The 115343-nt window shown below is 53.3% G+C and carries 94 protein-coding genes and 1 riboswitch (1 of these 95 only partly in view); of the genes, 64 read left to right on the top strand and 30 right to left on the bottom strand.

Annotated features, from left to right (window positions below):
- From tssH to tssE, 18 genes are all read left to right on the top strand, one after another.
- Positions 1-1572 carry the 3' portion of a type VI secretion system ATPase TssH gene (tssH, locus tag LBW88_RS10325; RefSeq protein ID WP_224932433.1) on the top strand. The gene continues 1074 nt to the left of window position 1, outside the view, so only the last 1572 of its 2646 coding nucleotides appear in the window; its start codon lies off the left edge, out of view; it ends in the stop codon at positions 1570-1572.
- Positions 1572-4094 (top strand): type VI secretion system Vgr family protein, encoded by a 2523-nt coding sequence (locus LBW88_RS10320; protein WP_224932434.1) that lies wholly within the window; start codon positions 1572-1574, stop codon positions 4092-4094. The genes tssH and LBW88_RS10320 overlap by 1 nt, the downstream gene beginning before the upstream one ends.
- 17 nt (positions 4095-4111) lie before the next feature.
- Positions 4112-6370, top strand: coding sequence for an ATPase (locus LBW88_RS10315; protein ID WP_224932435.1), 2259 nt, complete (start codon positions 4112-4114; stop codon positions 6368-6370).
- Between the two features lie 7 nt (positions 6371-6377).
- A complete protein-coding gene (locus tag LBW88_RS10310; RefSeq protein WP_224932436.1) occupies positions 6378-7340 on the top strand; it encodes a formylglycine-generating enzyme family protein in 963 nt (320 codons plus the stop codon).
- A gap of 40 nt (positions 7341-7380) precedes the next feature.
- Positions 7381-8328: a formylglycine-generating enzyme family protein gene (locus LBW88_RS10305; protein ID WP_224932437.1), complete on the top strand. Its 948-nt coding sequence runs from the start codon at positions 7381-7383 to the stop codon at positions 8326-8328.
- 38 nt (positions 8329-8366) lie between these two features.
- Complete coding sequence (locus tag LBW88_RS10300; protein WP_224932438.1) at positions 8367-9323, top strand: formylglycine-generating enzyme family protein; 957 nt, start codon at positions 8367-8369, stop codon at positions 9321-9323.
- Between the two features lie 41 nt (positions 9324-9364).
- Positions 9365-10309: a formylglycine-generating enzyme family protein gene (locus tag LBW88_RS10295; RefSeq protein ID WP_224932439.1), complete on the top strand. Its 945-nt coding sequence runs from the start codon at positions 9365-9367 to the stop codon at positions 10307-10309.
- Between the two features lie 28 nt (positions 10310-10337).
- On the top strand, positions 10338-12173 hold the full coding sequence (locus LBW88_RS10290; protein WP_224932440.1) for a PAAR domain-containing protein: 1836 nt from the start codon (positions 10338-10340) through the stop codon (positions 12171-12173).
- Positions 12170-12808, top strand: coding sequence for a DUF2931 family protein (locus LBW88_RS10285; protein WP_224932441.1), 639 nt, complete (start codon positions 12170-12172; stop codon positions 12806-12808). Before LBW88_RS10290 ends, LBW88_RS10285 begins: the two co-directional genes overlap by 4 nt.
- 289 nt (positions 12809-13097) lie before the next feature.
- Positions 13098-13742, top strand: coding sequence for a DUF2931 family protein (locus LBW88_RS10280; RefSeq protein WP_224932442.1), 645 nt, complete (start codon positions 13098-13100; stop codon positions 13740-13742).
- Positions 13743-13784: 42 nt separating this feature from the next.
- Positions 13785-14972 carry a hypothetical protein gene (locus tag LBW88_RS10275; protein WP_224932443.1) on the top strand — a complete coding sequence of 396 codons (1188 nt, stop codon included), beginning with the start codon at positions 13785-13787 and terminating at the stop codon, positions 14970-14972.
- A gap of 75 nt (positions 14973-15047) precedes the next feature.
- The gene (locus LBW88_RS10270) at positions 15048-18200 is read left to right on the top strand and encodes an ImcF-related family protein (protein WP_224932444.1); all 3153 of its coding nucleotides are present in this window, start codon (positions 15048-15050) and stop codon (positions 18198-18200) included.
- A gap of 3 nt (positions 18201-18203) precedes the next feature.
- Positions 18204-18773 (top strand): DUF3592 domain-containing protein, encoded by a 570-nt coding sequence (locus LBW88_RS10265; protein ID WP_320442553.1) that lies wholly within the window; start codon positions 18204-18206, stop codon positions 18771-18773.
- 87 nt (positions 18774-18860) lie between these two features.
- Complete coding sequence (tssA, locus tag LBW88_RS10260) at positions 18861-20453, top strand: type VI secretion system protein TssA (RefSeq protein ID WP_224932556.1); 1593 nt, start codon at positions 18861-18863, stop codon at positions 20451-20453.
- A gap of 25 nt (positions 20454-20478) precedes the next feature.
- The gene (gene tssF, locus LBW88_RS10255) at positions 20479-22248 is read left to right on the top strand and encodes a type VI secretion system baseplate subunit TssF (RefSeq protein ID WP_200574587.1); all 1770 of its coding nucleotides are present in this window, start codon (positions 20479-20481) and stop codon (positions 22246-22248) included.
- On the top strand, positions 22212-23291 hold the full coding sequence (tssG, locus tag LBW88_RS10250) for a type VI secretion system baseplate subunit TssG (protein ID WP_034827130.1): 1080 nt from the start codon (positions 22212-22214) through the stop codon (positions 23289-23291). Before tssF ends, tssG begins: the two co-directional genes overlap by 37 nt.
- Entirely contained in the window at positions 23272-23796 is a 525-nt protein-coding gene (tssJ, locus tag LBW88_RS10245; RefSeq protein WP_224932445.1) for a type VI secretion system lipoprotein TssJ, read from the top strand. The genes tssG and tssJ overlap by 20 nt, the downstream gene beginning before the upstream one ends.
- A gap of 2 nt (positions 23797-23798) precedes the next feature.
- Positions 23799-24224: a type VI secretion system baseplate subunit TssE gene (tssE, locus tag LBW88_RS10240; RefSeq protein ID WP_182059038.1), complete on the top strand. Its 426-nt coding sequence runs from the start codon at positions 23799-23801 to the stop codon at positions 24222-24224.
- A 103-nt stretch (positions 24225-24327) separates the two neighbouring features.
- Here the strand turns inward: tssE and yaaA are convergent, their stop codons facing one another.
- Positions 24328-25101 carry a peroxide stress protein YaaA gene (gene yaaA / locus LBW88_RS10235; RefSeq protein WP_224932446.1) on the bottom strand — a complete coding sequence of 258 codons (774 nt, stop codon included), beginning with the start codon at positions 25099-25101 and terminating at the stop codon, positions 24328-24330.
- A gap of 213 nt (positions 25102-25314) precedes the next feature.
- Here yaaA and tal point away from each other — a divergent pair, with 213 nt between their 5' ends.
- The 7 genes from tal (at position 25315) to nhaR (ending at position 34048) form a co-directional block, all read left to right on the top strand.
- On the top strand, positions 25315-26268 hold the full coding sequence (gene tal / locus LBW88_RS10230) for a transaldolase (protein WP_061718163.1): 954 nt from the start codon (positions 25315-25317) through the stop codon (positions 26266-26268).
- Between the two features lie 123 nt (positions 26269-26391).
- A complete protein-coding gene (gene mog / locus LBW88_RS10225; protein ID WP_224932447.1) occupies positions 26392-26979 on the top strand; it encodes a molybdopterin adenylyltransferase in 588 nt (195 codons plus the stop codon).
- A 113-nt stretch (positions 26980-27092) separates the two neighbouring features.
- Positions 27093-28394, top strand: a complete 1302-nt coding sequence (locus LBW88_RS10220) for an MFS transporter (protein ID WP_224932448.1) — start codon at positions 27093-27095, stop codon at positions 28392-28394.
- 212 nt (positions 28395-28606) lie between these two features.
- The gene (gene dnaK, locus LBW88_RS10215; protein WP_224932449.1) at positions 28607-30517 is read left to right on the top strand and encodes a molecular chaperone DnaK; all 1911 of its coding nucleotides are present in this window, start codon (positions 28607-28609) and stop codon (positions 30515-30517) included.
- Positions 30518-30620: 103 nt separating this feature from the next.
- Positions 30621-31766, top strand: coding sequence for a molecular chaperone DnaJ (gene dnaJ / locus LBW88_RS10210; RefSeq protein WP_224932450.1), 1146 nt, complete (start codon positions 30621-30623; stop codon positions 31764-31766).
- 167 nt (positions 31767-31933) lie between these two features.
- Entirely contained in the window at positions 31934-33112 is a 1179-nt protein-coding gene (nhaA, locus tag LBW88_RS10205; RefSeq protein ID WP_224932451.1) for a Na+/H+ antiporter NhaA, read from the top strand.
- A 33-nt stretch (positions 33113-33145) separates the two neighbouring features.
- Positions 33146-34048, top strand: a complete 903-nt coding sequence (nhaR, locus tag LBW88_RS10200; RefSeq protein WP_224932452.1) for a transcriptional activator NhaR — start codon at positions 33146-33148, stop codon at positions 34046-34048.
- Between the two features lie 52 nt (positions 34049-34100).
- Here nhaR and rpsT read toward each other — a convergent pair whose 3' ends face one another.
- Complete coding sequence (gene rpsT / locus LBW88_RS10195; protein WP_034826107.1) at positions 34101-34364, bottom strand: 30S ribosomal protein S20; 264 nt, start codon at positions 34362-34364, stop codon at positions 34101-34103.
- Positions 34365-34682: 318 nt separating this feature from the next.
- On the opposite strand from rpsT, the gene ribF reads away from it, so the two are divergent.
- From ribF to folA, 10 genes are all read left to right on the top strand, one after another.
- Entirely contained in the window at positions 34683-35621 is a 939-nt protein-coding gene (ribF, locus tag LBW88_RS10190) for a bifunctional riboflavin kinase/FAD synthetase (RefSeq protein ID WP_058959365.1), read from the top strand.
- Between the two features lie 27 nt (positions 35622-35648).
- The gene (gene ileS / locus LBW88_RS10185) at positions 35649-38468 is read left to right on the top strand and encodes an isoleucine--tRNA ligase (protein ID WP_224932453.1); all 2820 of its coding nucleotides are present in this window, start codon (positions 35649-35651) and stop codon (positions 38466-38468) included.
- On the top strand, positions 38468-38971 hold the full coding sequence (gene lspA, locus LBW88_RS10180) for a signal peptidase II (protein ID WP_224932454.1): 504 nt from the start codon (positions 38468-38470) through the stop codon (positions 38969-38971). The genes ileS and lspA overlap by 1 nt, the downstream gene beginning before the upstream one ends.
- Positions 38972-38974: 3 nt before the next feature.
- Positions 38975-39445: an FKBP-type peptidyl-prolyl cis-trans isomerase gene (gene fkpB / locus LBW88_RS10175; RefSeq protein WP_224932455.1), complete on the top strand. Its 471-nt coding sequence runs from the start codon at positions 38975-38977 to the stop codon at positions 39443-39445.
- The gene (gene ispH / locus LBW88_RS10170) at positions 39426-40379 is read left to right on the top strand and encodes a 4-hydroxy-3-methylbut-2-enyl diphosphate reductase (RefSeq protein WP_224932456.1); all 954 of its coding nucleotides are present in this window, start codon (positions 39426-39428) and stop codon (positions 40377-40379) included. The genes fkpB and ispH overlap by 20 nt, the downstream gene beginning before the upstream one ends.
- Positions 40380-40601: 222 nt before the next feature.
- Positions 40602-41417, top strand: a complete 816-nt coding sequence (gene dapB, locus LBW88_RS10165; RefSeq protein ID WP_224932457.1) for a 4-hydroxy-tetrahydrodipicolinate reductase — start codon at positions 40602-40604, stop codon at positions 41415-41417.
- 470 nt (positions 41418-41887) lie between these two features.
- Positions 41888-43036 carry a glutamine-hydrolyzing carbamoyl-phosphate synthase small subunit gene (gene carA, locus LBW88_RS10160; RefSeq protein ID WP_224932458.1) on the top strand — a complete coding sequence of 383 codons (1149 nt, stop codon included), beginning with the start codon at positions 41888-41890 and terminating at the stop codon, positions 43034-43036.
- A gap of 13 nt (positions 43037-43049) precedes the next feature.
- The gene (carB, locus tag LBW88_RS10155) at positions 43050-46274 is read left to right on the top strand and encodes a carbamoyl-phosphate synthase large subunit (RefSeq protein ID WP_224932459.1); all 3225 of its coding nucleotides are present in this window, start codon (positions 43050-43052) and stop codon (positions 46272-46274) included.
- Between the two features lie 240 nt (positions 46275-46514).
- A complete protein-coding gene (locus LBW88_RS10150) occupies positions 46515-47657 on the top strand; it encodes a porin (RefSeq protein ID WP_224932460.1) in 1143 nt (380 codons plus the stop codon).
- 287 nt (positions 47658-47944) lie between these two features.
- Positions 47945-48424, top strand: a complete 480-nt coding sequence (gene folA / locus LBW88_RS10145) for a type 3 dihydrofolate reductase (RefSeq protein ID WP_200574533.1) — start codon at positions 47945-47947, stop codon at positions 48422-48424.
- A gap of 177 nt (positions 48425-48601) precedes the next feature.
- Here folA and apaH read toward each other — a convergent pair whose 3' ends face one another.
- From apaH to lptD, 6 genes are read right to left on the bottom strand one after another with little or no spacing between them, the layout of a single operon-like run.
- A complete protein-coding gene (gene apaH, locus LBW88_RS10140; protein WP_224932461.1) occupies positions 48602-49471 on the bottom strand; it encodes a bis(5'-nucleosyl)-tetraphosphatase (symmetrical) ApaH in 870 nt (289 codons plus the stop codon).
- Positions 49472-49522: 51 nt separating this feature from the next.
- Positions 49523-49900 carry a Co2+/Mg2+ efflux protein ApaG gene (gene apaG, locus LBW88_RS10135; RefSeq protein WP_084933874.1) on the bottom strand — a complete coding sequence of 126 codons (378 nt, stop codon included), beginning with the start codon at positions 49898-49900 and terminating at the stop codon, positions 49523-49525.
- 4 nt (positions 49901-49904) lie between these two features.
- Positions 49905-50729 (bottom strand): 16S rRNA (adenine(1518)-N(6)/adenine(1519)-N(6))-dimethyltransferase RsmA, encoded by an 825-nt coding sequence (gene rsmA, locus LBW88_RS10130; protein ID WP_224932462.1) that lies wholly within the window; start codon positions 50727-50729, stop codon positions 49905-49907.
- On the bottom strand, positions 50722-51714 hold the full coding sequence (pdxA, locus tag LBW88_RS10125) for a 4-hydroxythreonine-4-phosphate dehydrogenase PdxA (protein ID WP_224932463.1): 993 nt from the start codon (positions 51712-51714) through the stop codon (positions 50722-50724). The genes rsmA and pdxA overlap by 8 nt, the downstream gene beginning before the upstream one ends.
- Positions 51704-52999, bottom strand: a complete 1296-nt coding sequence (gene surA / locus LBW88_RS10120; RefSeq protein WP_224932464.1) for a peptidylprolyl isomerase SurA — start codon at positions 52997-52999, stop codon at positions 51704-51706. The genes pdxA and surA overlap by 11 nt, the downstream gene beginning before the upstream one ends.
- 53 nt (positions 53000-53052) lie before the next feature.
- Entirely contained in the window at positions 53053-55425 is a 2373-nt protein-coding gene (gene lptD / locus LBW88_RS10115) for an LPS assembly protein LptD (protein ID WP_224932465.1), read from the bottom strand.
- A 181-nt stretch (positions 55426-55606) separates the two neighbouring features.
- On the opposite strand from lptD, the gene djlA reads away from it, so the two are divergent.
- Positions 55607-56419 (top strand): co-chaperone DjlA, encoded by an 813-nt coding sequence (djlA, locus tag LBW88_RS10110; RefSeq protein WP_224932466.1) that lies wholly within the window; start codon positions 55607-55609, stop codon positions 56417-56419.
- Positions 56420-56485: 66 nt separating this feature from the next.
- Here djlA and rluA read toward each other — a convergent pair whose 3' ends face one another.
- The 3 genes from rluA to polB all read right to left on the bottom strand — a co-directional run bounded on the left by rluA (position 56486) and on the right by polB (position 62585).
- Positions 56486-57145 carry a bifunctional tRNA pseudouridine(32) synthase/23S rRNA pseudouridine(746) synthase RluA gene (gene rluA, locus LBW88_RS10105; protein ID WP_224932467.1) on the bottom strand — a complete coding sequence of 220 codons (660 nt, stop codon included), beginning with the start codon at positions 57143-57145 and terminating at the stop codon, positions 56486-56488.
- A 20-nt stretch (positions 57146-57165) separates the two neighbouring features.
- Complete coding sequence (rapA, locus tag LBW88_RS10100; protein WP_224932468.1) at positions 57166-60072, bottom strand: RNA polymerase-associated protein RapA; 2907 nt, start codon at positions 60070-60072, stop codon at positions 57166-57168.
- A 152-nt stretch (positions 60073-60224) separates the two neighbouring features.
- On the bottom strand, positions 60225-62585 hold the full coding sequence (polB, locus tag LBW88_RS10095; RefSeq protein ID WP_224932469.1) for a DNA polymerase II: 2361 nt from the start codon (positions 62583-62585) through the stop codon (positions 60225-60227).
- Positions 62586-62751: 166 nt separating this feature from the next.
- Here polB and LBW88_RS10090 point away from each other — a divergent pair, with 166 nt between their 5' ends.
- Complete coding sequence (locus tag LBW88_RS10090) at positions 62752-63516, top strand: DedA family protein (RefSeq protein WP_166934030.1); 765 nt, start codon at positions 62752-62754, stop codon at positions 63514-63516.
- Here the strand turns inward: LBW88_RS10090 and thiQ are convergent.
- The 4 genes from thiQ to sgrR all read right to left on the bottom strand — a co-directional run bounded on the left by thiQ (position 63513) and on the right by sgrR (position 68610).
- Positions 63513-64214: a thiamine ABC transporter ATP-binding protein ThiQ gene (gene thiQ / locus LBW88_RS10085; RefSeq protein ID WP_224932470.1), complete on the bottom strand. Its 702-nt coding sequence runs from the start codon at positions 64212-64214 to the stop codon at positions 63513-63515. The genes LBW88_RS10090 and thiQ overlap by 4 nt on opposite strands.
- The gene (thiP, locus tag LBW88_RS10080; protein WP_224932471.1) at positions 64198-65784 is read right to left on the bottom strand and encodes a thiamine/thiamine pyrophosphate ABC transporter permease ThiP; all 1587 of its coding nucleotides are present in this window, start codon (positions 65782-65784) and stop codon (positions 64198-64200) included. The genes thiQ and thiP overlap by 17 nt, the downstream gene beginning before the upstream one ends.
- Positions 65784-66770 (bottom strand): thiamine ABC transporter substrate binding subunit, encoded by a 987-nt coding sequence (gene thiB / locus LBW88_RS10075; protein WP_224932472.1) that lies wholly within the window; start codon positions 66768-66770, stop codon positions 65784-65786. Before thiB ends, thiP begins: the two co-directional genes overlap by 1 nt.
- A 47-nt stretch (positions 66771-66817) precedes the next feature.
- Positions 66818-66913: riboswitch (TPP riboswitch) on the bottom strand.
- Between the two features lie 35 nt (positions 66914-66948).
- On the bottom strand, positions 66949-68610 hold the full coding sequence (gene sgrR / locus LBW88_RS10070; RefSeq protein WP_224932473.1) for an HTH-type transcriptional regulator SgrR: 1662 nt from the start codon (positions 68608-68610) through the stop codon (positions 66949-66951).
- 253 nt (positions 68611-68863) lie between these two features.
- Here sgrR and LBW88_RS10065 point away from each other — a divergent pair, with 253 nt between their 5' ends.
- On the top strand, positions 68864-70045 hold the full coding sequence (locus LBW88_RS10065; RefSeq protein ID WP_224932474.1) for an MFS transporter: 1182 nt from the start codon (positions 68864-68866) through the stop codon (positions 70043-70045).
- Positions 70046-70126: 81 nt separating this feature from the next.
- Here LBW88_RS10065 and leuD read toward each other — a convergent pair whose 3' ends face one another.
- The 5 genes from leuD to leuL form a co-directional block, all read right to left on the bottom strand.
- Entirely contained in the window at positions 70127-70732 is a 606-nt protein-coding gene (gene leuD / locus LBW88_RS10060; protein ID WP_224932475.1) for a 3-isopropylmalate dehydratase small subunit, read from the bottom strand.
- A 3-nt stretch (positions 70733-70735) separates the two neighbouring features.
- Complete coding sequence (gene leuC / locus LBW88_RS10055; protein WP_224932476.1) at positions 70736-72142, bottom strand: 3-isopropylmalate dehydratase large subunit; 1407 nt, start codon at positions 72140-72142, stop codon at positions 70736-70738.
- 4 nt (positions 72143-72146) lie between these two features.
- Complete coding sequence (gene leuB, locus LBW88_RS10050) at positions 72147-73238, bottom strand: 3-isopropylmalate dehydrogenase (RefSeq protein ID WP_224932477.1); 1092 nt, start codon at positions 73236-73238, stop codon at positions 72147-72149.
- A 2-nt stretch (positions 73239-73240) separates the two neighbouring features.
- On the bottom strand, positions 73241-74803 hold the full coding sequence (gene leuA / locus LBW88_RS10045; protein ID WP_224932478.1) for a 2-isopropylmalate synthase: 1563 nt from the start codon (positions 74801-74803) through the stop codon (positions 73241-73243).
- 98 nt (positions 74804-74901) lie between these two features.
- On the bottom strand, positions 74902-74985 hold the full coding sequence (gene leuL, locus LBW88_RS26605; RefSeq protein ID WP_224932557.1) for a leu operon leader peptide: 84 nt from the start codon (positions 74983-74985) through the stop codon (positions 74902-74904).
- A 732-nt stretch (positions 74986-75717) separates the two neighbouring features.
- Here leuL and ilvI point away from each other — a divergent pair.
- The 22 genes from ilvI (at position 75718) to mutT (ending at position 101496) form a co-directional block, all read left to right on the top strand.
- On the top strand, positions 75718-77442 hold the full coding sequence (ilvI, locus tag LBW88_RS10035) for an acetolactate synthase 3 large subunit (protein WP_224932479.1): 1725 nt from the start codon (positions 75718-75720) through the stop codon (positions 77440-77442).
- Between the two features lie 2 nt (positions 77443-77444).
- Complete coding sequence (gene ilvN, locus LBW88_RS10030; RefSeq protein WP_224932480.1) at positions 77445-77936, top strand: acetolactate synthase small subunit; 492 nt, start codon at positions 77445-77447, stop codon at positions 77934-77936.
- A 198-nt stretch (positions 77937-78134) separates the two neighbouring features.
- Positions 78135-79145: a catabolite repressor/activator gene (gene cra / locus LBW88_RS10025; RefSeq protein WP_224932481.1), complete on the top strand. Its 1011-nt coding sequence runs from the start codon at positions 78135-78137 to the stop codon at positions 79143-79145.
- A gap of 493 nt (positions 79146-79638) precedes the next feature.
- Positions 79639-80097: a division/cell wall cluster transcriptional repressor MraZ gene (gene mraZ / locus LBW88_RS10020; RefSeq protein ID WP_034825993.1), complete on the top strand. Its 459-nt coding sequence runs from the start codon at positions 79639-79641 to the stop codon at positions 80095-80097.
- Between the two features lie 2 nt (positions 80098-80099).
- A complete protein-coding gene (gene rsmH, locus LBW88_RS10015; RefSeq protein ID WP_224932482.1) occupies positions 80100-81041 on the top strand; it encodes a 16S rRNA (cytosine(1402)-N(4))-methyltransferase RsmH in 942 nt (313 codons plus the stop codon).
- On the top strand, positions 81038-81358 hold the full coding sequence (gene ftsL / locus LBW88_RS10010) for a cell division protein FtsL (RefSeq protein WP_224932483.1): 321 nt from the start codon (positions 81038-81040) through the stop codon (positions 81356-81358). Before rsmH ends, ftsL begins: the two co-directional genes overlap by 4 nt.
- A 20-nt stretch (positions 81359-81378) precedes the next feature.
- A complete protein-coding gene (locus LBW88_RS10005; protein ID WP_224932484.1) occupies positions 81379-83145 on the top strand; it encodes a peptidoglycan glycosyltransferase FtsI in 1767 nt (588 codons plus the stop codon).
- Complete coding sequence (gene murE / locus LBW88_RS10000; RefSeq protein ID WP_224932485.1) at positions 83132-84619, top strand: UDP-N-acetylmuramoyl-L-alanyl-D-glutamate--2,6-diaminopimelate ligase; 1488 nt, start codon at positions 83132-83134, stop codon at positions 84617-84619. Before LBW88_RS10005 ends, murE begins: the two co-directional genes overlap by 14 nt.
- Positions 84616-85977 carry a UDP-N-acetylmuramoyl-tripeptide--D-alanyl-D-alanine ligase gene (gene murF, locus LBW88_RS09995; protein WP_224932486.1) on the top strand — a complete coding sequence of 454 codons (1362 nt, stop codon included), beginning with the start codon at positions 84616-84618 and terminating at the stop codon, positions 85975-85977. Before murE ends, murF begins: the two co-directional genes overlap by 4 nt.
- On the top strand, positions 85971-87053 hold the full coding sequence (gene mraY, locus LBW88_RS09990) for a phospho-N-acetylmuramoyl-pentapeptide-transferase (protein WP_224932487.1): 1083 nt from the start codon (positions 85971-85973) through the stop codon (positions 87051-87053). The genes murF and mraY overlap by 7 nt, the downstream gene beginning before the upstream one ends.
- A 2-nt stretch (positions 87054-87055) precedes the next feature.
- A complete protein-coding gene (murD, locus tag LBW88_RS09985) occupies positions 87056-88372 on the top strand; it encodes a UDP-N-acetylmuramoyl-L-alanine--D-glutamate ligase (protein ID WP_224932488.1) in 1317 nt (438 codons plus the stop codon).
- A complete protein-coding gene (ftsW, locus tag LBW88_RS09975) occupies positions 88372-89586 on the top strand; it encodes a cell division protein FtsW (protein WP_265112650.1) in 1215 nt (404 codons plus the stop codon). Before murD ends, ftsW begins: the two co-directional genes overlap by 1 nt.
- On the top strand, positions 89583-90641 hold the full coding sequence (gene murG, locus LBW88_RS09970) for an undecaprenyldiphospho-muramoylpentapeptide beta-N-acetylglucosaminyltransferase (protein ID WP_224932490.1): 1059 nt from the start codon (positions 89583-89585) through the stop codon (positions 90639-90641). The genes ftsW and murG overlap by 4 nt, the downstream gene beginning before the upstream one ends.
- A gap of 69 nt (positions 90642-90710) precedes the next feature.
- Entirely contained in the window at positions 90711-92186 is a 1476-nt protein-coding gene (murC, locus tag LBW88_RS09965) for a UDP-N-acetylmuramate--L-alanine ligase (protein ID WP_224932491.1), read from the top strand.
- Positions 92179-93099, top strand: coding sequence for a D-alanine--D-alanine ligase (locus LBW88_RS09960; protein WP_224932492.1), 921 nt, complete (start codon positions 92179-92181; stop codon positions 93097-93099). Before murC ends, LBW88_RS09960 begins: the two co-directional genes overlap by 8 nt.
- Position 93100: 1 nt before the next feature.
- Positions 93101-93940, top strand: a complete 840-nt coding sequence (gene ftsQ / locus LBW88_RS09955; protein WP_200574479.1) for a cell division protein FtsQ — start codon at positions 93101-93103, stop codon at positions 93938-93940.
- Complete coding sequence (ftsA, locus tag LBW88_RS09950) at positions 93937-95193, top strand: cell division protein FtsA (RefSeq protein WP_013507861.1); 1257 nt, start codon at positions 93937-93939, stop codon at positions 95191-95193. Before ftsQ ends, ftsA begins: the two co-directional genes overlap by 4 nt.
- A 72-nt stretch (positions 95194-95265) precedes the next feature.
- Positions 95266-96420, top strand: coding sequence for a cell division protein FtsZ (gene ftsZ, locus LBW88_RS09945; RefSeq protein WP_039329333.1), 1155 nt, complete (start codon positions 95266-95268; stop codon positions 96418-96420).
- A gap of 101 nt (positions 96421-96521) precedes the next feature.
- Positions 96522-97439 carry a UDP-3-O-acyl-N-acetylglucosamine deacetylase gene (gene lpxC, locus LBW88_RS09940; protein WP_034829665.1) on the top strand — a complete coding sequence of 306 codons (918 nt, stop codon included), beginning with the start codon at positions 96522-96524 and terminating at the stop codon, positions 97437-97439.
- A gap of 269 nt (positions 97440-97708) precedes the next feature.
- Positions 97709-98209: a secA translation cis-regulator SecM gene (secM, locus tag LBW88_RS09935; RefSeq protein ID WP_224932559.1), complete on the top strand. Its 501-nt coding sequence runs from the start codon at positions 97709-97711 to the stop codon at positions 98207-98209.
- Between the two features lie 75 nt (positions 98210-98284).
- Positions 98285-100990: a preprotein translocase subunit SecA gene (gene secA / locus LBW88_RS09930; RefSeq protein ID WP_224932493.1), complete on the top strand. Its 2706-nt coding sequence runs from the start codon at positions 98285-98287 to the stop codon at positions 100988-100990.
- 110 nt (positions 100991-101100) lie between these two features.
- Entirely contained in the window at positions 101101-101496 is a 396-nt protein-coding gene (mutT, locus tag LBW88_RS09925) for an 8-oxo-dGTP diphosphatase MutT (RefSeq protein WP_224932494.1), read from the top strand.
- A 26-nt stretch (positions 101497-101522) separates the two neighbouring features.
- Here the strand turns inward: mutT and yacG are convergent, their stop codons facing one another.
- The 3 genes from yacG to coaE are packed head-to-tail and all read right to left on the bottom strand — an operon-like array spanning position 101523 to position 103085.
- Positions 101523-101720, bottom strand: a complete 198-nt coding sequence (gene yacG, locus LBW88_RS09920) for a DNA gyrase inhibitor YacG (RefSeq protein WP_224932495.1) — start codon at positions 101718-101720, stop codon at positions 101523-101525.
- A gap of 8 nt (positions 101721-101728) precedes the next feature.
- Positions 101729-102472, bottom strand: a complete 744-nt coding sequence (zapD, locus tag LBW88_RS09915) for a cell division protein ZapD (RefSeq protein WP_224932496.1) — start codon at positions 102470-102472, stop codon at positions 101729-101731.
- Positions 102473-102476: 4 nt separating this feature from the next.
- Positions 102477-103085, bottom strand: a complete 609-nt coding sequence (gene coaE / locus LBW88_RS09910; protein ID WP_224932497.1) for a dephospho-CoA kinase — start codon at positions 103083-103085, stop codon at positions 102477-102479.
- A gap of 219 nt (positions 103086-103304) precedes the next feature.
- Between coaE and LBW88_RS09905 the strand changes: the two genes are divergently transcribed.
- Positions 103305-104345, top strand: coding sequence for a GMP reductase (locus tag LBW88_RS09905; protein ID WP_224932498.1), 1041 nt, complete (start codon positions 103305-103307; stop codon positions 104343-104345).
- 110 nt (positions 104346-104455) lie between these two features.
- Here the strand turns inward: LBW88_RS09905 and hofC are convergent, their stop codons facing one another.
- The 4 genes from hofC to nadC form a co-directional block, all read right to left on the bottom strand.
- Positions 104456-105655 carry a protein transport protein HofC gene (gene hofC / locus LBW88_RS09900; RefSeq protein ID WP_224932499.1) on the bottom strand — a complete coding sequence of 400 codons (1200 nt, stop codon included), beginning with the start codon at positions 105653-105655 and terminating at the stop codon, positions 104456-104458.
- Positions 105648-107036, bottom strand: coding sequence for a type II secretion system protein GspE (gene gspE / locus LBW88_RS09895; protein ID WP_224932500.1), 1389 nt, complete (start codon positions 107034-107036; stop codon positions 105648-105650). Before gspE ends, hofC begins: the two co-directional genes overlap by 8 nt.
- Positions 107036-107479 (bottom strand): prepilin peptidase-dependent pilin, encoded by a 444-nt coding sequence (ppdD, locus tag LBW88_RS09890; RefSeq protein WP_224932501.1) that lies wholly within the window; start codon positions 107477-107479, stop codon positions 107036-107038. The genes gspE and ppdD overlap by 1 nt, the downstream gene beginning before the upstream one ends.
- Positions 107480-107659: 180 nt before the next feature.
- Entirely contained in the window at positions 107660-108556 is an 897-nt protein-coding gene (gene nadC / locus LBW88_RS09885) for a carboxylating nicotinate-nucleotide diphosphorylase (RefSeq protein WP_224932502.1), read from the bottom strand.
- A 181-nt stretch (positions 108557-108737) separates the two neighbouring features.
- Between nadC and ampD the strand changes: the two genes are divergently transcribed.
- Positions 108738-109289, top strand: coding sequence for a 1,6-anhydro-N-acetylmuramyl-L-alanine amidase AmpD (ampD, locus tag LBW88_RS09880; protein WP_224932503.1), 552 nt, complete (start codon positions 108738-108740; stop codon positions 109287-109289).
- Positions 109290-109305: 16 nt separating this feature from the next.
- The gene (gene ampE, locus LBW88_RS09875; protein ID WP_224932504.1) at positions 109306-110160 is read left to right on the top strand and encodes a beta-lactamase regulator AmpE; all 855 of its coding nucleotides are present in this window, start codon (positions 109306-109308) and stop codon (positions 110158-110160) included.
- Here ampE and LBW88_RS09870 read toward each other — a convergent pair.
- The 3 genes from LBW88_RS09870 to aroP all read right to left on the bottom strand — a co-directional run bounded on the left by LBW88_RS09870 (position 110142) and on the right by aroP (position 114016).
- Positions 110142-111095 (bottom strand): family 43 glycosylhydrolase, encoded by a 954-nt coding sequence (locus LBW88_RS09870; RefSeq protein ID WP_224932505.1) that lies wholly within the window; start codon positions 111093-111095, stop codon positions 110142-110144. The two genes, ampE and LBW88_RS09870, sit on opposite strands and share 19 nt — an antisense overlap.
- Positions 111092-112498, bottom strand: a complete 1407-nt coding sequence (locus LBW88_RS09865; protein ID WP_224932506.1) for a glycoside-pentoside-hexuronide (GPH):cation symporter — start codon at positions 112496-112498, stop codon at positions 111092-111094. Before LBW88_RS09865 ends, LBW88_RS09870 begins: the two co-directional genes overlap by 4 nt.
- A gap of 162 nt (positions 112499-112660) precedes the next feature.
- Positions 112661-114016 (bottom strand): aromatic amino acid transporter AroP, encoded by a 1356-nt coding sequence (gene aroP, locus LBW88_RS09855; RefSeq protein ID WP_224932508.1) that lies wholly within the window; start codon positions 114014-114016, stop codon positions 112661-112663.
- Positions 114017-114530: 514 nt separating this feature from the next.
- Here aroP and pdhR point away from each other — a divergent pair.
- On the top strand, positions 114531-115295 hold the full coding sequence (pdhR, locus tag LBW88_RS09850) for a pyruvate dehydrogenase complex transcriptional repressor PdhR (RefSeq protein WP_034829622.1): 765 nt from the start codon (positions 114531-114533) through the stop codon (positions 115293-115295).
- Positions 115296-115343: the final 48 nt, after the last annotated feature.

The raw sequence follows: 115343 nt of genomic DNA, 5'->3' as shown, positions 1-115343 counted from the left end.
GCCGCTTTGGAGCGTCGTTTTCAGATGGTCAAAGTGGATGAGCCGGACGACGCTAACGCCACCCTGATGCTGCGTGGCCTGAAATCTCGCTATGCGCAACATCATGGCGTACACATTCAGGATGCGGCGATTCAGGCGGCAGTGACGCTGTCGCGCCGCTATCTTACTGCCCGCCAACTGCCGGATAAGGCGGTGGATCTGCTGGATACCGCCAGTGCGCGCGTGCGCATGAGCCTCGACACGCAGCCGGAAGCGCTGATGCAGTTGCAGGCGCAGCTCGCCGCACTGGCGATGGAACAACAGGCGATTGAGGACGATCTGGCACTCCATCCACAAGGTGATGCCACGCGCCTGACCACACTGGCGGAACAACGCCGCGCGCTGCAAACACAATGTTCCGCACTCGAACTGCGCTTCCAGCAGGAAAAAGCGCTGGCAGAGCAGATACTGACGGCCCGCCAGCAGTCGGAGCAGGGCGCAACCTTAGGCGATTTGCAGCAGCAACTCAGCACGCTACAGGGCAACGCGCCACTGCTGTCGCTGGATGTGGATGCGCGCAGTGTGGCAGAAGTGATTGCCGACTGGACCGGCGTACCGCTGGGCAGTTTGCTGAAAGATGAACAGACCAACCTGCTTGAACTGGAACAGCAGTTGGGCAAACGGGTGATCGGCCAGGATGCCGGATTGCACGCGATTGCTCAGCGTCTGCGAGCCGCGAAAACCGGCCTGACGGCAGAAAACGGTCCGCTGGGGGTATTCCTGCTGGTGGGACCAAGCGGCGTGGGTAAAACCGAATCGGCGCTGGCGCTGGCTGATACGTTGTTTGGTGGCGAACGTGCGCTGATCACCATCAACCTCTCGGAGTATCAGGAAGCGCACACCGTATCGCAGCTGAAAGGGTCACCTCCGGGTTACGTAGGATACGGCCAGGGGGGCATTCTCACCGAAGCGGTACGCAAGCGTCCTTACAGCGTGGTTCTGCTGGATGAAGTGGAAAAAGCGCACCGCGATGTCCTCAATCTCTTTTATCAGGTGTTCGATCGTGGCGTGATGCGCGATGGCGAGGGGCGTGAAATCGACTTCCGCAACACCGTGATTTTAATGACCTCCAATCTCGGCAGCGATGCGCTGATGGCACTGCTGGAGCAGCAACCCGAAGCTCCGGCCAGCAACGTTAATGAACTGCTGCATCCGATCCTGCGCGATCACTTCCAGCCTGCGCTGCTGGCGCGATTCCAGACGGTGATTTATCGCCCACTCGATGCCCCGGCGCTGCGTGAAATCGTCAGTATCAAACTGGGGCAGGTCGCCAAACGGCTGCAACGTCACTACGGCCTGCAGTGCCACATCGAAGAGAGCCTGTATGACACGCTGGTCAGCGCTTGTCTGCTGCCGGACAGCGGCGCGCGCAACATTGACAGCTTGCTGAACCAACAGATTTTGCCGGTGCTGTCGCAAACGCTGCTGCTGCAACTGGCGCAGCAGGAGAAACCAACGCACCTGACGCTGGGATTTGATGATGAAACCGGCATCACCCTGAGCCTGACGGCACAGCATGGGGAGAACGCATAATGGCGCTGGCAGATATCGCGACAAAAATCGGCCAGACCTTAAGTGGCTCGATGAACCGTTATAACCTCAAGGTGGAGGGCGGTGCAGCGGCGCTGGATGTGGAATCCTTTAAAGGGGATGAAGCGCTGAGTCGTCTGTATGGTTATGAAATCATTTTTAGCAGCCTCGACAGCGGCATTACGCCACAACAGATGCTGCTGAAAAACGCCAGCTTCAGTTTCAATGCGCCGGGTATGCAACTAGCGGGCTTTTCTCTGCCGAGCATGGAATCACCGCGCATCGTGCATGGCGTGATCACTCAGTTCCAGCGCCTCTCTTCATCGCTGGATGAGACCCGCTATCAGGCCACGCTGGAGCCACGGCTGGCGCTGCTGGGCAATGCCAGCCGTCCGGCGATTTTCCAGAACCAGTCGGTGCCGGAGATCGTTGAACAGATCCTGCGTGATAATCACCAGTTTGAAGGCTGGCAGTTTGAATTCCGACTGCGTGGCACTTATCCGCGTCGCGAGCAGGTGATGCAGTGGCAAGAATCGGATCTGGCGTTTATCGAGCGTCTGCTGTCTGAAGTGGGTATCTGGTATCGCTTTGAAGCCGATAGCCGCATGCAGCAAGAGATCGTGATTTTCGCTGACGACCAGCAGTTCTATCAGTTTGATGTGTCATTGCCGCTGCGTGCACTCTCTGGCATGAACGATGGCGCCACCGAATCGGTGTGGAAGCTCAGCAGCAGCCATCAGGTGGTGAGCCAGGCGGTCAAAGTCAAAGATTACAACTATCGCGATGCGCAAAACAGCCTGCTCACCGATGGTGATGCCGGTGCCGACAGCACCGCTTACGGCGAAGTCTATCGCTACAGCGATAACTACCTGACGCAAGGCGCGCAGCAGGACGCCGAAACAGAAACCGGTGCCTTTTATGCCCGCTTGCGCCACGAACGTTTGCTCAACGCGCAGCATCAACTGAGCGGTGCCAGCAACGCGGCTACACTGCAACCGGGGCAGATGCTGGAAATCATCGGCGATGTGCCACCGTTGTTTACCGCGGGCGTGGTGATCACTGCGATTAGCGCTCAAGGCGGACGTGACGCGTCGTTTACGCTCAGCTGGCAAGGCATTCCCTACAGCGAAACCGTGGGCTATCGCCCGCAAGTGCTCAAACGACCCACCATCGCCGGGACCTTGCAGGCACGCGTTACTAGCGTGACTGAAAATGACACCTACGCGCATCTGGATGAGAGCGGTCGTTACAAGGTGAAGTTTGACTTCGACCTGACACAGTGGAAAACCGGTTACGAAAGCCTGTGGGTGCGTCTGGCAAAACCGTACAGCGGCGATACTTACGGTTGGCATATGCCGCTGATCGCGGGCACCGAAGTGGCGATCGCCTTCGAAGCGGGCAATCCCGATCGTCCTTATATCGCTTATGCGCTGCACGACTCGCGCAATGAAGATCACGTCAGCGCCGCCAACCACAAGCGCAACGTGATTCGCACCCCGGCCAACAACAAGCTGCGCATGGAAGATGAGCGCGGCAAAGAGCACATCAAACTCTCCACCGACTACGGCGGCAAGAGCCAGTTGAACCTTGGCCACTTGGTGGATGGTGAACGCACCCAGCGTGGCGAAGGCTTTGAACTACGCAGTGACAGCTGGGGCGCGATTCGTGCGGGGAAAGGGCTGTTTATTAGTGCGGATGGTCAACCCAAAGGGCAAGGTAACGCTCTGGATATGCAGGCGGCAATTGCGCAATTGAACAATGCTTTAGCCCTGGCAAAGGCGTTGGCACAGAGCGTCGGTACTTCGGGCGCAGATACGCCCGATATTGAGGCTCAACAAGCCTTACAAGCAGAACTGAACCAGTTAAGTGGTTCGGCATTGCTCGCCAGCGCGCCAGCAGGTGTGGCGGTAACCACACCGCAGCATATGCAAATGACAGCAGGTCAAAATCTCACAACCACCGCCGGAGCCAATGCTGACTTCAGCATTATGAAGCGCTTTACCGTCGCAGCAGGCGAGGCAATTAGCCTGTTTGCCCAAAAAATGGGCATTAAAATCTTTGCGGCTCGTGGCCCGGTGGCGATTCAGGCACAAACCGGCACGATGCAGTTGCAGTCTGATCAGGCGATGAGCATCAACAGTGTGAATGGAGAAATCACGCTTAACGCTGCGCAGGGCATTACGCTGGTCAGTAACGGCGGTGCTTATATCAAAATCAAAGATGGATCAATTGAGTTGGGTGCGCCTGGCGCCGTCAATATCAAGAATGACAACCTCAGTTGGGGTGGCTCGGCATCACTCGAGCAAGCGCTACAACCCATGACAGTTGCTGATCCTGAGTTCCAGAACCCGATGAGTGAGCGATTCCAGGTAATTGATAAAACCTCGAAACAGCCAAAAACCCATGTTCCTTATCGTATTGAAAGCGAGGATGGAACGGTGGTTCGCGGTGTGACAGATGCTGAAGGCTATACGCAATCACATTTTGGTCTGGAACAACAAAAAATTAACCTCTTTTTTGAATAACAGGGCAGGGACTGCAGATGACAGATAAAGCCACGCCAGCGGCGGAAGGGCAGTTAAATAAAAGTGAAAACAGTGCCGTTCAAGTAGAACATGAATCGACGTTGCTTTATTTTCAACCGGATACTGAAGAATTGGTTTTATTGGCAGAGTCCGCTAGCCATGAGTTTGATGAGCACTGGACTGATTTATTATTGTGTGTAGATGATCACCACAAAGCGAATGAAAATTACTCCTCACTCATTGAAAAGTATGGTTTGTTATACGCTCAACCAGACAAGAAAAGTCAATTGTCTGAGGCTGAAAAGGCGGTGCAAAAAGCACAGGATGAATTAGCGTCCACTCAAAAAGCACTAAATAAACGTATAGGTGATTTTGCTTCTAAAGGTGCGGGCTATAAAGATGTGGTTGAGCTAATCCCCATCAAAGGGACTTCAAACCGAGGTGGCCGAGCATTGGCAGGGAGTCGATATGTTTATGTGCAGAAAACCTATTATGACGATCTCGGTACAGGGAAACGACATAACGTAAAAATTAGTGGTAAAGACAGAACATCAGCAGGTGAAAGCATTTATCAGAACGGGCGAGTTGACTTAAAAAAACTACGTAAGCAACTAACCGATTTAAAAATACCTAAGCCAAAAAAACAAGATGTTAAGTTGCCAAAACCTGCTGATTTTATCGATATAGACAAAACGCTTGTCGAGTGGGCCGGAAGTTGGAACGATTGTCTTGGCAGTGACGAAAATGGAAAACCACACAGCATTGATATTTCGGCAGGCGCACAATTTTTACGCTTCACTTCAAATGTTGGAATGTCAGGCAAATGGGACCCCAATAATGGCAAGGTAAGTTATAAAGGGGAAGCCAGCGCCGTTGTTAATGTCGCTTCCGGAACAGTTAACGCTAAGTACTTTTACCCCGACCGGGTAGGTTGGCCACTGAAATATGAACCAGAATCCAGTTCACCCATCGATATGGGCATGCTCAGGTTGATTCTGAATACAGACTTGGTTGGCTTTGTAGGCGCTTCGGTTCAGGCTGAAGCACAGTTGCAAGTCACCACTTTTATGAGTCAAGACGGTATTAAGCAGGTTCTTACAGGTAAGAAAAGTGACAAGCTGCCGCGTTTTAGTGAAAGAAGAACCACTGGAGCAAAATTCCAAAAGCAAATGAATGAAAATGATGAAGGCGTCAGTATTAACGCTGAAGCTTTTGGTGGTGCTCGTGCCGAGGCATTTTTGAAAGGCAGCATGCAATGGTTAGAACCATTGTCCTCCCTCGATCAGCGCCATGCCAGCGCTGATGATAAAAAAGCTGCTGCTGAGTATGTCGATTTTTGCACCATTGGCAGTAGTATTGCTGGTTTGGCGGGGTTAGGGGCAGGAGCTACTTTCCAGTGTGACTTCATCAACGGCAAATTCTGCTTCAAAATTGCTGCTAGTCTCTGTTTTGGGCTTGGAGCTAAAGGGGCATTTATTTGTGAAGTGGGGTATGAGCATTTTAAGAATTTTGCTTCATGGTTAATATATCAACTCTTTGCCTTGAACTACCACTATTTGGAAATTATTGCAGAAGATGCATTTAAAACTTTTACACGCTTATGTGTTTTACAAGTGTCTAAGTTTAAGGACAACGTTTATGAGGAGGTAAATAAATTTGTAGATGATGTTGAAGATGTTAATGATAAGTTTAACAGTTATGTTTCGTCGGTGATAACTGATGCTGAGAATGGAATTTCTTCCTCAAGAAAGAGAAATCAGTTGGCTGACAATATAAATTCCAACCCATTGAATTTGCTTGATTACACGCCAGAAGCAAAGGGGATACTTCTTTACCTATTAACTAGACATGGGTTTTATGATCATTTTGATCATAAAACCTATGGGCCAATGTTTGAAATTTATGCATCACGAAAGAAAGCTATAATAAACATTCTTCACAGCATACAAACTAAAAGTGAATGGAACCAAATTATGCAACATCGAACTTATGACGGTTCTACTATAATAGGAATCACCATTAATGAGGTCGAACAAGAAATTCGCGCATTTCTTGACGAATCATGGAACCGGTCTAATGAATTCGATGATTTAGAATTAAGCCTCACAAATGAACTTGATCAAATCTACGCAAGAATTAAAACAAATATTTCATGGGGTTATGCTCTGGTGATGAATAATACTCAAGAGTATTTCCTTAATACTAATTCCAATCCATATTATCCAAATGGAAATTCTTTTAATCCACTAAATGACAAAAGGACATATAATGTTTAGGGGTGAAATGAAAATTAATTTGCAACTGTTTGTTATATCTTCATTCTTATTGGTTTCGTGTGATAATAATTCAATGCGTGATGAAGGAGCGAAGAGCAAAAACGATTCAATATCAAAATTTACGAAAAACATTAAAGAGAATGTTGTATATGTTCAGGGGGGGAAGTTTCAAATGGGGGACTTTGGTATTGAGCATTTGGATGAACACTTACCTATTGATAGTAATAGTGACAGTAAACCATTACACGAAGTTGAGTTAAGTAGCTATTCAATTGCGAAGTTCAAAACAACTAATGAACAGTTTCAATATTTTCTTCGCTATGAAAATTTAACGTTAAGAAAAGCAGGTGATCTAATTAATCAAAAAGGTTGGGATGGGCTAAACAAAATAAATAACATGCCAGCACATGCTGACTGGACCGAAGCCGAACAATATTGTAGCTGGTTAGCTAAGGTAACCAATTTACCGTTTTCTTTGGCTACTGAGGCTCAATGGGAGTATGCGGCTCGTAGCAGAGGAAAATTTCTAGTAGTAGGAACAAATGATGGGACATGGAAAGTTGATAAAGATGGAAGGGGCATAAACTTTTCGACATTAATTGATAGGAAGTTATGGGCCGAAAAAAACGATATTTCATTGAAAACATTAACTGCTTTACCAGTAGGGATTTATCCACCGAACCAACTCGGTATTTATGATATGTCGGGTAATGGTTATGAGTGGGTAAAGGATTGGTATGATCCCAACTATTATAAGTACTCATCAAAGATAGATCCTCAGGGGCCTAAAGAGAGTAAATATAAAAATTTCGAAGGGAAATCAATGAAAGTTGCAAGAGGTATATCATATTCGGATCCAGGAAAAGGAACGACCATAACCAGAAAAAGTCGAACTATTGATAATAATGGCCATTTACCAATTTCCTATACTATTCGATGTGTAGTAAATAGCCCGCATCCAGTGCAATGAATTTTCATTTATAGGGGTTTCTGTCTTTCATGGATTAAAAATGATTATGCGATTATGTGTTATATTTATCTGCTTATTAGCTTTAAGTGGATGTGATGATTTTTCTTCAGGTTCAATCGCGCAGGAAGATATTGCTACGTCAACTTCCATTAATAAAGTAAAGTCGAACCTGGTATACGTAAAGGGTGGAACGTTCATGATGGGAGACTTCGGGGTTGAACATAACAAAGTAATCTTACCCCTAAACTTGAATCAAGACAGTAAGCCACTTCATGAAGTTGAATTAAGCAGTTACTCAATTAGTAAATACCAAGTTACGAATTCTGAATATCAATTTTATTTAAAACAATCAGGAGGGAAAATGCGAGATTCCCCAGCGATGCAAGAGGAATGGGATTCTTTAAATAAAATTGGTGACATGCCAGCCCACGGTGATTGGTATGAGGCTAATAATTACTGTGGTTGGCTTGCAAAAGAGTCGAAATTGCCTTTCTCACTCGCTACTGAGGCTCAATGGGAGTATGCGGCACGTAGTCGGGGAAAATACTTGGTAGTTCCGACAAATGATGGGACCTGGAAAGTCGATGGTCTTAAGGGGGTTAACGTCCCTACTGACAGAGACCGTTCAAACTGGGCTGAGAAAAACGGGATAGCAGTTGAGGAGCTTAGCGCAATAGCTGTAGGACGATATCCAGCTAACCCATTGGGTTTATATGACATGGGTAGTAATGGATTTGAATGGGTAAGTGACTGGTATGACCCTGACTATTATAAACATTCTGCCAAGAAAGATCCTAAAGGGCCGGACACACCGACTTGGATAAATCCCTATGGAAAACATTCTAAGGTAATGAGAGGAGATGAAGTATCAGGGCCAGGGCGAGGCCAGTCGGTGGTGAGAAATAATAAATCACCAGATAACAATGGTCGTCTGCCAATAGCAAATACATTTCGGTGTGTTGTTAACTCCATAATTCCCGTGCAGTGATGTATTAAATAAGGAGTGCTTATTACTTGGGGTAATAAATGATGATGAGATTGTCTATTCACTTAACCGTTTTGCTTTCATTAATTGGATGTGACGATTTTTCATCAGATTCAATGAAGAAAAAAGAGCTTGCGATTTCAACATTCACTTCTGAAGTAAACTCAAATCTGGTATACGTCGAGGGAGGGACGTTCCAGATGGGTGATTTTGGCGTTGAACATTATAAAGAACATCTTCCTCTTGATGCCAATAGCGACAGCAAGCCATTACATTATGTAGAGCTAGATGGTTTTTCAATTTCGAAATATAAAACAACTAATAAAGAATTCCAGTATTTTCTCAAAGAGAATGGATTGCCAATAACGAAAACTAAAAACACTATAATTCAAAGAGACTGGGATGGTCTTAATAAAATAAAAAATATGCCTGCTCATGCTGATTGGTATGAGGCAGAAAAATATTGTACTTGGCTATCAAATATCACTCATCTGCCATATTCATTAGCGACAGAAGCTCAATGGGAGTACGCGGCAAGAAGTCAAGGTCAATACAGAGTAGTAGGAACTGATGATGGAACCTGGAAAGTTGGAAGTGATGGTCGAGGCATTAATATTGCCACTACGAGGGACAGAAAAGAATGGGCTAAAATGAATAACCTCTCTTTTGGGTCGCTGACTACCATGCCTGTAAATAGATACCCCCCAAATCCATTAGGTCTCTTTGATATGTCAGGTAATGGATCGGAGTGGGTCAAAGATTGGTATGACCCAAAGTATTACAGCCACTCTCCAGTGAAAAATCCTCAGGGACCTGAAAATCCTACTTATAAAAATTACAATGGTAAATACGCCAAGGTAGTTAGGAATATTGACCTTTCTAATCCAGGTAAAGGGATAACAGTTAGTAGATCGAATGAGTCACCAGATAATAATGGTGATTTGCCAATGTCATTTACATTTCGTTGTGTTGTAAATAGTCCATCTCCGGTGCAATGATTTTTTAAAGTTATGATGTCAGCCTTTCATGGGTAAAGATAATGATAGTTCGCTTATGTGTCCCATTTGTCTGCTTATTGACTTTGAGTGGATGTGATAATTTTTCTTTAGATTCAACCACGCAAGAAGAGATTGCTAAGTCAACTTTCATTAATAAAGTAAAGTCGAATTTTGTATACATCAACGGTGGGTCGTTCATGATGGGAGACTTCGGCGTTGAACATTATGATGAACATTTACCTTTAGACGCTAAGAAAGATAGTAAGCCATTGCATGAAGTAGAGCTTAGTTCATATTCAATAAGTAAATATCAAGTTACTAACTCAAAGTTTCAATACTACTTGAAACAGGCCGGTAAAAAAAATCGACAAGATTCTGTGATGCAAAGTGAATGGGACTCGTTGAATAAAATACCAAATATGCCAGCTCATGCTGACTGGTACGAAGCAAATGGATATTGTGAATGGCTGGCAGGAGTATCAAAATTGCCGATTTCATTAGCCACTGAAGCTCAGTGGGAATATGCGGCTCGTAGTAAGGGGAAATATCTGGTTGTACCAACTGATGATGGAAAATGGCATGTTAATGGAGAAAAAAATAATGTTGCAACATCCAAAGATCGAGATGTTTGGGCTAAGAAAAACAACATAACTATTGGGTCTCTGAGTGCTTTACCAGTAGGGAGTTATCCAGCAAATCCAATCGGATTATATGATATGGGTACGAATGGATTTGAGTGGGTTAAAGATTGGTATGATCCAGATTATTATCAACACTCAGCGAAAAATGATCCTCAAGGCCCTGAAAATCCAACGTGGAAAAATTACGATGGTAAGCATACCAAAGTGATACGTGGAGATGAAATATCAGGTCCGGGTCGGGGAGTTGTTGTGGTTAGAACTAACATGAGCCCTGATAATGATGGAGATTTACCCCTCGCTATGACTTTCCGTTGCGTTGTTAACAGTTCATCTCCCATTAATTAAATTCCCTTCTCAAATAAGGACATTAACGATGGCGAACAGACCTACATTAAATGGCAAACCGGTAGCGTTAAAAGGCGACAAGACCAGCACCGGAGGTGTAATTCTTGAGGGGCTGGAAAACCATACTGTGCATGGCACGCCAGTCGCACGTGAGGGGGATAAAGTCTGGTGCCCAGCTTGTAAGCAGACCGGTACTATTACAACAGGTGCTGGAATGGCGGGCACCAAAGTGAACGGCATTCCTTTTGCTGTTCATGGCAGTGCTGTTACCTGCGGCTGCTCCAATCATACTGTGATTTCACCTGGGCAGGCATCAAAAACAACATTGGCATCTTCTGCGGTGAAAGAAGGTGAACCTGAACAGCATGCGCAAGCAAGTAAAAAGCCGAAATCTGGAGTTGACGCCATTACATTGGTCATTGGCGTATTTTTTGATGGGACAGGTAACAATGCTGAAAATACTCGTGATCGGCTTGAGAATTGCAGCGCAGCAGATGAAGGATTTAGTGATGAAGAGGCAATATCAATAGCGAAGCAATGTCGGGCAGATGAATTTGGCAAACCGGGTGATTTTGGCAGGACGAGCTATGACGGGTATTTTTCAAATGTTTCTTATTTGCATGAACTTTATGATGTAAGCCCTCAACCCAATGGTGATAGCCAACTTGGCATTTATGTCCCCGGTATTGGAACAAGAAATAGCCAAGGTGATAACAAAATTGGCATGGCTATTGGCTTGCTAGAAACGGGTGTTGTAGGAAACACTGATTTTGCTATTGATTTGATCAGTGCTGCGCTAAAGGTATTTTTCAACGAGAATCCTTCCGCAGTGATAAATGAGATTAAATTCGATATTTTCGGCTTTAGCCGAGGTGCTGCGGCAGCGCGTCACTTCGCGAATCGTGTTTTTAAGCATGATCAAGACATAAAGAGAATGTTTAGTGCAATCCTGAATGAAAATAATTATAAAGGAAGCACGGCATTACCCATTGATAAATGCCGATTCCTGGGGCTTTTTGATACAGTCGCCGCGATTGGCACAATCTCAGATGGCTTTAGCCCACATGATAATAAAAATGGAAGTGTAGATCTTTATTTACCCATTGGTATTGCAGATAAAGTGTTTCAAATTACTGCTATGCATGAATGTCGATATAATTTTTCTCTTAACAGCATTAAACCTTCCTATCCAGAGATATCACTCCCCGGTGTGCACTCAGACATTGGTGGAGGCTATAATCCTTTAGAGGAAAGTAATGTGTTTCTTTCGCGGCCTGAATTTACCACGGAAGATATCGAACGGGATGTCAAAGATTCAAAATCATTTAAAAAATCAAGTGAAGCCTTGTTGGAACTTGAAAAATACTCCGCTATATATCCACTCACCATCGATAATGACATTGAAATTCATAGCTGGCAGGATCAACTTGTACCTGAAAACCAACGCGGAAGAAAAAAGAGGATGGGTTCTGCCATCACGTTAAAGCGCGAGGTAAAGAACTCATTATCAAATATCTCTTTGCATGTGATGTTAGATGCCGCAAAGGATGCGGGTGCTTGCTTCGTTAGTGCAGTTTCACCAAGATTTAGTGTGCCTGAAAATTTAACCACTTGTCTTGAAAAGGCTATGATGCTCTCTAAAGCAGCTAGATATGGCGGCAAGGCAACGGAATTCACTCAAAGTGAAATTAATGCTATTGCTAAAGAGTATGTACATTGTTCTGCTAATTGGAATGCGGTCATAGTCAATAAAAGTGGTGAAATAATTCATGCAGTTAAAGCATCGGAATTAATTGGATTTGTCAATAGGCCTTGCGATAATTGGAAAAGAGCAATTTATGATATTAACGGGAATCTTCAATGACTAAATTTTTGCCAAGAGTGCCGATTTATTATTTATTGATGCTGTGGGTTTCATTCTCTTACGCTAAAGAAAAAAATCCACCACTACCGTACAAAAACTGGAGCTATGTTTTCGTTTATCCAAAAGCATTATTTGCAGAAGTAACATTTGTACAGTTTCTTGATACAGATGGCTATCTGAACACTAATCCGTTGCCTGATTTAACTACTGAGGACAGAGAAAGCGTCAATTCATGGAGGCGCGATATTCGTCGTCGATCTGCCATTTCTAATAAGGGAAAGATGCCACCGCAATGGATGCAGTTTTGCTGGGATTCGTTGGTGGATAAAAAAGTATATCAAACAACAATCGAATTTCCGCCAAAGGTTTGGTCTATGATGCGCACGCCAGTACCCGCCTCAATGGGGCCATATTATCATGATAATATGGTCATTGGTTTAGCCCCTGGTGGAAAAGTTCGAGCCTGGTTTAACATGCCCGGTGAGAATAATATTCTAATTGGTGAAGTTAAAACGGTAAGTGACAGTAAGTTGACGACTTGCAAGAATAAAATGGCGTTTAAAGACGGATATCCATCTTCTCAAGAATTACTTTCTGCTATCAGAGGAAAAACCCACCCTTATGGAAAGTGGTGATTTTCTCTGCTCGATACCCGGTGCTAAATAATACTTTCCATATTTGTAATGCTATTAAGTCAGTAAGGAGCGATTCGTTAAGGTGGTTATGTAACCGAACTTTCTTGTGAGGATATGAACCTTTTTGAAAGTCTATTCTCTGCGCCGTAACTGGAACAGTGTAATGCTCAACAGTAAGATGGAAATTACGGGGGACAGTAAAAGCCTATAAATCATTTGGTTTGTAGATCGCCCCGGTGAACAATGGAAGAGATCTTGTTCTGATCTTAATGGTGGGAGGCTGTAATTAATGAGCGTGTCCCTTAAGTTGAATGTTTTTTATTGTACTATAATCTTTAGCTATACTTGTTCTGCTGCACCAAAAAATCCGCCATTACCTTACGACGAATGGACATATGTATTTGTGTATCCAAGCTATCTTCCTGCCCAAGTGACCTATGTACGATTTCTTGATACTGATGGATATTTAAATCAAAACTACGCGCCTGATCTCACGACTGCGGACAGTATGAGTGTCAACGCCTGGAGAAAGATTATACTGAGGAGTACTGCTATAGCTAACAAAGGCAAGATGCCACCGCAATGGATGCAAATATGCTGGAAATCTTTTGTAGATAAAAAAGTTTATCAGACAACCCTGGAATTTCCATCTGAGGTTTGGAAGTTGATGCGTCAACCCATAGCGACGCCCTTAGGTGATTATTATCGAAATAATATGGTTATCGGCGTTGCTCCTGAGGGTAAGGTTCGCGCTTGGTTCAATACGCCAGATATTAATGGTGGTGAAAATATTCAGATTGCCGAAGGAGAAACGGTAAATGGAAATGATTTGACCTTCTGTAAAAATTTTGGGGCCTATAAAGGAGGCTATAAATTGTCTGCTGCGGCCAAAAAATTTGTAGAGGGAAAAACTTACCCTTATGGAAAGTGGTGATTTTTACTACTCGCTACCCGGTGCTAAAAATTAGATACTATTATGCCTGTGAATCTTAATGAGTTGCCTGAACCCAAGCCGATACCCCTAAGGCCAAAGCAAAAAAAGGGAGTTGTACTCCCGTTACTGATTACACTATTGATAGGATTGGTGCAAAGATATCACCCTCACTTATTCTCATCACTTTCGCCGCAGTTAAAAATATTTATACTCATTGCTCCATTGGTAATTGGCGTCATTGTTTTTAGCCTGCGATTACGCCGTTATGAGAATCAAAGGGAATATGCTGAGCAGTGGAATGGAGTACGTAATGCCACTGAGGCCGCTTTAATTGATCATGGTCAACAACCGGTTTTATTACTCGACACTGCATATCATACGCCGCTGGCGAACCATAACTTAGTGAAATTGCTGTCAACTCAACAGCCTGAATTAAAACCAATCTTTATAGAGGCTGTAGGTAAGCCATTAAGTGTTCGTTTATTTTTACCCTCTGTGACAACAGACGACTCGCATTACTATGGTGAGCAGTTAACGTTACACCTAAAACAGGTCTTAGCTTCCCTTGATACTCAACGTTTTACTGAGCCTTGTTATGTGCGTGTCAGGCATAACGAAACGGTGGGTGATATGGCAATGCGTGCCGCTGTGGGCCGAACGCTAAAACAACTCCAATTGCCTTTTAATGACGTTGTAATTGACCATCAGGGCGACGGTCTGATGTGGATCGATAGCTGGCTGGATGGCGGTATCAGCGCTTCGCTGGTGTTATCGATTGAAATTGAGCTGCAGCTCTCGCCAGTGGCCGAAAGCAGCGAAGTGGTGAGTGCAGCATTAATCGCATTACCTCACATTAAACAGCCTCAGCACCTGAAACCTGTCGCTGCCATTCATCGACCTAATCGTTGGCAACAGTCAGAGGATGCTTTGCCTGAATCGCTATTGTGGGGTCATATCAGCCAACAGCAGCCCTTCTTTGTCTGGTTAAGCCAGCTGTCTCAAGAAGCGGAAGTCGATGCGGTTGTGAGGCTGAATCAGGACGGATATTTAATTAATGAAAAAAATACTCACCATCTCGATCGTTCATTGGGTAAGCCGTTATCTGCAGCAGGCAACATGTTGCTGATCTGTGCTAGTGAGCAATTTAATGCAACTCATCAACCCCAATTGGTCATGCTCCAGGATAAAACGGCTCATAGCGGTGTAATACGCGAATATCAGCAGGGATAAAAAATGAAGATAAGACGCCTAAGCACATGGATTTTAATTCTGTGTTTGTTAGTTATTGGTGGCTGCGCCATTTGGATGGCTAATCCGCTCGTGTCGTTGACCGACGATAACCAAAGAATTAAAGCCAGTCTGGGGTTATTGGTGATATGTCTGCTGATCATTATTGCCGATGGTTTAAATCTCTTCGGTTTATCTCGCCTGGCATCCCTCGATTTTTTCAACCGCTTTACACCTGATCATGCCACAGAAGGTGTGCGACCCACAGGAACGCTGAGTGAACTGCAGCAGCACCTTCACTACCGCTATGGCCGCAACTGGGGACGTCGTGTCCAACTGCTGATGGTGTTGGGTGAAAGCCAGCACGTAGAACAGCTGTTGCCGGGGTTGATACAGCAGCAGTGGCTGGAGGGTGAGGGCAATGTGCTGATTTGGGGGGGCAGCGCTACAGCAGCACCAGATAGTGACAAGATTGCCGCGCTACGCAAGCTACGTCGCCAGCCGCTGGATGCGGTGATCTGGGTAAGTGACGATCAGCTGGCTCGTCAGTCGGCACAGGTTGATGCGGTATGCCGCCAGTTGCACCAGCACTATCGCGCCCTGGGTTGGCAGCTACCGTTTTATCTGTGGGAGGTGCAGCAGAGCCATTGGCAGCAGGATGCACGCATTACCCAGCCGGTAGGCTGTTTGCTGGCTCACAACGCATCGCCGGAATCGCTGGGTGAGGGGCTGCAAGCTTTGACGCCGCAGCTTAGCCGCCATGGCATGCAGCAGATCATGCAGAATAACAGTCACGATTTTCTGCTGCGTCTGGCGCAGCAATTAGCGAGCAGCGGTGCACAGCGTTTGAAACAAAGCTTGCAGCCGTTGCTGGCAGGGCCACACAGCTTGCCACTGGCAGGCGTGATGTTCAGTCTGCCACAAACCACCCCTCACACACTGGCTGCTCATAGCTGGTTAGCCAATGGCAGCTGGCAGAGTCTGTTGGCGGATGTGCCTCATCGCAGTGCTCGTCGATTAGGTGTCGCGTGGGAAAAAGCCGCACAGTGGGGTGTGATCAGTTTAGCGGCGCTATGGGGCGCAGGCACATTAGGCGCTTATCTCACCAATCGCCATCAAATAAACAGCAGCCAGTTACTGGCTCAGGCTGCGGTGAAGCCTCATTCTTCATTGGACCAGCATATTTTGCATCAGCTGGCACTACAGCAGCAGATTGCCCGTTTGCAATATCAAGCCGCGCAGGGCGCACCCTGGTATCAACGCTTTGGCCTCGATAGCAGTCGCCAGCAACTGGCCGCGATCTGGCCATGGTATGCACGCAGTAACAATGAATTGATGCGCGATGCCACCGCATCCCATCTTGAGCAACAACTTGCCGCGATGCCAAAAGTGGCTAGCCGCAGTGATTACAACCATCTCAAAGCGTTACTGATGATGGCGCATCCAGAAAAGAGTGATGCAGCGTTTCTCAGTAAGACCTTATTGAGCAGTTGGCCTGAACGTGCAGAAGTTGATGCAGGCTTGTGGCGCAGCAGCGCACCGGCGTTGTATGGCTTCTATGCGCAGAATCTGCCGCAGCATCCGGCGTGGCGTATCACACCCGATGCCAGTCAAATTAGCGCAGCGCGTCGCACCTTATTACGCACCACTGCAGCACGTAGTCTGGAAGACAAGCTGTATCAGCAGATGATGCATCAGCTCGTTCCTGCCTTCAGCGACATGACTCTGAACCAGATGGTTGGCGATACTGATGCCGCCGCACTGTTCACCACCGATGACGTCGTACCAGGGGTGTTTACGCGCCAGGCCTGGGATCAACAAGTGAAGGCTGCTATTGCCAAACTGGTCGATCAGCGTCGGGAAGCCTTCGATTGGGTGCTGAGTGATAACACCGCGGCAGCAGCGGATGACTTGTCGCCTCAGGCGCTACAAGCGAGACTCACTCAGCGCTACTTCATTGATTACGCGGATGCCTGGCAGCATTTCCTCAACAGCCTGCGTTGGAACAGTGCGGAGAACCTCGCTGATGCCATTGACCAGATGACATTGATGACCGATGCGCGCCAGTCCCCACTGGTGGCGTTGATGAGTACCGTGCAGTACCAGGCAAGAGCGGGTGAAGCGCTGGCTCCTGACAATAAGACACTGTTTAGCGCCGATGACGCCGCAGGCAAAGCGCCAACCACGTTGCCAGAACCGTTGGCAGCCACGTTTGGACCGCTGTTTGCGCTAAGCAAGGGCGATGCGGGCGGGCAGGGCAACAATAACCTCAGCTTGCAAACCTTTATGACGCGTGTGAATCGTGTACGTCTGAAACTGCAGCAGATTACCAACGCGGCCGATCCGCAGGCCATGGCGCAGTCACTTGCTCAAAGCGTGTTTCAGGGGAAATCGGGGGATTTGGCAGACACCCGTGATTACGGCAGTCTGATGTCAGCCAGCCTCGGTCAGGAGTGGAATGGCTTTGGTGACAATGTCTTTGTGCGTCCGCTGGAGCAGGCCTGGCAGCAGGTGCTGTCACCGACTTCGGAAAGTCTGAATAGCCAGTGGCAGCAATCGATTGTCAGCGAGTGGGAGAAGTCATTTGCCGGGCGCTATCCGTTTAATGCCACCCAAAGTGATGCCTCCCTGCCGCTGTTGGCGAAATACCTGCGCAGTGACACCGGGCGTATCGATGCCTTTATCAAATCGCGATTGAGCGGTGTATTGCACAAAGAAGGCAACCAGTGGGTGCCGGATGCCATCAACAGCCAGGGCATGCAAATCAACCCGGACTTCCTGAAAGCGGTGAACCAACTCAGTGCGCTTTCTGACATTCTGTTTGCCAGCGGTGATGCGGGAATGCGATTTGAGCTGATGGCACGCCCTTCACGCAATGTAGTACAGACCGACATCACCATTGATGGACAGGACATCAAATATTTCAACCAGATGGAGAGCTGGAGCGCGGTGAGCTGGCCGGGCAATGTCTTCAAGCCTGGCGTATTGCTTAACTGGTCGAGTGTTAACGCCGGGAGTCGCCAGTATGCCGATTATCAGGGAAGCTGGGGGCTGATTCGCTTGCTGGATCGCGCCACGGTGAAGCAACTCGATAGCAGCCGCTATCAGTTGACCTTCGCCGCACAGGATGGCTTGCCGTTGAATTACATTCTTCGCACTGAAGCCGGTTCCGGCCCGTTAGCGCTGCTGGCGCTGAAAGGATTCCGATTACCTCAGCAGATCTTTTTGTAATCCATGAACAAATCCACAAGAAAACGTGTGCGCCGTAAGTGGCTAAAGCGGAAGCAGCGCGAGCAGCGTATAGATCTGCGCATTATGCGCGGGATCTTTTTTGGCGCACTGATAGGCATCGTGTTTTTCAGCTTTTTTGGCTTGAGGGGGCTTTGGCACTCATGGCACCAAATGATGTACTGGCAGAAAACCGAAGGTGTGATTGTCGATTACATTGAAAGGACGCGCTGGAAGACAAAAAGCGACGGCGATTACTCCTGCGAAAATGGCGTCTGTTACTTTGGCTCAGAGCGCGTCACTCGTATCCCGATTGTGGAATATCGCTCGGCAGACGGTCAGCTCCGGCGTGTCAAAACGAGTAATTACAGTTGGCTCGTCAGCGTTCAACGCGGCAATCGTGTCACCCTCTACTATGATCCACAACACCCTGAAAATGCGCGCATGCTGTCGTTTTCCGGCGAATTAGTGATGCTGGCAGGCTTACTGCTGCTTGTTGTGTTTCTGGTCAGAGTGATGCTGGCTACGCGTCACCATATCAGAGCGCCCAATCCTGACAGCAGCGCGTCATCATAATCGCCGCCATCGTCTGCACGAGCGGTTATCAACGAACGCGGCGGTTTGCGAGCCGCTATCCACCTCTTCAGATTAAACACCATCATGATGTTACAAAAACTGATTCAACGCTGCTTCGGGCAGCGCGATGCCGATCAACAGGCGCAACAGCAGCTTGCAGCGTGGCAGCCGTGGCTGCAGCCCATTAGCGCATCCTCTCCCGTTGGTGAAGATCCTTCGTATGAAGATGATTTCCAGCTAATGCGCGAAGAGGTCAACAAACTCTCTGGCGTGGATACCGCACTGATCGCCCAGCTGGCAGAAAAACAGCTGACGCAACAGTGCAAGGATGTCCGTGTCGCCACCTATTACTGCTGGGCGAGATTGCATCAGGAGGGCGATGCCGGACTGGCGGCAGGCATCACGCTGCTGTCGGGTCTGGTGGCAAACTTCGGTGAGCAACTGCTGCCGGCCAGAGGCAAAAGCCGTAAGGCCGCGCTGGAGTGGTTGGCGGGGAGCAAAGTACAGGACAGCCTTTCGCTGTTTCCCGAGGCCAATCGTGAGGCAATTGAACAAGCCATCGCCGCCCTCGGTCTGCTCAACAGCCAGTTTGCAACGTGGGATGTCACCAATCAGCCCGATCTGGATGGGCTGGTCAAAATGCTGGAAACCCGTCTGCAACTGGCGGGCGGTGCCAGCCAGCAAAGCCCGCAGGGGGCACCCACCACGGAGTCATCGGCGGCGGCAGTGCAGAGTGCACCGGTTGCCGTGACCCGGATTCAGTCGGGCCGTGATCTGATCGATCAGGCGCGAGAACTGACCCGTTACCTGCGCGACCAACCGCAGGGCTGGCTAGCCAGTTCACGCATGATGCGCAGCGTGCGTTGGGATACGGTGCATCAACTTCCGGCACAGGATAGCAGCGGCAATACACGCCTGATCCCGCCGCGTAGCGAACTTCGCGCCCAGTTGAAACGCCTGCATCTGCAACAGAGCTGGATGGAGTTGCTGGAGCAGGTGGAACGCATGTTTATCGAAGGCGTGAATCACTTTTGGCTGGATCTGCACTGGTATGCCAATCAGGCGCTGAGTAAATCTGGCCATCCTTATTCGCAGTGGGCGGAAATCGCCAAACGCGACCTCGGCATGTTCCTTGAACGTTTACCCGAGCTGGAAAATCAACGCTTCAACGATGGCACCGCCTTCGCGGATGACACCACGCGCCAGTGGATTGCCCAGCACGTGCAGGGTAATCAGCCGCGCTGGCAGCCGGAAACGCGCGTGGTCAGCAGCGGCGCGGGTTATGACATCGCCGCGCTGGAAGAAGAGGCGCTGACCCGTGCCGATAGCGATGGCCTGGATGCGGCGCTGCGCTGGATCAGTGACGCGCCGGAGGTCAGCACACGTCGCGAGCGCTGGTTGCAGCGATTGCTAATGGCGCGCGTGGCGGAGTCATGCGGCAAAAATGATATGGCACAGCATCTGTTGAGCGAGCTGGATCGGAGCGATCAGTCGCTGCGTCTGGAGCAGTGGGAACCCACGCTGCTATTTGAGGTGAAAGCACGTCTGCTAAAGCTGTTGCGCCTGAAACTGCAACGCAGCGAAGGAGATAAAGCTGCGCTATCAAGACAAATCGACGCACTGCTAGCGGGCCTGGTCGCCATCGACCCGGTGCAGGCAGCGGTGCTGTTTAACACCTGATACGACAAGAACCAATGAGGTTTACATGGATGACTTAACGCTGCGCTACTACGAAGCGGAAATGCGTTATCTGAAAGAGGCTGCACACGAGTTTGCCCAGGCGCATCCCGATCGTGCCGCGATGCTGAATCTGGACAAAGTGGGTGACCGCGACCCTTACGTGGAACGTCTGTTTGAGGGCTTTGCCTTTTTGATGGGCCGCCTGAGAGAGAAGCTGGATGATGACCTGCCAGAACTCACCGAAGGGTTGGTCAGCCTGTTGTGGCCGCACTATCTGCGCACCATTCCGTCTCTGTCGATTGTTGAACTGGCGCCGCAGCACCGGGCGATGAAAGTCAGTGAAACACTCGACAGCGGCTTTGAAGTGATGTCGCAACCAGTGGGCAGCAAAGGGACGCGCTGTCGTTATCGCACCACGCAACCCATGACCATCAATCCGCTGACGCTGAGCGATGCCTCACTCCAAACCGAGGCGGATGGACGTTCAATGATCCGTCTGCGTTTTGATTGCAGCGCCTTAGCCGACTGGCGCGAAGTGGATCTGAGCGCTTTGCCGCTCTATCTCAATGCCGATACGCCCGTAGCGTCTGCATTGCACCTGGCATTGACCCGACAAACCCACGCGATTTATCTGCGCTACCCCGGCCAGCCAGTGCCAGATCGCCGTCGACTGGACGGATATTTTTCGCCAAAGGGCTTTGACTCAGAGGATTGTCTGTGGCCGAAAAGCGACACCGCATTTAGCGGTTACCAGCTGCTGCTGGAATACTTCACCTTCCGCGAGAAGTTTATGTTTGTGGCGCTTAATGGCCTCGAACAGGTGCTGCTGCCCGCCTCATTGCCGTGGTTCGAAATCGACATTGTGTTGAGCGAGCACTGGCAGTATGACCTGCCGTTTAACCGCGACAGCTTCCGCCTGCACTGTGTGCCCGTGGTGAATCTGTTCACGATGGATGCCGATCCTCTCACCATCACTGGGCTGGAAAACGAGTACTTGCTGCGACCACTGCGCGTGCAGGATGGGCACACCGAAATTTACTCGGTGGACTCCGTGCGATCCTCCAAGCGTGCTAACGAGCAGGAGTATGTGCCTTTCACCAGCTTCCGCCATCGTGGCGGGATGCTGCGGCACAATGCGCCAGAGCGTTATTTCCACACGCGTGTCCGACGCGGGCCATCCGGTTTGCACGATACCTGGATCATTCTCGGTGGCGACGCGTTTGAGGATGACAAGCAGCAGGCGGGTGAAACCCTGTCGCTGCGCATCACCGGCACCAACGGCCAGTTACCGCGCAAAGCGCTGCGCAGCACCTTACTCGATACCGCATTGCAAACCACCCAGGTGCCGCTGCGGGTGCAAAACCTTTGCGCGCCAACGCTGCCTTGTTACCCCCCGGCAGAAGATCGTTTTCACTGGCGCATTCTGAGTCATCTGGGATCAAACTTCCTGAGCATGATGGACAACGCCGAGGTGCTTCGCGGCACGCTGGCGCTGTATGACTGGACCGACAGCGAGATGAACCGTCGCCGTCTGGAAGCCATTGTGGAAGTGAAACACCATCTGATTCAGCGCTTTGAGCAGGGCTTCTTGCTGCGCGGCGTGGATATTGAAGTGACCCTCAACAGTGATGGCTTTAGCGGTGAGGGCGATATCTGCTTGTTTGGTGAGATGCTGAATCAGTTCTTTGCACGTTACGCTGATATCCATCTTTTCAATCAGTTAACTTTGATTTTGCAACCTGGAGGACGATGCCTGCGATGGAAAGAGAATCACAGCCAGCGCATTCCGGGGTGATTGCGCGGATCGCGCCGGTGATCCACAAAACCAATTTTTATCGCTTCTGTCAGCTGGTGGAAAATGCCAGTGCGGGTACTGCGCCACTGGGATCGACTTCATCGCCCGCCAACGATCCGCTGCGCTTTCGGCCGCATCCGGGTATGGGCTTTCCCAGCAGTGAGATGAAACGCGTCGAGTGGGGTGAAACACCGGATCAGTTGCCTTCGGTGCGCACCACTTTCCTGGGCTTATACGGCGTGGACTCGCCACTGCCCACGCGCTATCTCGATGACATTGCCCAGCGCCGCGAAGGGCATCAGGCGATTGAAGGCTTTCTGGATATTTTTAACCACCGCATGCTGACGCAGTTCTATCGCATCTGGCGCAAATACTCTTATCCCGCCAGCTACGAAGCGGGCGGCAGCGATGCCACCTCACAGTGTTTACTGGGGTTGATCGGCCTGGGTATTCCGGGATCGGCACGTAAGATCGCCACGCCCATGTCGCGCTTTCTTGCGCTCCTTAGCACCATGCGATTGCCGACACGTACCGCAGAAGGTGTGCAGTCGCTGGTGACGCTGCTGGCCCCGCATACGCGCGCGCGGGTGATCGCCCACTGGCCGCAATCGGTGCCGCTGGCGCAACCCGCCGGGTTTAATCCGCAGCAACGCACCTTACTGTCACAACGCCAGGTGCTGGGCAAGGTCGGTGTCGATGCCAACAGCCAACTGCTGTTGAAGCTCTATACCGCTGATGCCGAAGAAGCGCGTGGCTGGCAGCCCGGCGGTCAACTGCACAGCGACCTGCTGGTGCTGCTGCGGGTTTACCTTGGCTGGCGCTGCAGTGCCAAACTCCAGCTGACGTTACCGCACAGCGTACTGCCCGATGCCCGGCTGCAGCGCCACCATGTGCAGCTGGGGCGCAGCGCGATTCTGGGCTTCAGCGCCAAACGCAAGCCAGCATCGCTGCCGGACAACATCACGATAAACCTGGATGTCTACCAGGGACTGACTCCTAATCCTGTTCAACGAGAGGCCATTGATGGCGGTTATCAATTTTAAATTCGCGGCAGTGACGATGATTGGCGCAGCACTGCTTAGCGGTTGTGGTTTGACGCAGAGCGTTTCCGAAGGCACGGCTTCAATGACGCGATCCATCTTCTATAAGAAGATCACCACGCTGCATCTCGATTTCACCACACGCAGCGGCGTTAACAGCGATGAAGGTGATGTACCGCTCGCCACGCTGCTGCGGGTTTATCAGCTGAAGGATCGTCAGGCGTTCGATAAAGCCGATTATCAGACGCTGTTAACCCAGGCGGACAGCACGCTAAAAGGCGACCTGCTGGCGCAACGTGATGTCACCGTCATGCCGGGCGGCAGCGTGTCACTGGATGTGCCGATGGATAAAGAAGCCAAATACGTCGCTGTAGTCGGTTTGTTCCGCTCGCCTGATTTACAAAAGAATAGCTGGCGTTTGGTGCTGGATCGCGACGATCTCGATGCTGATGATGCGCGGGTGATCGTGCTGGGCAATGGCGATTTAGCGTTGAAGCACAAGGAATAGCGATGAATCCTTCGCTGTATGAAATGCTCTCCTTCAACTTTGAGGGGGAGTTGGATCTGAATCAGGTGGATGAGCGGGAGCAGGTGATCCTGTCGGTGCTGGATAACATGCAGCGCATTCTCAATAGCCGCGCCGGATCGCTGGCGCATCTGCCCGATTATGGCCTGCCGGATATGAGCGTGATTCTGCAGGGATTGCCCGCCACCGCGCATCGGCTGATGGCGATCCTGCGCTACACACTGCTGAAATATGAGCCCCGACTTAAAGAGGTGCAGCTGACCTTGATGGAACAACGCACGCCGGGTCATCTGCGCTATACGTTAGAAGCTGAGTTAAAGCAGGTGGGACTGGTGCGTTTTGGCACCGAGTTTATGCCCGAAGGCCGCGTACTGGTACGTCATCTGCGGCAGAAAGGCCATTTGCGCTAGAGATAAGCGTGATAAATCACGCCGCTACGGTTAACTGCCGGTCATGAGTTCAGGTCGCCATTGGGGCGACCTGATTTTCATGTGCACCAAATGGCACGCCAGACTATTGCTCGCGGCGCTTAAACACCAGTTCGTTACCCTTGCTCTCATCAGCCACAAAGAAATAACCATCGACATCAAACTGTTTCAGCTGCTCTGGCTTGCTCAGGCGGTTCTGAATCACATAGCGGCTCATCAGGCCACGCGCTTTCTTGGCGTAGAAACTGATCACTTTAAACTTGCCGTTCTTCTCATCGAGGAACACCGGCTTGATCAACTCACCGTTGAGTTGCTTCGGCTTCACCGCTTTGAAGTACTCATCGGACGCGAGGTTGATCAGCACCTCATCGCCTTGTTCGGCCATCGCATCATTCAGCTTCTGCGTCAGTAAATCACCCCAGAAACCGTAGAGATCTTTCGCTGCCGGGTTGGCCAGCTTGATGCCCATTTCCAGACGGTAAGGCTGCATCAAATCCAGCGGACGCAGCACGCCGTATAAACCGGACAGCATGCGCAGATGCTGCTGAGCGAAATCGAAATCCGCCTCACTGAACGTCTCAGCCTGCAAGCCGGTATACACGTCACCTTTAAACGCCAGAATCGCCTGACGGGCATTGTCGAGCGTGAAGGGCGGCTGCCATTGATTGAAGCGATCGGCATTCAGATGCGCCAGTTTGTCGCTGATGCCCATCAGCGATCCGATCTGCGCCGGTGAGAGATCGCGCGCAACATCGATCAGCTGTTGTGACTTTTCTAACAGTGTTGACTGCGTAAAGCGCTGAGTCGCCAGCGGGCTTTCAAAATCCAGTGTCTTCGCTGGCGAGATAACCATCAGCATCGTGTTTGTCCTTGTTGACCCGCCTGTTTACAGGGGATTGGTGGGAATTGAGTTGCGACGAGTGTAGCAAAAAAGCTGCACGGATCGGCAAATCGCTCCCATTTGTTAGCGCTATCGTAATGTGGCACTTCGTGATGTTGCGCACTGAATTGTGCGTGATATTATCCCAACAGCCTTTTACACCCTGACAGTCAACCTAAGAGAAAGAGAACCATGACGGACAAACTTACTTCCTTGCGTCAGCTGACTACTGTGGTCGCCGACACCGGTGATATCGCGGCGATGAAGCTTTATCAGCCGCAAGATGCGACCACCAACCCTTCTTTGATCCTCAACGCCGCTCAAATCCCTGAATACCGCAAACTGATTGACGAAGCCATCACCTGGGCACGTCAGCAGAGCAGCAATAAAGAAGAGCAGCTGGCACTGGTTTCTGACAAGCTGGCCGTCAACATTGGTCTGGAAATTCTGAAACTGATCCCAGGCCGTATCTCAACTGAAGTTGACGCACGTCTCTCTTACGACACCGAAGCGAGCATCGCGAAGGCGCGTAGCCTGATCAAACTGTACAACGATGCCGGCATCAGCAACGACCGTATCCTGATCAAACTGGCTTCAACCTGGCAGGGCATCCGTGCTGCTGAGCAGCTGGAAAAAGAAGGCATCAACTGTAACCTGACTCTGCTGTTCTCCTTCGCGCAGGCGCGTGCATGTGCGGAAGCGGGCGTGTTCCTGATTTCTCCATTCGTTGGCCGTATCCTCGACTGGTACAAGCAGAACACCGACAAGAAAGAGTACGCTGCGCATGAAGATCCAGGCGTGGTGTCTGTGGCGGAAATCTACAACTATTACAAACAGCACGGTTATGAAACCGTGGTAATGGGTGCCAGCTTCCGTAACGTCGGCGAAATCATTGAGCTGGCCGGTTGCGACCGCCTGACCATCTCTCCGGGCCTGCTGAAAGAGCTGGCCGAGAGCGAAGGGACTGTTGAGCGTAAGCTGAGCTACACCGGTGAAGTCAAAGCGCGTCCAGCTAAAATGACCGAAGCCGAGTTCTTCTGGCAGCACAACCAGGATCCAATGGCTGTGACCAAGCTGGCTGAAGGTATCCGCAACTTTGCCATCGACCAGGGCAAACTTGAGAAGATGATCGCCGAACTGCTGTAAGGTGATAGTCCGTGGCGACACCCGTCGCCACGGTTTTACGCTTTCCCCTCGCTTCCGCTTTGTATTATCCTTTTCGCATTCCCCTTCAATTGCCGCATTGCGGTCAACCACAGCGATAACTTAATGGATACTTTACGTATTGGATTAATTTCCGTTTCCGATCGTGCTGCTAACGGCATTTATCAGGATCAGGGCATTCCGGCGCTGGAAAGCTGGCTTGCTAGCGCGCTCACCACACCGTTTGAAATCGAAACCCGCCTGGTGCCCGATGAGCAGCCGATGATTGAGCAGGCGATCTGCGAACTGGTCGATGAGCTGTTCTGCAACCTGGTGTTGACCACCGGCGGCACCGGCCCAGCGCGCCGCGATGTTACACCCGATGCCACTTTAGCGGTCGCCGATCGTGAAATGCCGGGCTTTGGCGAACAAATGCGTCAAATCAGCCTGCAGTTTGTGCCAACCGCGATCCTTTCGCGTCAGGTGGGCGTGATCCGCAAACAGTCGCTGATCCTCAATCTGCCCGGTCAGCCGAAATCCATAAAAGAGACACTGGAAGGGCTGAAAGCGGAAGATGGTGCAGTAAAAGTGCCGGGCATCTTCGCTGCTGTACCTTATTGTTTACAGTTGCTGGAAGGGCCATATGTGGAAACCAACCCCGCAGTGGTAGCAGCATTTCGCCCCAAAAGCGCAAGGCGTGAGACAAACGTCTGAAAATCGCCGTTTTCAGGCATAAAATTCAGCGGTACTGGTGTGGCGAAATATTGACGGTATAGTAACTCCAGCTTTACAACCATACTGACTTTGCCTCTGGATACCGCACGACTATGGATGCACACACAACGCGCCGTCTCAACGGCCAGGATTATAAAACCCTGTCGCTGGCTGCCCTCGGCGGGGCGCTGGAATTCTACGATTTCATTATCTTCGTCTTCTTTGCTGCCGTGATTGGCGAGCTGTTTTTCCCTCCGGATATCCCGGAATGGCTGCGTCAGGTGCAGACCTTCGCGATTTTCGCCGCCGGTTATCTGGCGCGTCCGCTGGGCGGCATCGTGATGGCGCACTTTGGTGACAAAGTCGGACGCAAGAAGATGTTTAGCCTGAGCATTCTGCTGATGGCGCTGCCGACGCTGGCAATGGGCGCACTGCCAACCTACGCCAGTATTGGTATCGCGGCACCGATTTTGATGTTGCTGATGCGCGTGCTGCAAGGCGCGGCGATTGGTGGCGAGGTGCCGGGCGCGTGGGTGTTTGTGGCTGAGCATGTGCCGGAGAAGCGCATCGGTTTCGCCTGCGGCACGCTGACGGCGGGTTTAACGGCGGGGATTTTGCTGGGGTCGCTGGTGGCAACGGTACTCAACACCACACTTTCTCCTGCCGCAATTCGCGATCACGGCTGGCGCATTCCTTTCTTCCTCGGTGGCTTATTCGGCTTGCTGGCGATGTATCTGCGCCGCTGGTTGCATGAAACGCCGGTGTTTAAGCAGATGCAGGAGCGTAAAGCGTTATCCGACAAGCTACCGCTGCAAACCATCCTCGCCAGCCATAAGCGCGGCATTGTGATTTCGATGCTGCTGACGTGGTTGCTTTCGGCCTGCATTGTGGTGGTGATTTTAATGGCACCCACGTTGATGCAGAAACAGCATGGCATCCCAGCGGCATTGAGCCTGCAAGCAAATAGCGTCGCCACCATTATGTTGCTGTTCGGCTGCGTCATCGCTGGCTGGCTGGTGGATCGCTTTGGCCCGGCGTTAACGCTGATAGGCGGTTCGTTGCTGCTGGCCATCTTCAGCTGGAACTTCTTCCATCAACTCGGTGGTTCGCCTGAGATGCTGTTTGTCTGGTACGGACTGGCGGGATTGAGTGTTGGCGTGGTGGGCGTGGTGCCTTTTGTGATGGTCAAAGCGTTCCCTGCGGCGGTGCGTTTCACCGGCATCTCATTTTCCTACAATGTCGCCTATGCGATATTCGGTGGTCTGACACCGATTAGCGTGACGCTGATGATGCAACTCACGCCGATGGCACCGGCCTGGTATGTGCTGGCGCTGGCGCTGATTGGCTTGCTGGTTGGCCTGTGGCTGCAGAGCGAAAAACAGCGATCGACGCTGCTCAATCAGGTGAATGTCTAACTTAAGGCGCGTAAGCGCCTTTTTCTTTTCCGCATTTTTTTAAAATTATTTTAGTTTTAACCCTTGATGCGCTCTGAAGCGGCCCCATTTACTTGTCATCGAGTGATGTCAGGCAGCAAAAAAAGCCTGTCACAGCAGTTGAAAAAGGCCAGCTTGGCCGCACATCTGCTAACAACGCTAATTGACAAAGAATTTAAGTGGGAGACGTTTAGATGGGTAAGATTATTGGTATTGACTTGGGTACAACCAATTCATGTGTTGCGGTTATGGATGGTGGTAAAGCACGTGTGCTTGAAAACGCCGAAGGCGATCGCACCACACCGTCAATCATTGCATATACACAAGATGGCGAGACTCTGGTCGGTCAGCCGGCTAAACGTCAGGCGGTGACTAACCCGCAGAACACTCTGTTCGCGATCAAACGCCTGATTGGCCGTCGTTTCCAGGACGAAGAAGTGCAGCGTGATATCAAAATCATGCCGTACAAAATCACTGGCGCTGATAACGGTGACGCATGGCTGGACGTGAAAGGCCAGAAAATGGCACCGCCGCAGATCTCTGCTGAAGTGCTGAAAAAGATGAAGAAAACCGCGGAAGATTTCCTCGGTGAAGCGGTAACTGAAGCGGTTATCACCGTTCCAGCTTACTTCAACGATGCGCAGCGTCAGGCAACCAAAGATGCCGGCCGTATCGCGGGTCTGGACGTAAAACGTATCATCAACGAACCAACCGCAGCGGCACTGGCTTACGGTCTGGATAAAGGTCAGGGCAACCGCACTATCGCGGTATATGACCTGGGTGGTGGTACTTTCGATATCTCTATCATCGAAATCGATGAAGTTGATGGCGAGAAAACCTTCGAAGTTCTGGCAACCAACGGTGATACTCACCTCGGTGGTGAAGACTTCGATAGCCGTCTGATCAACTACTTAGTCGCAGAATTTAAGAAAGACCAGGGCATCGATCTGCACAACGATCCGCTGGCGATGCAGCGTCTGAAAGAAGCCGCTGAGAAAGCAAAAATTGAGCTGTCTTCTGCTCAGCAGACCGACGTTAACCTGCCGTACATCACGGCGGATGCGACCGGTCCTAAGCACCTGAACATCAAAGTGACCCGTGCGAAACTGGAATCACTGGTTGAAGATCTGGTGACCCGTTCTATCGAGCCACTGAAAGTTGCTCTGCAGGACGCTGGCCTGTCTGTTTCAGACATCAACGACGTAATCCTCGTCGGTGGTCAGACACGTATGCCAATGGTTCAGGCCAAAGTGACTGAGTTCTTTGGTAAAGAGCCACGTAAAGACGTGAACCCGGATGAAGCAGTTGCTGTCGGTGCTGCGGTTCAGGGCGGCGTGTTGGCCGGTGAAGTAAAAGACGTTCTGCTGCTGGACGTAACCCCGCTGTCGCTGGGTATCGAAACCATGGGTGGCGTGATGACTTCGCTGATCAGCAAGAACACCACCATCCCAACCAAGCACAGCCAGGTGTTCTCGACGGCTGAAGATAACCAGTCTGCCGTGACTATTCACGTGCTGCAGGGTGAGCGTAAGCGTTCAGGTGATAACAAATCACTGGGCCAGTTCAACCTAGACGGTATCCAGTCTGCACCGCGCGGTATGCCGCAGATCGAAGTGACCTTCGATATCGATGCCGATGGTATCCTGCACGTGTCTGCGAAAGACAAAAACAGCGGAAAAGAGCAGAAGATCACCATCAAAGCTTCTTCAGGTCTGAACGAAGAAGAGATCGAAAAAATGGTGCGTGACGCAGAAGCCAACGCCGAGTCTGACCGTAAGTTCGAAGAGCTGGTTCAGACCCGCAACCAGGGTGATCAGATTTCTCACAGCACCCGTAAGCAGTTGGACGAAGCCGGTGACAAACTGTCTGCTGAAGACAAAGCACCGATCGAGTCTGCGCTGACCGAGCTGAACACTGCGCTGAAAGGCGAAGACAAAGCGGAAATCGAAGCCAAAATGCAGGCTCTGATGGAAGTATCAAGCAAACTGATGGAACTGGCACAGCAGCAAGGCCAGGCGGGCGCAGCAGACGCTGGCGACGCTTCAGCGAAGAAAGATGACGACGTTGTCGACGCTGAATTCGAAGAAGTTAAAGACAAAAAATAATTGCCCCTGACCGGGCGCGACGGCTGGCCTGACAGCCGTTGAAACCAGCACGGGCGTAGGAGATCTCTCCACGCCCGTGCGATCATGTTAAGGGCAGAACAAAATGGCTAAGAGTGATTTATACGAGATCTTAGGCGTCTCTAAATCCGCAGATGAGCGTGAAATCAAAAAGGCCTACAAGCGCCTGGCGATGAAATACCATCCGGACCGTAATCCGGACAATAAAGAAGCCGAAGCGAAATTCAAAGAGATTAAAGAAGCCTACGAAATCCTGACCGATGCGCAAAAGCGTGCGGCCTATGACCAGTACGGTCATGCAGCCTTCGAACAGGGTGGCATGGGCGGTGGTGGGTTCGGTGGCGGCGGCTTTGGCGGCGGCGGTGCTGACTTCAGCGATATCTTTGGCGACGTATTTGGCGATATCTTTGGTGGTGGACGCCGTCAGCGTGCTGCCCGTGGCGCCGATTTACGCTACAACATGGAGCTGTCGCTGGAAGAAGCGGTACGCGGCGTGACCAAAGAGATCCGCATTCCTACCCTGGAAGAGTGTGATGTCTGCCACGGCAGCGGTGCCAAAGCGGGTACGCAGCCACAGACCTGTTCGACCTGTCACGGTGCAGGCCAGGTGCAGATGCGCCAGGGCTTCTTCACCGTGCAGCAGGCGTGTCCGACCTGTCACGGTCGCGGTTCGGTGATCAAAGATCCGTGCAACGCCTGTCATGGACATGGCCGCGTTGAGCGCCAGAAAACCTTGTCGGTGAAAATCCCGGCAGGTGTGGATACCGGCGATCGCATTCGTCTGAGCGGCGAAGGTGAAGCGGGTGAACACGGCGCACCAGCGGGCGATCTGTACGTTCAGGTCTCGGTGAAGAAACACCCGATCTTCGAACGTGAAGATAACAACCTGTACTGTGAAGTGCCGATCAACTTTGCGATGGCAGCACTGGGCGGCGAGATTGAAGTGCCGACGCTGGACGGTCGCGTGAAGCTGAAAGTGCCTTCAGAAACGCAAACCGGCAAGCTGTTCCGCATGCGCGGTAAAGGCGTGAAGTCAGTACGCGGTGGCGCGGTGGGCGATTTGCTATGTCGTGTGGTGGTGGAAACCCCAGTCAGCCTCAACGACAAACAGAAAGCCTTACTGCGTGAGCTGGAAGAGAGCTTTGGTGGCCCATTGGGTGAGAAAAACAGCCCGCGCTCCAAAAGCTTCTTCGACGGCGTGAAGAAGTTCTTTGACGACCTGACCCGTTAATCGAGTCAGCGAGCCATAATGAAGCGGAGAGGAAACTCTCCGCTTTTTTTATGTCTGTGATTTAATAGATCGGTATTCCCGATCCATAAACGAGACATAAGCTGCTTTTAACGAGGTATTTACGCCGCTAAACTAGCCGCTAAAAATTGTCCTGCTCAGGAGGAGTTGTGAACAAACCCCGTAGTATTCGAAGCTTGCTGAAGAGCTTTATCGCGAGTGATGCCAGCAACGGCATCGTGCTGATTCTTGCCGCTGTTGCCGCGATGATTCTCGCCAACAGTGCAGAAACCGCACAAGGTTATCAATCGTTCCTCGCTGAGCCGGTGCAAATTCGCTTTGGCGCACTGGATATCAGCAAAAACCTGTTGCTGTGGATCAATGATGCGTTGATGGCATTGTTCTTCTTGTTAATCGGCCTTGAAGTGAAGCGTGAGCTGATGATTGGTGAATTAGCCAGTCGCGACCGTGCCATCTTCCCGGTAATTGCCGCCCTCGGCGGTATGGTGGTTCCCGGGCTGATTTTCTTCGGTTTCAATCATGCTGATGAAATCGCTCGTAACGGCTGGGCAATCCCAACCGCCACTGACATTGCCTTTGCTTTAGGCGTCCTGGCGCTGCTCGGCAGCCGCGTGCCCGCCGCGTTGAAAGTGTTCCTGATGGCACTGGCGATTATCGATGACCTCGGCGCTATCGTGATTATCGCGCTGTTCTATACCAGCGATCTCTCGGTGCTGTCGCTGAGCGTCGCAGCCGGCGCAATCGTATTGCTGGCGATATTAAACCGTTGCGGTGTGCGTAACATTGCGATTTACATGCTAGTGGGTGTGGTGCTGTGGACGGCGGTACTCAAATCCGGCGTGCATGCCACGCTGGCAGGGGTGATCGTGGGCTTCTTCGTGCCGCTGGAAGAGAAGGATGGCCATTCGCCTGCAGAACATCTGGCACATGGTTTGATGCCCTGGGTGAACTGGCTGATTCTTCCACTGTTCGCTTTCGCTAACGCTGGTATCTCTTTAAGCGGCATTACCTTCGGCGATGTGCTGTCACCGGAGCCGCTGGGCATTATCCTCGGCTTGCTGATCGGTAAACCGCTGGGCATTACCTTGTTCTGCTGGCTGGCAGTGAAGTGGAGGCTGGCGGTGTTGCCGAACGGCACCGCCATACGCGACATCATGGCGATTGGTGTGCTGTGCGGTATTGGCTTCACCATGTCGATTTTCATCAGCTCGCTGGCCTTTGACGCCGCACATGAGCAACTGGTGACCTTCTCGAAACTCGGTATCCTCAGTGGCTCGGTGCTGTCCGCAGTGATTGGTTACACGCTGCTGCGTATCAAACTGCGATAAACAGGGAAGGGGGCGTAAGCCTCCTTTTTTATAATGAATCAGCTCAATTTCAATCATCTCTACTATTTCTGGCAGGTGTGCAAAACCGGCTCCGTGGTGCGCGCCGCTGATGTCCTGTGCCTGACGCCACAAACGGTGACGGGGCAGATTAAAGCACTGGAAGAGCAACTGGGGGGCGTGCTGTTCCGTCGCCAGGGGCGTGGTTTGGTGCCCAATGAACTCGGGCAGCTGGTGTTTCGCTACGCCGATCGCATGTTCATGCTCAGCCAGGAGATGCTGGATATCGTTAACTATCGCAAAGAGTCACATTTGTTGTTCGATGTGGGGGTGGCGGATGCATTATCGAAACCACTGGTGAGCAAAGTGCTTGAAGCGGCCGTGGTGGCGGAAGAGAAAATTCATCTGCGCTGTTTCGAGTCAACGCACGAGATGTTGTTGGAGCAACTGAGTCAGCACAAGCTCGATATGATTGTATCGGATTGCCCAATCGACTCTACTCAGCAGGAAGGTTTGTTCTCAGTGAAACTCGGCGAATGTCCGATTAGCTTCTGGTGCAACGCCCCGCTGCCTGATCGTCCTTTTCCAGCGTGTTTAGAGCAGCGTCGCCTGTTAATTCCTGGACGGCGGTCGATGCTGGGCCGCAAGCTGCTGAACTGGATTCACAGCCAGGGGTTGCAGATCGATATTCTTGGCGAGTTTGATGATGCCGCCCTGATGAAGGCTTTTGGTGCGCAGAACAACGCGATTTTCGTTGCGCCGACGTTATACGGAGCGGAGATCTATCGTGACGATACGATTTGTGAAATAGGGCGTCTGGAGGCGGTCATGGAAGAGTACCACGTGATTTTTGCCGAGCGTATGATTCAACATCCGGCGGTACAGCGCATTTGTAATCGTGATTTCAGCGCACTGTTTAATGCCAAATTGCAGGCATAAAAAAACCGGCTAAGCGCCGGTTCTTTCGACAAAGCGATAACCTAACAGGCGATTAAGCCAGTTTGGTGATCTGAGCAGCCAGGTTTGCTTTATGGCGTGCAGCTTTGTTTTTGTGGATCAGACCTTTAGCAGCCTGACGGTCCACGATTGGTTGCATTTCGTTGAATGCGTTCTGCGCAGCAGCTTTGTCGCCTGTTGCGATAGCCGCGTATACTTTCTTGATGAAAGTACGCATCATTGAACGGTTGCTCGCGTTATGCTTGCGACGTTTCTCAGATGTTACGGCGCGTTTCTTAGCTGATTTGATATTAGCCAAGGTCCAACTCCCAAATGTGATCTATATGGACAAATCAAAGGCCGAGGACTATGCCTTTTGCGCCTTCTTTTGTCAATGGATTTGTGCAAATAAGCGTCGTTTTAGCAACGGCACTTGATTACGTAATTGATGGCGCAGGATTCTACCAGCAACACGCCGCTGAATACAGTATTTCGCACTAAAAATCTTCATTACCTGCCTGAGCAAGGGGTTGCGTGCGCTTTAAGCCGCACCATACGCAGGAAAGGCACGCAGACGGGTTAACCTGAAGGCCATTCAAGGGTATAATCCGCCGATTTCCACCGGTTTGAGTCAGCCATGAAGTTTATCCGCGGTATTTATAATCTGAAAGAGCAGCATCGCGGCTGCGTCCTGACCATTGGCAATTTCGACGGCGTACATCGCGGCCACCAGGCCTTGATGGCGGAGTTAATTGCTGAAGGACGACAACGCAACCTGCCGGTGGTGGTGATGCTGTTTGAGCCGCAACCGCTTGAATTGTTTGCCGGTGACAAAGCCCCGGCACGCCTGACACGTCTGCGCGAGAAGCTGAAATATCTGGAGCTGGCGGGCGTTGATGCCGTGCTCTGTGTCCGCTTTGATCGCCGTTTTGCGGCGCACTCCGCACAAAGTTTTATCGCCGAACTGCTGGTCGATAAGCTCAACGTGAAGTTCCTCGCAGTGGGTGATGATTTCCGCTTCGGCGCTGGTCGCCAGGGGGATTTCCTGTTATTACAGAAAGCCGGTGTTGAGTATGGCTTCGACGTCATCAGCACTCAGACCTATTGTGATGGCGGTGCACGTATCAGCAGCACGGCGGTACGTCAGGCACTGGCACAGGATGATTTTGCGCAGGCGGAAGCGCTGCTGGGCCATCCATTCAGCATTTCAGGGCGCGTGGTGCACGGTGATGCACTGGGGCGCACTATTGGTTTTCCTACCGCGAACATTCCCTTACGCCGCACAGTAACGCCGGTAAAAGGCGTGTTTGCGGTTGAAGTTTTAGGCCTTGGCGACAAGCCTATAGCCGGCGTGGCCAACATTGGTACACGTCCGACAGTAAAAGGTCTGCGTCAGCAGCTTGAAGTTCACCTGCTTGACACACATATGAATCTTTATGGCCACCACATTGAGGTGGTGCTGAAACAGAAGATTCGCGACGAACAGCGTTTCGCTTCGCTGGACGCGTTGAAAGAACAAATTGCGAAAGATGTGGTGACGGCCCGCCAATTTTTTGGGCTTAACGCACCGGCTTAATGACCGAAATACGGAACCGAGAATCTGATGAGTGACTATAAATCTACCCTGAATTTGCCGGAAACGGGGTTCCCGATGCGTGGCGATCTGGCCAAACGCGAACCGGGAATGCTGCAACGTTGGACTGATGACAACCTGTACGGCATCATCCGCGAAGCCAAAAAAGGGAAAAAAACCTTTATTTTGCATGATGGCCCTCCTTATGCGAACGGCAGCATTCATATTGGTCACTCCGTTAACAAGATTCTGAAAGACATTATCGTTAAGTCGAAAGGCATGGCGGGATATGACTCGCCGTATGTTCCCGGTTGGGACTGCCACGGTTTACCGATTGAGCACAAAGTTGAGCAGATGATTGGTAAGCCGGGCGAGAAAGTCACCGCCGCGGAGTTCCGTGCCGCCTGCCGCAACTACGCTGCTGAACAGGTTGAAGGCCAGAAGAAAGACTTCATCCGTCTTGGCGTGCTGGGTGACTGGGATCGTCCTTACCTGACCATGGACTTCAAAACTGAAGCCAACATCATCCGTGCGCTGAGTAAAATCATCGGCAACGGCCACCTGCACAAAGGCGCGAAGCCAGTGCACTGGTGCATGGATTGCCGTTCAGCGCTGGCTGAAGCAGAAGTCGAGTACTACGACAAAACTTCACCTTCTATCGACGTGATGTTTAACGCCGTCGATGCCGATGCGGTGCGCGCGAAGTTTGGCATTGCAGCCTCTGAAGGCCCGGTTTCTCTGGTGATCTGGACTACCACCCCGTGGACCATGCCAGCCAACCGCGGTATCTCACTGCATCCTGAGTTCGAATATCAGCTGCTGCAAATCGAAGGCCGCAGCTTGATCCTCGCCAAAGAGATGGTTGAGGGTGTGATGAAGCGCGCGGGCATCGCTGAGTGGAAAGTGCTGGGCGAATGCAACGGTGCGGCACTTGAGCTGCAGCTGTTCCAGCATCCGTTCCTCGAGCAGATTCAATCCAAAGTCGTATTGGGCGAGCACGTTACGCTGGAAGCGGGTACCGGTGCAGTACACACGGCGCCAGGCCACGGCCCGGATGACTATGTGATCGGCCAGAAATACGGTCTGGAAACGGCTAACCCAGTCGGTCCGGATGGCGCGTTCCTGCCAGGCACCTATCCAACGCTGGATGGTGTGAATGTGTTCAAAGCCAACGACATGATCGTTGAGCTGCTGAAAGAGAAAGGCGCACTGCTGCACGTTGAGAAACTGCTGCACAGCTATCCACACTGCTGGCGTCACAAAACCCCAATCATCTTCCGTGCCACCCCACAGTGGTTCATCAGCATGGATCAGAAAGGCCTGCGTGCACAGTCGCTGAAAGAGATCAAAGGCGTGCAGTGGATCCCGGACTGGGGTCAGGCGCGTATCGAAGCGATGGTAGCGAACCGTCCAGACTGGTGTATCTCACGTCAGCGTACGTGGGGCGTGCCAATGGCGCTGTTCGTGCATAAAGAGACCGAGCAGCTGCATCCGGATACGCTGGAGCTGATGGAGAAAGTCGCGAAGTGCGTTGAGCAGGATGGCATTCAGGCGTGGTGGGATCTTGATCCGCGCGATCTGATGGGCGACGACGCTGACCACTACGTCAAAGTGCCGGATACGCTGGATGTGTGGTTCGATTCAGGATCAACCAGCTACTCCGTGGTGGATGCGCGTCCAGAGTTTGGCGGCCATACGCCGGATATGTATCTGGAAGGTTCGGATCAGCATCGCGGCTGGTTCATGTCTTCACTGATGATCTCGACGGCGATGAAAGGCAAAGCGCCTTACCGTCAGGTACTGACGCACGGTTTCACCGTGGACGGCCAGGGTCGCAAGATGTCGAAATCCATCGGCAACACCGTGGCACCGCAGGACGTAATGGACAAACTGGGCGCGGACATTCTGCGTCTGTGGGTGGCCTCAACTGACTACTCCGGTGAGATGGCGGTGTCCGACGAAATCCTGAAGCGTGCTGCTGACAGCTATCGTCGTATCCGTAACACCGCACGCTTCCTGCTGGCAAACCTCGCGGGCTTCAACCCGGCGACCGATTGCGTGAAGCCAGAAGAGATGGTGGTGGTGGATCGTTGGGCGGTAGGTCGTGCACTCGCCGCACAGCAAGACATCGTGCAGTCTTACGAGAACTACGATTTCCATGAAGTGGTGCAACGTCTGATGCACTTCTGCTCCATCGAAATGGGCTCGTTCTATCTTGATGTGATCAAAGATCGTCAGTACACCGCCAAAGGTGACAGCCTGGCACGTCGCAGCTGCCAGACCGCGCTGTGGCATATCGTTGAAGCGCTGGTGCGCTGGATGGCGCCGATCATGTCCTTCACTGCCGATGAAATCTGGGGCTACCTGCCAGGTGAGCGCGCGAAGTATGTGTTCACTGAAGAGTGGTATGAAGGCCTGTTTGGACTGGCGGATAACGAAGCACTGAACGACGCTTACTGGGATGACCTGCTGAAAGTGCGCGGCGAAGTCAACAAAGTGATCGAGCAGGCACGTAGCGATAAACGTATCGGTGGCGCACTGGAAGCCACAGTGACCTTGTACGCGGACGCTGAACTGGCGGCCAAACTGCAGGCGCTGGGCGATGAACTGCGTTTTGTGCTGCTGACTTCCGGCGCAACGGTGGCGGATTACGCCACTGCCAGCGATGAGGCACAGCAGAGCGAAGTACTGAAAGGTCTGAAAATCGCACTGCACAAAGCAGAAGGCGAGAAATGTCCGCGCTGCTGGCATTACACTACTGACGTCGGCCAGAATGCGGAGCATGCTGCGGTCTGTGGACGTTGTTACACCAACGTAGCCGGCAACGGTGAAGTGCGGAAATTTGCCTGATGAGTAAACTCTGCTCTACCGGATTGCGTTGGCTGTGGTTGGTGCTGGTGGTGATCGTGATCGATTTCGCCAGCAAGCAGTGGATCATGAACAACATGATGCTGCACGAAACCAAACCGCTGATTCCGTTTCTGAATCTGTTCTATGCGCATAACTATGGCGCAGCGTTCAGCTTCCTGGCGGACAAAGGCGGTTGGCAGCGTTGGTTCTTCGCCGGCATCGCGATTGCGATTGTGGTCGCGCTGGTGGTGATGATGTATCGCAACCGCGCAAGTAACAAACTAACCAATATTGCCTACGCGCTGATTATCGGCGGGGCGTTGGGTAACCTGTTTGACCGTGCTTATCACGGCTTCGTGGTGGATTTCATCGACTTCTACGTTGGTGACTGGCATTTCGCCACCTTTAACATCGCTGACTGCGGCATCTGTATTGGTGCAGCGTTGGTGGTGCTGGAAGGTTTCCTCACCCCGAAAGACAAACAGGTCAAAGAGAAAGGGTAACAAATGACTGAGTCCGTACAGCGCGATAGCGCGTTGCTGGTGCATTTCACACTCAAGCTGGAAGATGGCTCAACGGCCGAATCCACGCGTGCCAACGGCAAACCTGCGCTGTTCTGTCTGGGTGATGGCAGCTTGTCAGAGGCGCTGGAGAAGGAGTTGGTGGGGCGTAAAGTGGGCGATAAGCACGCTTTTACGCTGGCACCTGATGATGCCTTTGGCGGCATCAGCCCGGACCTGGTTCAGTACTTTTCGCGCCGTGACTTTAACGATGCCGGAGAGCCGGAAGTGGGCGCCATTATGCTGTTCAGCGGCAGAGGTGGTAGCGAGATGCCAGGTGTGATCCGCGAGATTTCGGGTGATTCGATCACCGTCGATTTCAATCATCCACTGGCCGGTCAGCGCATTCAGTTTGAAATTGAAGTGCTGGAGATTGATCCGGTACTGGAGGCCAGCGATGCAAATCCTGTTAGCTAACCCTCGCGGTTTCTGTGCAGGCGTGGATCGCGCCATCAGTATTGTGGAACGCGCGCTGGAGATGTACGGCGCGCCAATCTACGTGCGTCATGAAGTGGTGCATAACCGCTACGTGGTGAGCAGCCTGCGCGATCGTGGTGCGATTTTTATCGAAGAGATCAGCGAAGTGCCAGATAACGCCATCCTGATCTTCTCCGCACATGGGGTTTCTCAGGCTGTTCGTGCGGAAGCGAAAGCGCGCAATCTCACTATGCTGTTCGATGCCACCTGTCCACTGGTGACCAAGGTGCATATGGAAGTGGCGCGTGCCAGCCGTAAAGGTGTGGAAGCCATTCTGATTGGTCATGCGGGTCACCCGGAAGTGGAAGGCACCATGGGGCAGTACAACAACCCCAACGGTGGCATGTACCTGGTGGAATCGCCGGAAGATGTGTTTAAGCTGAACGTCAAAGATGAAGGTAATCTGTGTTTTATGACGCAGACTACCTTGTCGGTTGATGATACCTCGGAAGTGATTGATGCACTGCGCCAACGCTTCCCGGCGATTATCGGCCCGCGTAAAGACGACATCTGCTATGCGACCACCAACCGTCAGGAAGCGGTACGCGTTCTGGCGCGTGATGCGGAAGTGGTGCTGGTGGTTGGTTCGAAAAACTCCTCCAACTCCAACCGTCTGGCCGAACTGGCGCAGCGTGCGGGCAAACTGGCGAAGCTGATTGATTCAGCGGATGACATTCAGGAAGAGTGGGTCAAAGACAAGCAGATCATCGGTGTCACAGCGGGCGCCTCGGCACCGGATATTTTAGTGCAGCAGGTGATTCAGCGCTTGAAAGAGTATGGCGGTGAAGCGGCGATTGAGCTGATTGGTCGCGAAGAGAACATCGTGTTTGAAGTGCCGAAAGAGTTGCGCGTCGAAGTGCGTAACGTGCAGTAAGCGGAGACTTCCGTTACAAAATCAGGCCGACATTGTTCGGCCTTTTCTTTATCTGCAGCCAGCCATAAAACCCATTTCCAGCAGATGGGATTGCATTTACTGATAATGTTTAGCGGCTGGCATAAAATTCTTATATCCCTTTATTATTGTGGCGTGACAGTTATCGGATCGTTAACCTGTTTACGCTTTGCATGCATAGATTTGTATCAGGAATGAATAATTATGAGTGATATCCGCATTGCTATCGTTGGTGCGCCGGGTCGCATGGGACGCAATTTGATTCAGGCCGCGCAGCAAGCAGATGGCGTGGCGTTAGGCGCGGCACTGGCGCGCAGCGGTTCTTCTCTGCTGGGCTCAGATGCTGGCGAACTGGCTGGCATTGGAAAAATCGGAGTGACTGTCACTGACGATTTGCTGAAAGTGGTCGATGATTTTGATGTGCTGATTGATTTCACCCGTCCGGAAGGCACGCTGGAGTATCTGGCATTCTGCCGCCAGCATCAAAAAGCGATGGTGATTGGCACCACCGGCTTTGATGAAGCGGGCAAAGAAGCGATTCGCGCCGCAGCCGAAGAGATTGGCATTGTGTTCGCCGCCAACTTTAGTGTGGGTGTGAACCTGGTGCTGAATCTGTTACAGCAGGCGGCCAAAGTGATGGGTGAGTATGCTGATATTGAAATCGTTGAGGCACACCACCGTCATAAAGTTGATGCACCATCAGGTACTGCATTAGCCATGGGTGAAGCGATTGCCGATGCGATGAGCTGGAATCTGGATGAACACGCGGTGTATGCCCGTGAAGGCCATACGGGCGAGCGTAAAGCGCAGACCATCGGTTTTGCTACCGTGCGCGCAGGCGATATCGTCGGTGAGCATACCGCGATGTTTGCAGATATTGGCGAGCGTGTAGAGATTACCCATAAGGCTTCCAGCCGCATGACCTTTGCAAATGGCGCGGTTAAGGCAGGAAGTTGGTTGAAAGACAAAAAATCTGGCCTTTATGATATGCGTGATGTGCTGGATTTATCGATGTTGTGAGTGTTTTGAACCATCGTGATGTGGTTATTTCAATCGGTAAGATGTTGATTGAATAGGGCAATGTGATCATTGCCCTTTATTTTATGTATAAATTAACGCTTGGCGTCCATATGTCATCGTAGTGCTTGTTTGTTGGTGTTAGTGTGTATTTTTCTGTCAGGTAATAGCTAATTTTGACCATTTGGTCAAAAATCTAAGCGGCGTAGCACGGCTTTACGATTATCGCCGCTAAGCAACCGTTTATTTTTCTCACTTTTCCTGTTCTTTTATCCCTTTTCTCAGTTTTTAGCATTGAACCGCCCTAAAAATACAAAAAAAACAGCCACTCAGGGTAGACAAGCCAGAGGTCGATCATTAGAATGCGCGCAATTTGCCAAAATTCGAGCATTCAGGCGGATTTTGCATTGATTCGGGCATGTATTTTGAATTAATATGCAAATATTGTGACTGTTTATTCCCTGGAGGATGTTTTGATTAAGTCAGCGCTCTTGGTTCTGGAAGACGGAACCCAATTCCACGGTCGGGCCATCGGGGCAACGGGGTCGGCAGTGGGGGAAGTCGTTTTCAACACGTCAATGACTGGTTATCAAGAAATCCTCACTGATCCTTCCTATTCCCGCCAAATCGTTACCCTCACTTATCCCCATATCGGCAATGTTGGCGTTAACGCCGCCGATGAAGAATCCAGCCAAATCCATGCTCAAGGCCTCGTTATTCGCGACCTGCCGCTGATCACCAGCAACTTCCGCAGTGAAGAAAGCCTGTCAGCTTACCTGCAGCGCAATAACATTGTCGGCATCGCCGATATCGATACGCGCAAACTGACCCGTTTGCTGCGCGAGAAGGGCGCACAGAGCGGCTGCATTATTGCGGGTGATAATCCGGATGCGGCGCTGGCGCTGCAAAAAGCGCAGGCGTTCCCGGGCTTAAAAGGCATGGACCTGGCGAAAGAAGTGACCACCGCGGAAACTTACGCGTGGCAGCAGGGTAGCTGGACACTGGAAGGTGATTTGCCTGAGCAGAAAACTGCTGCAGAGCTGCCGTTCCATGTTGTCGCCTATGACTTCGGCGCTAAGCGCAACATTCTGCGCATGCTGGTGGATCGCGGCTGCCGTTTAACGGTTGTTCCAGCCAAAACCACTGCAGAAGAAGTGCTGGCTTTGAATCCAGATGGCATCTTCCTGTCGAACGGTCCTGGTGACCCGGAGCCGTGCGATTACGCTATCAACGCGATTCAGGCTTTCCTGAAAACCGACGTTCCGGTGTTCGGTATCTGTCTTGGACATCAGTTGCTGGCGCTGGCAAGCGGTGCGAAAACCGTGAAGATGAAACTCGGCCACCATGGCGGTAACCACCCGGTCAAAGATCTCGACAACAATGTCGTGATGATTACCGCGCAGAACCACGGTTTTGCCGTCGATGACAGCCAGTTACCGGCCAACCTGCGTGTGACCCATGTGTCACTGTTCGACCAGACTGTGCAGGGTATCCACCGCACCGACAAACCGGCCTTCAGCTTCCAGGGACACCCTGAAGCGAGCCCAGGCCCGCACGATGCGGCGCCACTGTTCGATCACTTTATCGAACTGATCGAAGCTTACCGTTCTAACGCGAAGTAATCAGGAGCCCATGATGCCAAAACGTACAGACATAAAATCCATCCTGATCCTTGGCGCTGGCCCGATCGTTATCGGCCAGGCATGTGAATTTGACTACTCCGGTGCGCAGGCGTGTAAAGCGCTGCGTGAAGAGGGTTACCGCGTCATTCTGGTGAACTCCAACCCGGCAACCATCATGACCGACCCGGAAATGGCCGATGCAACTTATATCGAGCCGATTCACTGGGAAGTGGTACGCAAAATTATCGAAAAAGAGCGCCCGGATGCGGTGCTGCCGACCATGGGTGGCCAGACTGCACTGAACTGTGCGCTGGAGCTGGAGCGTCATGGTGTGCTGGCTGAGTTCGGCGTCACCATGATTGGTGCGACCGCAGATGCCATTGATAAAGCCGAAGATCGCCGCCGTTTCGACGTGGCGATGAAAAGCATCGGTCTGGGCACTGCCCGTTCGGGTATCGCGCATACCATGGAAGAAGCGCTGGCGGTGGCCGAAGACGTTGGCTTCCCATGCATCATTCGTCCTTCCTTTACCATGGGCGGCACCGGTGGCGGTATCGCTTATAACCGTGAAGAGTTCGAAGAGATTTGCGAGCGTGGTCTCGACCTCTCACCTACCAATGAGCTGCTGATTGATGAGTCGCTGATTGGCTGGAAAGAGTACGAGATGGAAGTGGTGCGTGATAAAAACGACAACTGCATCATCGTCTGCTCGATCGAAAACTTCGATGCGATGGGTATTCATACCGGTGACTCCATCACCGTCGCGCCAGCACAGACGCTGACCGATAAAGAATATCAAATCATGCGTAACGCCTCGCTGGCGGTACTGCGTGAAATCGGCGTCGAAACCGGCGGTTCGAACGTTCAGTTCTCGGTTAACCCGAAAGATGGTCGTTTGATTGTTATCGAAATGAACCCACGCGTGTCGCGCTCTTCTGCGCTGGCTTCGAAAGCGACCGGTTTCCCGATTGCGAAAGTCGCGGCGAAACTGGCGGTGGGCTTCACCCTGGATGAGCTGATGAACGACATCACTGGCGGTCGTACGCCAGCGTCGTTTGAGCCGTCAATCGATTACGTTGTGACCAAGATTCCTCGCTTCAACTTCGAGAAGTTTGCCGGTGCGAATGACCGTCTGACCACGCAGATGAAATCTGTCGGTGAAGTGATGGCGATTGGCCGTACCTTCCAGGAATCGATGCAGAAAGCGCTGCGCGGCCTGGAAGTGGGTGCTAACGGCTTCGACCCGAAAGTGGATCTGGATGATGCCGAAGCCTTAACCCGTATCCGTCGCGAATTGAAAGATGCCGGTTCTGACCGTATCTGGTACATCGCTGATGCGTTCCGTGCCGGTATGTCGGTGGATGGCGTGTTCAACCTGACCAACATCGACCGCTGGTTCCTGGTGCAAATCGAAGAACTGGTGCGTCTGGAAGAGCAGGTGGCGCGTGAAGGTGTGAACTCACTGAATGCGGACTTCCTGCGTGCGCTGAAGCGTAAAGGCTTCGCAGACGTGCGTCTGGCAGCACTGGCAGGCGTGGCGGAAAGCGAAATCCGCAAGCTGCGTCAACAGTTCAACCTGCACCCGGTTTACAAGCGCGTGGATACCTGTGCGGCGGAGTTCTCTACCGATACCGCGTACATGTACTCCACCTATGAAGAAGAGTGCGAAGCCAATCCAAACCAGGACCGTGACAAAATCATGATTCTGGGTGGTGGTCCAAACCGTATCGGCCAGGGTATCGAGTTCGATTACTGCTGTGTCCATGCGGCATTGGCGCTGCGCGAAGACGGTTACGAAACCATTATGGTGAACTGTAACCCGGAAACCGTTTCAACCGACTACGACACCTCTGACCGTCTGTACTTTGAACCGGTCACGCTGGAAGACGTGCTGGAAATCGTGCGCATCGAGAAGCCTAAGGGCGTTATCGTGCAGTACGGTGGCCAGACTCCGCTGAAGCTGGCGCGTGCGTTAGAAGCGGCGGGTGTGCCGGTCATTGGTACCAGCCCGGATGCGATTGACCGTGCAGAAGACCGCGAGCGTTTCCAACAGGCGGTGGATCGTCTGAGCCTGAAGCAGCCGGCGAACGCCACGGTGGCGACGCTGGAGCAAGCGGTTGAGAAAGCGGCGGGTATCGGTTATCCGCTGGTGGTGCGTCCTTCTTATGTACTGGGCGGCCGCGCGATGGAAATCGTGTACGACGAAATCGACCTGAAGCGCTACTTCCAGAACGCCGTATCTGTTTCCAACGATGCGCCAGTGTTACTGGATCGCTTCCTGGATGATGCCGTCGAAGTGGACGTCGATGCGATTTGCGACGGTGAGCGTGTGCTGATTGGCGGCATCATGGAGCACATCGAGCAAGCGGGTGTTCACTCCGGTGACTCTGCATGTTCACTGCCGGCTTACACGCTCAGCACTGAGATTCAGAACGTGATGCGTCAGCAGGTTGAGAAACTGGCCTTTGAGCTGAACGTCCGTGGTTTGATGAACGTGCAGTTTGCGGTTAAAGACAACGAAGTTTACCTGATTGAAGTCAACCCACGTGCCGCGCGTACCGTACCGTTCGTGTCTAAAGCAACAGGCGTACCGCTGGCGAAAGTGGCTGCACGCGTGATGGCAGGTAAAACGCTGGCCGAGCAGGGTGTAACGGAAGAAGTGATTCCACCTTACTACTCTGTGAAAGAAGTGGTGCTGCCGTTCAACAAGTTCCAGGGCGTTGACCCGATTCTTGGCCCAGAGATGCGTTCTACCGGCGAAGTCATGGGTGTGGGTCGTACCTTCGCAGAAGCATTCTCAAAAGCGATGCTGGGTGCGCAGAGCAACATGAAGAAAACCGGTCGTGCGCTGCTGTCAGTGCGTGAGGGCGATAAGAAACGTATCGTTGACCTGGCGGCGAAGCTGCAGAAGTTAGGCTTTGAGTTGGATGCGACGCACGGTACCGCTGTGGTGCTGGGTGAAGCTGGCATTAACCCACGTCTGGTTAACAAGGTGCATGAAGGTCGTCCGCACATTCAGGACCGTCTGAAGAATGGCGAATACACCTACATCGTCAATACCACCGCAGGTCGTCAGGCGATTGAAGATTCGAAATTGATTCGCCGCAGTGCGCTGCAATATAAAGTGCATTATGACACCACGCTGAACGGTGGTTTTGCTACCGCGATGTCACTGAATGCGGATCCTACTGAGAAAGTCATTTCAGTGCAGGAAATGCATGCCCTAATCAAAGGCTAATCAATAAGTTGATAGGCTAATAACGGCTCCTCAGGGAGCCGTTTTTTTCGCCTGTTTATCGCTGGTTGAATAAGCTTAGGTGTGAAAAATCTATTGATTTGACATAGTTTTTATCAGTTGATGCGGTACTGGTTACATGTCGGATTATTCGCACAAATTTATAAATACGATCCCGGCAAGCGCACCTTACTATCTCGGACGCTCATTAATAGAGCGCTCACCTTAATTGGGATATAAAAAATGAAAATGCGTGCTTTCACCCTCAGCGCAGTGGCTGCGTTATTAGTTGCTGCGCCTCTCGCCAGCCAGGCGGAAATTACCCTGCTGAAGCAGGATCCGCAGGCAGGCGATCCCCTTAGCCGTCTGGATTTCAAAGTCGGCGGCAGTATTCGTCCTCAGTTCCAGCATCAGGCTGGTGTGAGTGACCAATCGTACAAACGTAACGGCTACGATGGCGGTTCACGTTTCCGTTTCTCCGCTGATTACTATCTGTTTGATGACATCAGCTGGGTCAGCTACTACGAGCTGGGCGTCAACTTCCCGGCCTGGTGGGGTTGGGATAACCACTATGCCGATGGCCAGAACAACACCACGCGTCGTCAGCTCTACACGGGTCTGAAAAGCAAAACCTGGGGTCAGCTGACCTTTGGTCAACAGAACAGCGTTTACTATGATGTGGTCGGCGCGAAGACCGATATCTGGGACTACGACATGTTAGCTCAGGCACCGGGCAACGGTATCAACGGTGACTACGACGGTTCATACCGTTCACGTAAGATGCTGAAGTACAAAAATACCTTCGGCGACGTTGATGTTTACGCTTCATACCTGTTTGAAGATAACAACTACCTGCCGGGCAACGGCCTGCGTTACAAGCGTAAAGGTGGCGGCTCACTGGGTGTGAACTATCACATCACCAAAGATCTGGCGTGGGGTACCGCGTGGAACTACACCCGTGCGGATATTCATAACCCAGGCACCGGTGAAAGCAAAGACTACGATCAGAACATCTACGGTACCGCGTTGAGCTGGACCCCGGATAACTGGACGCTGTCTGCAGGTGCTGGCTGGTATCAGAACTTCTCACCAACCAAGAAGAACACCGTTAACAACTACTTTGCCGATGATGCGTGGGGCGTAGAGTACTTCGCTGGCTACAAATTTGCTATCGATCAGTACGCGGTCAAGTCTATCCAGCCTTACTTCATGGGCGACCGTCTGGAGTTCGTCAATGGACGTAACTACAAGCGTATCGACAATGGCGTTGGTATCAGCACCAAACTCGATTACGGCTTCCAGGTGGATTACGAATACGTGATCACCTCAAGCACCGACAAATCACTGGGTAACATGAACCTGGTGCGTCTGCGCTACGATTTCTAATCGATGTGTCAACGGCTCCTAAGGGAGCCGTTTTTCTTTGTCGCAGACAGTGCGGTTTTCTTTACACTCCATCACGTCAAAGCCTCATTTCACCCTGAGTTGTAGCGTTCTACTGGATTAATCTGGCGTCTATTCCCAACTATGGTGGGAAAGTCGGTGTAAAACTCTGTCCAATAACAAAAATGCGGTCGCATAGGAGCTTTACGCAAATAGCGGGGTCGGCCTATCGACGAAACTTTCGCCTTTACGTATCATTGCGCCAATTTTTTTCCTGTAGGTCTTTTAACATGATTAGTCTGATCGCAGCACTGGCAGCCGATCGCATTATTGGTATGGAAAACGCCATGCCATGGAACCTGCCAGCGGATTTGGCCTGGTTCAAACGTAACACACTGAATAAACCTGTCATTATGGGGCGTCTGACCTTTGAATCCATTGGCCGCCCGTTACCGGGACGCTTAAATATTGTGGTGAGCAGCCAGCCGGGTACGCACGATGGCGTCACCTGGGTCACTTCACTGGACGAAGCGGTGAAAGCGGCGGGCGACGTGGAAGAGATGATGGTGATCGGTGGTGGTCGTGTTTACGAACAGATGCTGGCGCGTGCCGATCGTTTGTATCTGACGCACATTGATGCCGAAGTCGAAGGCGATACGCAATTCCCGGACTACGAGCCGGATGAATGGCAGTCGACTTTTAGTGAGTTCCATGACGCCGATGCGCAGAATTCACACAGTTACTGCTTTGAGATTTTAGATCGCCGTTGATGCTTGTCCCGGTGCATATCAGTGCGCAACCTACGAACATCGTGTCATTTCGTCGTAGTGTCGCCATTTATAGCGACCGGGAAATATCAGGATCATTATTTAAAGCGAATGAAAAAAGCCCCGCTCACATTGCGGGGCTTTTTGTTTATGACATGTCGCTTAATGGGACGAGTTTTTTTAATGCATGTCACTCAAAGGCGGATGCGCGCTGGCGGCACTCTCTGCCATCGCCTTTTCACGGTTGGAGGCCTGCACATAATAGCGTTGCGATTCCCAGTGCAGCAGCGTCAGCGTGCCGCCCCAGCAGCAGCCGGTATCCAGTCCGATGATATGTTCAGGTGTCCCTTTGCCTTCCAGAGAGGCCCAGTGGCCAAACACCTGCGTATATTCGCTACCGATCTTGCTCGCAACAAGGAACCAGGGTTTCAGCGGCGGTGGAGCAGAGTTTGGGGCTTCTTTGCAGATCATATCCAACTGCCCGTTAGGGAAGCAGAAGCGCATGCGCGTCAGGGCATTAGTACTGAAGCGCAGACGCGCCAACCCACTCAGTTCCGGCGTCCAGTTGTTCGGCATATCGCCGTACATCGCATCCAGGAACAGCGGATAGGTGTCGCTGGCCAGCACGGCTTCGACTTCACGCGCACAGAGTTTTGCGGTGTCGAGATCCCACTGCGGCGTGATACCCGCGTGAGCCATCAACAGCTTTTTATCTTCATCCACTTGTAGCAGCGGCTGGCGACGTAACCAGTTGATCAGCTCATCCGCATCGTGTGCTTCCAGCAGAGGCGTCAGGCGATCTTTGGGTTTATTACGGCTGATGCCGGCATAAACCGCCAGCAGATGCAGATCGTGATTGCCGAGCACGAGGCGCACGCAATCCCCCAGCGATTTCACGTAGCGCAGCACATCGAGCGAGCCCGGGCCACGCGCGACCAGGTCGCCGGTTAACCAAAGCTCGTCTTGCTGTGGATCGAAATTAACCTGCGCCAGCAGCGCACGTAGCTCGTCATAACAGCCGTGAATATCGCCAATCAGGTATGTACTCATTACGTCAGTCCGATCAAAACGCGCCGCCCGGACAGGCCGGGCGGAGGGGGATTAATGTATGTGGGTTTGCACCGCGAGTCGGAACACCGGGATTTCGACATGAAACTCTTCACCTGCATCGTCGACCATCACATAGTGGCCTTGCATGGTGCCCATCGGAGTTTCCAGTATCGCACCGCTGGTGTACTGATACTCGCCGCCTGCTGCAATGTGCGGTTGTTCACCAACCACACCTTCACCCTGAACTTCAGTCTCACGACCGTTGCCATTGGTGATAAGCCAGTAGCGGCTAAGTAGCTGAACGTTATTGCGTCCCAGATTACGAATGGTGATGGTGTAGGCAAACACGTAGCGATCCTCGTCGGGCAAGGATTGTGATTCCACATATTGACTCAATACATGAATACAGACGCGGGCCAGTTCACTCATACACTCAATTCTCCGGGTTTTCAGCCTGATGATTGCCCAGCCAGTTCGCCAGCTGGCAGAACTGCGCCACGGTGACATTTTCTGCACGCAGCGAAGCATCAATATTCAGTTCATCCAACGCACCTGCAGTAAACAAATGTGCAAGGCTGTTGCGCAGGGTTTTACGGCGTTTACCAAAGGCTTCTGTGGTGATACGGCTCAGCAGACGAATATCGCTGACCGGATAAGGTGGCTCTGGGTAAGGCATCAAACGCACTACGGCTGAATCCACTTTAGGTGCCGGCGTAAAGGATTCTGGTGGAACTTCCAGCACCGGAATCACCTGGCAATAGTACTGCGCCATCACGGTCAGGCGACCATAAGCTTTGCTGCCTGGTCCAGCAACCAAACGATTAACCACTTCTTTCTGCAGCATGAAGTGCATATCTTTAATCGAACCAGTATAGCTGAAAAGGTGGAACATCAGCGGCGTGGAGATGTTGTAAGGCAAGTTGCCAAACACACGCAGCGGCTGACCTTTCTCTTTTGCCAGTGCCGAAAAATCGAAGGTCATGGCATCTTGCTGATAAATGGTCAGCTTGGGTCCGAGGAACGGATGGGTCTGCAAACGCGCGGCCAGATCGCGATCCAGCTCAACAACGGTCAGTTCATCGAGGCGCTCGCCTACCGGTTCAGTTAAGGCACCAAGGCCGGGACCAATCTCCACAACGGCTTCTCCCTTTTGCGGGTGAATAGCGGAGACAATGCTGTCGATAATGTACTGATCGTTCAGGAAGTTCTGCCCGAAACGTTTACGGGCAAAATGCCCCTGATGGACGCGATTATTCATTACTGCTCTTGATCATAGTGATGGCGAGATTAAGCGCCGTGATAAAGCTGCCCGGTTCTGCCTTGCCCTGGCCGGCTAATTCCAGCGCGGTACCATGGTCGACAGAAGTCCGGATAAAGGGCAGGCCGAGGGTGATATTCACCGCGCGACCAAACCCCTGAAATTTTAGCACCGGTAAGCCCTGATCGTGATACATCGCCAGGACGGCATCGGCATGCTGTAAGTATTTTGGCTGGAACAGCGTATCAGCCGGTAACGGGCCGGTAAGCTGAATACCTTGCTGACGCAGTTCGTCGAGCGCCGGAATAATGGTATCAATTTCTTCACGGCCCATATGGCCGCTTTCGCCCGCGTGCGGATTCAGGCCGCAGACAAAGATATGGGGATGCGGTAAACCGAATTTCTGCTGTAAATCCTGATGCAGAATCGTGATCACCTCATGCAAGCTGTCGCGAGTAATCGCATCAGCGACATCTTTTAACGGCAAATGCGTGGTCGCGAGCGCGACGCGCAACTCTTCGGTTGCCAGCATCATCACCACGCGATCGCCACCGGCACGCTCGGCGAAGAATTCGGTATGGCCGGTGAACGGAATACCGGCGTCATTGATCACGCCTTTGTGCACCGGACCGGTAATCAATGCGGCAAACTCGCCGTTGAGACAGCCGTCACAGGCACGCGCCAGCGTTTCCAGCACGTAGTGACCATTCGCCACGGTTAATTCACCGGGCGTCACGGGCTGTGCGGTATCAACCTGCAGCAGCGTTAACGTACCCGCCTGCTGCGGTTGCGCGGCCACGCCGGGCTGGTAATCACGCAGCGTCAGCGGCAAACCAAGTTGGTTGGCGCGCTGACGCAGGACGTTACCGTCGGCACAGACCACCAGTTCAACTGGCCAGTCACGTTGGGCCAGTTGAACGGTGAGATCGGGACCAATCCCGGCGGGTTCGCCGGGCGTGATCACTACACGGTAATTACTGACCATTGTTGTCCAGAATCTTCACGTAAGCACTGGCGCGTTGTTCCTGCATCCAGGTTTGTGCTTCTTCGGCAAATTTACGGTTAAACAGCAGACGATAAGCACGCTCTTTCTGTGCCGCATCGGTTTTATCAACCTGACGGGTGTCCAGCAGCTGAATCAAATGCCAGCCGAAGGAAGAGTGTACCGGCTCGCTGACCTGACCTTTCTGCAGCTTCAACAGCGCATCACGGAAGGCCGGATCGTAGATTTCAGGCGTTGCCCAACCAAGATCACCGCCCTGGTTAGCTGAACCTGGATCGTCAGAGAACTGTTTTGCCGCCGCAGCAAAGGTGGTTTTGCCACTCTTGATGTCAGCCGCAATCTGCTCGATCTTCGCTTGTGCCTGCGCATCAGTGAGGATTGGAGAAGGCTTCAGCAGAATATGGCGCGCATGCACTTCGGTCACAGAGATGTTTTTGCTTTCACCGCGCAGGTCGTTCACTTTCAGAATATGGAAGCCAACACCAGAACGGATTGGGCCGACGATGTCGCCTTTCTTCGCGGTGCTCAACGCTTGCGAGAACAGGGTAGGCAGCTCTTCAATTTTCGCCCAACCCATGTTGCCGCCTTTCAGCGCTTGCGGATCGGCAGAGTAAGTCACTGCCATTTTGCCGAAATCGGCACCGCTTTTCAGTTGACCGACCAATTGACGCGCCAGCGCTTCCTGATCGTCAACTTGCTGCTGCGTCGGGTTTTCTGACAACGGCAGCAGGATCTGGCTGACGTTCAGCTCAGTACCTTGGGCATTTTGAGAACCCACCTGTGCAGCCAGCGTATCGACTTCCTGCGGCAGGATCGTTACACGGCGGCGCACTTCGTTATTACGTACTTCTGAAATCAGCATTTCCTGACGGATCTGCGCACGGTAAGTGTTGTAGTTCATCCCGTCATAGGCCAGACGGCTACGCAGCTGATCCATGCTCATCTTGTTTTGTGCGGCAATATTCTGGATTGCCTGATCCAACTGCTGATCGCTGACCTGCAGGCCAGCTTTCTCGCCCATCTGAAGAATGATGGCATCCATGACCTGACGCTCAAGGATTTGATGACGCAATGTTTTGTCATCAGGCAACTGCTGATGTGCCTGCTGCGCCTGTGATTTCACGGTGCGCATCATGTTATCAACGTCACTTTCCAGCACCACGCCGTTATTCACGACAGCGGCAACTTTATCAACCTCTTGTGGGGCTGCGAACGCAGTGTTAGCGGTAATCGCCACACCAAGAATCAGCATTCTCCAGTTCTTCATACTTTATCCATTGTTGTTCCGCACTGCGGGATAGCCTGTCAAATATCACAACATCAGAAAGCGCGCTGGTAAGGGATGATGCCCTGACGCAGCATTTCATTGGTGCCTAAGCCATAGTTAGAACTCAGACCACGCAGCTCAATGTTGAATGAGATTTGGTTGTCATACTTACTGTCGTTGTTTTCCCAACCGTTGATCTTGCGCTCGTAACCCAGACGAATGGCGTAGCAGCACGAGCTGTACTGCAGGCCAACTAACTGCTCAGCAGGGCGACTGTTGCGGGTATCATAGTAATATCCGCCCACCAGTGACCAGGCATCGGCAATTGGCCAACTCGCGGTTGCGCCAACTTGTGAAATCCCGTTTTTGTAGATCGGGTTCGTCAGCAAGCTGGAGTTGTTCAACGCCTGCGCCACGTATTCCGGGCTGCTGTAGCGATAGCTCAGCTGCACCATACGATCCGCATCCTGACGGTATTCCAGGATGGCGTTGCCTTGTGCGACGTTATCGAGACGGGTGTCATACTGCAGTCCGCCACGCGCGCCCCAGCGATCGCTGATTTTCCAGTAGGTATCGCCGGCCCACACCAGGCTGCCGGTGTCATCCTCATCACTCGTCTGGTTTACGCCGGTACGAGACGGGGTAAACGAGTAGATTTGACCCACAGAAACGTTAAAACGTTCAACCAGATCGTTATCATAAATTCGCGTGGTCACACCGGTTGAAACTTCGTTAGCCGAAGCGATGCGATCCAGACCACTGTAAGTACGATCGCGGAACAGACCGGTGTAGTCGGTTTGCAGCAGGGTAGAGTCGTACGGATAGATACTGCTCTGATTACGGTATGGGATATAGAGGTACTGCACACGCGGCTCCAGCGTTTGCGTGTAGCCCGGCTCCCAATCCATATCGCGGTCAAATACCAGACGACCATCCACTTTGAACTGTGGCAGGGTACGGTTGACAGAATTTTTCAGCTGCCCACTCGCACTGTTCTCATCCACCGTGCTGTTGTAATTGTCGATGCCATCCTGCTGGTAATGCGTAGCAAGGAATTTTGCCTCGGTATCGAGGCTAGCCCAGCCGTTTGATAGCGGAAGATTCAGCGTAGGTTCAATATGAAGGCGCGTGGCTTCCGGCATTTCGCTGTTTACGTTGGTAAATTTGACGGCCTGAGCAAAAATACGACCATCAAATGGACCAATGTCGTTTTGATAGAAATTCAGGTCAAGCTGAGGCATCGCACGATAAATATTACGCGTGCTGGTACTGCCAAACACCTGGAAGTCTTTAGTCGATAGCGTCGCATCCCAGTTGGTGTCTGCGTAGCCAAAGCTAAACTTCTGCGTCGCGTAACCGTCAGTAGAGTTGTAATACTTCGAGTCGAGATCGTTGAAGTAATACGGGTCGCTCACCTTGGTGTAGTTGGCGTTGAAGCGCCAGTGCTGCTCGTAGACGCCGGCATGCTGCCAGTAGAACAGCCAGCGATCTGAGTTATCATTTTCGGCGATGCCACGCACCGCTTTATCGTTGTCGTACTGCTTATCTGAAGGCAGATAATCCAGTTCCATCAGACCGGCACCAAACACGGTCAGATAGCGGAATTCGTTCTGCAGTTGCAGACCGCGTTTGCTCATGTAATGCGGTGTAATGGTGGCATCGGCCTGCGGCGCGATGTTCCAGTAATACGGCAGCATAAATTCGAAGCCGTTATTACTGCCATATTTTGCATTTGGGATCAGGAAACCGGAGCGACGACGATCGCCAATCGGTAACTGTAAATACGGGCTGTAAAACACCGGCACATTGCCGAGTTTAAAGCGGGCGTTCCAGATTTCAGCCACTTCTTCCTGGCGGTCCTGAATCACCTCGGAACCCACCACGCTCCAGCTATTAGAGCCGGGCAGGCAAGAGGTGAAGCTGCCGTTTTCCAGAATGGTATAACGGTTGTCGCCACGCAGTTTCATCTGATCGGCAACGCCGCGGCCCTGACGGCCCACCATCTGGTAATCACCGTTCCACACGTTGGTGTCTTTGGTGTTCAGATTGGACCACGCTTTAGGACCTTTCAGGATGACCTGGTTGTCGTCATAGTGCACATTACCCAGCGCATCTACGGTACGCACCGGCGTTGTCTGTCCATCCTGCTGGCGCTGATGCAGTTGCATCTCATCGGCACGCAAGCGGCTATTGCCCTGCTGCACATCAACATTGCCCGTAAACACCGCGTCATTCGGGTAGTTACCTTTGGCCGAGTCAGAGTTGATGGTGACAGGCAACGAATTGGTGTCGCCGCTGACCAGCGGACGGTTGTAGCTCGGCACGCCCAGCATACATTGCGACATAAGATCGTCGGCGAACGTCTGCTGACTGTAGAGCGCTGCACCAATCATGGTTGCCAGCAGGGTAGGTATCTGTTTTTTCATACGCGGTTCGGGATTTCCATGAGAACGGGCATCATGCCGACAATCGGCTCAGAGACTAACTTACTGCCCGGCGTTGTGCCAGTGTTAATCCTTGTCTGATCGCGTTGCTGTTAGGCACTGAAGTAAATGAAAGGTATGATAATGCAATTTTCAGCCGCAAGCATGGCGAATTGAGGAGTTTATGCGCTACTGGGGAAAAGTTATTGGTCTGGCTCTCGGCTTACTTTCTGGAGCAGGCTTCTGGGGCATTGTACTGGGCCTGCTCATTGGTCACATGTTTGACAAAGTGCGTAGCGTAAAGGGACAGGGATATTTCGCCAATAATCAGGCGCGACAGACGCTGTTTTTCAGTACCACTTTTCAGGTGATGGGCCATTTGACCAAGTCAAAAGGGCGCGTCACTGAGGCAGATATCCAGATTGCTTCCTTATTTATGGATCGTATGCAGTTGCATGGCGATGCCCGCACGGCGGCGCAGCGCGCTTTCCGTGAAGGCAAGCAAAGTGACTATCCGCTGCGTAACAAGTTGCGTGAACTGCGTAGCGCCTGCTTCGGTCGTTTTGATCTGATTCGGATGTTTCTGGAAATTCAGATTCAGGCGGCCTTTGCTGATGGTTCGCTGCACCCTAACGAGCGTCAGGTGCTGTATGTCATCGCTGAAGAGCTGGGCATTTCACGCGCGCAGTTCGATCAGTTCCTGCGGATGATGGAAGGCGGACAACAGTTTGGCGGCGGCGGCTCCTCTTATGGTGGCGCGTATCAACAGGCGAAGCGTGGCCCCACACTGGATGATGCGTGCAGCGTACTCGGTGTGAAAAGCAGTGATGACAGCACCACCATCAAACGCGCTTACCGTAAGTTGATGAGTGAGCATCATCCGGACAAGCTGGTGGCGAAAGGGTTACCGCCAGAAATGATGGAGATGGCGAAGCAGAAAGCGCAGGAGATTCAGGCGGCTTACGATTTGATTCGTAAGGAGAAGGGATTTAAATAGCCTGGAATGTTGAGATGAGATTTGAAAGGGCCGTCATTGCTGACGGCCCTTTTTATTGCCTGCAGATTAAAAATCCGCTGGCTGCTTAAACGTCATGCTGTTGCCAAACGACGGATGGGTAATCGTTAATGACTCTGCGTGCAGTTGCAGACGCGGCGCCATGGCCAGTGCTTCTTCATGGGCATAGAAGCGGTCACCTAAAATAGGATGACCCAGCGCCAGCAAATGCACACGCAGCTGATGTGAACGTCCGGTAATCGGTTTGAGCAGCACGCGGGCGCTGTGGCTCGCTTCATACTCCAGCACCTGGTACTCCGTCTGCGCGGATTTGCCGTTCTCGAAGCACACCATCTGCTTAGGTCGGTTAGGCCAGTCGCAAATCAGCGGCAGATCGATGACTCCCTCTTCCGCCGCAGGATGGCCCCAAACACGTGCCACATAATACTTTGACGGCTCACGCTCGCGAAACTGCCGCTTTAATTCGCGCTCAGCCGCTTTATTCAGCGCCACCACGATCACACCGCTGGTGGCCATATCCAGTCGGTGGACTGATTCCGCCTGAGGAAAATCACGTTGAATGCGCGTCATGACGCTGTCTTTGTGCTCTTCCAGGCGACCCGGCACCGACAACAAACCGCTTGGTTTGTTGACCACCATAATGTGTTCGTCCTGATACAGAATATGTAACCAGGGTTCGAGCGGTGGATTGTAGGCTTCCATCAACATGTCGTAGTGGCCTTCAGCGATTATTGGTGCGTAACGACGATCAGACGCAGTGCGTCCAGACGCCAGCCCGCATCACCGAGGCTCGCCAGCACCTGCTCGCGATTGCTTTCCAGCGCTTCAACTTCATCATCACGGATGTTGGGGTTGACCGCTCGCAACGCTTCGAGACGTGACAGCTCGGCACTCAGTTTCTCATCCGCCTCGACTTTCGCCGCTGCGATAATCGCCTGTGCTTCCGGAATCACCACTTTCTCAGCCTGCGTCAGAATCTCATGCACTTCCTGTTGTACCGCATTAACCAGCTTACTGCCGGTGTGACGATTCACGGCGTTCAACTGACGGTTAAAGCTTTCGAACTCCACTTTACCTGCCAGGTTGTTGCCGGCACGATCCATCAGCAAACGCACCGGCGTAGGCGGCAGGAAGCGGGTAAGTTGCAGACTCTTAGGCGCCTGCGCTTCAACCACATACACCATCTCGACCAGCAGCGTACCTACCGGCAGCGCTTTGTTCTTCAACAGTGACAATGCACAGCTGCCGGTATCGCCGGACAGGATCAAATCGAGACCGTTGCGGATCAGCGGATGTTCCCAGGTGATGAACTGGGTGTCTTCACGCGACAGCGCCTGGTTACGGTTAAAGGTCACGGTGCAGCCGTCTTCCGGCAAGCCTGGGAAATCTGGCACCAGCATGTGATCGGATGGCGTCAGCACGATCAAACTGTCGCTGCGATCTTCCTGGTTGATGCCGACGATGTCGAACAGGTTGAGCGCGAAGTTAACCAAATCAGTGTCGTTATCCTGTTCACCAATCGCATTCGCCAGCGCCTGAGCTGCTTCGCCGCCGTTGGAGTTCAGCTCCAGCAAACGGTCACGACCCTGTTCCAGCTGTGATTTCAACGTATCGTGCTGTTTGCGGCTCTCGGCGATGAACTCATCCAGCCCCTGGGGATTCTCTGGCGCAGCGAGGTATTCAATCAGCTTGCTGTATTCGCTGTCATAAATAGTGCGACCGGTTGGGCAGGTATGCTCAAACGCGTCCAGACCTTCGTGATACCAGCGCAGCAGCACCGCCTGAGCGGTTTTCTCCAGCCACGGCACCAGAATCTGGATGTCGTGCATCTGACCGATACGGTCAAGACGACCAATACGCTGTTCCAGCAAGTCTGGGTTAAACGGCAGATCGAACATCACCAGGCGGCTGGCGAACTGGAAGTTACGGCCTTCAGAACCGATTTCCGAGCACAGCAGCACCTGTGCGCCTTCTTCTTCAGAGGCGAAGAACGCCGCAGCGCGGTCGCGCTCCAGAATGGATAATCCTTCGTGGAACACCGCAGCACGAATGCCTTCGCGCTCACGCAGCACCTGCTCCAGTTGCAGCGCGGTGGCCGCCTGAGCGCAGATCACCAGCACTTTCTCTTTACGGTTGCTGGTCAGGTAGCCCATCAGCCATTCTACGCGCGGGTCGAAGTTCCACCAGGTACCGCTATCGCCTTCAAATTCCTGATAAATCTTTTCCGGATACAGCATGTCACGTGCGCGCTCTTCTGCGCTCTTACGGGTGCCCATGATGCCGGAAACTTTAATCGCGGTTTGATACTGCGCGGGCAGTGGCAAACGAATCTGGTGCAGTTCGCGTTTCGGGAAGCCCTTCACGCCGTTACGCGTGTTACGGAACAGCACGCGGCTGGTTCCGTGGCGGTCCATCAGCATGGAAACCAGCTCTTTGCGCGCATCTTCTTTGCCATCACGATCGCTATTCGCGACCTGCAACAGCGGCTCGATGTCCTGCTCACCGATCAGGTCGTTGATCAGGTTCATCTCTTCTTTACTGATAGCGTGGTCGGCCAGCAAGGAACTCACCGCATCGGCCACCGGACGATAGTTCTGCTGCTCAGCGACAAACTGACCGAAGTCATGGAAGCGATTAGGATCAAGCAGACGCAAACGAGCAAAGTGGCTTTCCAGACCCAGCTGTTCCGGCGTTGCCGTCAGCAGCAGTACGCCCGCAGTTTTCTCAGCCAGCTGCTCAATCACCTGATATTCACGGCTCGGTGCATCTTCGCTCCAGGCCAGATGGTGGGCTTCATCGACCACCAGCAGATCCCAGTCGGCATCGGCCAGCAATTCAAGACGCTGCTTATTACGGCGCACGAAATCTAGTGAACAGATAATCAGCTGTTCGGTTTCGAAGGCGTTGTCGCTGTCGTGCTGCGCTTCGGTGTAGCGGTCGTCATCAAACAGGGCAAAGCGCAGGTTAAAGCGACGTAACATCTCCACCAACCACTGGTGCTGCAGGGTTTCCGGCACCACGATCAGTACGCGATCGGCACGACCTGCCAGCAGCTGTTGCTGAATGATCATCCCGGCTTCAATGGTTTTACCCAGGCCGACTTCATCCGCCAGCAGTACGCGTGGCGCATGACGACGGCCGACATCATGCGCGATATGCAACTGATGCGGGATCAGATTGGTGCGCATGCCGCGCAGGCCGCTGATCGGCAGGCGATACTGTTCGCTCTGGTATTTACGTGCGCGGAAACGCAGGGCAAAACGGTCCATACGGTCGAGCTGACCGGCAAACAGACGATCCTGAGGTTTGCTGAACACCAGTTTGCTGTCCAGCATCACTTCGCGCATCACCACGCCGCTTTCTTCGGTGTCGAGACGCGTGCCGATGTAAGTCATTAATTCGTTATCGTTGCGGACTTCATCGACGCTCATCTGCCAACCTTCGTGGTTGGTGATGGTGTCGCCCGGATTGAATATCACACGGGTGACGGGAGCATCATTACGGGCATACAGGCGGTTTTCGCCGGTTGCCGGGAACATCATGGTGATCATGCGCGTATCGATCGCCACCACCGTTCCTAATCCCAGTTCACTTTCCGTATCACTAATCCAGCGCTGACCCAGTGTAAAAACCATATATTTTTAGCTCGACTCTCTGACATGCCATAAAAAAGTTCACCTGCACTCAGGCAATACATCGCCGCCAAACGGGTGTTTGGTCAGGTTGTCTATGCGGTGAGGATCAGGAAGGGCGCTATGGTACTGGATGGCAAGGCGTTCGTCACCTGTCAAAAAAGCCCCAGCTGCCCAGTAATGAGTGTAGCAAAGTCATCGCCGACGAAGGGTAAAATGCCATCTGCCACCGGTTGTAACTGTTTGGTGACGTAGTGATCGTAGTCGAGCGGCGTGGTGCGCGCTTCCAGGGGTTCCGGGCCAGCGGTCGCCATCACATAGCGGATGGATCCGCCATTTTGATGCTGTAACGGGCGCTGCAATTTCCGATTTTGCTCATCAGCGAGGCGCGCGGCACGCACATGCGGCGGCACGTTTTTTTCATAATCTTTTAACGGGCGGCGCAGGCGCTTTTTATAGACCAGTAATTCGTCCAGTTCGCCCGCCAGCAGCTGCGCCACGGTTTCGCGGATGTAATCCTGCCACGGTTCACCCCGAAAAATACGGCCATACAGATTTTGCTGGAACTGTTGCGCCAGCGGCGTCCAGTCGGTGCGCACCGATTCAAGGCCTTTAAATACCAGGCGTTCCGAGTCACCCGTGCGAATCATGCCGGCGTAGCGTTTTTTACTGCCTTGTTCGGCACCGCGAATTGTCGGCATCAGGAAGCGACTGAAATGGGTTTCGTACTCCAGCTCCAGTGCACTTTCCAGCCCGTAAGTCTGTTGCAGATGCTGCTGCCACCACGCGTTGACCTGTTGGGCCAGACGATGACCAATGGCTGCAGCTTCCGTCTCGCTATGTGCGCCCTTTAGCCAGACAAAGGTCGAGTCGGTGTCGCCATAAATTACATCAAACCCTTCGGCCTCAACCAGTTCGCGAGTTTGCTGCATGATGGCGTGGCCGCGCAGGGTAATAGAGGACGCAAGGCGCGGATCAAAGAAGCGGCAGGCGCTAGTGCCTAGCACGCCGTAAAAGGCATTCATGATGATTTTCAGCGCCTGAGACAACGGCTTGTTATTCTCGCGCTTGGCGGCTTCACGCCCTTGCCAGATTTGTTCGACTATCGCCGGTAAACAGTGGGTCTGGCGCGAAAAGCGTGCCTCACGGAAGCCGGGCACAGAATCGGCGTCGTCAGGATGGGCCAATCCTTCTACCAGACCAACCGGATCGATCAGGAAGGTGCGGATAATCGAGGGATAAAGGCTTTTGTAATCCAGCACCAGCACCGAATCATACAGGCCGGGGCGTGAGTCCATCACATAACCGCCTGGGCTGGCTTCGGGTGCCACTTCGCCGAGGTTGGGTGCCACAAATCCTGCACGGTGCATGCGCGGAATATAAAGATGACCAAACGCCGCTACCGAACCGCCGTGACGATCGACCGCCAGGCCATTCACCGTGGCGCGTTCCAGCAAAAACGGCATGATGGCGGTGTGCTGAAAGATGCGCGTCACCAGCTCGCAATCTTTCAGGTTGTACTTCGCCAGCGCCGGTTTGTCATGGGCAAAACGCCAGTTGATCTCTTCCATGCGCTGCCACGGGTTGTCGATGTATTTTCCTTCGCCGAGTAGCTGACGCGACACCGCCTCAAGACTAAAAGAGGGAAAGTCCCAGAAAGCGGACTTCAGTGCTTCAATGCCATCGATCACCAGACGACCAGTGGCTTGTGCGAAGAATACGCCCGGTTTAAAGCCATGCTCACGCCACTCCAGCGCCTGATTCTGGCGGCCTAAGCGCAGCGGAATGCCGTAACGATCGGCGTGTTTCTGCAGGACGCGAAGATCGAACTGCACCACGCTCCAGCCGATGATCACGTCAGGATCGTGGCGAGCGAACCAGGCATTGAGTTGCTCCAGCAACTGCGGGCGGCTATCCACATAGATGAGATCGAAATCGAGCGTGCTGGCATCGCCATTGGGCGGACCCAGCATGTAAACCTGGCGTTGGCCGCAGCCTTCCAGCCCGATGCAATACAGCTCACCGTGCTCCGTGGTTTCAATATCCAGCGAAACCCATTTCAGCTGCGGACGGTAATCTGGATGGGGTTTCAAACGCGCATTGACCACGCTATCGCCGCGCACCTCGCCGCTGAACCACACCGGCGCAGTGATAAAACGCTCCATCAAATAGCGTTCTGGCGGGCGGATATCGGCTTCATACACCGCGATGCCATTCTCTCGCAGGCGCTTTTCCAGGTTTTGCAGCTGGCGATTGCTGCGGCAATAGAGACCAAACACCGGACGACGACGGAAATCTTTCAGTTCCAGTGATTGCACACGAGTATGCCGCTCGTCACGGATCAGCGTTTCGGTTTGCTGGCGGAATTCTTCTGGAATGAAAGCCACGGACTCTTGTGCCGGTAGCACCAGCCGCTGCGGGCCCTCATCAGTCGCCAGCCAGAGCACCACTTCGCTGCCGGTTGGGGTATCTCGCCAGTGGCGGGTAAGCAGAAAACCTGCGCGCGGTTCGGTCACGTTAACTCCGGGAAATGAATTGCCTGAAGTATATCATGGATGTTTATACAGTGCCTGCGCGTGGCGATATTGTCAGCACTCTGTCAACATCGTTCTACAATTCTTGCCTTGACGGGTTGGCGCTGGCTCCGGACAATCCAGCCTCTATATTCCGCAGAGGATAGTTATGGAAGCCTGGATTCAACATCTGTTTTCGCAATCGCTGGAGTACGCGCTGATGGCCGTGGCGCTGGTGACCTTCCTTGAGTCGCTGGCATTCGTGGGATTGCTGTTGCCAGGTACCGTATTGATGGCCAGCCTCGGGGCGCTGGTGGGCAGTGGGCAGATTGGTCTTTATCCTGCCTGGGCGGCGGGTTTTGCCGGTTGCCTGATTGGTGACTGGGTCTCGTATGGCATCGGCTGGAAGTTTCAGGGGCCGTTGCACCGCTGGAAATATCTGAAAAAGTATCAGGGCCTGCTGGATAAAACCGAGCACGCGCTGCATGAACACAGCATGTTTACGATTTTGGTGGGGCGTTTCGTTGGACCGACGCGTCCGTTGATTCCACTTGCAGCGGGCATGCTGGAGTTGCCGGTGCGCAAGTTCCTGCCGCCCAATCTGATCGGCTGTATTCTCTGGCCGCCGGCTTATCTGATGCCGGGCATCCTTGCCGGTGTGGCGATTGATGTGCCACAGGCCGCGCAAGGCGGCAATTTTAAGTGGCTACTGTTGCTGGTGGCGTTACTGGTGTGGATGGGCTTTTGGCTGATGTGGCGCTGGTGGCGCAGTGGCAAAACCACTGACTGGGCGACGAAATATCTGCCGCAGGCGCGCTTACGCTGGTTGGCTCCGCTGGCGGCGGCTATCGGCGTGGCGGCATTTATCGCCATTCAGTATCACCCGATGATGCCCATCTTCCGCCATCTGTTGTGGAAGGTGTTCTTCGCTTAAGGCTTTTTCACGCCAAGGATGGCAGCCGCTTCACTCTCTCCACTGATCAAGCTCGCCGTGCTGCCATCCCAGTAAATCCGACCATCGACCACCACCAGACTGCGCGGCGCAATTTGCTGAGCATCTTCCAGGCTGTGCGACACCATCAGCAGCGTGATATTGCGACTTTCGCACACCGAACGCACCAGTTGCAGCATCTCCCCACGTAGCGCCGGATCGAGCGCAGAGAAGGGCTCATCCAACAGCAGGATTGGCTGATCGCGCAGCAGGCAGCGCGCTAAGGCCACGCGCTGGCGTTGACCGCCGGAAAGCTCACCTGGCAAGCGATTCAGCATTTCGGCTAATCCGGTTTGTTCAGCGATGGCGGCCAGCTGTTGCTGCTGTTCCCGCGTCAGTTTCAGGCCCGGATGCAAACCCAATCCCATATTTTGCTGCACCGTGAGATGCGGGAACAGATTGTTCTCCTGAAACAGCATCGACACCGGCCGCGCCGACGGCACGCTATGCGTATGATCGACGCCATTCATCATTAGGGTTCCCTGGCTCACTGGCAGAAATCCGCCGATCAGGCTGAGCAAGGTGCTTTTCCCCGCGCCGCTTGGGCCGAGGATTGCCAGACGCTCACCTGCCTGGGCCTCAAAACGGAAGCGCATTGGCAGATGCTGGTAAAGGTAGGTGAGATTATTCAGTGTCAGCATGGCGACCCGGCAGTTTTTCCATCAGGGTAAAAAGTAACAGGCAAAGTAATAACAGTAGCAGTGCGGTAACGGCACCGTCTGCGCCGCGATAAGCGCCAATCTGCTGGAACAGATAGAACGGCAGCGTGCGGAAATCGGCGCTACCAAACAGGGCCACCACGCCGAAATCGCCAATCGACAGTACGCAGGCAAACGCCAGCGCCTGTGCGATGGGACGCTTTAGCGCTCGCAGTTCTATCAGTTTCAGGCGGTTAATTCCCGTAATGCCCAGCGAAGCACAGAGTTGGCTGTAACGGGCGCTGATATCGCGCATCGGATTTTCCAGCACTTTCATCGCATAGGGGATGGCAATCAGCGCATTGGTGAAGATCACTAAGCCATCGGCACGCTGCGGCAGACCGAGGGTGGCGTTGAACAGCAGGAAAAAGCCGCTGGCCAGCACGATGCCGGGCATCGCCAGAATCAGCATGCCGCTCAGTTCCATCGCCTGTGCCGCCACGTTGCGCTGACGCTGCCGCAGCTCACGGCTGCTCCATAGCAACATCATCGTCAGCAGCACGCACAGCAATCCGGCGCCGATGGCGATGCGCAGTGAGGTGAAGGTCGCTTGCCATAATGTGGACTGCTGAAGTGCACCCGTGATGCCACCGCGCAGGCCATCGACTACCACCGCGGCGAGCGGCGGCAGCAACAGCATCAGCGCACAGATAATCAACAGCGTGTCGCCGAGTCGGGCGTGCCAGGAATCCTGCGGATCACGCCAGCCACGAATATTTTGGCTGCCGGTGGGAATAGCTTTACTGAAGCGCTGGCTGAGCAGCACCAGCAGCAAACAGCATCCGAGCTGCAACAGCGCCAGTAGCGCAGCACGACTGGGATCGTAATCAAAACTCAGCGCCTGGTAGATGGCCAGTTCCAGCGTGGTGGCGCGCGGTCCACCGCCCAGAGCCAGCACCGTGGCGAAGCTGGCGAAGCACAGCATAAAGATCAGTGCTGCGGTGGGCAGAATCTGGCGTCGCAGCCAGGGCCACTCGACTAAACGAAACAGGTTCCAGCCGCGCAGACCCAGCTGGGCGGCTAGCTGGCGCTGTTCACCGGGAATGCTTTCCAGCGCCTGAAGTAACATGCGGGTGGCGAGGGGCAGGTTGAAGAAGACATGCGCCAGTAAAATGCCCTGCAAGCCATAGGGCGAGAAGGTGTAATCAATACCAAGCAGGTTACAGAGCTGCGCCAGCCAGCCACTGCGACCATAGACGCTGAGCAAGCCAAACACCGCCACTAAAACTGGCAATACCAGCGTCATGGCGCAAAGACGCAGCAACAGCGTACGTCCCGGAAAGCGGCGACGATACAGCGCACGCGCCAGCAGAATCGACGGCAGTACCGAAAACAGGGCAGACAGCAGCGCCTGCTCAAACGAGAAGGCCAGCACGTGGTGGAGGTAGCTGTCTGACAGCAGGGCGCGCCAGTCAGTGACCGGCGCCGCCATCACTAAGGCACCGAACGCCAGCAGTGCCACTGCGCACAATATCAGCGCAACGGCACTTCCAGGAATTAACCAGGCTGGCATTAACGGCTAACGGCTTGTTGCCAGGTGCGAATCCAGTCAGCGCGATGATCGGCCACTTCGGCTGAGCTGTATTGCAGCGCATTCGCCGGCACGGTCAGTGACTGATAACCCGCAGGCAAATCGCTTTTGATTACCGGATACATCCAGTTGCCGGTTGGAATGGTCTGCTGGAAGGCGGGCGACACCATGAATTGCATAAACTGCTGTGCGAGCTTGGGCTGCTTGCTGCTGGCGAGCTGTGCGGCCACTTCCACCTGCAGGTAGTGACCTTCACTGAACGGCGCAGCGGCGTAGTTGTCTTTCTTCTCTTCAATGATGTGATAAGCCGGAGAGGTGGTATAACTCAGCACCAGATCGCCTTCACCTTTCAGGAACAGGCCATAGGCTTCGCTCCAGCCTTTCGTTACGGTGACGGTCTTCTGCGCCAGCTTCTGCCAGGCGTCAGGCGCTTTATCGCCATACACTTTCTGAATCCACAGCAGCAGGCCGAGCCCCGGCGTGCTGGTGCGTGGATCTTCATAAATTACACGCCACTTTTCCGGGCTTTCGACCAGTTCTTTCAGGCTTTTCGGTGGGTTCTTCAGCTTGTTTTTATCGTAGACGAAGGCGAAGTAGCCGTAATCGAACGGAACGAAGGTGTCGTTATGCCAGTCATCGGGCAGTTGCAGTTTACTGGTGTCGACGGCGCTTTTCGCAAACAGGCCGGTTTTCTCGGCGGCTTGCACCAGATTGTTATCAAGGCCCAGCACCACATCGGCTTTGCTGTTCTTGCCTTCCATACGCACGCGGTTGAGCAATGACACACCATCTTCCAGCGCCACATACTTCAGTTCGCAGCCGCACTCGGCCTCAAAGGCTTTTTTGACGGCGGGACCCGGGCCCCACTCAGCAGAAAAAGAGTCATAGGTGTAAACGGTCAGGACAGGTTTAGCAGCGAAAACCGGGGCAGAGACCAACAGCAATACGGGCAGAACTTTGTTTAACACTTTGCGCTCCTTGAGGAGAAAATAAGGTTGAGTCGCAAAGGATCTGAGTTAGCGGGCATCTCAAATCCCTACGCCGGTATGAGCCGGATCAGGTTCGACGGGTTTATCTCAGCCCAAAACGCAGGGCACCCCGTTGAGAACGGTCTATTTTAGACACTTCTGTGACAGTGCGAAAGCATCACAACTCAGGAGGTGCAAACCAGGCCGATTTGAAGTCAAACCAGCCAAGAGTATTGAGGCGCACGCCACGCATACTGCGCTGGCCTTCCAGCAGTAACCAGTGATGGAAAAGCGGATGAACAAAGTCGCTGTTGACCAACTGCTTGCTCCATTCGGCTAGCGGCAAGGTTTTCTGTCGCCATTGCTGGGCATCGGCGTGCCAGTCAATCGGAACGCAGTGGTGCATCAGCGGCAGCTCATAGAGCTGGGCAAACAGTGCGTATTCGAGCGGGAGAGTGAAGTTCACACTGCCGAGCCAGATATCGCTTTCCCCCTCACCTTCAAACCACTCTTCGTAGCTCAACTCGCGCGTGATCAGTTCGACACCCTGTTCGGCCAGCAACGGGCGCAGGGCGTTGGCAATCCCTTCATGCTCAACATGATGGCTGTACCAGCTGATAGTCAGTTGGGTTAATCCGTCAGGCTTTTCGGCTGGAGTGAGATCGCGGCGATGGTGCCAGCGCGGTAAGAATCCGTATGCCGGGAACCAGTAGCGCTGATAGCCGACGCCCGCATGATTGAGCAGGGCAATCGGATTGAACAGATAGCTCACCCAGCGGCGAAAATTTGCCTCCTTGCCGCGCTCAGATCTTTGGTCAAACAGCAGAAAGTAGCAGCCTTCTTCCAGACGACTCTCTTCGGATTTCTCATCGGCGGTCTCGCCCTGCAGCTTTACGCCCGCGTACACCAGCTCATCACTGATTTCCGGAAGCACCCAAATCGACACGTCATCAATCAGCGCGCGATAGCCAAAATAGTCATCAAAGGCGGCGATTTTCAGCTGCGTCTGCTGGTTGCGTACCACGCTGTACGGACCTGTGCCGATGGGCTGACGGGCAAAATGTCGCAGCGTCGGCCATTCACGCGGCAGGATCATCGCGCTGACGCTGGCCAGCAGCCAAGGCAGCCAGCTATCGGGCTGCGTTAGATGAATATCCAGCGTCCAGGGCGCGGGTGAATGCAGTTTGTCGATATGCGAGAACAGCGGCTGACTGCGTACGCGATCCAGCGAGGCGATAACATCTTCCATCTCCAGTTCGCGGCCGTGATGAAAGCGAATCGCGGGACGCAAAAAGAAACGCCAGTGGAGTGGGGAGGTTTGCTGCCAGTGATGGGCGATATCCGCTTCGATTTCCCCCTTTTCCTCATTTATCCGCGTCAGGCCGTTAAAGATTTGTCGCGCCAGATGAGTTTCAGAACGGCGCAAGGGGGAGCCGGGCAACAGATTAGGCAGCGGGCGGTAATAGAGCACGCGCAGGATGTGCTTGCCCTGACGGAAACTGCGGCCCAGGTGGGCAGCGATCATCTGGCGAACCTGATCCTTATCACCAACCAGTTGTACCAGCTGTTCGATGCGATCCTGATCCAGCAAGTCCTCGGCGCGCTGCTGCTGGAGTGCCAGGCCGGTGTAATTGAAGCTCAGGGCCGAACGTTTGCCACGTCCGGCTTCCGCCTGCCAAATCAGCCAGCCTGCATCCTGCATGGCATTCAACAGATTGCGCATATGGCGCCGCGAACAGTGCAGTCGTTCGGCCAGCTCGCTTAATGTGGTTTCCTGATCCAGCCCCTGGCAGCTTTGCCACAGGCGGATGAACTGCTGTTGCAGTCGCGCAGAGGACATAAAAGGGGAACTCCTTCTCAGAATCGCTCAGTTTTTCCTGCCCCATATTAGAGGCATACTGCCAGGCAATGGAAGAGCGGGAGGCATTCAGCAATGAATGGCGCTCTGCCAGCGGTTCCGCCGACGTGGAGCCTTTTCTGAGTAGGGTGCATTTCACCGCCAGCAGCGTTTTCTCTGCTGGCTTTTTTCGTTTTGCTGTGAAATCTTCTACCCTCTTTGTCTTAGCCTCATTTCTCCGCAAAGGGATTTCTGCATGAAATCGCTGTTAACGCGCCAGCGTCGTATTAATCCGGTTTATCTCTCTTTTATGGCCGTGTCGTTTATGACCGGTGTCGCTGGTGCGTTGCAGGCACCCACGCTCAGTCTGTTTTTGACACGCGAAGTGCAGGTGCGACCGTTTTGGGTCGGTCTGTTCTTTACTATCAACGCCATCGCCGGGATTGTGATCAGTTTGCTGATGGCAAAGCGTTCGGACAATCGTGGCGATCGTCGCAATTTAATCCTGTTTTGCTGCCTGATGGCGGTGCTCAATGCGCTGCTATTCGCCTTTAATCGTCATTACCTGACGTTGATTAGCGTGGGCGTCTTGCTGTCGGCGCTGGCCAGCGTGGCGATACCGCAGATCTTTGCGCTGGCGCGAGAGTATGCCGATCAGTCTGCGCGTGAAGTGGTGATGTTCAGCTCGGTGATGCGTGCACAGCTGTCGCTGGCGTGGGTGATAGGGCCGCCACTGTCGTTCGCATTAGCGCTTAACTATGGCTTCGTGACGCTGTTCTGCGTGGCGGCGGCGATTTTCCTGCTCAGTATGCTGCTGATTTGGCGCACTCTGCCATCGGTGCCGCGCGTGGCTGCGACGCCAGAGCAAGTGCTGACCCAGCTGAGCCCGTGGAAAGACAGCCAGGTGCGAATGCTGTTTATCGCCTCGGTGGTGATGTGGGCGTGCAACACCATGTATATCATCGATATGCCGCTGTATATCAGCTCCACGCTGGGGCTGCCGGAAAAGCTGGCGGGCTTATTGATGGGGACGGCGGCAGGGCTGGAGATACCAATCATGCTGCTGGCTGGCCATTACGCTAAGCGTTTCGGTAAACGTAAGTTGGTGCTGTTAGCGCTGGTTGCCGCGATTCTGTTCTATCTTGGACTGGTCATGTTCCAGTCACGCACGGCATTGATGGTGCTGCAGCTGTTTAATGCGGCCTTTATCGGTATCGTCGCGGGGATTGGCATGTTGTGGTTTCAGGATTTGATGCCGGGACGCGCGGGCGCGGCGACCACCATGTTTACCACCTCGATATCGACCGGTCTGATTATTGCGGGATTGATACAGGGCACGCTGAGCGAGCGCTTCGGGCATGAGTCCGTTTACTGGCTGGCACTGGTGATGGCGGTGGTGGCGCTTGGGTTGGCGTCGCGAGTACGTGATGCCAGATAAACAAAAAGTCGCCAGCAAAGGCGACTTTCGGGACATCCAGTGCGTCTCAATTCGGTGCGCTCAAACGCACCGAATAAGGTATTAACGCAGGAACGCTGGCTGAGTGGTCTCGTAGTTGGAGATGGACGCTTCGTGTTGCAGCGTCAAACCAATGCTGTCGAGGCCGTTGATCATGCAGTGACGACGGAAAGTGTCGATTTCAAAGCTGTAAGTCTTATCACCAGCAGTCACCGTCTGCGCTTCCAGATCGACCGTAAAGGTCACACCCGGCTGCGCCGCCACCAGTTTGAACATCTCATCCACTTCTTCATCGCTCAACTTCACTGGCAGCAACTGGTTGTTGAAGCTGTTGCCATAGAAGATATCCGCGAAGCTTGGCGCAATCACCACGTGGAAACCGAAATCGGTCAGTGCCCATGGGGCGTGTTCACGCGAAGAACCGCAGCCAAAGTTTTCACGTGCCAGCAAGATGCTGGTGCCTTTAAACTCCGGTTTGTTCAGGACGAAACCTGGGGTAGGCACGGTGCCCGCATCATCTTCGAAACGCCAGTCGTGGAACAGGTGCGCGCCAAAACCGGTGCGCGTCACTTTTTGCAAAAACTGTTTTGGAATGATGGCATCGGTGTCGACGTTCGCGGCGTCCAGTGGCGCCACAATCCCGGTGTGTTGAGTAAATTTGTTCGCCATGGCTTAAGCTCCCTGAGTCAATTCACGAATGTCGGCAAAACGACCGGTTACTGCCGCCGCTGCAGCCATCGCCGGGCTCACTAAGTGAGTGCGACCGCCACGGCCCTGACGACCTTCAAAGTTACGGTTACTGGTGGATGCGCAACGCTCGCCTGGGTTCAGACGGTCATTGTTCATCGCCAGGCACATGGAGCAGCCTGGCAAACGCCATTCAAAACCGGCTTCGAGGAAAATTTTATCCAGACCTTCCGCTTCCGCCTGGGCTTTAACCGGACCGGAGCCCGGCACCACCATGGCTACGACGCCTGGTGCGACTTTACGGCCTTTGGCGATAGCTGCGGCAGCACGCAAATCTTCAATACGTGAGTTGGTGCAGGAACCGATAAACACTTTGTCGATAGCGACATCAGTCAATTTGATGCCCGGCTGCAGATCCATGTAAGCCAGCGCTTTCTCAGCAGAAGCACGCTCAACCGGATCGGCAAACGACTGTGGATTCGGGATCGCCTGATCCACCGCCATCACCTGGCCTGGGTTGGTGCCCCAGGTCACTTGTGGCGCGATGTCAGCAGCATTCAAAGTAACAGTGGTATCGAATTTGGCATCGCTGTCGGACTTCATCGTACGCCAGTAAGCGACGGCTTCATCCCACTGCTCGCCCTTCGGTGCGAACTGCTTGTCTTTCAGGTAAGCGAAAGTGGTGTCATCCGGCGCGACCAGGCCTGCTTTAGCGCCCATCTCTATCGCCATGTTACACAGCGTCATGCGGCCTTCCATGCTCAGCGCTTCAATCGCCGGGCCACAGAACTCCACCACATGACCAGTACCACCGGCGCTGCCGGTTTTACCGATAATCGCCAACACGATGTCTTTCGCTGTGATGCCGGTTGCGGCTTCGCCCAGCACTTCAATCTTCATGGTCTTAGCACGGCCCTGCTTCAGGGTCTGCGTGGCAAACACATGTTCAACTTCGGAGGTGCCGATACCGAATGCCAGCGAACCGAATGCGCCGTGGGTCGCGGTGTGGGAATCGCCGCAGACGATGGTCATGCCTGGCAGCGTCATCCCTTGTTCGGGCCCAATTACGTGCACGATGCCCTGGAACGGGTGATTCAGGTCATACAGCTGAATGCCGAACTCAGCACAGTTCTTAATCAGCTCTTGCATCTGAATACGCGCCATCTCACCCGACGCGTTAATGTCTTTGGTCTGGGTGGAAACGTTGTGGTCCATGGTGGCAAACGTCTTCGACGGCTGACGCACTTTGCGGCCGTGCGCGCGCAGGCCATCAAAGGCCTGCGGTGACGTCACTTCATGGATCAGATGGCGATCGATGTACAGTAACGGGGTTTCGTTTGGTGCTTCGTGGACGACATGTGCATCAAATAACTTCTGGTATAAGCTTTTCATTTTATTATTTTTCCTCAGCGATGAAACCGGCAATGATGCTGCCCATTTCATCTGTACTCACGGCTGGGCCGTCGCCGGCCAAATCGCGGGTGCGGTGGCCCGCTTCCAGCGCGCGGCTGACCGCACGCTCGATACTGTCCGCTGCATCACCTGCATTCAGGCTAAAGCGCAACAGCAGAGACAACGAGAGAATCTGAGCAATCGGGTTAGCAATATTCTGACCGGCGATATCCGGCGCTGAACCGCCCGCTGGCTCATACAGACCGAAGCCTTCTTCGTTCATGCTGGCAGAAGGCAGCATGCCCATTGAACCGGTGATCATCGCGCATTCGTCTGACAGGATGTCACCGAACAGGTTAGAACAGAGCAGCACATCAAACTGTGATGGATCTTTAATCAGCTGCATGGTGGCGTTATCGATGTACATGTGGCTCAGCTCTACATCCGGGTAATCTTTTGCCACTTCATTAACGATTTCGCGCCACATCACTGAGGTCGCCAGCACGTTAGCTTTATCCACTGACGTGACTTTGTTACGGCGCTTGCGTGCGGCTTCAAAGGCATTACGCGCAATACGTTCGATCTCGAAACGGTGATACACCTCGGTATCAAATGCGCGCTCATGTGGACCGCTACCTTCGCGACCTTTTGGCTGGCCGAAATAGATACCGCCGGTCAACTCACGCACGCACAGGATGTCGAAACCACGTGCGGCGATGTCGCTGCGCAGTGGGCAAAAGGCTTCCAGACCTTTATATAAAGCAGCAGGACGCAGATTGCTGAACAGCTTGAAGTGTTTACGCAGTGGCAACAGTGCGCCACGCTCTGGCTGACCCGCTGGTGGCAGGTGTTCCCATTTTGGACCACCGACTGAGCCGAACAGAATCGCATCGGCCTGCTCTGCACCGGCAACGGTAGCAGGCGGCAGCGGCTCACCGTGACGATCGATGGCGATACCGCCAACTTCATATTCGCTGGTGGTGATACGCATGTCGAAGCGCGCGCGAATTGCATCGAGAACCTTGATAGCCTGCGCCATCACTTCCGGGCCGATTCCGTCGCCTGGCATTACCGCAATATGATAAGACTGAGTCATAGTTACACCGTTTCCTTCTGATCTTTAAATTTACGCTGCAATTCTTTTTCTACCTGTTTGGCGCGCCAGATGTTGTTCAGGGCGTTCACCATCGCCTTGGCAGAAGATTCGACGATATCGGTCGCCAGGCCCACGCCGTGGAATTTACGACCGTTGTAGTTCACCACGATATCTACCTGACCCAGCGCATTCTCGCCGTGGCCTTTGGCGGTCAACTTGTAGTTCACCAGTTCGGCTTCAAAGCCGGTGATGCGGTTGATGGCCTGATAAACGGCATCAACCGGACCGTTACCGGTCGCTGCATCGGCTTTGGTCTCTTCGCCACAGCCCAATTGCACAGACGCGGTCGCGGTGACGCTGGAACCGGTCTGCACATTGAATTCGTTCAGCTGGAAATATTCTGGCTCTTCATTCTGTTTGTTGATGAACGCCAGCGCTTCCAAATCGTAATCAAATACCTGGCCTTTCTTGTCGGCCAGCTTCAGGAAGGCATCGTACAAAGCATCGACGTTGTAGTCCGACTCTTTGTAGCCCATCTCTTCCATGCGATGTTTCACTGCAGCACGGCCTGAACGTGAAGTCAGGTTCAACTGAATTTTGTGTAAGCCGATAGATTCAGGGGTCAGGATTTCGTAATTTTCGCGGTTCTTCAACACGCCATCCTGATGGATGCCGGATGAGTGAGCGAAGGCGCCAGTGCCAACAATTGCTTTGTTGGCTGGAATCGGCATGTTGCAAATCTGGCTGACCAACTGACTGGTACGGTAGATTTCCTGATGATGAATATTGGTATGCAGATTCATGATCTGCTGACGAGTTTTAATCGCCATGATCACTTCTTCCAACGCACAGTTACCCGCACGTTCACCCAAGCCATTGATGGTGCCTTCAACCTGACGTGCGCCGGCTAAGACCGCTGCGACCGCATTGCCGGTCGCCATGCCCAGATCATCGTGGGTATGAACAGACAAAATCGCTTTATCGATGTTCGGTACGCGTTCGCGCAACTGGCTAAAGATACTGGCGTACTCGTGCGGCAAGTTGTAGCCAACCGTATCCGGAATGTTGATGGTGGTCGCGCCGGCGTTAATCGCGGCTTCTACCACGCGGCACAGATCGTCGATCGGTGTACGGCCGCCGTCTTCACAAGAGAACTCAACGTCGTCCGTGTAATTGCGGGCGCGTTTGATGGAGGCCACTGCGCGCTCAATGACATCTGGCAAGGTACTGCGCAATTTGGTGGCGATATGCATTGGCGAAGTGGCGAGGAACGTATGAATACGGAACGCTTCAGCGACGCGCAATGCCTCGTAGGCGGCATCAATGTCTTTATCAACGCAGCGAGCCAGCGCGGCAACGCGGCTGTTTTTCACCGAGCGTGCGATGGTCTGCACCGATTCGAAATCCCCCGGCGAAGAGATAGGGAAACCGACTTCCATTACATCCACGCCCATACGCTCCAGCGCCAGGGCGATCTGCAGTTTTTCTTTAACACTCAGGCTGGCCTGTAATGCCTGCTCGCCGTCGCGCAGAGTGGTATCGAAAATAATAACTTGCTGGCTCATGGTCATCTTCCTTTTGCTTTAACTCAACTTCGCCGGTGTAACGAGCATAAAAAAACCCGCGCATCGGCGCGGGTTTTTTAAACTTCTTCAGGTTCGAATCAGTGATTGATTCCACCCACAAGTCTACCGCGCAAATTGAATGCGTTTAGTAGTAGACCGAGTAGGCGGAAAGAATGAAACATGAATCAAACCTCGTAAATTCGTGATGCACATATTGATACTGGGATTGCTGCGGGAAGTCAACCCTAAGTGAAAGGGTATTTCTATTGCCGGTCAAGGGCGATCTGCTGCGAATATCCCGCTATACAGAGCTTTGGCATTAATTAGCAGCATGCATAACGACTTAAACAGTCTAAAAAAATATTTATAAAACTGAATTAATTTTAAGATGTTGAATTTAATGGTTTTAATCGTCATTGTTCTGTAATCCTAAAAACAGGATTTGACGGGTTGCTTAGCACAATGTCATGCGGGAAGCGGGTTTTGAAGTTAATCACGCCAGAAAGTAATATTCATGAAAAATTGTGGGCTAACCGGCCAGGCAATATGAAAATCATATTTCTTAGAACACGCTGCAAATAATCAGTTAACCAGCATTTTCATCTGTGGTTGTGGGATGGCATTAGTTTAATCCTCGCGAGCGATTATCACGTGTCAGTGCCTTTTGTGCCGAAATAAGTCTGCCGCAGCCTCCTGTCGTTTGCAGGCCGGGTTTTCTGCGGTTATGGTAATCGACCTACTCTTAAAAGAATCAACTCAAGTAGATTCCCTGTACCTGGAAGGCAGAAATGAATTCTGCCATCTGAGCATAAACATAAGGTTTTGATCTTAACTGGCGAATACGGGGCTGGGTGCCAGTGGCGCAGGGACAATGCGCGTCACGGAATCCGGTTCCTCAAGCCTGGAGGCAGAAAATGGAGATGTTGTCAGGAGCCGAAATGGTCGTCCGTTCGTTAATCGATCAGGGCGTTAAGCAGGTATTCGGCTATCCGGGCGGAGCGGTGCTCGACATTTACGATGCGCTGCAAACGGTCGGTGGTATTGACCACGTATTAGTGCGTCACGAGCAAGGCGCAGTGCATATGGCGGATGGTCTGGCGCGCGCGACCGGCGAAGTCGGCGTGGTGCTGGTCACTTCAGGTCCAGGCGCAACCAATGCCATTACCGGTATTGCGACGGCCTATATGGATTCGATTCCGATGGTGATTCTGTCGGGTCAGGTGCCGTCTTCACTGATCGGCTACGATGCGTTCCAGGAGTGCGACATGGTCGGGATTTCCCGTCCAGTGGTGAAACACAGCTTCCTGGTGAAAAACGCGGAAGAGATCCCAACCGTGCTGAAAAAAGCCTTCTGGCTGGCAGCAAGCGGCCGCCCAGGCCCGGTGGTGATCGACCTGCCAAAAGATATTCTTAACCCAGCAAACAAACTGCCGTACGTCTACCCTGAGACGGTCAGCATGCGCTCATATAATCCGACGATTCAGGGACATAAAGGCCAGATTAAGCGCGCATTACAAACGTTGCTGGCTGCTCACAAACCGGTGATTTATGCCGGTGGAGGCGCCATTATGTCGGGCTGTGAAGCGGAACTGCTGCAGTTAGCGGAACAGCTGAATATTCCGGTCACCATGTCGCTGATGGGCCTGGGCGTATTCCCTGGCACGCATCGCCAGAGCGTCGGCATGCTGGGAATGCACGGTACTTACGAAGCCAACATGACCATGCACAATGCCGATTTGATTTTCGGTATTGGCGTGCGCTTTGATGATCGTACCACCAACAACCTGGCGAAATACTGCCCGAACGCCACCATCATGCATATCGATGTCGATCCGACCTCGATTTCCAAAACCGTCAGCGCCGATATCCCGATTGTCGGTGATGCGAAGCAGACGCTGTCGCAGATGTTGGAATTGCTGGCGCAAAGCGATGCCAAACAAGAGCTGGATAGCCTGCGCGACTGGTGGCAGACCATTGATGGTTGGCGTAGTCGTAAGTGCCTTGAGTTTGATCGCACCAGCGACAAGATCAAACCACAGGCGGTTATCGAAACCATTTGCCGTCTGACCAAAGGCGAAGCTTACGTCACCTCTGACGTCGGTCAGCATCAGATGTTCGCCGCGCTCTATTATCAGTTCGATAAGCCGCGCCGCTGGATCAACTCAGGTGGCCTCGGCACCATGGGATTTGGCTTACCGGCCGCGCTGGGTGTGAAAATGGCGCTGCCAGACGAGACCGTGATTTGCGTGACCGGTGACGGCAGCATCCAGATGAACATCCAGGAACTGTCGACTGCGCTGCAGTACGATTTACCGGTGCTGGTGCTGAACCTCAATAACGGTTTCCTCGGTATGGTGAAGCAGTGGCAGGACATGATTTATTCCGGCCGCCATTCGCAATCCTACATGCAATCTCTGCCTGACTTCGTGCGTTTAGCCGAAGCCTACGGACACGTGGGTATTTCCATCGCGCATCCGGCTGAGCTGGAAGAGAAGCTGCAGCTGGCACTGGATACTCTGGCAAAAGGGCGTCTGGTGTTTGTTGATGTGAATATTGACGGCAGCGAACACGTTTATCCGATGCAGATTCGCGGTGGTTCGATGGATGAGATGTGGCTGAGCAAAACGGAGAGGACTTAATTATGCGTCGTGTGTTATCGGTACTGCTGGAAAATGAATCCGGCGCATTGTCTCGCGTGGTGGGTTTGTTCTCACAGCGCGGCTACAACATCGAAAGCCTGACCGTTGCGCCAACCGACGATCCCACACTGTCACGTATGACCATTCAGACGGTCGGTGACCAAAAAGTGCTGGAACAGATTGAGAAGCAACTGCACAAGCTGGTGGACGTGTTACGTGTCAGCGAGTTGGGGCAGGGTGCCTACGTTGAACGTGAAATCATGCTGGTGAAAATCCAGGCAAGCGGTTACGGCCGTGAAGAAGTGAAGCGTAGCGCGGAGATCTTCCGTGGTCAGATTATTGATGTGACGCCAACGCTGTACACGGTTCAGCTGGCAGGCACCAGCGATAAGCTCGACGCCTTCCTTAACACGGTGCGCGATGTCGCTGAGATCGTTGAGGTTGCGCGATCAGGCATTGTCGGTGTATCGCGCGGCGATCGCGTGATGCGTTAATCCCGCAAAGTTATCATCCAGCTTCAAAGCTAACCCGGCGTAATGCCGGGTTTTTTTTATTTAATGCGCTTGTGAGAGCTGCCCAATAAAAGCGGTTGCTCAGCGTAGTGTTCTGCGGTTAGATGTTACAAATGTTTTATCCATAGCTACTCTGCGGACATTTGCCCAGCCCTGGCTTATCAGAATTAAGGTGTCATCGTGAAACTGGATGAAATTGCGCGCCTGGCGGGCGTGTCGCGCACCACGGCCAGCTACGTTATCAATGGCAAAGCGCGGCAGTATCGTGTCAGCGACAAAACCGTCGAAAAAGTGATGGCGGTGGTGCGTGAACATAATTATCACCCCAATGCGGTTGCTGCGGGCCTGCGTGCCGGGCGTACGCGTTCTATCGGCCTGGTGATCCCGGATCTGGAGAACACCAGTTACACGCGCATTGCCAATTATCTGGAGCGTCAGGCGCGTCAACGTGGCTATCAGCTGCTGATTGCCTGCTCGGAAGATCAACCTGACAATGAAATGCGCTGCATTGAACATCTGCTGCAACGTCAAGTGGATGCGATCATTGTTTCAACCTCGCTGCCACCCGAGCACCCGTTTTATCAGCGCTGGATCAACGATCCGCTGCCGATTATCGCGCTGGACCGCGCGCTGGATCGTGAACACTTCACCAGTGTTGTCGGTGCCGATCAGGACGATGCGCATGCGCTGGCAGCTGAATTGCGTCAGCTTCCGGTGAAAAACGTGCTGTTCCTTGGTGCGCTGCCCGAGCTTTCAGTGAGTTTCCTGCGCGAAATGGGCTTCCGTGATGCGTGGAAAGATGATGAACGTTCGGTAGATTACCTCTACTGCAACAGTTTTGATCGTGCTGCGGCTGCCACATTGTTCGAGAAATACCTCGAAGACCATCCGATGCCGGATGCGCTGTTTACCACCTCATTCGGTCTGCTTCAGGGCGTGATGGACATTACCCTGAAGCGCGATGGGCGGCTGCCAACCGACCTTGCTATCGCTACATTTGGCGACCACGAATTACTGGACTTTTTAGAGTGCCCGGTTCTGGCGGTGGGGCAGCGTCATCGTGATGTGGCTGAGCGTGTGCTGGAATTAGTTTTGGCCTCGCTGGATGAACCGCGTAAACCGAAGCCGGGATTAACCCGTATTCGCCGCAATTTATTCCGCCGTGGCCAATTGAGCCGACGCGCTAAATGAAATCGCGGGCAGATCGCTGCCCGCACTTATTAAACATCCAGATATTTTTCTGCCATAGGACGGGGGTAAAAAAGCGTAAATTGTCATCGCTTTTCCTAACGAATTATTCGCGCTGGATTTTCTTATTTGTTTACATCTTCAGCAGTGACGCGTAGCAGAGCTGGCGCGATGGTGCTGGGCTTCCTTTCAGAAATCCCCTAAAATGCAGCCGCTGTCGCATATCCCGGGATAATTATCTTTTGCGATGAAAACGCTTTATTTTTCGCCATTTTTCAAATCGTGAAAATTTTTATTCCACTATTCATCAGGTTAATTTTTTATTTTGCCATTCATTTCCCTTAAATACCCTCCACTAAATAATTCTCACCCTTGTAAAGAGTGATATTCACTTGTCGTTGCGGCTTGACAAGGATTTCATAGGCTCCGTAAACTCGTTTCGTGGTAAAAAGTGGGATAAAGTGGTGAAAACGGGTGATTGGGGGGTAGGACTGACATGTTCCGAGGAGCAACGTTAGTCAATCTCGACGGCAAAGGCCGATTGGCGGTACCAACACGCTATCGCGAATTGCTCGTCGCGGAGTCTCAGGGGCAAATGGTGTGCACCATTGACCTCCACCAACCATGCCTGTTGCTTTACACCCTGCCCGAATGGGAAATCATCGAGAAAAAACTGGCGCGCTTATCTAGCATGAATCCGATTGAGCGTCGCGTGCAGCGACTGCTGTTAGGACATGCCAGTGAATGCCAGATGGATAATGCAGGTCGCTTGTTGCTGGCGAATACGCTACGCCAACATGCGAGCCTTACTAAAGAAGTGATGCTGGTTGGACAGTTCAATAAGTTTGAGCTGTGGGATGAACAGACCTGGTATCAACAAGTCAAGGACGATATTGACGCAGAACAGTCGGCTCAGGAGCCTTTATCTGAGCGGTTGCAGGACTTGTCGCTATAGCTATGCAGGAAAATTTTAAACACACCACAGTGCTGCTGGATGAGGCGGTTAACGGCCTCAATATCAGGGAAGACGGCATTTACATTGACGGCACTTTTGGTCGCGGTGGTCACTCACGCCTGATCCTCTCCCAGCTTGGAGATAAGGGGCAGTTGCTGGCGATTGACCGCGATCCGCAAGCCATCGCTGCCGCGGCTGAGATTCAGGATCCACGTTTTTCGATCGTGCACGGACCGTTTTCAGCGCTGGCAGAGTATGTCGAAGCGCGCGGCCTGACAGGCAAGATCGATGGCGTATTACTCGATCTTGGCGTGTCATCACCACAGTTGGATGACGCAGAGCGCGGTTTCTCGTTTATGCGTGATGGACCACTGGATATGCGCATGGACCCAACGCGGGGTCAATCTGCGGCAGAGTGGCTGATGAAGGCTGATGAAGCTGATATCGCTTTCGTCATCAAGACCTACGGCGAAGAGAAGTTTGGCAAACGTATTGCACGCGCCATCGTCGAGCGTAATCGTGAACAGCCAATGACGCGCACCAAAGAATTAGCCACCGTCATCGCTGCCGCGATGCCGGTGAAAGACAAATTTAAGCATCCGGCCACGCGTACTTTCCAGGCGATTCGTATCTGGATCAACAGCGAACTGGAAGAGATCGATACCGCTCTGAAAGGGGCGATGTCGGTGCTGGCGCCTGGTGGTCGGTTATCGGTTATCAGCTTCCACTCACTGGAAGATCGGTTGGTAAAACGCTTTATGCGCGATCAGAGCCGAGGCCCGCAAGTTCCAGCGGGTATTCCAATGACCGAAAGCCAGCTCAAAGCGCTGGGCGGACGTGAGTTGAAAACCTTAGGCAAGCTGATTCCGGGTGAAGCCGAGGTGAACGAGAACCCACGCGCGCGCAGTTCGGTACTGCGTATTGCTGAAAGGACCGCGACATGATTGGCAACGAGCGACACAGCCTGCCCGGCGTCATCGGTGGTGACCTGCTGCGATTTGGCAAGATCCCGGTGTTGTTACTGATTGCAGTGCTCGTGTCCTCGGTGTTTGTGGTCACCACCACGCACAAAACGCGCCTGTTAACGGCGCAGCGTGAACAGTTGGTTTTAGAACGTGATGCACTCGATATCGAGTGGCGTAACCTGATTTTGGAAGAGAATGCGCTCGGCGATCATAGCCGGGTTGAGCGAATAGCAACCGATAAGCTGCAGATGCAGCATGTTGATCCTTCACAGGAAAATATCGTGGTGCAGAGATAAATAAGGAATCGCAGACCTCAATGAGCGGCGCAGGCAAAACGCTGAAGTTAAAAAAACCGGAAGACAAGGCCAGCTTTATAAGCTGGCGTTTTGCGTTGCTGTGCGGCTGTATTTTACTGGCTTTGGGCGGATTGCTGTCACGCGTGGCGTGGTTGCAGGTCATTAGCCCGGATAAGCTGGTTAAAGAAGGGGATCTGCGTTCGCTGCGTGTGCAATCTGTTCCCACTGCACGTGGCATGATCAGCGATCGTGCTGGCCGTCCATTAGCCGTCAGCGTGCCAGTGAATGCCATCTGGGCCGATCCTAAAGAGCTGATGGAACACGGTGGTGTCTCATTGGACAGCCGCTGGAAAGCCCTCTCAGATGCCTTGTCGATCCCACTTGATCAACTCGCCGCGCGCGTGAACGCCAATCCCAAAGGGCGCTTTATCTATCTGGCGCGTCAGGTGAATCCGGCAATTGGCGAGTACGTGAAAAAACTCAAGCTACCGGGCATTTACCTGCGTGAAGAGTCGCGTCGTTACTATCCCGCCGGTCAGGTCACTGCGCACCTGATTGGCTTTACTAACATTGATGGCCAGGGCATTGAGGGCATCGAAAAGAGTTTCGACAAGTGGCTCACCGGCGCGCCAGGCGAACGTACAGTGCGTAAAGATCGCTTCGGTCGCGTGATTGAAGATATCTCTTCCGTAGATAGTCGCGCAGCGCACAACCTCACGCTGAGCATTGACGAGCGCCTGCAGGCGTTGGTTTACCGCGAACTGAATAATGCTGTGGCCTTCAACAAAGCCGAGTCGGGTACTGCTGTGTTGGTGGATGTGAACACCGGCGAAGTACTGGCGATGGCGAACAGCCCGGCTTATAACCCGAACAATCTCGCCAACACCCCGAAAGATGTAATGCGCAACCGTGCCATTACCGACATCTTCGAGCCGGGCTCCACCGTGAAACCGATGGTGGTGATGACCGCTCTGCAGCGTGGTGTGGTGAAAGAGAACAGCGTACTGAATACCGTGCCGTACCGTGTCAATGGTCATGAGATCAAGGACGTGGCGCGCTACAACGAATTGACCCTTACCGGGGTTTTACAGAAGTCGAGTAACGTCGGGGTTTCACGTTTGGCGTTAGCGATGCCCTCCTCAGCACTCGTAGATACTTACGCGCGCTTTGGGCTGGGTAAACCGACCAATTTGGGGCTGGTCGGGGAAAGTAGTGGCTTATACCCTCAAAAACAACGGTGGTCTGACATAGAGAGGGCCACCTTCTCTTTCGGCTACGGGCTAATGGTAACGCCGTTACAGTTAGCGCGAGTCTACGCAACCATTGGCAGCTATGGCATCAATCGCCCGCTGTCGATCACCAAAGTTGACCCGCCAGTGGCGGGTGAACGCGTTTTCCAGGAAGACCTGGTGAAAACGGTGATGCACATGATGGAAAGCGTTGCGTTGCCTGGTGGCGGTGGGGTTAAAGCTGCCATCAAGGGCTATCGCATCGCGATTAAAACCGGTACCGCTAAAAAGGTCGGGCCGGACGGACGCTACGTCAATAAATACATTGCTTACACGGCAGGCGTTGCACCTGCCAGTCGCCCTCGTTTTGCGCTGGTGGTGGTGATCAACGATCCTCAGGCCGGCAAATATTATGGTGGTGCGGTTTCTGCACCGGTGTTTGGCGCCATCATGGGCGGGGTATTACGTACCATGAACATCGAACCTGATGGGTTGCCAACAGTTGATAAAGACGAGTTGGTGAAGAACAGAAGTGAGGAATCAAGTGACCGATCGTAACCTGCGCGATTTACTGGCCCCGTGGGTGCCGGGTGCGCCGGCGCGTCCACTCCGTGACATGACACTGGATAGCCGCGCTGCGGCTGCTGGCGATTTGTTTATCGCCGTGGCGGGCCATCATGCTGATGGACGTCGTTTTATTCCGCAGGCTATTGCTCAGGGCGTGGCGGCAGTGATTGCCGAAGCCGAGGGTGAAGCCAGCGATGGAGATATCCGCGAGATGCACGGCGTCCCGGTTATCTATCTGGCGCAGTTGCAGCAGCGTCTCTCTGCACTGGCTGGGCGCTTTTATCAGCAGCCTGCTGAAAAGCTCAAATTAATCGGTGTTACTGGCACCAACGGGAAAACCACCACCACGCAACTGATGGCGCAGTGGGCCAATCTGCTGGGTGAAACAGGTGCCGTAATGGGCACAGTGGGCAATGGTTTGTACGGCCAACTGGTAGCGACCGAAAACACCACGGGTTCCGCGGTGGATGTACAACATGTACTGAATGATCTGGTTGAGCAGGGTGCCACGCTGGCCGCAATGGAAGTCTCTTCTCACGGCCTGGTGCAGCATCGCGTCGCGGCATTGCCTTTTGCGGCTGCCGTGTTCACCAACCTGAGCCGCGATCATCTCGATTATCACGGTGATATGCAGGGCTACGAAGCCGCCAAATGGCTGCTGTTCTCTGAACATCAGATTGGTGAAGCCATTATCAACGCCGATGACGACGTCGGACGCCGCTGGCTGGAAAAATTGCCGGATGCCGTTGCTGTCACCATGGCTGACAATCTGCAGCCTGGCTGTCGTGGACGCTGGCTGAAAGCTACTGCGGTGAATTATCACGATGGTGGCGCTCATGTTCAGTTCCAGTCAAGCTGGGGCGATGGCGAGTTTGATAGCCGCCTGATGGGCGCATTCAACGTCAGCAATCTGCTGCTGGCACTGGCCACCTTGCTGACGCTCGATTATCCGCTGGAGGCGCTGGTTTCAAGCGCGGCACAGCTGCAACCGGTATGCGGTCGCATGGAAGTGTTCACGGCGCCAGAGAAACCCACGGTGGTGGTAGATTATGCACACACTCCAGATGCGCTGGAAAAAGCGCTGGAAGCCGCGCGCCTGCACTGCAAAGGCAAGCTGTGGTGCGTGTTCGGCTGTGGTGGCGATCGTGATAAAGGCAAACGTCCACTGATGGGCGCGATTGCCGAACAGTTTTCTGACATCGTGGTGATCACGGATGACAATCCGCGCAGCGAAGACCCAGCCGCGATTGTGAATGACATTCTGACTGGCTTGCTCGATCCCGGTCGCGCCCGTGTGGTCGCGGGACGTGCGCAAGCGGTCACTAACGCCGTGATGCAGGCCCATGCTGATGACATCGTGCTGGTGGCCGGTAAAGGCCATGAAGATTATCAAATCATTGGCAATCGTCGTCTTGATTACTCCGATCGCGACACTGTCGCCCGTTTGCTGGGGGTAATGGCATGATTCCGGTCTCTTTAAAAATACTGGCTGAAATCAGCGGCGGTCAGCTGCACGGCGCAGATTTAACGCTGAATGATGTCACCAGTGATACACGTAAAGTTGCCGACGGCAGCCTGTTTGTGGCACTGGTGGGTGAGCGTTTTGATGCGCATGACTTTGCCAGCGAGGCTATCGCTAACGGCGCCAAAGCGCTGCTGGTGAGTAAGCACTTGCCTTTAGATGTGCCGCAGGTGGTTGTAGCTGATACTCGCATCGCCTTTGGTCAGCTCGGCGCCTGGGTGCGCCAGCAGTCGAAGGCGCGCGTGGTCGCGCTGACCGGTTCATCCGGTAAAACCTCAGTCAAAGAGATGACGGCAGCGATTCTGCGTCAGTGCGGAGAAACGTTGTATACCGCTGGCAACCTGAACAACGACTTCGGCGTGCCGATGACGCTACTGCGTTTGACTCCAGAACACGAGTACGCGGTGATTGAGCTGGGTGCCAATCATCAGGGCGAGATTGCTTACACCACCGATTTAGTGCGTCCCGAAACGGCGTTGGTGAACAATCTGGCTGCAGCGCATCTGGAAGGCTTTGGTTCACTGGCCGGTGTCGCAAAAGCTAAAGGCGAAATCTTTGGTGGATTGCCAGTACACGGCACTGCCATCGTCAATGTGGATAGCAACGACCTCGCTAACTGGCAGTCGCAGTTTGTCGATAAGACCCTGTGGCGCTTCTCACCACAGCCGATGGCGGATGCAGAATTCCGCGCCAGCGAGATCGTGCTGCGCGCCGACGCCACGCTGTTTACCCTGCATACCCCGCGTGGAGACATCGCTGTGGCGCTGCCGCTGCCGGGTCGTCACAACATTGCTAACGCCTTAGCGGCGGCTGCGCTGGCACTCTCTGTTGATGCCCCGCTGAGCGCTATCCAAACCGGTTTGAAAACGCTGCAGCCCGTACCGGGGCGTCTGTTCCCGATTCGTCTGGCAGACAACCAACTGCTGCTGGATGACAGCTACAACGCCAACGTCGGTTCGATGACCGCGGCCGCACAGGTACTGGGCGATATGCCGGGCTTCCGTGTGATGGTGGTGGGCGATATGGCGGAGCTGGGTGATGAAGCCGAAGCTTGCCATCTGCAGGTGGGTGAAGCCGCCAAAGCAGCAGGAATTGATTGTGTTCTGAGTACCGGCACTTTGAGCCGGTTGATAGGTGAAAGCAGCGGCAAAGGCGAGCATTTCGCCACAAAAGCCGAGCTGACTGAACGTTTACGCGCATTGCTGTCCCAACATCAGGACATCACTATTTTGGTTAAAGGCTCACGTAGCGCCGCCATGGAGCAGGTCGTCGAGAGCTTACAGGAGAAAGGAACATGCTAGTCTGGCTGGCCGAACATTTGGTCGCACTTTATTCCGGCTTTAACGTCTTCTCGTATTTGACGTTTCGCGCCATTGTCAGCCTGCTGACCGCTCTGTTCCTGTCACTCTGGATGGGCCCGCGCCTGATTGCCTGGCTGCAGAAATTGCAGATTGGCCAGGTAGTTCGTAACGATGGTCCTGAATCGCACTTTAGTAAGCGCGGTACGCCAACCATGGGCGGCATCATGATCCTCACCTCTATCACCGTCTCGGTGCTGATGTGGGCGTATCCATCAAACCCTTATGTGTGGTGCGTGCTGGCGGTGCTGATTGGTTTTGGCATCATCGGTTTCGTCGACGACTACCGTAAAGTGGTGCGTAAAGACACTAAAGGCCTGATTGCCCGCTGGAAATACTTCTGGATGTCGGTGATCTCCCTGGGCGTGGCCTTTGCACTCTATGCTGCGGGCAACGGCACACCGGCTACACAGCTGGTGGTGCCGTTCTTTAAAGACATTATGCCGCAGCTGGGTCTGTTCTATGTGCTGCTGGCTTACTTTGTGATTGTCGGCACCGGTAATGCGGTCAACCTCACCGATGGTCTGGATGGCCTGGCAATTATGCCAACCGTCTTCGTGGCAGCAGGCTTTGCGCTGGTGGCCTGGGCGACCGGTAACGTGAAGTTTGCTGAGTATCTGCATATTCCGTATTTGCGTCACGCGGGTGAGTTGGTGATTGTCTGCACCGCGATTGTCGGTGCCGGTCTCGGCTTCCTGTGGTTCAACACCTACCCGGCTCAGGTCTTTATGGGTGATGTGGGTTCGCTGGCACTGGGTGGCGCATTGGGCACCATCGCCGTGCTGCTGCGTCAGGAGTTTTTACTGGTGATCATGGGCGGTGTGTTTGTAGTTGAAACACTGTCGGTGATCCTGCAGGTGGGATCGTTCAAGCTACGCGGTCAACGCATTTTCCGCATGGCGCCGATTCACCACCACTATGAATTGAAAGGCTGGCCGGAGCCGCGCGTGATTGTGCGCTTCTGGATTATTTCACTGATGCTGGTGCTGATTGGCCTGGCAACGCTGAAGGTACGTTAATCATGGCTGACTATCGGGGCAGAAAAGTCGTCATCATCGGATTAGGCATTACTGGCCTGTCCTGTGTTGATTTCTTCCTCGCGCAGGGCGTAACGCCTCGCGTGATGGATACCCGTGTGTCTCCGCCAGGCCTCGACAAGTTGCCTGAGGCGGTAGAGCGCTATGTGGGCGGTATCAACAGCGACTGGCTGCTGGCATCGGATTTGATTATTGCCAGCCCAGGCATTGCGCTGGCGCATCCAGCATTAAGTGAAGCCGCAGAGGCCGGTATCGAAATCGTCGGTGATATCGAACTGTTCTGCCGCGAAGCTCAGGCTCCAATCGTTGCCATCACTGGCTCGAACGGTAAAAGCACCGTCACCACGCTGGTTGGTGAAATGGCCCGTGCAGCAGGTTGGCAGGTTGGCGTCGGTGGCAATATCGGTTTACCGGCGTTGACCCTGCTGAAATCTCCGGCGCAACTGTATGTGCTGGAACTTTCCAGCTTCCAGTTAGAGACCACCTACAGCTTGCAAGCGGCGGCAGCGACCATTCTCAACGTGACCGAAGATCATATGGATCGCTATCCGTTGGGCATGCAGCAGTATCGTGCGGCTAAATTGCGGATTTATGAAAACGCCCGCGTCTGCGTCGTCAATGCCGATGACGGTATGACCATGCCGGTTCGCGGCGTTGATGCACGTTGTGTCAGTTTCGGCATCAATCTCGGTGACTATCATCTGACCCAGCAGCAGGGCAGCACATGGCTGCGGGCGCAGGGTGAAAGGGTGCTGAACACCGACGAAATGACTCTGGTGGGCCAGCACAACTACACCAACGCACTGGCGGCACTGGCACTGGCGGATGCGGTCAACATCCCGCGCGCCTCCAGTCTGAAAGCGTTAACCACGTTCACCGGCCTGGCGCACCGTTTCCAACTGGTGCATGAAGCCAACGGTGTGCGCTGGATTAATGACTCCAAAGCTACCAACGTGGGGAGCACCGAAGCGGCACTTAACGGGCTGCAGGTGAAAGGCACTTTGTGGCTGCTGATGGGCGGTGATGGAAAATCGGCTGACTTCAGTGCGCTGACACGTTTCCTGCAGGGTGACAATGTGCGCCTCTATTGCTTTGGTCGTGATGGCGATGCTCTTGCCGCGCTGCGTCCTGAAATTGCTATGCGTACAGAGACTATGCAGCAGGCCATGGAGCAGATTGTGCCTCAGGTTAAAGCCGGAGATATGGTGCTGCTGTCACCCGCCTGCGCCAGCCTCGATCAGTTCCGTAATTTTGAACAGCGCGGCGATATTTTCGCGCAACTGGCGAAGGAGCTGAGCTGATGCGCATTCCAGGTGCCAGTATTGCCAGCTTCCTCTCCGTTCGCTTACGCGATTGGGTGATGGGCGGCCGTGAAAATGATGATGCGCCGGTGGTGCTGTATGACCGCACACTGCTGTGGCTGACCTTTGGTTTGGCGATTATTGGCTTTGTGATGGTGACCTCGGCATCGATGCCGGTTGGTCAGCGTCTTAACGAAGACCCGTTCTACTTCGCTAAGCGCGACGCCTTCTATATCGCACTGGCGATAGGCATGGCGCTGGTGACATTGCGTGTGCCAATGGATTTCTGGCAGCGCTACAGCAACGTGATGCTGATGGCGTCTGTTGCAATGTTGCTGATTGTATTGGTAGTGGGCAGCTCGGTTAACGGTGCATCGCGCTGGATTGCCCTGGGCCCGTTGCGAATTCAGCCTGCAGAATTGTCCAAACTGACCCTGTTCTGCTATCTCGCCAGCTATCTGGTGCGCAAAGTGGAAGAGGTGCGTAACAACTTCTGGGGCTTCTGTAAGCCGATGGGCGTGATGGTGGTGTTGGCCGTCCTGCTGCTGGCGCAACCGGACCTCGGTACGGTGGTGGTGTTGTTTGTCACAACGCTGGCGATGTTGTTCCTCGCGGGCGCCAAAATGTGGCAGTTCCTGGCGATTATCGGCTCCGGCATATTCGCCGTGGTATTGCTGATCATCGCTGAACCCTATCGTATGCGCCGCGTGACCTCTTTCTGGAACCCATGGGAAGATCCGTTTGGCAGCGGCTACCAGCTGACCCAGTCTCTGATGGCCTTTGGCCGTGGTGAATTCTGGGGTCAGGGTCTCGGCAACTCGGTGCAAAAACTTGAGTATCTGCCGGAGGCACATACCGACTTTATCTTCTCCATTATTGGTGAAGAGTTGGGTTATGTCGGTGTGGTTTTAGCGCTGTTGATGGTATTCTTCGTGGCTTTTCGCGCGATGTCGATTGGTCGCCGTGCTCTGGAGATCGATCAGCGCTTTTCCGGCTTCCTCGCTTGCTCAATTGGCGTGTGGTTTAGCTTCCAGGCGCTGGTTAACGTCGGTGCGGCTGCAGGTATGCTGCCGACCAAAGGTCTGACATTGCCGCTGATCAGTTACGGTGGCTCAAGTCTGATCATCATGTCGACCGCCATCGTGTTTTTATTGCGCATTGATTATGAAACGCGTCTGGCAAAAGCGCAGGCGTTTACCCGAGGTGCTCGATGAGTAGCAAGCGGCTGATGGTGATGGCCGGCGGAACCGGCGGACATGTGTTCCCTGGTCTGGCGGTGGCACACCATCTGATCGAACAGGGCTGGCAAGTGCGCTGGCTTGGAACCGCTGACCGGATGGAAGCGGATTTGGTGCCGAAACATGGCATCGAAATTGATTTTATCCGCATTAGCGGGTTACGCGGCAAAGGCGTTAAAGCACAGTTATTGGCACCGGTGCGCATCTTCAATGCATGGCGCCAGGCGCGTCGCATCATGAAGAACTGGCAGCCGGATGTGGTGCTCGGCATGGGCGGATACGTTTCTGGTCCAGGCGGATTAGCCGCGTGGAGTTGCGGTATTCCAGTGGTGCTGCATGAGCAGAATGGCATTGCCGGGCTGACCAACAAATGGCTGGCGAAAATTGCCACTAAAGTGATGCAGGCGTTTCCGGGCGCATTTCCGAAAGCGGATGTAGTTGGCAATCCGGTACGCACCGATGTACTTGCTCTGCCTTTACCTGCAGAACGACTAACGGGACGCACAGGTCCGATACGTGTCCTTGTCGTTGGTGGCAGCCAGGGTGCGCGCATTTTGAACCAGACCGTGCCACAAGTGGCCGCAGAACTGGGTGATGCCATTACGGTTTGGCATCAAAGCGGTAAAGGCGCGCTGGAGATGGTGCAGCAGGCTTATCGCGATGCCGGACAGCCGCAGCATAAGGTCACCGAGTTTATCGATGATATGGCAGAAGCCTATGCCTGGGCGGATGTGGTGGTGTGTCGTTCGGGCGCATTGACGGTGAGCGAAGTCGCTGCCGCAGGTTTACCGGCGATTTTTGTGCCGTTTCAGCACAAAGACCGTCAGCAGTACTGGAATGCGCTGCCGCTGGAGCAAGCGGGTGCAGCCAAAATTTTCGAGCAGCCGCAATTTACCGCGACTGCAGTAGCGGACACGTTGCGCCATTGGGATCGCGCCACGCTGCTGGCGATGGCTGAAAAAGCCCGTCAGGTAGCGATTCCTGATGCAACCGATCGGGTTGCGCAGGAAGTGGCACGCGTCGCGAAGTAATTAATAGGTCGGTTTGACCGGCTGTACCTGAATGCAGGTACAAATGAGATCAACAGGTAATTGAGACAGATGAATACACAACAATTGGCAAAACTGCGTTCCATTGTGCCCGAGATGCGTCGCGTCCGGCACATTCACTTTGTCGGCATCGGTGGTGCTGGCATGGGCGGTATTGCCGAGGTGTTGGCGAACGAAGGTTATCACATCAGCGGTTCAGATCTGGCGCCTAACCCGGTGACTCAGCATCTGGCCTCGTTAGGTGCGACCATTTATTTCAACCATCGCCCGGAAAATGTGACCGATGCGAGCGTGGTCGTGGTATCGACTGCCGTGGCACAGGACAACCCAGAGTTGGTGGCGGCACGTGAACAGCGTATCCCGGTGATCCGTCGTGCAGAGATGCTGGCTGAGTTGATGCGCTTCCGCCATGGCATCGCGATTGCCGGAACACACGGCAAAACCACCACCACGGCGATGGTCACCAGTATTTATGCCGAAGGTGGATTGGATCCAACGTTCGTCAATGGTGGTCTGGTGAAAGCCGCGGGTACACATGCGCGCCTGGGCACCAGTCGTTACCTGATTGCAGAAGCTGATGAAAGTGATGCGTCGTTCCTGCATCTGCAGCCGATGGTGGCGATAGTCACCAATATCGAAGCGGATCATATGGATACCTATCAGGGCGATTTCGAGAACCTGAAGCAGACGTTCATAAACTTCCTGCATAACCTGCCGTTCTACGGACGTGCGGTGATGTGTGTGGATGATGTGGTGATTCGCGATTTGATCCCACGGGTGGGCCGTCAGGTCACTACTTATGGTTTCAGTGATGACGCCGATGTGCGCATCGAAAACTATGAACAACGTGGCGCGCAGGGGCACTTCACCCTGATTCGCCAGGACAAGCCGGTGCTGAAAGTGACCCTGAACGCGCCGGGTCGTCACAATGCCTTAAATGCTGCCGCTGCTGTTGCGGTGGCGACTGAAGAAGGCATTGAAGATAACGCGATTTTGGCCGCGCTGGAGAGTTTCCAGGGCACCGGACGCCGCTTTGATGTGCTGGGCGAATTTGATACCGCAGCGGTCAATGGCAATCCAGGCAGTGCGATGCTAGTCGATGATTACGGCCATCACCCAACGGAAGTGGATGTCACGATCAAAGCTGCCCGTGCCGGCTGGCCAGAGAAAAAACTGGTGATGGTATTCCAGCCGCACCGTTACACGCGTACCCGTGACCTGTTTGATGACTTCGCGAATGTGCTGTCACAGGTCGATGTATTGCTGATGCTGGATGTTTATCCGGCCGGTGAAGCACCGATTCCAGGCGCAGATAGCCGTTCACTGTGCCGCGCGATTCGCAGTCGTGGCAAGGTCGACCCGATTCTGGTCTCTGAGCACGATGCGTTGCCGGAAGCGCTGGCTCCGCTGCTGTCAGGTGATGATCTGGTGATCGTTCAGGGCGCCGGCAATATCGGCAAAATTGCCCGCAAACTGGCTGAGCTTGAGTTGCAGCCAGCAGCGACAACGGAGGCACGTCATGGCTGAGAAAGTTGCCGTCCTGATGGGCGGAACCTCGGCAGAGCGTGAAGTGTCGCTGATGTCGGGCAGTGCGGTGTTAGCAGGTCTGCGTGAGATGGGCATTGATGCGCACGGCGTGGATACCCGCGATGTGTCAGTGTTGGATCTGAAAGCTCAGGGTTTCGCGAAGACCTTTATCGCCCTGCATGGTCGCGGCGGTGAAGATGGCACGCTGCAGGCGGTACTGGAGTTTCTTGAGCTGCCGTATACCGGCAGCGGCGTGATGGCTTCTGCGATCACCATGGATAAACTGCGCAGCAAATTGTTGTGGCAGGGCAGGGGACTGCCATCTGGCAAATTCGTCTGGTTAACACGCCAGCAGCAGGAGCAGGGTTTAGACGCACAAACACAGGCTGCCATTGACGCGCTCGGGCTGCCGCTGTTTGTGAAGCCAAGCTGTGAGGGTTCAAGTGTCGGCATCAGCCGTGTCAACGCGTTAGAAGCATTGCCAGCAGCGTTGGATGAAGCGTTTCGCCACGACAATGACGTGTTGATTGAGGCTTTCCTGAGCGGTGCGGAATATACCGTTGGCATCCTGGGTGATGAAATTCTGCCTTCAATCAGAATAAAAACCGCCAGCGAGTTCTATGACTATGAAGCTAAATACATTTCTGACGATACTGAATACTTCTGCCCAAGCGGTTTGAGTGCAGAGCAGGAAGCAGAATTGAAGACGTTGGTCTGGGCTGCCTGGCGTGCACTGGGTTGCAGCGGCTGGGGACGCGTCGATGTGATGACGGATGGTGAGGGTAAATTCCAGCTGCTGGAAGTGAATACCTCACCGGGCATGACCAGCCACAGCCTAGTACCGATGGCTGCAAAGCAGGCGGGATACAGTTTCCCGCAGCTGGTGGCACGTATTCTGGAGCTGGCTGACTGATATGTCTCAGGCGGCGATACGTGTACGAAATCGCGAACCCCAGGAGCGTGCGCGCACCGGGCGTAGCAACGGTGCCCGACTGTTTGGCGTCGTGTTCCTGCTGATTGTGTTGGGCATCATGGCTGCAGGTGGCCTGGTGGTGTTGAAGTGGATGAATGATGCGTCACGCTTGCCGTTATCGAAGCTGGTGGTGACCGGGGAAACCCACTACACCACGCATGATGATATCCGCCAGGCCATTTTGTCGCTTGGCGCACCCGGTACCTTCATGTCGCAGAACGTGGACATCATTCAGCAACAGATTGAGCGTTTACCGTGGATTAAGCAGGTCAGTGTGCGTAAGCAGTGGCCTGATGAGCTGAAGATAAACCTGGTGGAGTATGTTCCGGTAGCACGCTGGAATGACTCGCACATGGTGGACGCCGATGGCGTCTCCTTCAGCGTCCCGGCCAGTCACATCGGTAAAGAGACCATGCCGATGTTGTATGGTCCGGAAGGCAGTGAAACAGAGGTGTTGGCGGGCTATCACACCATGAGTGATGTGCTCAAAGCCGGCAAGTTTACCCTGAAGGTCGCGTCGATGACGGCGCGGCGCTCGTGGCAGTTAGTGACCAGCGACGATGTGCGCATCGAACTGGGACGCAGCGAAACCATGAAGCGTCTGAACCGTTTTATTGAGCTCTATCCGGAGCTGCTGCAGCAGGGCCAGAGTCAGAACAAGCGCATTACTTATGTCGATTTGCGCTATGACTCCGGTGCCGCAGTAGGCTGGGCAGCTGCCCCGCTGGAGCCACAGGACAGTAATCAGCAACAAAACCAGGCACAGGCTAAACCACAATGATCAAGGCAACGGACAGAAAACTGGTAGTAGGACTTGAAATCGGCACCGCAAAGGTTGCCGCCCTGGTTGGGGAAATTCTGCCTGATGGTATGGTCAACATTATTGGGGTGGGCAGTTGCCCGTCTCGCGGTATGGATAAAGGTGGCGTAAACGACCTTGAGTCAGTGGTGAAATGCGTTCAACGCGCCATCGACCAGGCTGAACTGATGGCTGATTGCCAGATTTCGTCGGTTTACCTCGCATTATCGGGCAAACATATCAGTTGTCAGAACGAAATCGGGATGGTTCCGATTTCGGAAGAGGAAGTGACTCAGGATGATGTAGAGAACGTGGTACATACGGCGAAATCCGTACGCGTTCGCGATGAACATCGTATCCTGCATGTTATTCCTCAGGAATATGCCATCGATTATCAGGAAGGCATCAAGAATCCGGTCGGTCTTTCCGGCGTGCGTATGCAGGCTAAGGTGCACTTAATCACCTGCCACAACGACATGGCGAAAAATATTGTTAAAGCCGTTGAACGTTGTGGCCTGAAAGTTGACCAACTGATTTTTGCCGGACTGGCATCCAGTTTTTCTGTTCTGACTGAAGATGAACGTGAGCTGGGAGTCTGTGTTGTTGACATCGGTGGCGGTACAATGGATATCGCGGTTTACACCGGCGGCGCGCTGCGTCACACCAAAGTGATCCCTTATGCAGGGAATGTGGTGACCAGTGATATTGCCTATGCCTTCGGCACCCCGCCAACCGATGCGGAAGCAATCAAAGTACGCCATGGTTGTGCACTGGGTTCGATTGTTGGCAAAGACGAAAACGTCGAAGTGCCAAGCGTAGGTGGACGTCCACCGCGCAGTCTGCAACGTCAAACGCTGGCAGAAGTGATTGAGCCGCGTTACACCGAACTGCTGAATCTGGTGAATGACGAGATTCTGCAACTGCAGGAGCAACTGCGTCAGCAGGGCGTGAAGCATCACCTGGCGGCCGGTATCGTGCTGACCGGTGGCGCCGCACAGATTGAAGGTTTGGCCGCTTGCGCCCAGCGTGTGTTCCACACACAGGTGCGTATTGGTCAGCCACTTAACATCACCGGCCTGACGGATTATGCGCAGGAGCCGTATTACTCAACTGCAGTCGGTCTGCTGCACTACGGCAAAGAGTCACACATGAACGGTGATGCAGAAACGGAAAAACGTGCTTCAGTGGGCAACTGGTTTAAACGTATCAATAGCTGGCTGAAGAAAGAGTTTTAATTTTTGAAAAAAGGAGATCATGCAGGCAATGTTTATGATCTCCAGGCGACAGGCACATAACGGAGAGAAATCATGTTTGAACCTATGGAATTAACCAATGACGCGGTGATTAAAGTCATCGGCGTCGGCGGTGGCGGTGGCAACGCCGTAGAGCACATGGTACGCGAGCGTATCGAAGGTGTAGAATTCTTCGCTGTAAACACCGACGCGCAAGCGTTGCGTAAAACAGCGGTTGGCCAGACGATCCAGATCGGGACCGGTATCACCAAGGGTCTCGGTGCGGGTGCAAACCCGGAAGTGGGTCGTACCTCAGCTGAGGAAGATCGTGAAGCACTGCGTTCTGCGCTGGAAGGGGCAGACATGGTGTTTATCGCAGCTGGCATGGGCGGCGGTACTGGTACCGGTGCAGCGCCAGTTGTGGCTGAAGTTGCAAAAGATTTGGGTATCCTGACCGTTGCGGTGGTGACCAAGCCCTTCAACTTCGAAGGCAAAAAGCGTATGGCTTTTGCTGAACAGGGTATCGCTGAGCTGTCTAAGCATGTCGATTCACTGATCACTATCCCGAACGACAAGCTGCTAAAAGTGCTGGGTCGCGGTATCTCTCTGCTGGATGCATTTGGTGCAGCCAACGACGTACTGAAAGGTGCGGTGCAGGGTATCGCCGAGCTGATTACTCGCCCAGGCTTGATGAACGTTGACTTCGCGGACGTGCGTACCGTGATGTCAGAAATGGGTTACGCCATGATGGGTTCCGGCGTAGCGTGCGGTGAAGACCGTGCCGAAGAAGCAGCCGAGATGGCTATTTCCAGTCCACTGCTGGAAGATATCGACCTGTCTGGTGCGCGCGGCGTGCTGGTCAACATCACGGCGGGCTTCGACCTGCGTCTGGATGAGTTCGAAACCGTGGGTAACACCATCCGCGCCTTCGCCTCTGACAACGCGACCGTAGTGATCGGTACTTCTCTGGATCCAGAGATGAACGACGAACTGCGTGTGACCGTGGTGGCAACCGGTATCGGCATGGACAAGCGTCCAGAAATCACCCTGGTGACCAACAAACCGGCCACCCAGCCAGTGATGGATCATCGCTACCAGCAGCATGGCATGGCGCCGTTGCCGCAGGAGCAGAAGCCGGCAGCGAAAGTGGTCAATGACCAGCCAGCATCGTCCAATAAAGAGCCAGATTATCTCGATATTCCAGCCTTCCTGCGTAAACAGGCAGACTAAGAATATCCCGAGAATTGGGATTCTCCGCTCTTTGTGCTAAAGTATTCGCCCGCTGGTAATTTATACTGGCGGTCGGATGGGTAATATTGCGAGATAATGCGATGATCAAACAAAGGACATTAAAACGTATTGTTCAGGCGACTGGTGTCGGTTTACATACCGGCAAGAAAGTCACGCTGACCTTACGCCCTGCGTCGGCTAATACCGGGGTCATCTATCGTCGCACTGACTTGAATCCACCGGTTGATTTCCCGGCTGATGCAAAATACGTGCGCGACACCATGCTGAGTACTTGTCTGGTGAATGATGAAGGCGTGCGTATTTCGACGGTTGAACACCTGAATGCTGCATTGGCTGGCCTGGGCATTGACAACATTATTGTTGAAGTTGATGCGCCAGAAATCCCGATTATGGATGGCAGTGCCGCGCCTTTTGTCTACTTGCTGATGGATGCAGGCGTCGAAGAGCTGAACAGTGCGAAGAAATTCGTGCGTGTTAAGCAGACGGTGCGTGTGGAAGATGGCGATAAGTGGGCCGAGATCAAACCTTATAATGGTTTCTCACTCGACTTTACTATCGACTTCAAACATCCGGCAATTGACTCAAGCTCGCAGCGTTACCAGCTGAACTTCTCGGCTGAGGCGTTTGTTCGCCAAATCAGTCGTGCGCGCACCTTTGGTTTTATGCGTGAAATCGAATATCTGCAGTCTAAAGGCCTGTGCCTGGGCGGTAGCTTAGATTGTGCGATTGGTCTTGATGATTTCCGTGTACTCAACGAAGACGGTCTGCGCTTTGAAGATGAGTTCGTTCGTCACAAAATGCTGGACGCGATCGGCGATCTGTTCATGTGTGGCCACAACGTGATTGGCGCATTTTCTGCGTTCAAATCAGGTCATGCATTAAACAACAAATTGCTGCAAGCGGTTCTGGCCAAGCAGGAAGCCTGGGAATGGGCGACCTTCGAAGACGAAGCTGAACTGCCACTGGCATTCAAAGCACCAAATTTAGTCCTGGCGTAAGTCAGTCATAAAAACGGCAGCTCTCCCTGACACCCTCTCCGGTCAGTGGAAGCTGCCGTTTTTTATTGCCTGTTTTTTATTCCTGCAAGACCGCTCTCAATTCTCTGCCATCACTGGCGAAAGCCTGTACAAATAAACGTGAAATCCCCCGTAAGCCCTTTAATCACTGGTGTCCTGACCCCACATAAGTGCTATTATCTGGCGCTCATATGAGCAGGTTTGCGGATAACCGCAACGGCTTCATTACTTTATTTAACTGTGGACAGGTTGTGATCGGGATTTTCTCACGCTGGCGACAATTAGGCAGACGCTACTTCTGGCCTCATCTCTTGTTAGGGATGGTGGCGGCCAGTTTGGGTTTGCCTGCCTGTGCACAAAGCTCGGAACCCACGGCGACTGACTCGCCGATCAGCAGCCTGTTTATCGGCAACGCTGTTCACTTTGACCATCTGATTCGTTTGCAGGAAAGTGCCCGTCGACCTAATTTCAATGTCGACTACTGGCATCAACATGCTATTCGCACTGTGATTCGCCATCTTTCCTTTAGCATGACGCCCCCAACTGAAGCGGAAGCTGAACAAGCTGTCCCATTGGCGGCACAAAAGCTGGCATTAATTGATTCGTTGCAGGCGCTACTGACTTCGCCAGCACAACCCGCTATTGCACTTGAGCCGCAGGAAACGCTGCGCCATCGCGAACCTCAAATTCACACTTCTGCTGACTGGCAGGCTGCTATTCATGGCATCCGCGCCGGGCCTGCCATTGCTTAACAGCTAACGATTTTCCACATCCTGTTTTAGATTTTCCAGACCGTATGAATACGGCTGAATTGAGAAAAATTTAATATGTTAATCAAATTGTTAACCAAAGTATTCGGCAGCAGCAACGATCGTACTCTGCGCCGTATGCGCAAAATTGTTGATGTCATCAATAAGATGGAGCCGGATTTCGTCAAGCTCTCGGATGACGAACTGAAAGCCAAAACCGACCTGTTCCGCGAGCGCCTGAAAAAAGGGGAGAGCCTCGAAAGCCTGATCCCAGAAGCCTTTGCGACCGTGCGTGAAGCGAGTAAGCGTGTATTTGGCATGCGCCACTTCGACGTGCAGCTGATTGGCGGCATGGTGCTGAATGAGCGTTGCATCGCAGAGATGCGTACAGGTGAGGGTAAAACCTTAACGGCAACATTGCCTGCTTACCTGAACGCACTGAGCGGCAAAGGCGTGCACGTGGTGACGGTGAACGACTATCTGGCACAGCGTGATGCGGAAAACAACCGCGCGCTGTTCGAGTTCCTGGGTCTGTCTATCGGTATCAACCTGCCAAACATGCCAGCGGTGGCGAAACGCGCTGCCTATGCTGCTGATATCACCTACGGTACTAACAACGAATACGGCTTCGACTACCTGCGCGACAACATGGCATTCAGCCCGGAAGAGCGCGTACAGCGCAAACTGCACTACGCGTTGGTGGATGAGGTGGACTCCATCCTGATCGATGAAGCGCGTACGCCGTTAATCATCTCCGGTCCTGCTGAAGACAGCTCCGAGCTGTACACCAAAGTGAATAAAATCATTCCTCACCTGGTGCGCCAGGAGAAGGAAGATTCAGAAACTTTCCAGGGTGAAGGCGACTTCTGGGTCGATGAGAAAGCGCGTCAGGCTCACATGAGCGAGCGCGGTCTGGTGAAAGTGGAAGAACTGCTGGTGAGCCAGGGCATTATGGATGAGGGCGAGTCACTCTACTCACCGACCAACATCATGCTGATGCACCACGTGACGGCCGCATTGCGTGCCCACGCGCTGTTCACCCGTGACGTCGACTACATCGTCAAAGATGGCGAAGTGGTCATCGTCGATGAGCACACCGGCCGTACCATGCAGGGGCGTCGCTGGTCAGATGGCTTGCATCAGGCTGTTGAAGCCAAAGAAGGCGTGGAAATCCAGAACGAGAACCAGACGCTGGCTTCCATCACCTTCCAGAACTACTTCCGTATTTACGAAAAACTGGCCGGTATGACCGGTACAGCCGATACCGAAGCGTTTGAGTTCAGCTCAATCTATAAACTCGATACCATCGTGGTGCCAACCAACCGTCCGATGGTGCGTAAAGATATGGCCGATCTGGTCTACATGACCGAGAAAGAGAAGATCGACGCGATCATCGAAGACATCCGTGCCTGTACCGCCAACGGCCAACCGGTGCTGGTGGGTACCATCTCGATTGAGAAATCAGAAGTGGTCTCCAACGAACTGACGCGCGCCGGTATCAAACACAGCGTACTGAACGCCAAGTTCCACGCCAGCGAAGCGGACATTGTGGCTCAGGCGGGTCAACCTGCTGCCGTCACCATCGCGACTAACATGGCAGGTCGTGGTACCGATATCGTGCTGGGTGGTAGCTGGCAGGCCGAAGTGGCGGCGCTGGAAGAACCTTCAGAAGAGCAGATTCAGGCGATCAAAGAGGCGTGGAAACTGCGTCATGATGCGGTACTGGCATCGGGCGGTCTGCACATCATTGGTACTGAGCGTCACGAATCACGTCGTATCGATAACCAGCTGCGCGGCCGTGCCGGTCGTCAGGGTGATGCCGGTTCATCACGCTTCTACCTGTCAATGGAAGATGCGCTGATGCGTATCTTCGCCTCGGATCGTGTGTCTAACATGATGCGTAAACTGGGCATGAAGCCAGGCGAAGCGATTGAGCATCCGTGGGTCACCAAAGCGATTGCCAACGCACAGCGTAAAGTGGAAAGCCGTAACTTCGACATCCGTAAGCAGTTGCTGGAATACGATGATGTGGCGAACGATCAGCGTCGTGCTATCTACAGCCAGCGTAATGAACTGCTGGACGTGTCTGATGTGTCTGAAACCATCAACAGCATCCGTGAAGATGTGTTCAAGGCCACCATCGATACCTACATTCCGCCACAGTCGCTGGAAGAAATGTGGGATATTCCAGGCCTGGAAGAGCGTCTGCGCAACGATTTCGATCTGGATCTGCCGATTGCTGACTGGCTGGATAAAGAACCCGATCTGCATGAAGAAACGCTGCGTGAACGTATCATGAGCCGTGCTCACGAAAACTACGCCTCGAAAGAAGAAGTGGTTGGCGCTGAAATGATGCGTAACTTCGAAAAAGGCGTAATGCTGCAGACACTGGATTCATTGTGGAAAGAGCATCTGGCGGCAATGGACTACCTGCGTCAGGGCATCCATCTGCGTGGTTATGCGCAGAAAGATCCGAAGCAGGAATATAAGCGCGAGTCCTTCTCGATGTTCGCTGCCATGCTGGAGTCGCTGAAGTATGAAGTGATCAGCACCCTGAGCAAAGTACAGGTGCGTATGCCGGAAGAAGTGGAAGCGATGGAGCAGCAACGTCGTGAAGAAGCTGAACGTCTGGCACAGCAGCAACAACTGAGCCACGTTGATGACGAAACCGCAGCGGCTGAAGCTTTGGCTGCACAGGGCGGCGAGCGTAAAGTGGGACGCAACGATCTGTGCCCATGCGGTTCCGGTAAGAAATACAAACAGTGTCACGGCCGACTGGCCTGATTATCAAGGAGCCTTCGGGCTCCTTTTTCTTTTGTCTGTCGCCACGCTGTTAACATTGTCTGGCGGCTGCATTACTATCAGCGCTCATTAATTAAAGCGGAATCCAGCTTATGAAACACCTGCAAGTCGCGGTGGGCATCATTCGCAATGCCAGTCGTCAAATCTTCCTTGCCCAGCGTGCGGCGAGTTCCTACATGGCGAACAAATGGGAGTTTCCTGGCGGCAAAATTGAACAGGATGAAACCGCGGAACAAGCGCTGAAGCGTGAGTTAATGGAAGAGACCGGCATTGAAGTGACAGCCGCTAAGGCGGTTGGTCTGGCGGATCACAGCTATGACGATCTGCGCGTCACACTGCATTTCTTCCTGGTGGAGGGATGGAACGGTGAGCCCTATGGTCGCGAAGGGCAGCCACAGCGTTGGGTGGAACAACGCGATTTAGTCGCGGATGAGTTTCCGCCGGCCAATCATGAGCTGATCGCCCGCCTGGTGGCTGACGAAATTTAAGCGAAGGGGCGAAAGCCCCTTACCTATTAGTGTTGTTCTTCGCTCCAGTCGTCGCTGTCGGTCAGATCGCTATCGCTGGGAATGCGTTTCTCTTCTGCAGCCCATTCACCCAGATCAATCAACTGACAACGCTTACTGCAAAACGGGCGCCACGGACTCAGTTCATCCCACATCACATCTCTACCGCAGTTTGGGCAAGGTACGGTAATTATCTCTTCTTGCATAACATCCTCTAACAACAGGCTAATTCAAAATTCAGTCGAGCTGGCACTTCACCACGTTCGCTGTCGAGCGGCAGAAAGCGTATGGCGTAACGGCTTTTATGGCCTGAGACCTGCGGGTAAAGTGCATCCTCAAGGGTAAGCTGGAGACGCAGCAAATCCGAACCTTCGGCATTATCCTGATAAAAACCGTTCAGGCTGGTTTGATGGCGAAATACGCCTGACTGACGCACCAGATCAAGGATCATGGTCAAACTATTGCGCAGAGGAACCAGTGATGTCAGCCAGCCGTTAACCTGCGTATCCCGCAGGGATTGCTGCTGGTGCAGCCAGATATGCAGACTCGGCAAGTCAAAACTGCAGCAGCCACCAGGAATGCTCAGGCGCTGACGTACCAATCCAATTAAACGATCTTCGCGCAACTGCTGACCCATACGCGGTGCCGCATTCAGCTCGCTGGATTGTTGTTTCAATCGGTCACGCAGGCTACTGACGGTTTGTTCGTCCACACCTGGCACATCAAGCCAGGCGCGGAGTTTTTGCTGCTGACGCTCCAGCTCTTTTAACAACTCGGTGCGCATATCGCCGCGCTCAAAGATATCTAACAGATCACTAATGATGCGAAATACACCTAAGGCAGAGACGGAATTCACCACGGGCACCGTCTCGTGCAGTTGGTTGAGTAAAAACTCCACGCGCAGCCAGGTGCGCATCTTCTCATTCAGCGGGTGTTCAAACAGAACGACTGTACTCATGATGTTAATCCTGTCCGGTTGCTGCCAGGCGTAAATAACGCTGGTGAAGTTCAGCAACGCGCGGTAACGCCTGTTCGGGCGAACCACTGTTATCGATGATGTCATCCGCACAGGCCAGACGCTGCTCGCGAGTGGCCTGTGCGGCAAGAATTTTTTTTGCCTGGCTAAGCGTGATGCCATCACGCTGCTGGGTACGCTGCAACTGTGTGGTTTCATCCACATCGACCACCAGAACCCGATTTGCCTGATGCTGTAACCCGTTTTCCACCAACAGCGGCACCACCCATAATACATAGGGTGAAGTTGCCAGTAATTTTAGCTGCTGCGTACGGGCATTGATAAGAGGGTGGAGCAACTGATTTAACCAGTTTTTCTCTTTTGGCTGCTGAAAAATAATCTCGCGCAGCCGGGCGCGATACAGCGCTCCTTCGGCGGTTAATATTGACTCGCCATGGCGTTTAACGATCGCCTGCAAGGCAGGAGAGCCGGGTTCAACCACTTCTCGCGCAATCACATCAGCATCAATGATATCAACGTTCAGCGCAGCGAAAGCATTGGCAATGGTGCTTTTACCACTGCCAATTCCCCCGGTGAGCGCAACGGTAAAAGGCATAGCGTTCTCTCAAAATTGTCTTGATTGGGCGACCGTCAGCCGCAATAAGATGAGAGCATGATCACAATCAATTTTCTCAGCTAAATTTAAGGGATTGTAGCCTAAATAAAGTTAAATTCGCAGTCTTGTCGCGGAACGAATGGCGCGTATGATAACGACACTGGAGCCGTGAGCGCTACCCGAACTGCGGTTCGTCGTCACTAACCAGGACACTTAGCTATGCGTATTGAAGAAGATTTAAAACTGGGCTTTAAAGATGTTTTAATCCGGCCCAAACGCTCCACCCTGAAAAGCCGTTCTGAAGTTGAACTCGAACGCACCTACACTTTCAAGCATTCAGGCCTGAACTGGACCGGCGTGCCGCTGATTGCCGCCAATATGGATACCGTGGGTACATTCACCATGGCCGAAGCACTGGCGAGCTTCAATGTGCTGACTGCAGTGCATAAACATTACAGCGTGGAAGCCTGGCAGGCATTTGTCCAGCGCGTGCCGGCTGCAGTGCTCGGGCATGTGATGGTGTCATCCGGTACTTCCGAAGCCGATTTCATTAAGCTCACTGCGATTCTCGCCTTATCGCCACAACTCAATTTCATCTGCATTGATGTTGCCAACGGTTACTCCGAGCACTTTGTTGAATTCCTGCAGCGAGTGCGTGAAAGTTTCCCAGGCAAAACTATCTGTGCGGGCAATGTGGTCACCGGTGAGATGGTTGAGGAGTTGATTCTCTCTGGCGCGGATATCGTCAAAGTCGGCATTGGCCCCGGTTCTGTCTGCACCACGCGTGTGAAAACCGGCGTCGGCTACCCGCAGCTGTCAGCGGTGATTGAGTGTGCTGATGCGGCGCACGGCTTAGGCGGCCAGATTGTCAGCGACGGTGGTTGTTCGGTGCCGGGTGATATCGCTAAAGCTTTCGGCGGCGGTGCGGATTTCGTCATGCTCGGCGGCATGCTGGCGGCGCATGATGAGTGCGAGGGGAATGTTGTCGAAGAGCAGGGCGAGCAGTTTATGTTGTTCTATGGCATGAGTTCAGAATCCGCCATGAAACGCCATGTCGGTGGTGTCGCCCAGTATCGTGCTGCAGAAGGGAAAACCGTTCGCCTGCCGCTGCGTGGCCCGGTGGAAGAGACCGTGAAGGATATCCTCGGCGGACTGCGTTCGGCCTGCACCTATGTTGGTGCAGAACGCCTCAAAGAACTGACAAAGCGCACTACATTCATTCGTGTGGCGGAACAGGAAAATCGGGTATTCACGCGATGATGGCTGATGGCTGATGGCTGATAGTCGAAGTTTGGCATTTGGCATTTGGCATTTGGCATTTGGCATTTGGCATTTGACGTTTGAAGGCAGGTGCGCACCGCGCGCACCTGTTAACGAATGGCATCGCCTAAACCAAATACCGGCAGGTACATGGCAATCACCAACGTCCCGACAATCCCACCGATCACCACCATCATCAAGGGTTCGAGCGAAGCCGCGAGTGCATCAGCCCGCATCAGCGTTTGTGCTTCATGCCACTCTGCTAAACGTGCCAGCATGACATCCAGCGCACCCGCTTCCTCACCGACCCGGATCAGTTGTGCACAGAGTGCGGTGAAAAGCACATGATGCTGCATAGCCTGATGCAGGGGTGAACCACCAGCGATATGCCGCTGTAAGGCGATAATCGCTTCACGCCATAGGGGCGATCCCAGAGTGACCTCAACGGCTTGCAGACTTTGTAACAAGGTGAGCCCGGCCTGCTGCGTCAATTGCAGGATGGCATAAATCTGGCTGAGCTGCCCACCACGCCACAGTGTCGAAAGTAACGGCAGACGCAATAGCCAGCGATGAACACGTATTTGCCAGTTTACGGAGCCACGGTAAAGCCATCTTGCGCCGAACAATAAGCACATCACCGTTAGCGTCAGAGGTAACGCAGCCTGTTGTAAAAACTCGGACAGACTCATCACGGCGGCGGTGAAGGCGGGCAGCGGTGCATCAAAACTGGCATACACCGAGACAAATTCGGGCAGCACAAACAGCAACATGCCTGCACTCACCGCCAGCGCCACCAGCAAAATAAACAGTGGATAGCGCAAGGCTTTAACCACTTTCTGGCGCAGATGCTGTTGCTTACTCTGTTGTAAGGCTAACTGGCGGCAGCATTCGTCAAGCTGTCCCGTCAGTTCCCCCACTTCCATTAATGCTGGAAACAGTGCGGGGAAGATCTGCGGCCAGGCGCGGAGTGCGGATGAAAAAGCCTCTCCTGCCATTACCCGGCGTTGCAATTCGTTAAGCATTAAACGCCAGCCTGCATGCGGGTGCCCTTCAGCCAGCAACGTCAGACTCTCCGCCAGCGGCAGTCCTGCTTTTAGCAAGGTTGCCAACTGGCGAACCAGGTCAATTTTGTGCTGCCACTTCCAGTCACGCATGCGCCAGCATTTCCCACGATGCCAGCTGACCGGCAGCATACCGCGATGTGAAAGCTGCTCGAGAAGCGCATCCTGACTGGCCACCAATGAATCCCCTTCCAGTAATGCGCCCAGCGTGTCCAGCGCCTGCCAGCGGAATTGATAGAGATTAGCCATCCCCCAATCCCACAACCCGCTGAACTTCTTCAAAGGAGGTGTCACCGCGACTTACGGCCTCCAGCCCGGCGGCGAGCAACGTTTTCATGCCGCCTTCACTGGCCAGTGCGATGATGTGCTCCAGCGGCATATCGGCTGAAATCGCGTTCTGCAGCTTGTTACTCATCGGAAGCACCTCAAACAATGCCAGGCGTCCGTAATAGCCCGAGAAGCAGTGGTCACAGCCTGGAGCACGCCAGGTTTGTAAGGTGCCAGGCCAGATGTCGTGTGGCAGATGTGCAATGGCCTGTGCTGGCTGGCGGCAGTGCTCGCAGAGCCTTCGTACCAGACGCTGCGCGATGACTAACTGCAGGGCCGGGCCAAGCAGGTAACCGGGAATGTCCATCTGTCGCAGACGCGTTAGCGTTTCTGCCGTCGAATTGGTATGCAATGTTGATAGCACCAGATGCCCGGTCTGCGCCGCTTTAACGGCAATGCTGGCCGTTTCGGCATCGCGGATTTCTCCCACCATAATCACATCCGGGTCCTGTCGCAGCAGAGCCCGCAGCACCCGATTAAAATCGAGTCCGCTACGCGGCTGAATTTGTGTCTGGTTGATGCCTTCTAAGGGGATTTCCACCGGATCTTCCACGCTACACACATTTTTATCCGGCATATTCAGAGCGCTCAGGCCGCTATACAGAGTGAAGGTTTTACCGCTGCCGGTAGGCCCGGTGACCAGTATCAGCCCCTGAGGTTTCGCCAGTGCGTGCTTAAGTAGCCGTAACTGGGCAATCGGCATACCGAGTTTATCCAGCGTGATCGCGCTGTTTTCACTTTGCAGCAGTCGCACCACGGCTTTCTCACCGTGGCTAATAGGTAAGGTAGAGAGGCGAAAAGCGGCCTGTTGATCGTCAATGTCCAGGGTGAATTGCCCATCTTGTGGCAAGCGACGCTCGGCGATATCCAGCCCACCGAGGATTTTCAGCCTGGCAAGCACCGCAGCTGTGGGTGCATCCGGCAAATGTGACAGTTTATGCAAGACGCCATCAATACGTAATCGAACGCGTAACCCCTGCTGCTGAGGTTCAAAATGGACGTCAGAAGCACGGCGCTGGATCGCCTGGCGCAAAATCTGCTCAACGGCATTGATTGCTGTTTCGGTCGCGGCCGGTTCGTGCAAGGCCGGCGAGTCATCAGGTTTGTGCAGTAGCTGCTCCAGTCTTGCCGCAGGCCAGCACTCGACTTCCACTTTGCACTGGCTGGCGAATTGCAGGGCTTCCAGCAGCAGCGGATCGGGCGTTTCCGCTACCGCAACGCGCAGTGATGTGGCGTCATGCTGAAGCATCACCGCCTGGTAACGTGCGCATAGGGTCTGGATCGGGGTGTTGGGCTGTGCCATCAGCGAGTGTCCTTATCGGTGAAGCGGAATTGTTCAAGACAGCTGTCGCGCAGGCTGGCATTGGTGCTGGTGCAACTGCGTTGCCAATCCAGCGTGCCTTCCGTGGTGTTCCAAATCGGTGTCATTTCTACACTCAACCCGGTAAGACTTTCCTGGCCCACTAAGGTGATGGCGCCATTCACGACGCTTAGCGAGGCCACATAACGTGAACCTTTGGCAGCAGGAATACCGCCCGCACCCGCCTGGCACTGAGTGGGACCGCCACGTTCAATCGCGCAGAGTTCCACTGCGGTTTTATACGGCACCATGGTTTGCAACATGTCAGTCAGCGCGGCGCGTTGGAGATAATTTTGATAACTGGGCAGGCCGATAGCGCTCAAGATGGCCACAATGCCAATCACGATCATCAGCTCGATGAGGGTAAAACCCCGTTGTCTTTCCATTGTTAAAAGCTCCTTATTGTGGAGCGGCTAAGGTAGAAAACGGTGTCGGAAAGCGATAGTGAGTCTGTTTATTGCTGGAGAGCAGGCTGTAATGAATCGCTGCGTTTGCAGAGGAGGCAACAGTAAACGGGAATATGACTCACAAACCGCCGCGCAGATGCGGCGGTAAGAGGGGGAATATTAGTTGTCGCGGAATCGCATGGAGAGATCCATGGCGCGCACGTGTTTAGTCAATGCACCTACCGAAACGAAGTCGACGCCGGTTTTGGCAATTTGCGGCAGCGTGGCTTCCGTAACGTTACCGGAGACTTCCAGCAGGGCACGTTTATCGGTGAGAATAACGGCTTCATGCATCATCTCGAAGCTGAAGTTATCCAGCATGATAATGTCGGCTCCGGCATCAATGGCATCCTGCAGTTCTTGCAGGCTCTCAACCTCAACTTCCACCGGCACATCGGGATCCAGCCACAGCGCTTTCTCCACTGCTTTACGTACAGACCCGCTGGCGATGATGTGGTTTTCCTTGATCAGGAAGGCATCGGACAGGCCCAGTCGATGATTACTCCCGCCGCCGCACAATACGGCATATTTCAGCGCGGTGCGCAGGCCAGGCAAGGTTTTGCGTGTATCCAGCAATTGTGTTTCGCTGCCGTCGAGTAATTCGACATAGCGGCTGACTTCCGTAGCCACGCCGGAAAGCGTTTGCACGAAATTCAATGCGGTTCGTTCAGCGGTTAACAGCAACCGAGCCGGGCCTTTTAACTCGAACAGCAGTTGGTCAGCTACCACGGCTTGGCCATCTTCAACATGCCAGACAATCGTGACTTTATTGCCAAGCTGGATGAACACTTCTTGCACCCAGCGTTTACCACAAAAAACACCGGCTTCCCGCGTGATGATCTGTGCCTCGGCCTGTTTCTCTTCTGGTAAAAGTAGGGCCGTGATGTCACGGTCGGCATCTACTTCACCGCCTAAATCCTCCTGAAGTGCGCGCGCAACGGCTTCGGGGATGTCCTGCTCAATACGCTTAATCAGTTCCTGACGACGATGATCGGGATCGTAACGACGCGATGCCATGTTTATGCCACTCCAATAGTCGGATTTTACTGCGCTCACCTTAGCCTGATTTATAGGCTATTGCCAGTCGCGATAGTTGAAATGTTTAGTATCCTTAACATCGATCGCCATTCGCATTAAGTCACAAGCCGAAAAGGGGAAACATGTTATTCTCAGCCTGATTTTGCTTAGGATTTAGAGCATGAAACTGGAAGATGGCTGGATCACCAGCGCGCGCAAAGTGCTCTCGCCGCACTTTAACCAACGACCGGAAAATGAAATTCCCTCGTTGCTGATCATTCATAATATCAGTTTGCCGCCGGGTGAATTTGGTGGTCCGTGGATTGATCAACTGTTTACCGGGACTTTACCGCCGGATGAACACCCCTATTTTGCCGATATCGCGCAATTGCGCGTGGCGGCACACTGCCTGATTCGTCGTGATGGTGAATTGGTGCAGTATGTTTCTTTTGATCAGCGCGCATGGCATGCCGGCGTGTCGCAATTTGCCGGGCGAGAAAACTGCAATGATTTCTCAATGGGCATTGAGCTGGAAGGCACGGATACGCTGCCGTATACCGATGCGCAGTATAAGACGTTAAAAAAGGTCAGCGCCTTGTTGCTCAAGCACTATCCGCTGACGCTGGAACGCATCACCGGGCACAGCGATATCGCGCCGCAGCGCAAAACCGATCCAGGCCCCGCATTTGACTGGATACGCTATAAAGAGTCCATCAGGCAGGAGAATCCCTGAAACAGCAGGAGCAGGTATGACGTTGTTTAGCTTGTTATTAGTGTTAGGTTGGGAACGCCTGTTTAAATTGGGTGAGCATTGGCAGCTGGATCATCGTCTGGAGCCGCTGTTCCGCGGACGCCAGCGATTTTCACTGCTGCGCACGCTGGTGATGACCCTCATCGCGATGCTAATTGTCTGGCTGGTGGTGTGGAGCCTGAAAGGCATTTTGTTTGGCGTGGCGCAACTGGCATTCTGGATTGTGGTGGGCTTGTTGTGCATTGGCGCAGGCTCGGTGCGTCTGCACTATCACCGCTATCTGAAAGCCGCCAGCCACGATGATGAAGCGGCGCATCAGGCCATGGCTGCCGAACTGACGCTGATTCATGGTGTGCCCGTTGAATGTAGTGAGCGCGAGTTTCTGCGTGAACTACAAAATGCCCTGATTTGGATTAACTTCCGCTTCTACCTCGCACCGCTGTTCTGGTTTGTTGTCGGCGGCCCTTACGGCCCGGTGCTGCTGGTGGGTTATGCATTTCTGCGTGCCTGGCAGAGCTGGCTGGCGAAACACCATTCTCCACTGGAGCGCGCGCAGTCAGGTGTTGATCGCGTACTGCACGTACTGGACTGGATCCCGGTGCGTCTGGCAGGTGTGGCTTATGCACTCTTAGGCCATGGTGAGCGGGCATTACCTGCGTGGTTTGCCTCATTGAGCGATCGCCATCGTTCGCAATATCAGGTGCTGACCAGCCTGGCGCAGTTCTCGTTAGCGCGTGATCCGCACATGGATAAAGTCGAAACGCCACGGGTGGCCGTGGCGCTGGCAAAGCGTATATCACTGGTGCTGGTTGTCGTGGTTGCGTTGCTGACCATTTACGGCACGCTGGTGTGATCGGCAGGCGGTACACCGAAATCTGGTGTGCCGTCCTCTCGCCATGCGAAGTACTTCAGGCGCGTATGGCGATTCGGATCCCATAATGGATCGCCCTCAATTTCGGTGTAATTCCGTGCGTGATACACCAGCACATCCCTTCCTTCCTCATCCTGCGTAAAGCTGTTGTGCCCCGGGCCATACTGCTGATTCTCCCAACTGGTGGTGAAGACCGGTCGTGCTGACTTCTGCCAGGCTGTGCTATCGAGTGGATCGGCCATCACATCAATGCTCAGGATCCCGAGGCAATAATTCTCATCAGTTGCGCTAGCGGAATAGGTAACAAACAGCCGATCGCCGTGATGGATAGCAGCAGGGCCCTCATTAACGCTAAAGCCTGCGCACTCCCACTCATATTCCGGCCGACTGAGCATCACCGGTGCGCTTTTCAGCGTCCAGGGGTTGAGTAACTCTGCAAGATAGAGATTGGAATTGCCCGGAATCGCGGGATCCTTCTGTGCCCACAGATACCAGTTTTTGCCCTGATGCACGAAATGCGTTGCATCGAGAGAGAACGAATCGATAGGGGTAAACACACGTCGAGCAGGCTGCCAGTGGCCAGAAAGCGGATCGCTGTCATCACACACCAGCGCATACATACGATGCTGAAATAGACCGTCTTTGATGTCGCGCGTCGGGGCAGCAGCAAAGTAAATCACCCATTGTCCATTGATACGGTGCAGTTCCGGCGCCCAAATCAACGCACTGTACGGCCCGGTGTCGGGCTTCCGCCACACAGTGACCGCTTCCGCCTCAATCAGGCGATTCAGCGTGTCAGCGTGACGGATTTCGAGTCGATCATATTCCGGCACCGATGCCACGAAGTAGTAACCCTCGCCATGGCGCAGGATAAAAGGGTCGGCACGTTGGGTAATAAAGGGATTTGGCCAGCTCATTTGATCTCTCCGGGTTGTGGGATGGCAGACAGTGAGGCAGGGGATAACTCTCGTGCGTTGGCGCGGCGTAGCGCAAGATCATCCTGAATGGTGCGCATGAGTTTGCGATCCACTTTCAGCAAGCGCACTACACCGGCGGTGATCAGATAGCCGACGCCGGGAATCACGGTGAACAGCAGCATGATGCCGTTAAGGGCGTTGGGAGCCTGCTGCTTCGCACCGGCGTCATAGCCATAAATAGAGAGCAGGAAACCGACCATCGCACCGGCCACTGCCAGGCCTACTTTGAGGAAGAACAGATTGCCGGAGAAGCTCATGCCGGTGATACGTTTGCCGGTTTTCCACTCGCCATAATCATCGACATCCGCCATCAGCGACCAGTGCAGTGGTGAAGGGATTTGGTGCAGGATGTTTAGAAGGAAGTAGGCGACGACAACCGCCACAGTGGCATGAGGATCGATCCAGTAGAAACCGCAGGAGAAGAGCGCCAGTGCGATATTGGTCCAGAAAAACACTTTCAGTTTGCACCAGCGGTCGGTGAGAATTTTTGCCAGAGTGCTACCCAACATCATGCCAATCACCCCCAGGCTGATAAACAGCGTGGCAAAGTGCGTGGATTGTCCCATTACCCAGGTGACGTAATACATGGTCGCCGCCATGCGGATGAAGCCGGGACAGACATTGCAAAACGTCAGCAGCAAGATGCGCACCCACTGATCGTTCTTCCAGACGTCGCGCAGATCTTTCTTCAAATCGTCATTACTGGGCGCGGCAGGGCGAATACGTTCGCGAACCGTGGCGAAACAGAACAGGAACATCACCAGACCTATCAGTGCCAGCACACTCATCGCCATCTGATAGCCACGCGCTTTATTGTCACCGCCAAACCACTCGGCCATCGGTAGCAGAGAGAGTGATAGGATCAGCGTCGCCACGCCCACCATCACAAAACGATAGGATTGGCAGGAGACACGCTCACCGGGATCGTTGGTAATCACACCGCCCAGTGAGCAGTAGGGAATATTGATAGCGGTGTAAGTGAGAGACATTAAGAAGTAGGTGACAAAGGCCCAAATGACTTTGTTCTCATAACTCCAGTCTGGCGTGGTGAACATCAGCACGCTGAACAGTACATAGGGGACAGAAACCCACAGCAGCCATGGGCGGAAGCGTCCCCAGCGGCTTTGCGTGCGGTCAGCAATGGCGCCCATAATCGGATCGGTGACGGCATCCAGCACGCGAACAGAAAGCAGCAGCGTACCGACCAGCGCGGGCGCAAGGCCAAACACATCGGTGTAGAAATAGTTAAGGAAAAGCATGATAGCGCCGCCGATCATATTGCATCCGGCATCGCCCATGCCGTACCCCAGTTTCTCTCTGAATGAGAGTGCTGCTCCATTCATTATTCGTCTCCCGCGACAAGGTGAGACGAAATTATCAGCGTTAAATCAGTAACCTGCTGGGGAACAATTGGTCACGTAGATGGACAAAACAGGTGGGCGCAGAAAAGTGTGAGGCAGATCAGGAATGTTGCCCGGCACTGGCGTGCCGGGCAGAGACTTACATTAGGTTTTTTGCACTTTATTTTTGATGGTGTAACCCACGGCCAGAATCACCAGCCAGACAGGAATCAACCACACAGAAATCGCCATACCCGGCGTCATCGCCATGATCACCAGCACGGCCGCCATGAACACCAGGCAGAGCCAGTTACCAAATGGATAGAGCACGGCTTTAAAGCGCGTAGTCACACCTTGCTGGTCCTTCTTCTTACGGAATTTCATGTGCGCGAGGCTGATCATCGCCCAGTTGATCACCAGCGCAGAGACCACCAGTGACATCAGCAGGCCAAAGGCTTCACCCGGCATCAGGTAGTTGATCAGGACGCACAGCGCTGTAGCAACGGCTGAAACCAGAATGGTCGCCACTGGCACGCCGCGCTTATCAACATTGAGCAGCGCTTTCGGCGCGTTACCCTGTTGTGCTAAGCCGAACAGCATACGGCTGTTGCAATAAACGCAGCTGTTATAGACCGACAGTGCAGCCGTCAGGATCACCACGTTCAATGCGTTGGCGACGAAGGCATCACCCAGTTCGTGGAAGATCAACACGAACGGGCTGGTCTCTTCGGTGACGCGTGTCCACGGCATCAATGACAGCAGCACCGCCAGAGAACCAATGTAGAAAATCAGGATACGCCACAGAACCTGGTTGGTGGCTTTCGGGATGCTCTCTTGCGGATTATCTGCCTCAGCAGCGGTGATTCCGACCAGCTCAAGGCCACCAAACGAGAACATAATGATCGCCATCATCATGACCAGACCGGTCATGCCGTGTGGCAGGAAACCGCCCTGGCTCCACAGGTTAGTGACGCTGGCCTGCGGACCGGCGTTGCCGCTAAACAGCAACCAGCCGCCGAACAGGATCATGCCGATAACGGCGACCACTTTGATGATTGCGAACCAGAACTCCATTTCCCCAAACACTTTTACGTTGGTCAGGTTAATGGCGTTGATCACCACGAAGAAGATGGCGGCACTGGCCCAGGTAGGGAATTCGGGATACCAAAATTGGATGTATTTACCCACGGCACTCAGTTCGGCCATGGCGACCAAAACATACAGCACCCAGTAGTTCCAGCCAGAGGCGAAACCGGCAAAGTTGCCCCAGTATTTATAGGCGAAGTGGCTGAAGCTACCGGCAACCGGCTCTTCCACTACCATTTCACCTAACTGGCGCATAATCAGAAAGGCAATGAATCCTGCAATCGCATAACCGAGAATCACGGCCGGACCGGCCGATTTAATCACTGATGCGCTACCCAGAAACAGACCGGTACCCACGGCACCGCCCAGCGCAATCAGCTGAATATGGCGATTTTTCAGACCGCGATGCAGTCCTTCGCCATGCTGTTGTTCCATACAAACCTCGTGATGTTGTTATTGTGCACCTGCAGTGCGCGCACTGTAAGGCTGTTTTACGCAATGTATTCTTTTCTTTACGGTATTTGGCGTGCTGTGTGCATGCTGAAACTACCATGGCGACCAGAATAGTGATAAGCGCGCCGCTTTGCACCTGCTTTTGCTTTTTGTGCTGAGAGATGGCTGAAAAAGCAGCAGCATTCACTGTGTGTCATCCAGGTTATTTCTGACATGAATAAACAATAAACACGAATAGCTTTCGCTTATGGTTGCCTGTAAGGCTTAGTGCTAACTCAGTGTAAGGTTTGGTAAAAGTGAAATCTGTTAACAATTCACTTACGTAGCAAATATATGCCTTTATCACGGGAAGTTAGCGCGCTGTAACAGCGATATACCCCGGAAGTGTGATGCCTGCCATATAGACACAAGGTGAATACTTTGTTACTTTACGGGCACCATTTTTCAATTGGTATTACCAATTTACTCCGGACGTTTTGCACAATAAGAAGGGAAGATGGCTTACAGTAAAATTCGCCAACCAAAGCTCTCCGATGCGATTGAGCAACAGCTGGAATCCCTCATTATGGAAGGGACGCTCCAGCCAGGTGAAAAGCTTCTCCCCGAGCGCGAACTGGCGAAACAGTTTGATGTCTCACGTCCATCCCTGCGCGAAGCGATTCAGAGCCTGGAAGCCAAAGGCCTGCTGTTACGCCGTCAGGGCGGTGGTACCTTCGTGCAAACAAATCTCTGGCAAAGCATGAGCGATCCGTTAGTGAGCCTGCTTGCCGAACATCCAGAATCCCAGTTTGACCTGCTGGAAACCCGCCACGCGCTGGAAGGCGTTGCTGCTTATTATGCGGCGCTGCGTGGCACAGATGAAGATCTGCAGCGCATCCGCGACTGCCATGTTCATATCCAGCAGGCGCAGGACAGCGGCGATCTGGATGCCGAAGCAGATGCAGTGATGAAGTATCAGATCGCTGTCACAGAAGCCGCCCATAATGTGGTGCTGTTGCATTTGCTGCGTTCCATGGGCCCTATGCTGGAACAAAACGTCCGTCAGAATTTCGAATTGCTTTACGCTCGCCGGGAAATGCTGGCGAAAGTGAGCGGTCACCGCGCCAGTATCTTTGAGGCGATTGTGGCTCGTGAGCCAGAACAAGCACGCGAGGCCTCCCATCGTCACCTGGCGTTCATTGAGGAAATCTTGCTGGATAGAAGCCGGGAGCAGAGTCGTCGTGAACGCTCCCTGCGTCGTTTACAGCAACGTAAGGAATAACGCACGGCAACGAACGTGCGGAAAACAAACGACGGACCTGTCTTCTTG

The sequence above is a fragment of the Pantoea sp. alder81 genome, assembly GCF_020179835.1.
Classification (GTDB): Bacteria; Pseudomonadota; Gammaproteobacteria; order Enterobacterales; family Enterobacteriaceae; genus Pantoea.
Note: the sequence above shows the minus strand (reverse complement) of the source record. Positions and strands in the feature narration are given on the sequence as shown.

What these genes read in the sequence shown, in the direction of transcription:
- LBW88_RS10320 (WP_224932434.1), top strand. Translation starts at nt 1,572, where the DNA reads ATGGCGCTGGCAGATATCGCGACAAAAATCGGCCAGACCTTAAGTGGC.
- LBW88_RS10315 (WP_224932435.1), top strand. Translation starts at nt 4,112, where the DNA reads ATGACAGATAAAGCCACGCCAGCGGCGGAAGGGCAGTTAAATAAAAGT.
- LBW88_RS10310 (WP_224932436.1), top strand. Translation starts at nt 6,378, where the DNA reads ATGAAAATTAATTTGCAACTGTTTGTTATATCTTCATTCTTATTGGTT.
- LBW88_RS10305 (WP_224932437.1), top strand. Translation starts at nt 7,381, where the DNA reads ATGATTATGCGATTATGTGTTATATTTATCTGCTTATTAGCTTTAAGT.
- LBW88_RS10300 (WP_224932438.1), top strand. Translation starts at nt 8,367, where the DNA reads ATGATGATGAGATTGTCTATTCACTTAACCGTTTTGCTTTCATTAATT.
- LBW88_RS10295 (WP_224932439.1), top strand. Translation starts at nt 9,365, where the DNA reads ATGATAGTTCGCTTATGTGTCCCATTTGTCTGCTTATTGACTTTGAGT.
- LBW88_RS10290 (WP_224932440.1), top strand. Translation starts at nt 10,338, where the DNA reads ATGGCGAACAGACCTACATTAAATGGCAAACCGGTAGCGTTAAAAGGC.
- LBW88_RS10285 (WP_224932441.1), top strand. Translation starts at nt 12,170, where the DNA reads ATGACTAAATTTTTGCCAAGAGTGCCGATTTATTATTTATTGATGCTG.
- LBW88_RS10280 (WP_224932442.1), top strand. Translation starts at nt 13,098, where the DNA reads ATGAGCGTGTCCCTTAAGTTGAATGTTTTTTATTGTACTATAATCTTT.
- LBW88_RS10275 (WP_224932443.1), top strand. Translation starts at nt 13,785, where the DNA reads ATGCCTGTGAATCTTAATGAGTTGCCTGAACCCAAGCCGATACCCCTA.
- LBW88_RS10270 (WP_224932444.1), top strand. Translation starts at nt 15,048, where the DNA reads ATGGCTAATCCGCTCGTGTCGTTGACCGACGATAACCAAAGAATTAAA.
- LBW88_RS10265 (WP_320442553.1), top strand. Translation starts at nt 18,204, where the DNA reads ATGAACAAATCCACAAGAAAACGTGTGCGCCGTAAGTGGCTAAAGCGG.
- tssA (WP_224932556.1), top strand. Translation starts at nt 18,861, where the DNA reads ATGTTACAAAAACTGATTCAACGCTGCTTCGGGCAGCGCGATGCCGAT.
- tssF (WP_200574587.1), top strand. Translation starts at nt 20,479, where the DNA reads ATGGATGACTTAACGCTGCGCTACTACGAAGCGGAAATGCGTTATCTG.
- tssG (WP_034827130.1), top strand. Translation starts at nt 22,212, where the DNA reads ATGGAAAGAGAATCACAGCCAGCGCATTCCGGGGTGATTGCGCGGATC.
- tssJ (WP_224932445.1), top strand. Translation starts at nt 23,272, where the DNA reads ATGGCGGTTATCAATTTTAAATTCGCGGCAGTGACGATGATTGGCGCA.
- tssE (WP_182059038.1), top strand. Translation starts at nt 23,799, where the DNA reads ATGAATCCTTCGCTGTATGAAATGCTCTCCTTCAACTTTGAGGGGGAG.
- yaaA (WP_224932446.1), bottom strand. Translation starts at nt 25,101, where the DNA reads ATGCTGATGGTTATCTCGCCAGCGAAGACACTGGATTTTGAAAGCCCG.
- tal (WP_061718163.1), top strand. Translation starts at nt 25,315, where the DNA reads ATGACGGACAAACTTACTTCCTTGCGTCAGCTGACTACTGTGGTCGCC.
- mog (WP_224932447.1), top strand. Translation starts at nt 26,392, where the DNA reads ATGGATACTTTACGTATTGGATTAATTTCCGTTTCCGATCGTGCTGCT.
- LBW88_RS10220 (WP_224932448.1), top strand. Translation starts at nt 27,093, where the DNA reads ATGGATGCACACACAACGCGCCGTCTCAACGGCCAGGATTATAAAACC.
- dnaK (WP_224932449.1), top strand. Translation starts at nt 28,607, where the DNA reads ATGGGTAAGATTATTGGTATTGACTTGGGTACAACCAATTCATGTGTT.
- dnaJ (WP_224932450.1), top strand. Translation starts at nt 30,621, where the DNA reads ATGGCTAAGAGTGATTTATACGAGATCTTAGGCGTCTCTAAATCCGCA.
- nhaR (WP_224932452.1), top strand. Translation starts at nt 33,146, where the DNA reads ATGAATCAGCTCAATTTCAATCATCTCTACTATTTCTGGCAGGTGTGC.
- ribF (WP_058959365.1), top strand. Translation starts at nt 34,683, where the DNA reads ATGAAGTTTATCCGCGGTATTTATAATCTGAAAGAGCAGCATCGCGGC.
- ileS (WP_224932453.1), top strand. Translation starts at nt 35,649, where the DNA reads ATGAGTGACTATAAATCTACCCTGAATTTGCCGGAAACGGGGTTCCCG.
- lspA (WP_224932454.1), top strand. Translation starts at nt 38,468, where the DNA reads ATGAGTAAACTCTGCTCTACCGGATTGCGTTGGCTGTGGTTGGTGCTG.
- fkpB (WP_224932455.1), top strand. Translation starts at nt 38,975, where the DNA reads ATGACTGAGTCCGTACAGCGCGATAGCGCGTTGCTGGTGCATTTCACA.
- ispH (WP_224932456.1), top strand. Translation starts at nt 39,426, where the DNA reads ATGCAAATCCTGTTAGCTAACCCTCGCGGTTTCTGTGCAGGCGTGGAT.
- dapB (WP_224932457.1), top strand. Translation starts at nt 40,602, where the DNA reads ATGAGTGATATCCGCATTGCTATCGTTGGTGCGCCGGGTCGCATGGGA.
- carB (WP_224932459.1), top strand. Translation starts at nt 43,050, where the DNA reads ATGCCAAAACGTACAGACATAAAATCCATCCTGATCCTTGGCGCTGGC.
- LBW88_RS10150 (WP_224932460.1), top strand. Translation starts at nt 46,515, where the DNA reads ATGAAAATGCGTGCTTTCACCCTCAGCGCAGTGGCTGCGTTATTAGTT.
- folA (WP_200574533.1), top strand. Translation starts at nt 47,945, where the DNA reads ATGATTAGTCTGATCGCAGCACTGGCAGCCGATCGCATTATTGGTATG.
- apaH (WP_224932461.1), bottom strand. Translation starts at nt 49,471, where the DNA reads ATGAGTACATACCTGATTGGCGATATTCACGGCTGTTATGACGAGCTA.
- apaG (WP_084933874.1), bottom strand. Translation starts at nt 49,900, where the DNA reads ATGAGTGAACTGGCCCGCGTCTGTATTCATGTATTGAGTCAATATGTG.
- rsmA (WP_224932462.1), bottom strand. Translation starts at nt 50,729, where the DNA reads ATGAATAATCGCGTCCATCAGGGGCATTTTGCCCGTAAACGTTTCGGG.
- pdxA (WP_224932463.1), bottom strand. Translation starts at nt 51,714, where the DNA reads ATGGTCAGTAATTACCGTGTAGTGATCACGCCCGGCGAACCCGCCGGG.
- surA (WP_224932464.1), bottom strand. Translation starts at nt 52,999, where the DNA reads ATGAAGAACTGGAGAATGCTGATTCTTGGTGTGGCGATTACCGCTAAC.
- lptD (WP_224932465.1), bottom strand. Translation starts at nt 55,425, where the DNA reads ATGAAAAAACAGATACCTACCCTGCTGGCAACCATGATTGGTGCAGCG.
- djlA (WP_224932466.1), top strand. Translation starts at nt 55,607, where the DNA reads ATGCGCTACTGGGGAAAAGTTATTGGTCTGGCTCTCGGCTTACTTTCT.
- rluA (WP_224932467.1), bottom strand. Translation starts at nt 57,145, where the DNA reads ATGTTGATGGAAGCCTACAATCCACCGCTCGAACCCTGGTTACATATT.
- rapA (WP_224932468.1), bottom strand. Translation starts at nt 60,072, where the DNA reads ATGGTTTTTACACTGGGTCAGCGCTGGATTAGTGATACGGAAAGTGAA.
- LBW88_RS10090 (WP_166934030.1), top strand. Translation starts at nt 62,752, where the DNA reads ATGGAAGCCTGGATTCAACATCTGTTTTCGCAATCGCTGGAGTACGCG.
- thiQ (WP_224932470.1), bottom strand. Translation starts at nt 64,214, where the DNA reads ATGCTGACACTGAATAATCTCACCTACCTTTACCAGCATCTGCCAATG.
- thiP (WP_224932471.1), bottom strand. Translation starts at nt 65,784, where the DNA reads ATGCCAGCCTGGTTAATTCCTGGAAGTGCCGTTGCGCTGATATTGTGC.
- sgrR (WP_224932473.1), bottom strand. Translation starts at nt 68,610, where the DNA reads ATGTCCTCTGCGCGACTGCAACAGCAGTTCATCCGCCTGTGGCAAAGC.
- LBW88_RS10065 (WP_224932474.1), top strand. Translation starts at nt 68,864, where the DNA reads ATGAAATCGCTGTTAACGCGCCAGCGTCGTATTAATCCGGTTTATCTC.
- leuD (WP_224932475.1), bottom strand. Translation starts at nt 70,732, where the DNA reads ATGGCGAACAAATTTACTCAACACACCGGGATTGTGGCGCCACTGGAC.
- leuC (WP_224932476.1), bottom strand. Translation starts at nt 72,142, where the DNA reads ATGAAAAGCTTATACCAGAAGTTATTTGATGCACATGTCGTCCACGAA.
- leuB (WP_224932477.1), bottom strand. Translation starts at nt 73,238, where the DNA reads ATGACTCAGTCTTATCATATTGCGGTAATGCCAGGCGACGGAATCGGC.
- leuA (WP_224932478.1), bottom strand. Translation starts at nt 74,803, where the DNA reads ATGAGCCAGCAAGTTATTATTTTCGATACCACTCTGCGCGACGGCGAG.
- leuL (WP_224932557.1), bottom strand. Translation starts at nt 74,985, where the DNA reads ATGTTTCATTCTTTCCGCCTACTCGGTCTACTACTAAACGCATTCAAT.
- ilvI (WP_224932479.1), top strand. Translation starts at nt 75,718, where the DNA reads ATGGAGATGTTGTCAGGAGCCGAAATGGTCGTCCGTTCGTTAATCGAT.
- ilvN (WP_224932480.1), top strand. Translation starts at nt 77,445, where the DNA reads ATGCGTCGTGTGTTATCGGTACTGCTGGAAAATGAATCCGGCGCATTG.
- mraZ (WP_034825993.1), top strand. Translation starts at nt 79,639, where the DNA reads ATGTTCCGAGGAGCAACGTTAGTCAATCTCGACGGCAAAGGCCGATTG.
- rsmH (WP_224932482.1), top strand. Translation starts at nt 80,100, where the DNA reads ATGCAGGAAAATTTTAAACACACCACAGTGCTGCTGGATGAGGCGGTT.
- ftsL (WP_224932483.1), top strand. Translation starts at nt 81,038, where the DNA reads ATGATTGGCAACGAGCGACACAGCCTGCCCGGCGTCATCGGTGGTGAC.
- LBW88_RS10005 (WP_224932484.1), top strand. Translation starts at nt 81,379, where the DNA reads ATGAGCGGCGCAGGCAAAACGCTGAAGTTAAAAAAACCGGAAGACAAG.
- murF (WP_224932486.1), top strand. Translation starts at nt 84,616, where the DNA reads ATGATTCCGGTCTCTTTAAAAATACTGGCTGAAATCAGCGGCGGTCAG.
- mraY (WP_224932487.1), top strand. Translation starts at nt 85,971, where the DNA reads ATGCTAGTCTGGCTGGCCGAACATTTGGTCGCACTTTATTCCGGCTTT.
- murD (WP_224932488.1), top strand. Translation starts at nt 87,056, where the DNA reads ATGGCTGACTATCGGGGCAGAAAAGTCGTCATCATCGGATTAGGCATT.
- ftsW (WP_265112650.1), top strand. Translation starts at nt 88,372, where the DNA reads ATGCGCATTCCAGGTGCCAGTATTGCCAGCTTCCTCTCCGTTCGCTTA.
- murG (WP_224932490.1), top strand. Translation starts at nt 89,583, where the DNA reads ATGAGTAGCAAGCGGCTGATGGTGATGGCCGGCGGAACCGGCGGACAT.
- murC (WP_224932491.1), top strand. Translation starts at nt 90,711, where the DNA reads ATGAATACACAACAATTGGCAAAACTGCGTTCCATTGTGCCCGAGATG.
- LBW88_RS09960 (WP_224932492.1), top strand. Translation starts at nt 92,179, where the DNA reads ATGGCTGAGAAAGTTGCCGTCCTGATGGGCGGAACCTCGGCAGAGCGT.
- ftsQ (WP_200574479.1), top strand. Translation starts at nt 93,101, where the DNA reads ATGTCTCAGGCGGCGATACGTGTACGAAATCGCGAACCCCAGGAGCGT.
- ftsA (WP_013507861.1), top strand. Translation starts at nt 93,937, where the DNA reads ATGATCAAGGCAACGGACAGAAAACTGGTAGTAGGACTTGAAATCGGC.
- ftsZ (WP_039329333.1), top strand. Translation starts at nt 95,266, where the DNA reads ATGTTTGAACCTATGGAATTAACCAATGACGCGGTGATTAAAGTCATC.
- lpxC (WP_034829665.1), top strand. Translation starts at nt 96,522, where the DNA reads ATGATCAAACAAAGGACATTAAAACGTATTGTTCAGGCGACTGGTGTC.
- secA (WP_224932493.1), top strand. Translation starts at nt 98,285, where the DNA reads ATGTTAATCAAATTGTTAACCAAAGTATTCGGCAGCAGCAACGATCGT.
- mutT (WP_224932494.1), top strand. Translation starts at nt 101,101, where the DNA reads ATGAAACACCTGCAAGTCGCGGTGGGCATCATTCGCAATGCCAGTCGT.
- yacG (WP_224932495.1), bottom strand. Translation starts at nt 101,720, where the DNA reads ATGCAAGAAGAGATAATTACCGTACCTTGCCCAAACTGCGGTAGAGAT.
- zapD (WP_224932496.1), bottom strand. Translation starts at nt 102,472, where the DNA reads ATGAGTACAGTCGTTCTGTTTGAACACCCGCTGAATGAGAAGATGCGC.
- coaE (WP_224932497.1), bottom strand. Translation starts at nt 103,085, where the DNA reads ATGCCTTTTACCGTTGCGCTCACCGGGGGAATTGGCAGTGGTAAAAGC.
- LBW88_RS09905 (WP_224932498.1), top strand. Translation starts at nt 103,305, where the DNA reads ATGCGTATTGAAGAAGATTTAAAACTGGGCTTTAAAGATGTTTTAATC.
- hofC (WP_224932499.1), bottom strand. Translation starts at nt 105,655, where the DNA reads ATGGCTAATCTCTATCAATTCCGCTGGCAGGCGCTGGACACGCTGGGC.
- gspE (WP_224932500.1), bottom strand. Translation starts at nt 107,036, where the DNA reads ATGGCACAGCCCAACACCCCGATCCAGACCCTATGCGCACGTTACCAG.
- ppdD (WP_224932501.1), bottom strand. Translation starts at nt 107,479, where the DNA reads ATGGAAAGACAACGGGGTTTTACCCTCATCGAGCTGATGATCGTGATT.
- nadC (WP_224932502.1), bottom strand. Translation starts at nt 108,556, where the DNA reads ATGGCATCGCGTCGTTACGATCCCGATCATCGTCGTCAGGAACTGATT.
- ampD (WP_224932503.1), top strand. Translation starts at nt 108,738, where the DNA reads ATGAAACTGGAAGATGGCTGGATCACCAGCGCGCGCAAAGTGCTCTCG.
- ampE (WP_224932504.1), top strand. Translation starts at nt 109,306, where the DNA reads ATGACGTTGTTTAGCTTGTTATTAGTGTTAGGTTGGGAACGCCTGTTT.
- LBW88_RS09870 (WP_224932505.1), bottom strand. Translation starts at nt 111,095, where the DNA reads ATGAGCTGGCCAAATCCCTTTATTACCCAACGTGCCGACCCTTTTATC.
- LBW88_RS09865 (WP_224932506.1), bottom strand. Translation starts at nt 112,498, where the DNA reads ATGAATGGAGCAGCACTCTCATTCAGAGAGAAACTGGGGTACGGCATG.
- aroP (WP_224932508.1), bottom strand. Translation starts at nt 114,016, where the DNA reads ATGGAACAACAGCATGGCGAAGGACTGCATCGCGGTCTGAAAAATCGC.
- pdhR (WP_034829622.1), top strand. Translation starts at nt 114,531, where the DNA reads ATGGCTTACAGTAAAATTCGCCAACCAAAGCTCTCCGATGCGATTGAG.